This is a genomic window from Serratia sp. BNK-23 (genome assembly GCF_047456145.1).
Lineage (GTDB): Bacteria > Pseudomonadota > Gammaproteobacteria > Enterobacterales > Enterobacteriaceae > Serratia > Serratia nematodiphila.
In genome coordinates, this window is the sequence record NZ_CP179900.1 from 3,066,252 (window position 1) to 3,180,587 (window position 114,336).

General features: G+C 58.3%; 106 protein-coding genes and 2 tRNA genes (2 of these 108 running past the window's edge). 52 read left to right on the forward strand and 56 right to left on the reverse strand.

The window, feature by feature from the left end; translation table 11 throughout:
* Positions 1-748 carry the start of an excinuclease ABC subunit UvrC gene (uvrC, locus tag ACMGF9_RS14635; RefSeq protein WP_015377403.1) on the reverse strand. The gene continues 1,085 nt to the left of window position 1, outside the view, so 748 of the gene's 1,833 nt are visible here — the first part of the coding sequence; the start codon lies at positions 746-748; the stop codon falls past the left edge of the window.
* Positions 741-1,397 carry a UvrY/SirA/GacA family response regulator transcription factor gene (gene uvrY / locus ACMGF9_RS14640; protein WP_004927947.1) on the reverse strand — a complete coding sequence of 219 codons (657 nt, stop codon included), beginning with the start codon at positions 1,395-1,397 and terminating at the stop codon, positions 741-743. Before uvrY ends, uvrC begins: the two co-directional genes overlap by 8 nt.
* Positions 1,398-2,101: 704 nt before the next feature.
* Between uvrY and ACMGF9_RS14645 the strand changes: the two genes are divergently transcribed.
* Both ACMGF9_RS14645 and ACMGF9_RS14650 read left to right on the forward strand, forming a co-directional pair.
* A complete protein-coding gene (locus ACMGF9_RS14645; RefSeq protein WP_004927950.1) occupies positions 2,102-2,326 on the forward strand; it encodes a DUF2594 family protein in 225 nt (74 codons plus the stop codon).
* Positions 2,327-2,449: 123 nt separating this feature from the next.
* Positions 2,450-2,791 carry a GlpM family protein gene (locus ACMGF9_RS14650; RefSeq protein ID WP_004927953.1) on the forward strand — a complete coding sequence of 114 codons (342 nt, stop codon included), beginning with the start codon at positions 2,450-2,452 and terminating at the stop codon, positions 2,789-2,791.
* Between the two features lie 17 nt (positions 2,792-2,808).
* On the opposite strand, the gene ACMGF9_RS14655 is transcribed toward ACMGF9_RS14650, so the two are convergent.
* Positions 2,809-3,240, reverse strand: coding sequence for a hypothetical protein (locus ACMGF9_RS14655; RefSeq protein ID WP_250601984.1), 432 nt, complete (start codon positions 3,238-3,240; stop codon positions 2,809-2,811).
* A 171-nt stretch (positions 3,241-3,411) separates the two neighbouring features.
* Complete coding sequence (locus ACMGF9_RS14660) at positions 3,412-3,726, reverse strand: hypothetical protein (protein WP_033633390.1); 315 nt, start codon at positions 3,724-3,726, stop codon at positions 3,412-3,414.
* Between the two features lie 544 nt (positions 3,727-4,270).
* Between ACMGF9_RS14660 and ACMGF9_RS14665 the strand changes: the two genes are divergently transcribed.
* Positions 4,271-4,630: a hypothetical protein gene (locus ACMGF9_RS14665; protein ID WP_004927961.1), complete on the forward strand. Its 360-nt coding sequence runs from the start codon at positions 4,271-4,273 to the stop codon at positions 4,628-4,630.
* A 40-nt stretch (positions 4,631-4,670) separates the two neighbouring features.
* Here ACMGF9_RS14665 and ACMGF9_RS14670 read toward each other — a convergent pair whose 3' ends face one another.
* The 4 genes from ACMGF9_RS14670 to ACMGF9_RS14685 are packed head-to-tail and all read right to left on the reverse strand — an operon-like array spanning position 4,671 to position 8,260.
* Positions 4,671-5,939 (reverse strand): FAD-dependent oxidoreductase, encoded by a 1,269-nt coding sequence (locus ACMGF9_RS14670; protein WP_242141501.1) that lies wholly within the window; start codon positions 5,937-5,939, stop codon positions 4,671-4,673.
* Positions 5,932-6,192 carry a (2Fe-2S)-binding protein gene (locus ACMGF9_RS14675; protein ID WP_075684801.1) on the reverse strand — a complete coding sequence of 87 codons (261 nt, stop codon included), beginning with the start codon at positions 6,190-6,192 and terminating at the stop codon, positions 5,932-5,934. Before ACMGF9_RS14675 ends, ACMGF9_RS14670 begins: the two co-directional genes overlap by 8 nt.
* Positions 6,189-7,313: an NAD(P)/FAD-dependent oxidoreductase gene (locus ACMGF9_RS14680; protein ID WP_085336364.1), complete on the reverse strand. Its 1,125-nt coding sequence runs from the start codon at positions 7,311-7,313 to the stop codon at positions 6,189-6,191. The genes ACMGF9_RS14675 and ACMGF9_RS14680 overlap by 4 nt, the downstream gene beginning before the upstream one ends.
* The gene (locus ACMGF9_RS14685) at positions 7,313-8,260 is read right to left on the reverse strand and encodes a 4-hydroxyproline epimerase (RefSeq protein ID WP_414160296.1); all 948 of its coding nucleotides are present in this window, start codon (positions 8,258-8,260) and stop codon (positions 7,313-7,315) included. The genes ACMGF9_RS14680 and ACMGF9_RS14685 overlap by 1 nt, the downstream gene beginning before the upstream one ends.
* Positions 8,261-8,649: 389 nt before the next feature.
* On the opposite strand from ACMGF9_RS14685, the gene ACMGF9_RS14690 reads away from it, so the two are divergent.
* Entirely contained in the window at positions 8,650-9,504 is an 855-nt protein-coding gene (locus tag ACMGF9_RS14690) for an AraC family transcriptional regulator (protein ID WP_031300114.1), read from the forward strand.
* A gap of 31 nt (positions 9,505-9,535) precedes the next feature.
* Here ACMGF9_RS14690 and ACMGF9_RS14695 read toward each other — a convergent pair whose 3' ends face one another.
* The gene (locus tag ACMGF9_RS14695) at positions 9,536-9,682 is read right to left on the reverse strand and encodes a hypothetical protein (protein ID WP_380693399.1); all 147 of its coding nucleotides are present in this window, start codon (positions 9,680-9,682) and stop codon (positions 9,536-9,538) included.
* A gap of 29 nt (positions 9,683-9,711) precedes the next feature.
* On the opposite strand from ACMGF9_RS14695, the gene ACMGF9_RS14700 reads away from it, so the two are divergent.
* The 4 genes from ACMGF9_RS14700 to ACMGF9_RS14715 are packed head-to-tail and all read left to right on the forward strand — an operon-like array spanning position 9,712 to position 14,946.
* On the forward strand, positions 9,712-10,632 hold the full coding sequence (locus ACMGF9_RS14700) for a dihydrodipicolinate synthase family protein (protein ID WP_015377396.1): 921 nt from the start codon (positions 9,712-9,714) through the stop codon (positions 10,630-10,632).
* Positions 10,633-10,686: 54 nt separating this feature from the next.
* Entirely contained in the window at positions 10,687-12,303 is a 1,617-nt protein-coding gene (locus ACMGF9_RS14705) for an aldehyde dehydrogenase (NADP(+)) (protein WP_172574612.1), read from the forward strand.
* Positions 12,304-12,347: 44 nt separating this feature from the next.
* Positions 12,348-13,913 carry an APC family permease gene (locus ACMGF9_RS14710; RefSeq protein ID WP_015377394.1) on the forward strand — a complete coding sequence of 522 codons (1,566 nt, stop codon included), beginning with the start codon at positions 12,348-12,350 and terminating at the stop codon, positions 13,911-13,913.
* Between the two features lie 19 nt (positions 13,914-13,932).
* Positions 13,933-14,946, forward strand: a complete 1,014-nt coding sequence (locus ACMGF9_RS14715; protein ID WP_131164387.1) for an Ldh family oxidoreductase — start codon at positions 13,933-13,935, stop codon at positions 14,944-14,946.
* Positions 14,947-14,991: 45 nt separating this feature from the next.
* Here the strand turns inward: ACMGF9_RS14715 and ACMGF9_RS14720 are convergent, their stop codons facing one another.
* The 3 genes from ACMGF9_RS14720 to ACMGF9_RS14730 all read right to left on the reverse strand — a co-directional run bounded on the left by ACMGF9_RS14720 (position 14,992) and on the right by ACMGF9_RS14730 (position 17,175).
* Positions 14,992-15,672: a hypothetical protein gene (locus ACMGF9_RS14720; RefSeq protein WP_004927990.1), complete on the reverse strand. Its 681-nt coding sequence runs from the start codon at positions 15,670-15,672 to the stop codon at positions 14,992-14,994.
* 177 nt (positions 15,673-15,849) lie between these two features.
* Entirely contained in the window at positions 15,850-16,278 is a 429-nt protein-coding gene (locus ACMGF9_RS14725) for a universal stress protein (protein ID WP_004927993.1), read from the reverse strand.
* 180 nt (positions 16,279-16,458) lie between these two features.
* A complete protein-coding gene (locus ACMGF9_RS14730) occupies positions 16,459-17,175 on the reverse strand; it encodes a LuxR family transcriptional regulator (RefSeq protein WP_004927994.1) in 717 nt (238 codons plus the stop codon).
* A gap of 335 nt (positions 17,176-17,510) precedes the next feature.
* On the opposite strand from ACMGF9_RS14730, the gene ACMGF9_RS14735 reads away from it, so the two are divergent.
* The 7 genes from ACMGF9_RS14735 to ACMGF9_RS14765 all read left to right on the forward strand — a co-directional run bounded on the left by ACMGF9_RS14735 (position 17,511) and on the right by ACMGF9_RS14765 (position 24,603).
* Positions 17,511-19,040: a 3-hydroxyacyl-CoA dehydrogenase NAD-binding domain-containing protein gene (locus tag ACMGF9_RS14735; protein ID WP_414160297.1), complete on the forward strand. Its 1,530-nt coding sequence runs from the start codon at positions 17,511-17,513 to the stop codon at positions 19,038-19,040.
* 9 nt (positions 19,041-19,049) lie between these two features.
* Entirely contained in the window at positions 19,050-20,261 is a 1,212-nt protein-coding gene (locus ACMGF9_RS14740) for an acetyl-CoA C-acyltransferase (RefSeq protein WP_021504868.1), read from the forward strand.
* 15 nt (positions 20,262-20,276) lie between these two features.
* The gene (gene hemA / locus ACMGF9_RS14745) at positions 20,277-21,488 is read left to right on the forward strand and encodes a 5-aminolevulinate synthase (protein WP_088381459.1); all 1,212 of its coding nucleotides are present in this window, start codon (positions 20,277-20,279) and stop codon (positions 21,486-21,488) included.
* Positions 21,485-22,657: an MFS transporter gene (locus ACMGF9_RS14750; RefSeq protein WP_015377389.1), complete on the forward strand. Its 1,173-nt coding sequence runs from the start codon at positions 21,485-21,487 to the stop codon at positions 22,655-22,657. The genes hemA and ACMGF9_RS14750 overlap by 4 nt, the downstream gene beginning before the upstream one ends.
* Positions 22,650-23,369 (forward strand): enoyl-CoA hydratase-related protein, encoded by a 720-nt coding sequence (locus ACMGF9_RS14755; RefSeq protein ID WP_004928009.1) that lies wholly within the window; start codon positions 22,650-22,652, stop codon positions 23,367-23,369. Before ACMGF9_RS14750 ends, ACMGF9_RS14755 begins: the two co-directional genes overlap by 8 nt.
* A gap of 123 nt (positions 23,370-23,492) precedes the next feature.
* Positions 23,493-24,059 (forward strand): GNAT family N-acetyltransferase, encoded by a 567-nt coding sequence (locus tag ACMGF9_RS14760; RefSeq protein ID WP_015377388.1) that lies wholly within the window; start codon positions 23,493-23,495, stop codon positions 24,057-24,059.
* Complete coding sequence (locus ACMGF9_RS14765) at positions 24,034-24,603, forward strand: hypothetical protein (protein ID WP_239507756.1); 570 nt, start codon at positions 24,034-24,036, stop codon at positions 24,601-24,603. Before ACMGF9_RS14760 ends, ACMGF9_RS14765 begins: the two co-directional genes overlap by 26 nt.
* Before the next feature lie 111 nt (positions 24,604-24,714).
* Here the strand turns inward: ACMGF9_RS14765 and ACMGF9_RS14770 are convergent, their stop codons facing one another.
* Positions 24,715-25,017: a putative quinol monooxygenase gene (locus tag ACMGF9_RS14770; protein ID WP_015377386.1), complete on the reverse strand. Its 303-nt coding sequence runs from the start codon at positions 25,015-25,017 to the stop codon at positions 24,715-24,717.
* A 452-nt stretch (positions 25,018-25,469) separates the two neighbouring features.
* On the opposite strand from ACMGF9_RS14770, the gene ACMGF9_RS14775 reads away from it, so the two are divergent.
* Together ACMGF9_RS14775 and ACMGF9_RS14780 are read left to right on the forward strand one after the other, a co-directional pair.
* Positions 25,470-26,708 (forward strand): MFS transporter, encoded by a 1,239-nt coding sequence (locus ACMGF9_RS14775; RefSeq protein WP_226883002.1) that lies wholly within the window; start codon positions 25,470-25,472, stop codon positions 26,706-26,708.
* Positions 26,709-26,782: 74 nt separating this feature from the next.
* Positions 26,783-27,286, forward strand: a complete 504-nt coding sequence (locus ACMGF9_RS14780) for a DedA family protein (protein WP_076740357.1) — start codon at positions 26,783-26,785, stop codon at positions 27,284-27,286.
* 220 nt (positions 27,287-27,506) lie between these two features.
* Here ACMGF9_RS14780 and ACMGF9_RS14785 read toward each other — a convergent pair.
* Positions 27,507-27,582: transfer RNA gene (locus ACMGF9_RS14785), tRNA-Lys, on the reverse strand.
* A 350-nt stretch (positions 27,583-27,932) separates the two neighbouring features.
* On the opposite strand from ACMGF9_RS14785, the gene cycA reads away from it, so the two are divergent.
* On the forward strand, positions 27,933-29,333 hold the full coding sequence (gene cycA / locus ACMGF9_RS14790) for a D-serine/D-alanine/glycine transporter (RefSeq protein ID WP_028128006.1): 1,401 nt from the start codon (positions 27,933-27,935) through the stop codon (positions 29,331-29,333).
* Positions 29,334-29,381: 48 nt separating this feature from the next.
* Here cycA and ACMGF9_RS14795 read toward each other — a convergent pair whose 3' ends face one another.
* On the reverse strand, positions 29,382-30,305 hold the full coding sequence (locus ACMGF9_RS14795) for a DMT family transporter (RefSeq protein ID WP_015377382.1): 924 nt from the start codon (positions 30,303-30,305) through the stop codon (positions 29,382-29,384).
* Positions 30,306-30,372: 67 nt separating this feature from the next.
* Here ACMGF9_RS14795 and ACMGF9_RS14800 point away from each other — a divergent pair, with 67 nt between their 5' ends.
* On the forward strand, positions 30,373-30,948 hold the full coding sequence (locus tag ACMGF9_RS14800) for a helix-turn-helix domain-containing protein (RefSeq protein ID WP_015377381.1): 576 nt from the start codon (positions 30,373-30,375) through the stop codon (positions 30,946-30,948).
* Between the two features lie 117 nt (positions 30,949-31,065).
* On the forward strand, positions 31,066-31,533 hold the full coding sequence (locus ACMGF9_RS14805; protein WP_021504872.1) for a helix-turn-helix domain-containing protein: 468 nt from the start codon (positions 31,066-31,068) through the stop codon (positions 31,531-31,533).
* On the opposite strand, the gene ACMGF9_RS14810 is transcribed toward ACMGF9_RS14805, so the two are convergent.
* The gene (locus ACMGF9_RS14810; RefSeq protein WP_088381451.1) at positions 31,517-32,440 is read right to left on the reverse strand and encodes a LysR family transcriptional regulator; all 924 of its coding nucleotides are present in this window, start codon (positions 32,438-32,440) and stop codon (positions 31,517-31,519) included. The genes ACMGF9_RS14805 and ACMGF9_RS14810 overlap by 17 nt on opposite strands.
* Before the next feature lie 68 nt (positions 32,441-32,508).
* Here ACMGF9_RS14810 and ACMGF9_RS14815 point away from each other — a divergent pair, with 68 nt between their 5' ends.
* From ACMGF9_RS14815 to ACMGF9_RS14830, 4 genes are all read left to right on the forward strand, one after another.
* A complete protein-coding gene (locus ACMGF9_RS14815; RefSeq protein WP_076740359.1) occupies positions 32,509-33,126 on the forward strand; it encodes a LysE family translocator in 618 nt (205 codons plus the stop codon).
* A 78-nt stretch (positions 33,127-33,204) separates the two neighbouring features.
* Positions 33,205-33,804, forward strand: a complete 600-nt coding sequence (wrbA, locus tag ACMGF9_RS14820; protein ID WP_015377377.1) for an NAD(P)H:quinone oxidoreductase — start codon at positions 33,205-33,207, stop codon at positions 33,802-33,804.
* 235 nt (positions 33,805-34,039) lie between these two features.
* Entirely contained in the window at positions 34,040-34,354 is a 315-nt protein-coding gene (locus ACMGF9_RS14825) for a hypothetical protein (protein ID WP_004928047.1), read from the forward strand.
* 187 nt (positions 34,355-34,541) lie between these two features.
* Positions 34,542-35,342: a DNA/RNA non-specific endonuclease gene (locus ACMGF9_RS14830; RefSeq protein ID WP_015377376.1), complete on the forward strand. Its 801-nt coding sequence runs from the start codon at positions 34,542-34,544 to the stop codon at positions 35,340-35,342.
* 49 nt (positions 35,343-35,391) lie between these two features.
* On the opposite strand, the gene ACMGF9_RS14835 is transcribed toward ACMGF9_RS14830, so the two are convergent.
* Together ACMGF9_RS14835 and ACMGF9_RS14840 are read right to left on the reverse strand one after the other, a co-directional pair.
* Complete coding sequence (locus tag ACMGF9_RS14835) at positions 35,392-38,472, reverse strand: MexW/MexI family multidrug efflux RND transporter permease subunit (protein ID WP_414160298.1); 3,081 nt, start codon at positions 38,470-38,472, stop codon at positions 35,392-35,394.
* 10 nt (positions 38,473-38,482) lie between these two features.
* Positions 38,483-39,568 carry an efflux RND transporter periplasmic adaptor subunit gene (locus tag ACMGF9_RS14840; RefSeq protein WP_414160299.1) on the reverse strand — a complete coding sequence of 362 codons (1,086 nt, stop codon included), beginning with the start codon at positions 39,566-39,568 and terminating at the stop codon, positions 38,483-38,485.
* A 145-nt stretch (positions 39,569-39,713) separates the two neighbouring features.
* On the opposite strand from ACMGF9_RS14840, the gene soxR reads away from it, so the two are divergent.
* Complete coding sequence (gene soxR, locus ACMGF9_RS14845; RefSeq protein ID WP_049187531.1) at positions 39,714-40,187, forward strand: redox-sensitive transcriptional activator SoxR; 474 nt, start codon at positions 39,714-39,716, stop codon at positions 40,185-40,187.
* A 42-nt stretch (positions 40,188-40,229) separates the two neighbouring features.
* On the opposite strand, the gene ACMGF9_RS14850 is transcribed toward soxR, so the two are convergent.
* The 8 genes from ACMGF9_RS14850 to ACMGF9_RS14885 form a co-directional block, all read right to left on the reverse strand.
* Complete coding sequence (locus ACMGF9_RS14850; protein WP_197717911.1) at positions 40,230-40,667, reverse strand: helix-turn-helix transcriptional regulator; 438 nt, start codon at positions 40,665-40,667, stop codon at positions 40,230-40,232.
* Positions 40,668-40,836: 169 nt separating this feature from the next.
* Positions 40,837-41,361: a hypothetical protein gene (locus ACMGF9_RS14855; RefSeq protein ID WP_004928070.1), complete on the reverse strand. Its 525-nt coding sequence runs from the start codon at positions 41,359-41,361 to the stop codon at positions 40,837-40,839.
* A gap of 136 nt (positions 41,362-41,497) precedes the next feature.
* Positions 41,498-42,562: a fimbrial protein gene (locus ACMGF9_RS14860; protein WP_004928073.1), complete on the reverse strand. Its 1,065-nt coding sequence runs from the start codon at positions 42,560-42,562 to the stop codon at positions 41,498-41,500.
* Between the two features lie 15 nt (positions 42,563-42,577).
* Positions 42,578-45,073: a fimbria/pilus outer membrane usher protein gene (locus ACMGF9_RS14865; protein ID WP_075685679.1), complete on the reverse strand. Its 2,496-nt coding sequence runs from the start codon at positions 45,071-45,073 to the stop codon at positions 42,578-42,580.
* A gap of 14 nt (positions 45,074-45,087) precedes the next feature.
* On the reverse strand, positions 45,088-45,783 hold the full coding sequence (locus ACMGF9_RS14870) for a molecular chaperone (RefSeq protein WP_004928081.1): 696 nt from the start codon (positions 45,781-45,783) through the stop codon (positions 45,088-45,090).
* 54 nt (positions 45,784-45,837) lie between these two features.
* Positions 45,838-46,434: a fimbrial protein gene (locus ACMGF9_RS14875; protein ID WP_004928085.1), complete on the reverse strand. Its 597-nt coding sequence runs from the start codon at positions 46,432-46,434 to the stop codon at positions 45,838-45,840.
* A gap of 820 nt (positions 46,435-47,254) precedes the next feature.
* Complete coding sequence (locus ACMGF9_RS14880; RefSeq protein WP_075685681.1) at positions 47,255-47,467, reverse strand: hypothetical protein; 213 nt, start codon at positions 47,465-47,467, stop codon at positions 47,255-47,257.
* Between the two features lie 228 nt (positions 47,468-47,695).
* Positions 47,696-47,783: transfer RNA gene (locus ACMGF9_RS14885), tRNA-Ser, on the reverse strand.
* A 225-nt stretch (positions 47,784-48,008) separates the two neighbouring features.
* Here ACMGF9_RS14885 and yccA point away from each other — a divergent pair.
* Positions 48,009-48,668, forward strand: a complete 660-nt coding sequence (gene yccA, locus ACMGF9_RS14890; protein ID WP_004928091.1) for an FtsH protease modulator YccA — start codon at positions 48,009-48,011, stop codon at positions 48,666-48,668.
* A 111-nt stretch (positions 48,669-48,779) separates the two neighbouring features.
* On the forward strand, positions 48,780-49,109 hold the full coding sequence (gene tusE / locus ACMGF9_RS14895) for a sulfurtransferase TusE (RefSeq protein WP_004928095.1): 330 nt from the start codon (positions 48,780-48,782) through the stop codon (positions 49,107-49,109).
* 34 nt (positions 49,110-49,143) lie between these two features.
* On the opposite strand, the gene yccX is transcribed toward tusE, so the two are convergent.
* Positions 49,144-49,422 carry an acylphosphatase gene (yccX, locus tag ACMGF9_RS14900; RefSeq protein ID WP_004928098.1) on the reverse strand — a complete coding sequence of 93 codons (279 nt, stop codon included), beginning with the start codon at positions 49,420-49,422 and terminating at the stop codon, positions 49,144-49,146.
* Between the two features lie 93 nt (positions 49,423-49,515).
* Here yccX and rlmI point away from each other — a divergent pair, with 93 nt between their 5' ends.
* Positions 49,516-50,706 carry a 23S rRNA (cytosine(1962)-C(5))-methyltransferase RlmI gene (rlmI, locus tag ACMGF9_RS14905; protein WP_088381445.1) on the forward strand — a complete coding sequence of 397 codons (1,191 nt, stop codon included), beginning with the start codon at positions 49,516-49,518 and terminating at the stop codon, positions 50,704-50,706.
* Positions 50,707-50,766: 60 nt separating this feature from the next.
* Positions 50,767-51,084 carry a heat shock protein HspQ gene (gene hspQ, locus ACMGF9_RS14910; protein WP_004928104.1) on the forward strand — a complete coding sequence of 106 codons (318 nt, stop codon included), beginning with the start codon at positions 50,767-50,769 and terminating at the stop codon, positions 51,082-51,084.
* Between the two features lie 60 nt (positions 51,085-51,144).
* On the opposite strand, the gene ACMGF9_RS14915 is transcribed toward hspQ, so the two are convergent.
* Positions 51,145-51,558 (reverse strand): CoA-binding protein, encoded by a 414-nt coding sequence (locus ACMGF9_RS14915; RefSeq protein ID WP_033633420.1) that lies wholly within the window; start codon positions 51,556-51,558, stop codon positions 51,145-51,147.
* Between the two features lie 256 nt (positions 51,559-51,814).
* Here ACMGF9_RS14915 and ACMGF9_RS14920 point away from each other — a divergent pair, with 256 nt between their 5' ends.
* Complete coding sequence (locus tag ACMGF9_RS14920; RefSeq protein ID WP_088381444.1) at positions 51,815-52,480, forward strand: DUF2057 family protein; 666 nt, start codon at positions 51,815-51,817, stop codon at positions 52,478-52,480.
* A 124-nt stretch (positions 52,481-52,604) separates the two neighbouring features.
* Complete coding sequence (locus ACMGF9_RS14925) at positions 52,605-53,063, forward strand: methylglyoxal synthase (protein ID WP_015377363.1); 459 nt, start codon at positions 52,605-52,607, stop codon at positions 53,061-53,063.
* Between the two features lie 32 nt (positions 53,064-53,095).
* Here the strand turns inward: ACMGF9_RS14925 and helD are convergent, their stop codons facing one another.
* Entirely contained in the window at positions 53,096-55,150 is a 2,055-nt protein-coding gene (gene helD / locus ACMGF9_RS14930) for a DNA helicase IV (RefSeq protein WP_103085718.1), read from the reverse strand.
* Between the two features lie 166 nt (positions 55,151-55,316).
* Here helD and ACMGF9_RS14935 point away from each other — a divergent pair, with 166 nt between their 5' ends.
* Both ACMGF9_RS14935 and yccS read left to right on the forward strand, forming a co-directional pair.
* A complete protein-coding gene (locus ACMGF9_RS14935; protein ID WP_004928120.1) occupies positions 55,317-55,769 on the forward strand; it encodes a YccF domain-containing protein in 453 nt (150 codons plus the stop codon).
* A 26-nt stretch (positions 55,770-55,795) separates the two neighbouring features.
* Positions 55,796-57,931, forward strand: a complete 2,136-nt coding sequence (gene yccS, locus ACMGF9_RS14940) for a YccS family putative transporter (protein ID WP_015377361.1) — start codon at positions 55,796-55,798, stop codon at positions 57,929-57,931.
* A gap of 4 nt (positions 57,932-57,935) precedes the next feature.
* Here yccS and ACMGF9_RS14945 read toward each other — a convergent pair whose 3' ends face one another.
* Entirely contained in the window at positions 57,936-58,592 is a 657-nt protein-coding gene (locus ACMGF9_RS14945; RefSeq protein ID WP_049239718.1) for a TfoX/Sxy family DNA transformation protein, read from the reverse strand.
* 229 nt (positions 58,593-58,821) lie between these two features.
* Here ACMGF9_RS14945 and sulA point away from each other — a divergent pair, with 229 nt between their 5' ends.
* Together sulA and ompA are read left to right on the forward strand one after the other, a co-directional pair.
* Positions 58,822-59,328, forward strand: coding sequence for an SOS-induced cell division inhibitor SulA (gene sulA, locus ACMGF9_RS14950; protein WP_015377359.1), 507 nt, complete (start codon positions 58,822-58,824; stop codon positions 59,326-59,328).
* Positions 59,329-59,684: 356 nt separating this feature from the next.
* Positions 59,685-60,764 (forward strand): porin OmpA, encoded by a 1,080-nt coding sequence (gene ompA / locus ACMGF9_RS14955; RefSeq protein WP_015377358.1) that lies wholly within the window; start codon positions 59,685-59,687, stop codon positions 60,762-60,764.
* Between the two features lie 102 nt (positions 60,765-60,866).
* Here the strand turns inward: ompA and matP are convergent, their stop codons facing one another.
* Positions 60,867-61,325, reverse strand: coding sequence for a macrodomain Ter protein MatP (matP, locus tag ACMGF9_RS14960; protein WP_004928138.1), 459 nt, complete (start codon positions 61,323-61,325; stop codon positions 60,867-60,869).
* Positions 61,326-61,535: 210 nt separating this feature from the next.
* Here matP and ACMGF9_RS14965 point away from each other — a divergent pair, with 210 nt between their 5' ends.
* The 4 genes from ACMGF9_RS14965 to fabF all read left to right on the forward strand — a co-directional run bounded on the left by ACMGF9_RS14965 (position 61,536) and on the right by fabF (position 65,998).
* The gene (locus ACMGF9_RS14965) at positions 61,536-63,284 is read left to right on the forward strand and encodes an AAA family ATPase (RefSeq protein ID WP_088381441.1); all 1,749 of its coding nucleotides are present in this window, start codon (positions 61,536-61,538) and stop codon (positions 63,282-63,284) included.
* A gap of 68 nt (positions 63,285-63,352) precedes the next feature.
* Complete coding sequence (fabA, locus tag ACMGF9_RS14970; RefSeq protein ID WP_004928144.1) at positions 63,353-63,871, forward strand: bifunctional 3-hydroxydecanoyl-ACP dehydratase/trans-2-decenoyl-ACP isomerase; 519 nt, start codon at positions 63,353-63,355, stop codon at positions 63,869-63,871.
* A 325-nt stretch (positions 63,872-64,196) separates the two neighbouring features.
* Positions 64,197-64,724, forward strand: coding sequence for a winged helix-turn-helix transcriptional regulator (locus ACMGF9_RS14975; RefSeq protein WP_031300129.1), 528 nt, complete (start codon positions 64,197-64,199; stop codon positions 64,722-64,724).
* Complete coding sequence (gene fabF, locus ACMGF9_RS14980; RefSeq protein ID WP_414160300.1) at positions 64,721-65,998, forward strand: beta-ketoacyl-ACP synthase II; 1,278 nt, start codon at positions 64,721-64,723, stop codon at positions 65,996-65,998. The genes ACMGF9_RS14975 and fabF overlap by 4 nt, the downstream gene beginning before the upstream one ends.
* Positions 65,999-66,061: 63 nt before the next feature.
* Here the strand turns inward: fabF and rmf are convergent, their stop codons facing one another.
* From rmf to rlmKL, 6 genes are all read right to left on the reverse strand, one after another.
* Positions 66,062-66,232, reverse strand: a complete 171-nt coding sequence (gene rmf / locus ACMGF9_RS14985) for a ribosome modulation factor (RefSeq protein ID WP_004928150.1) — start codon at positions 66,230-66,232, stop codon at positions 66,062-66,064.
* Between the two features lie 270 nt (positions 66,233-66,502).
* Positions 66,503-67,063 (reverse strand): membrane integrity-associated transporter subunit PqiC, encoded by a 561-nt coding sequence (gene pqiC, locus ACMGF9_RS14990; protein WP_015377354.1) that lies wholly within the window; start codon positions 67,061-67,063, stop codon positions 66,503-66,505.
* Positions 67,060-68,706, reverse strand: coding sequence for an intermembrane transport protein PqiB (gene pqiB, locus ACMGF9_RS14995; protein WP_075684389.1), 1,647 nt, complete (start codon positions 68,704-68,706; stop codon positions 67,060-67,062). Before pqiB ends, pqiC begins: the two co-directional genes overlap by 4 nt.
* Positions 68,693-70,009 carry a membrane integrity-associated transporter subunit PqiA gene (gene pqiA / locus ACMGF9_RS15000; RefSeq protein ID WP_015377352.1) on the reverse strand — a complete coding sequence of 439 codons (1,317 nt, stop codon included), beginning with the start codon at positions 70,007-70,009 and terminating at the stop codon, positions 68,693-68,695. The genes pqiB and pqiA overlap by 14 nt, the downstream gene beginning before the upstream one ends.
* Before the next feature lie 73 nt (positions 70,010-70,082).
* The gene (locus ACMGF9_RS15005; protein WP_414160301.1) at positions 70,083-71,987 is read right to left on the reverse strand and encodes an ABC transporter ATP-binding protein; all 1,905 of its coding nucleotides are present in this window, start codon (positions 71,985-71,987) and stop codon (positions 70,083-70,085) included.
* A gap of 5 nt (positions 71,988-71,992) precedes the next feature.
* Positions 71,993-74,119, reverse strand: coding sequence for a bifunctional 23S rRNA (guanine(2069)-N(7))-methyltransferase RlmK/23S rRNA (guanine(2445)-N(2))-methyltransferase RlmL (gene rlmKL, locus ACMGF9_RS15010; protein WP_280630699.1), 2,127 nt, complete (start codon positions 74,117-74,119; stop codon positions 71,993-71,995).
* Positions 74,120-74,222: 103 nt separating this feature from the next.
* Between rlmKL and ACMGF9_RS15015 the strand changes: the two genes are divergently transcribed.
* Positions 74,223-75,326 (forward strand): YcbX family protein, encoded by a 1,104-nt coding sequence (locus ACMGF9_RS15015; protein ID WP_044031525.1) that lies wholly within the window; start codon positions 74,223-74,225, stop codon positions 75,324-75,326.
* 6 nt (positions 75,327-75,332) lie between these two features.
* Here the strand turns inward: ACMGF9_RS15015 and ACMGF9_RS15020 are convergent, their stop codons facing one another.
* Both ACMGF9_RS15020 and pyrD read right to left on the reverse strand, forming a co-directional pair.
* Positions 75,333-75,881, reverse strand: coding sequence for a cell division protein ZapC (locus ACMGF9_RS15020; protein ID WP_004928171.1), 549 nt, complete (start codon positions 75,879-75,881; stop codon positions 75,333-75,335).
* A gap of 176 nt (positions 75,882-76,057) precedes the next feature.
* Positions 76,058-77,068 (reverse strand): quinone-dependent dihydroorotate dehydrogenase, encoded by a 1,011-nt coding sequence (pyrD, locus tag ACMGF9_RS15025; RefSeq protein WP_015377348.1) that lies wholly within the window; start codon positions 77,066-77,068, stop codon positions 76,058-76,060.
* Between the two features lie 258 nt (positions 77,069-77,326).
* On the opposite strand from pyrD, the gene ssuE reads away from it, so the two are divergent.
* From ssuE to ssuB, 5 genes are read left to right on the forward strand one after another with little or no spacing between them, the layout of a single operon-like run.
* Entirely contained in the window at positions 77,327-77,905 is a 579-nt protein-coding gene (gene ssuE / locus ACMGF9_RS15030) for an NADPH-dependent FMN reductase (RefSeq protein ID WP_004928176.1), read from the forward strand.
* 24 nt (positions 77,906-77,929) lie between these two features.
* A complete protein-coding gene (locus tag ACMGF9_RS15035; RefSeq protein WP_088381439.1) occupies positions 77,930-78,895 on the forward strand; it encodes a sulfonate ABC transporter substrate-binding protein in 966 nt (321 codons plus the stop codon).
* 19 nt (positions 78,896-78,914) lie between these two features.
* On the forward strand, positions 78,915-80,063 hold the full coding sequence (gene ssuD / locus ACMGF9_RS15040; RefSeq protein ID WP_015377346.1) for an FMNH2-dependent alkanesulfonate monooxygenase: 1,149 nt from the start codon (positions 78,915-78,917) through the stop codon (positions 80,061-80,063).
* Positions 80,064-80,074: 11 nt separating this feature from the next.
* Entirely contained in the window at positions 80,075-80,869 is a 795-nt protein-coding gene (gene ssuC / locus ACMGF9_RS15045; RefSeq protein WP_015377345.1) for an aliphatic sulfonate ABC transporter permease SsuC, read from the forward strand.
* Complete coding sequence (gene ssuB, locus ACMGF9_RS15050) at positions 80,866-81,639, forward strand: aliphatic sulfonates ABC transporter ATP-binding protein (RefSeq protein ID WP_015377344.1); 774 nt, start codon at positions 80,866-80,868, stop codon at positions 81,637-81,639. The genes ssuC and ssuB overlap by 4 nt, the downstream gene beginning before the upstream one ends.
* A 55-nt stretch (positions 81,640-81,694) precedes the next feature.
* Here the strand turns inward: ssuB and pepN are convergent, their stop codons facing one another.
* Entirely contained in the window at positions 81,695-84,313 is a 2,619-nt protein-coding gene (pepN, locus tag ACMGF9_RS15055) for an aminopeptidase N (RefSeq protein WP_414160302.1), read from the reverse strand.
* A gap of 337 nt (positions 84,314-84,650) precedes the next feature.
* On the opposite strand from pepN, the gene ACMGF9_RS15060 reads away from it, so the two are divergent.
* The 5 genes from ACMGF9_RS15060 (at position 84,651) to ACMGF9_RS15080 (ending at position 92,293) form a co-directional block, all read left to right on the forward strand.
* Entirely contained in the window at positions 84,651-86,351 is a 1,701-nt protein-coding gene (locus ACMGF9_RS15060) for a GGDEF domain-containing protein (RefSeq protein WP_031299850.1), read from the forward strand.
* 255 nt (positions 86,352-86,606) lie between these two features.
* Positions 86,607-87,812, forward strand: coding sequence for a nicotinate phosphoribosyltransferase (pncB, locus tag ACMGF9_RS15065; RefSeq protein WP_004928202.1), 1,206 nt, complete (start codon positions 86,607-86,609; stop codon positions 87,810-87,812).
* 215 nt (positions 87,813-88,027) lie between these two features.
* Entirely contained in the window at positions 88,028-89,428 is a 1,401-nt protein-coding gene (asnS, locus tag ACMGF9_RS15070) for an asparagine--tRNA ligase (RefSeq protein WP_015377341.1), read from the forward strand.
* Between the two features lie 301 nt (positions 89,429-89,729).
* Positions 89,730-90,857, forward strand: a complete 1,128-nt coding sequence (gene ompC / locus ACMGF9_RS15075) for a porin OmpC (protein ID WP_414160303.1) — start codon at positions 89,730-89,732, stop codon at positions 90,855-90,857.
* A gap of 245 nt (positions 90,858-91,102) precedes the next feature.
* Complete coding sequence (locus ACMGF9_RS15080) at positions 91,103-92,293, forward strand: amino acid aminotransferase (protein ID WP_160125312.1); 1,191 nt, start codon at positions 91,103-91,105, stop codon at positions 92,291-92,293.
* Between the two features lie 76 nt (positions 92,294-92,369).
* On the opposite strand, the gene ACMGF9_RS15085 is transcribed toward ACMGF9_RS15080, so the two are convergent.
* From ACMGF9_RS15085 to cmoM, 7 genes are all read right to left on the reverse strand, one after another.
* Positions 92,370-93,017 carry an MBL fold metallo-hydrolase gene (locus ACMGF9_RS15085; protein WP_015377338.1) on the reverse strand — a complete coding sequence of 216 codons (648 nt, stop codon included), beginning with the start codon at positions 93,015-93,017 and terminating at the stop codon, positions 92,370-92,372.
* A 64-nt stretch (positions 93,018-93,081) separates the two neighbouring features.
* Positions 93,082-93,630, reverse strand: a complete 549-nt coding sequence (locus tag ACMGF9_RS15090) for a YcbK family protein (protein ID WP_004928217.1) — start codon at positions 93,628-93,630, stop codon at positions 93,082-93,084.
* 180 nt (positions 93,631-93,810) lie between these two features.
* Complete coding sequence (gene ldtD / locus ACMGF9_RS15095; protein ID WP_028127364.1) at positions 93,811-95,619, reverse strand: L,D-transpeptidase; 1,809 nt, start codon at positions 95,617-95,619, stop codon at positions 93,811-93,813.
* A 221-nt stretch (positions 95,620-95,840) separates the two neighbouring features.
* Complete coding sequence (gene mukB / locus ACMGF9_RS15100; RefSeq protein ID WP_004928222.1) at positions 95,841-100,289, reverse strand: chromosome partition protein MukB; 4,449 nt, start codon at positions 100,287-100,289, stop codon at positions 95,841-95,843.
* Positions 100,286-101,014 carry a chromosome partition protein MukE gene (gene mukE, locus ACMGF9_RS15105; protein ID WP_004928226.1) on the reverse strand — a complete coding sequence of 243 codons (729 nt, stop codon included), beginning with the start codon at positions 101,012-101,014 and terminating at the stop codon, positions 100,286-100,288. The genes mukB and mukE overlap by 4 nt, the downstream gene beginning before the upstream one ends.
* The gene (gene mukF, locus ACMGF9_RS15110; protein ID WP_015377335.1) at positions 100,995-102,317 is read right to left on the reverse strand and encodes a chromosome partition protein MukF; all 1,323 of its coding nucleotides are present in this window, start codon (positions 102,315-102,317) and stop codon (positions 100,995-100,997) included. The genes mukE and mukF overlap by 20 nt, the downstream gene beginning before the upstream one ends.
* Positions 102,314-103,099, reverse strand: a complete 786-nt coding sequence (gene cmoM, locus ACMGF9_RS15115) for a tRNA uridine 5-oxyacetic acid(34) methyltransferase CmoM (RefSeq protein ID WP_015377334.1) — start codon at positions 103,097-103,099, stop codon at positions 102,314-102,316. Before cmoM ends, mukF begins: the two co-directional genes overlap by 4 nt.
* A gap of 152 nt (positions 103,100-103,251) precedes the next feature.
* Between cmoM and elyC the strand changes: the two genes are divergently transcribed.
* The gene (gene elyC / locus ACMGF9_RS15120) at positions 103,252-104,025 is read left to right on the forward strand and encodes an envelope biogenesis factor ElyC (protein ID WP_015377333.1); all 774 of its coding nucleotides are present in this window, start codon (positions 103,252-103,254) and stop codon (positions 104,023-104,025) included.
* A gap of 7 nt (positions 104,026-104,032) precedes the next feature.
* On the opposite strand, the gene ACMGF9_RS15125 is transcribed toward elyC, so the two are convergent.
* The 6 genes from ACMGF9_RS15125 to ACMGF9_RS15150 form a co-directional block, all read right to left on the reverse strand.
* Positions 104,033-104,929 carry a YcbJ family phosphotransferase gene (locus ACMGF9_RS15125; protein WP_015377332.1) on the reverse strand — a complete coding sequence of 299 codons (897 nt, stop codon included), beginning with the start codon at positions 104,927-104,929 and terminating at the stop codon, positions 104,033-104,035.
* A gap of 150 nt (positions 104,930-105,079) precedes the next feature.
* A complete protein-coding gene (kdsB, locus tag ACMGF9_RS15130) occupies positions 105,080-105,829 on the reverse strand; it encodes a 3-deoxy-manno-octulosonate cytidylyltransferase (protein WP_004928235.1) in 750 nt (249 codons plus the stop codon).
* Positions 105,826-106,008, reverse strand: a complete 183-nt coding sequence (locus tag ACMGF9_RS15135) for a Trm112 family protein (protein WP_004928237.1) — start codon at positions 106,006-106,008, stop codon at positions 105,826-105,828. The genes kdsB and ACMGF9_RS15135 overlap by 4 nt, the downstream gene beginning before the upstream one ends.
* A gap of 298 nt (positions 106,009-106,306) precedes the next feature.
* Positions 106,307-107,533 carry a winged helix-turn-helix domain-containing protein gene (locus ACMGF9_RS15140; RefSeq protein WP_015377331.1) on the reverse strand — a complete coding sequence of 409 codons (1,227 nt, stop codon included), beginning with the start codon at positions 107,531-107,533 and terminating at the stop codon, positions 106,307-106,309.
* Positions 107,534-107,646: 113 nt separating this feature from the next.
* Entirely contained in the window at positions 107,647-107,868 is a 222-nt protein-coding gene (locus ACMGF9_RS15145; protein ID WP_004928241.1) for a cold-shock protein, read from the reverse strand.
* Positions 107,869-108,091: 223 nt separating this feature from the next.
* Positions 108,092-108,301 (reverse strand): cold shock domain-containing protein, encoded by a 210-nt coding sequence (locus ACMGF9_RS15150; RefSeq protein WP_004928244.1) that lies wholly within the window; start codon positions 108,299-108,301, stop codon positions 108,092-108,094.
* 525 nt (positions 108,302-108,826) lie between these two features.
* On the opposite strand from ACMGF9_RS15150, the gene ACMGF9_RS15155 reads away from it, so the two are divergent.
* The gene (locus tag ACMGF9_RS15155) at positions 108,827-110,233 is read left to right on the forward strand and encodes a VOC family protein (RefSeq protein ID WP_004928247.1); all 1,407 of its coding nucleotides are present in this window, start codon (positions 108,827-108,829) and stop codon (positions 110,231-110,233) included.
* A gap of 2 nt (positions 110,234-110,235) precedes the next feature.
* Here the strand turns inward: ACMGF9_RS15155 and lpxK are convergent, their stop codons facing one another.
* The 3 genes in view from lpxK to ACMGF9_RS15170 are tightly spaced (at most 35 nt apart) and all read right to left on the reverse strand, a layout consistent with a single transcriptional unit that may run on beyond the window.
* A complete protein-coding gene (gene lpxK, locus ACMGF9_RS15160) occupies positions 110,236-111,216 on the reverse strand; it encodes a tetraacyldisaccharide 4'-kinase (protein WP_015377330.1) in 981 nt (326 codons plus the stop codon).
* Positions 111,216-112,964, reverse strand: a complete 1,749-nt coding sequence (gene msbA, locus ACMGF9_RS15165) for a lipid A ABC transporter ATP-binding protein/permease MsbA (protein ID WP_015377329.1) — start codon at positions 112,962-112,964, stop codon at positions 111,216-111,218. The genes lpxK and msbA overlap by 1 nt, the downstream gene beginning before the upstream one ends.
* 35 nt (positions 112,965-112,999) lie before the next feature.
* Positions 113,000-114,336, reverse strand: partial view of a ComEC family protein gene (locus ACMGF9_RS15170; protein WP_370456215.1) — the 3' portion only. 940 nt of this gene lie beyond the right edge of the window; 1,337 of the gene's 2,277 nt are visible here — the last part of the coding sequence; its start codon lies off the right edge, out of view; it ends in the stop codon at positions 113,000-113,002.

Below are 114,336 nucleotides of genomic sequence, written 5' to 3' on the forward strand. Positions count from 1 at the left end.
CGCTGTCGCCCGACACGAACTGCCGTTCTGTGACGCGGCGCACAGCCTGAATTTGATCGCGAATGCGCGCCGCTTCTTCGAAATTAAGCAGTTTGCTGGCTTCTTCCATACGCTCAATCAGCTGGTGCAATACCTGCTGATCTTTGCCAGAAAGAAACAGCCGCACGTAATCCACCTGCTGCCGGTACTCTTCTTCGCTCACCAGCCCGGCAACACAAGGCCCCAAACAGCGGCCGATCTGATACTGCAGGCACGGACGCGAACGGTTGCGATACACGCTGTTTTCGCACTGGCGGATTGGGAACAGCTTCTGCAGCAGCGCCAGCGTCTCGCGCACGGCGTAAGAGTTGGGGAAAGGCCCGAAATATTCGCCTTTGGCGTGTTTGGCGCCGCGATGCACAGCCAAACGGGGATGGGTATCCGCACTGAGAAAAATCAGCGGGTAAGATTTATCGTCTCGCAAAAGAACATTATATCGCGGTTGGTACAATTTAATGTAGTTATGTTCCAACAGCAGCGCTTCTGTCTCGGTGTGGGTAACCGTTACGTCTATTTGCGCGATATTTTTAACCAGCGTCTCGGTTTTACGGCTGCTGACCTGCTGCCGAAAATAGCTGGCGAGACGCTTTTTCAGGTCTTTGGCTTTACCGACGTAGATCACCGTACCCGTGGCGTCATACATACGGTAGACGCCGGGCTGGCTGGTGACGGTACTCAGGAAGGCTTTGGCATCAAAACGGTCATTCACTGCTTAACAACGTCTCCGCATTGAACAATCCATGTCGGATGGCCAGGTGAGTCAATTCGACGTCGCCGCTGATATTCAGTTTGCTGAACATGCGGTAACGGTAGCTGTTCACCGTTTTCGGGCTGAGACTCAGTTGTTCCGAGATCTCATTCACTTTTTTGCCTTTGGTGATCATCAACATGATCTGTAACTCGCGTTCAGACAAGCAGCTGAACGGCGTTTCAGCCTGCGGTTCCAACTGACTCAGGGCCATCTGCTGTGCGATATCAGACGCGATATAGCGCTGCCCGGCATGCACGGAACGCAAGGCGTTAATCACTTCCTGCGGCGCGGCGCCCTTGCTCAGGTAACCGGCGGCACCCGCCTGCATCACCTTCGCGGGCAAAGGGTTTTCAGTATGGATGGTCAACATGATGACTTTGACGTCGGGTGCATAACGCACAATCTTGCGCGTGGCTTCCAGCCCGCCAATGCCCGGCATATTCATGTCCATCAGCACGATATCGACAGCGTTGCCGCGGCACCATTTTACGGCGTCTTCACCGCACTGAGCCTCACCGACAACTTTTATACCTTTGATATCTTCAAGAATGCGTCGTATCCCTGCGCGCACCAGTTCGTGGTCATCAACAAGAAGAACGCTAATCAAGGAAAAATCTCCAAAAAAAGGGAGTAACGCAATCGGCCTCTGTTTTCGCCAGAGATATTACTTGTTTTTCAGACAAGAATGAACACAGATTAATACATACTTCCGAATAACTTTGCGGAGCAGAGCTGATTTTTCAATTTTAGCCGTCTATGCCGCCGATAAATCGTCACGTCGGAAAAGATCGGGCGACGAAAATAATTTCGTCGCGCTGCGTCTGACACAGGATAGCGCGACAATCATGCCGCGAGGGAGAAATCTGTGTAAGCAATCACGACATGAATAATATTAACACGGCTGTTGGCTGTTTGTAATCATTTGATATTTAAAGGCGTAACAAAATCTGCGGCCAACGTGGGTCCGGCAACCCTCGGTCGAAACTATTATTCCCGGCAAACGCCGGTAAAATCGGCGCCTCCGCCCCCAATAATTATAATAACCCCGATTGTTCAACAATAACGTACCGGAAAAATACTTGTTAACCACCTCGAAATAACTTGCCGAGAGTAGATGATTCAGACAGGCAATGAGCGAACGCTGCCCACCCGCGAGACCTGAGCAAGCCCGGTGCAGATGACAGACTCATGCTATGCTATACTCCGCGCCCAGTTAAATTCGCCGCCGCGCCCGGGGCTACTTTTTAGCCCGCGCGCGGTGCGCCAAAGCAGCTTGTATCAGGCTACGGCCTCAAAAAATCAGGAGAGAAAATGAGCAACGTTGATTTCACTACGTCTGCAAACCCGGAAATCTTGGCGACCGAGGTTGCCTGCCTCAAAGCTACGCTGACGCTGATCTTGAAGTCGATCGGCCAGGCCGACGCCGGGAAAGTCATCATCAACATGGAACGTTTCATCGCGCAGATTGAAGATCCGACTCAGGCAGAAATCTTCAAGAACAGCATTCAGCAAATCAAGCACGCTTACCGTCAGTAAGCGTTGCGCCCCAGACCCGCACTTCTTGTGGGTCTGCTTTTCACCACGCTGCGCCACACTCCATTGATCTTGCACGTGCTTTCGGGCAGTGTGTTGACTTTCTCCCCCACACCCGAGACCGTTATGGGCATCCTTGTCAAAGCGCTGATCGGCGCGCTGGTCGTGGTTCTAATCGGCCTGCTGGCCAAAACGCGCAACTATTATATCGCCGGTTTAGTCCCGCTCTTTCCCACTTTCGCCCTGATTGCGCATTACATTGTCGGCAGCGAACGTTCAATTGCGGCACTGAAAACGACGCTGATTTTCGGCATGTGGGCGGTATTGCCCTACCTGGTATATTTGATTTCGCTGTATTTCCTGATTAACAGCCTGCGGCTGTCGTTAGCGCTGGGGGCGGCGGTACTGTGCTGGATTGCGGCGGCGTGGCTATTAATTACGCTGTGGGGATGGTGGCAAGGGCGTTAACGCCCTTGCCTGGGCTGTTACGGCCGCCCTGCCTGCAACACGAAGCCTCGCTGCCGATCGCCGGCGATGCGCAGATAGCGGCTTTCACCGGCGCGCAGCGTCATCGGCACGCTGCCGCTGGTTTCACGCCAAATACATAGAGAGTTCTCGATCATATCTTGCCCGATACTGACCGAAATATTGCCTGGCGGCACGCGAAACTCTGCTTTTTCTTTTGCCTCGAGTGAAGCAGCAAACTCCCCATTCACATAGACGCCAGTGCGGCAGCTGCCCGCCAGCATTCCGCTGTCGCGCACCACGACCACCGTAGCGTAAGGCGTATCCGGGATATTCTGATAGAGCATCAGACGGCTTGGGGGGGGCAACTTAGCCTGTTGCGGCGGTACGGCTTGAGTCGCACACCCCGTCAGCAGTGCAGAGGCAAATAACAACGCGGCGTAATGCTTCATCCTTGGCTCCTGAAGAAAATAATGCTTATCGTAGCAAGAGAATAGCTTTCTCCAGTAGCCTTCATACCGCAGAGACGAAAAAATCGGATAACTTCCCACTCCTCTCAAGAACCTGCAGGGATAAGAAGATTCTGCATTAAAGCCATTGAAATAAAGGCGATTCTTGCAGATTTAAAACTTGATCATGCCACGTTGGATATCTGCCGCAAAAGCACCACTGACGTAACTGAAACCATCCTGCGTGACATAAACCCGGGTATGACCGGTCTCTGATAACACCGCCACCATATATCCCAGGCTGATCATTTCATGGGACGGAACGTTCATCGGGGTTAGAAATCCGCGCCCACGGCACCACTGATAAAAGCGGGTTCGCCCATATCCCAACACGGCGCCAACATCGGAGAGGTGCTTAAAAGTATCATAATCCTCTGATGGTGAAGGTAAACCGTCATGACTTTCAGGCGTTTTCTTTATCCCAGACAAAATAAACTCCTTTTTTGACTCTGTCGCGTACGGTTATCCTTCCTCTAAAATGAATTTAAAAAATCCAAATTTAAAATGCAAATGAATTCCCTGTAACTAAAAAGTCTTCCCCAGAAAAAACCTGAAAATAAAACCCCAATAAAAAAACAGAAATAAAAAAATAAGGTATTAATACTGAGCATTAAATCCTTGGCATGGGTAAATATCCTAAATAAAAATAATAGTTATACCGGATAAGAAAATACTTAGCCTGCATATTATTTCCCTCATTAAAACGATGCAATTGCGGTCGGATCATTGCGGCATAAAGAGAATGAATAAAATCAATGCCACATCGTCCAGCCCTCGCCGTGAGGTCGCGGATCCTTACAGACTGCCCTCAATGCACCACATCCTCTCTCAACGCGGCACTTCCTCAATCACACCTAAACAATAACCATTATCATTTCCAATTGTTCCGCCAGTTTATTACACTTTCCCACCTCGTCAGTTGGGAACATTCCTAGGCTGCGAGCCTCAGGATAGAGAAAGAGTTAGGGACACCATGAAGAATTGCCGTTGTTTGATTGTTTTGCCGTTATTGATGTTGACCGCCTGCACCCAATGGGAAAGGCCTGGCGCGGTTGAGAGTACCCGGAATGCCGAATATGCCGAATGCCGCAGCCGCGGATACGATCGCTTCCCCCCGGACGTGGTGCGGGACGTGGAGTTCAGCTACGAAAACAAATACATTCCTTGCGAGAAGAATAAGAAAGACTGTCCATCGGGATACCGCTACGACAAGGAGCCGTCGATTAAAACAGTGCAGACCGATCGCAATCAGTCCGCCCGAGACGCCACCATCGAAGCCTGTATGTACGGCAAAGGCTGGCGGGAGAAAACCTACTATTGGCCGCAATGGTAATGTGGCGGCGTTTGCCTGGGGCGAGATGCCGCTAACCCATTCAACCATCGTCATCACATCGGTTCAGCCCCAGCGCAACCAGCGTTTCTGTCCTGACCGGCGTTAAAGGCACACGCGGCGACGGCAAAGGCCAGCCCAAAAGCTGCCTCGCCGCCGTTGCGCAGACTTTACCCTGGCATGCCCCCATACCACAGCGGCTGTTCATCTTAGCCGTGTTCCAATCCGGCTGATGGCGTACCTGTTCCAACGTAACGTCTTCGCAGCGGCACAGTAACGTTTGCGGATTGGCCAGCGAATTCAAGCGCTCATCGAGTGCGAAGGCACTTGCCGCCGCCGTGGCGAAACGCCGCCACCGCCGCCGCTGCGCCGCCAGGCGCTCTGCCTTTTCCCGCTGCCCGGTGGCGGCATAACCTGCAATGGCGCCTTCAGTGAGCGCCAATTCACTGCCGCCGATGCCGGTACACTCCCCGGCAGCAAAAATTTGCACCTGACTGGTTTGCTGCCAATGATTCACCGCTACGGCGTCATGCTTTATCCGACACCCCAACAGCATCGCCAGCTCAATGTTCGCCACCAGACCAAAACCGCAGGCCAACCTGTCGCAGGCGATCGTTCTTTCCCTCCCGCCGTTATTGACACGCACCGAGGTTAAACGTGCTTGCCCCAACGCCGCCAGCACCCGGCTACCGGCACGGTAACGATGCGGCATCAAAGAAAACGCCTGACGCAGCTTGGCCGGCCAGCGCCACAGGCCGCCGGCGAAAGCCGCCAACCGCCACAGCGGCGCCTGCTCCGCCAACATGACCACCTCTCCGCCGGCCTGTTTCACGCTGTCGGCCACCGCCAACAGCAGCGGACCACTGCCGGCGATCACCACTCGCTCGCCACGGATCGCCAACCCCTGCTTGATTTGCGCCTGTAAACCACCGGCGCCGGTCACCCCCGGCAGCGTCCAGCCGGGAAACGGCAACAACAGTTCACGCGCGCCATTGCATAAAATCAGCTTTTGATAGCGAATCACGCCGCAGCCCTCGGCGTCTTCATATGCCAATCGGTTAGCGCCACACTGCGCCACCAGCTTGCAGCCAGACTGCAGCGCAATATTTTCCCGCGCCGCCACCGCCTGCCGATAGCGGTTCGCCGTTTCAGGTAAAGCCACCTGCATCCCGTCGCGCCAGATTTGCCCGCCGGGATGCGGATTATCATCAATCATTCGCACCTGGCCACCACTTTCCGCAGCGGCCAGCGCAGCCGCCATGCCGGCCGGCCCGGCACCGACGATCAGCACCTCACAATTGAAGTTACTCATCATCGTTCCTCTCTATGCGCATGCCGGCTTGGCACAGCGTTTGGCACGCCAGCCGACGCAGGCCGTTAATGGTCACCCGGCACTCCTGACAAACGCCCATGCCACAAAAGGGAGCCCGCGGTTGGTGTGAAACAGATAACCGACAACGATCGTCGCCGCACAGGCTGAGCGCCGCAGCAACGCTGAGACCAACCGGCACCCGCCGGTGTTCTCCATCGATGATCAACGCGATCGTATTTTGTCTTTCATTCATACAGGCAACTCCTCGGCGGCAAACGCCCGCGCAGCCAAATACGGGGAATCGTCAATCTCCGGCGTTTGCCGGCCAATCTGCGCAGTAATCAGCGCAGCGCTGCCGAGCGCAGTCGTGACGCCCAATCCCTCATGCCCCAGCGCCAGCCACAGCCAGGAATGCCGCGGATGCACGCCCAACAGCGGCAGCCCGTCGGCAGAGGCGGCGCGCAACCCGGTCCAGCAGCGAATGATGTTCATCTGCGCCAGTGCGGGCAAGAAATGCTGTGCACGCGTAAGCATTGCCGCCAACAGCGGCATGTCCAACGCCGAATCGACGGCGTCGAACTGGCGGGAAGAGCCGATCAGCCATTGTCCGGTGGGCCGCGCCTGCACATTGAAAGCCACCGACGTGCCGTTACTGGCATGCGCGCTGGCGCCATACCCCAGCTCCACCAGTTGATGCCGCACCCGCGGCGGGTAGCGATCGGTGATCGCCAGCTGGCCCTTCTTGGCGTGAAGCAAAGTCTGCGGTAATAGGCTATTGGCCCTAAGGCCGCAGGCCAGGACCACCACCGGCGCGGCCAGACGCCTGCCGTCCGCCAGCCGCACGGCTTCCTCTTCCAACGCTGTCGCTTCACCATGCACCACGTCAATTGCCGCACCACGGTCGGCCAACAGCCAGCGAGCCGCGAGCGGTGCATACAGAATGCCGTCGCCCGGCACCCGCAGTCCGCCGGCCAGGCCGTGCCGCAGCATCGGCTCCATGACGGCGAGCTGCTCTGCCGTCAGCAGTTCCGCGGCCACGCCCTGCTCCGCCAGCCGCGCCCGCTTTTGCTCGGCGATGGCCATTTCATCCGCTTGATCCGCCAACCACAGCGTACCGCAGCCACGCCAGGCGCAGGCTTCCGGCATGTGCCCCGTCACTTCGCGCCACAACCGCAGCGAATAAGCGCTCAACGCCAGCTCGGCAGGATTATCGTCCATGCAAACCAGATGCCCCATACCGGCGGCGGTGGCGCCGGCGCGGCGATCGTCCACTACCGAGACACGATACCCTTCCCGCGCCAGCCGCCAGGCGCAAGCGGCACCGATGATACCGGCACCGACCACGATGACATCGGCTCCCCGCTCGGCGCCCATCAGCGTATCCCCCAGACGAAGGGATCGCGTTCGTCGAGCAGCAGTTGGCTATCGGCGCACACATAGGCCTGCCCGCGAATAAAGGGGGCAATGCGATCGCCGTTCCAACGATAATAGGCCTGGAATTCGCTGCCGATCACGCTGGCCTGCCGCCACTGCGTGTCCGGCGGCAGTTTGCCGTCCGCCGCCAGACACGCCAGTTTGGCGCTGGTGCCGGTACCGCACGGAGAACGGTCATAGGCTTTGCCGGGGCACAGCACGAAGCTGCGGCTGTCGGCCTGCGGATCGTCACCGAACAGTTCGATATGGTCTATCGCACCGCCGTCTTCACCGCGGATGCCCGCCTGTTCCAACGTTTGCCGCACCGCCCAGGTGAACGCGGTCAAGGCCCCCAGATTGTGTTTATCGATGGGCAACGGTGACTCGCCGATCAGGAAGAACCAGTTGCCCCCCCAGGCGATGTCACCCGTCACCGGCCCGTGACCGGCAACCTCAAGCCGCACCTGGCGGCGGTAGCGATAAGCCGCCACGTTCTCCACCGTGACGCTGCCGTCATCATGCAGCGTGGCGCTTACCGGGCCGACCGGGGTCTCGATCAGATGGCGCCCGGCGTGGATGCGCCCCAGATGAGCCAGCGAAGCGATCAGCCCGATAGTGCCGTGCCCGCACATGCCCAGATAGCCGCTGTTGTTAAAGAAGATCACCCCGGCGGTGGCCTGTGGCGAGCAGGGGCGGCACAGCAACGCCCCCACCAGCACGTCATTGCCACGCGGTTCGAGCATCACCGCGCAGCGCCAATCGTCATAATGTTGTGCGAAACGCGCCCGCCGTTCCGCCATGCTACCCTCGCCGAGATCGGGAAAACCTTCCACGATCAGGCGGGTCGGCTCTCCGCCGGTATGAGAATCGATCGCCCGCAAAGCGGTGATATGCGCAGAAAGTGCCATCGGCGTCTCCTGGGTTAATGAGATGTTACCAATGGCATTAGCCTGAACGAATGTGAGCATGACGGCTTGATGCGTTTCGGCGCAGCGAATGAAGAAATCAGCACAGTGACAAACGTCAGGCCTGACGCGTCGCGGGTATGAGTTTAACGGTTGTCATAATAATGACTTATTTATCATGTCGTTATTTTTATGCTAAACCCTTGCGTAGCGAGAAACGCCGCAGTTTTCAAGCAATCACCAAACACCGTCCGGCAAAAGTATGCGGCAATCCGCATATTTGGCAGCCCGCCGGAAATAGCGCTTGCTTCGTTACAAAAAAGTTAATATTGATGCGAAAGCGCCAACCTGGCTCGCCTGTTTTTCCGGCTAACGACCGAAAAGGGACTGTTATGCGATCCACTTCAGACTACCCGCCTCCGGTTTCTCTCTCGCCGCCTTCGCTTGTGGGGCTGCCGGAGCAGGAGGACGTTTTTGCCGTCGAACATCTGTCGCGCCTGTGCGACGGGCTGGCGCAGCAGCGCCCGAACAACCTGCGCGATCTGCTGAATACGCTGGCGCTGATCGCGCCGTTGCTGAACGCGATCCCCAACGTGGTGTTCTTTATCAAAGACGCCCAGGCTCGCTACCTGCTGGCTAACCTGACGCTGGCCAGGCGCTGCGGTTTCAAAACCGTGACGCCGCTGCTGGGCAAAACCTCCGCCGACGTTTTTCCCGCTCAGCTCGGATCCGGCTATACCGAGCAGGATCTGCGGGTATTGCGCCACGGCGTGTTGATCCAGGATCAGCTGGAAATGCACCTGTACAACGGCCGAGAAACCGGCTGGTGCCTGACGCAAAAGCTGGCGCTGTATGACGCGCAGGGAAAAATCATCGGTATGGCGGGTATTTCTCACGATCTGCAGGAGGCCAGAGCCAATCATCCGGCCTACCAGCGGCTGGCGGCGATCGACGTGCATATCCGCCGCCACTACGCCAGACCGATCGCGCTTGAAGAGCTGACGGCGCTGACCGGGTTATCGGTGGCGCAGATCGAACGCTACTGCAAACGTATCTTCCACCTCACCCCGCGCCAGATGATCCACAAAGTGCGGCTGGAAAAGGCCACGGAACTCCTGGCCGGCGATCTGCCGATCACGGACATCGCGCTGCAGTGCGGCTATACCGATCACAGCGCCTTCAGCCGTCAGTTCAAAGCGATGACCGGCTCCACGCCGCGCGATTTTCGCCTGACGCTTTCCGCTTAACGCGCTGATTTACCCCGTTAACCCTCTCTTCTCACGGCGTACCGACGCCCGATTTTTCACGCCCGCTTTCCGCCGCTATTGTGCCAATTTCGTCGCGGCAATCGGCGAAAAGCGTCAAGTCTCCCTGCGCAATACCGGTCAATCTGTCGGTGAGCCTTACCAAAGATTCACTTTTCATTAACACTTTCGGACGACAGGACAAACACGATGAGCCATAAAACCCTAAGCTGGAGCGGCGTATTCCCGGCGGTGACGACCCAATTTCGCAACGATTTCTCTCTGGATCTCGACGCCACCCATACGGTGATCAAAAACCTGGTGCGCGACGGCGTCTCCGGCCTGGTGGTGTGCGGCACCGTCGGTGAAAATACCTCGATGACAGTGCAGGAAAAGCTGGCGGTGATCGAGGTGGCGAAAGACGCCGCCGACGGTAAAGTGCCGGTGATCGCCGGCATCGCCGAGTTCACCACCGCCTTCGCGCAGAACATGGCGCGTGAAGCGCAAAAGGCCGGCGTCGACGGAATTATGGTGATGCCGGCGCTGGTCTACTCCGCCAAACCGCACGAAACCGCCGCGCACTTCCGCAGCGTCGCTGGCGCGACCGATCTGCCGATAATGGTCTACAACAACCCTCCCATTTACAAAAATGACGTCACGCCCGACATTCTGACCTCGCTGGTCGACTGCGAGAACATCGTGTGCTTCAAAGACTCGTCGGGCGATACCCGCCGCTTTATCGACCTGCGCAATGAAGTCGGCGATCGCTTCGTGCTGTTCGCCGGATTGGACGATGTGGTGCTGGAAAGCATCGCCGTCGGCGCACAAGGCTGGATCTCCGGCATGTCCAATGCCTTCCCGCGCGAAGGGGAAACCCTGTTCCGGCTGGCGAAGGAAAAACGCTATGAGGAAGCGTTGGCGCTATACAGCTGGTTTATGCCGCTGCTGCACCTCGATGCCCGCCCCGATCTGGTGCAGTGCATCAAACTCTGCGAACAGCGGGTCGGCCGCGGCAGCGCTGTCACTCGCCCTCCGCGCCTGGCGCTGCAGGGAGAAACGCTCACCGAGATCAACGCCGTGATCGATAAAGCGCTGGCCACCCGCCCTGCGCTGCCGAACGTCGGCCTGTGACGCCTTCATCGCCCGGCCATGCCGGGCGTCATGCTTTATCTACCGGGGGAACCGATGCCCAACGATCGCTACGCCGCCATCAGCGGCCAACAATTTATCGGCGGCCAACGCCGCGCCGAAGGGGAAGCGTCGCTGTGTAGCCTGCGCGCCGACGACGGTCAGCCAACCGGCTACCGCTTCCACCAGGCCACGGCGGCAGAAACCGCCGCCGCCGCAGAAGCCGCCGCAGCAGCCTTTGCGCCCTATTCACAGCTCAGTGCAGAACAACGCGCGAACTTTCTCGACGCCATCGCCGAAGAGTTAGACGCATTGGATGATGTTTTCTTCACCTTCGCCATGCAGGAAACGGCCTTGCCGTCTGCGCGGTTGAGCGGCGAACGCGCCAGAACCAGCGGCCAGATGCGGCTGTTCGCCACGCTGCTGCGGCGCGGTGATGTCGAGGGCGTGCGCATCGACTGCGCGCTGCCGCAGCGTTCCCCCCTGCCGCGCCCCGATCTGCGTCAATACCGCACGGCGCTCGGCCCGGTGGCGGTCTTCGGCGCCAGCAACTTCCCGCTGGCGTTTTCCACCGCGGGCGGTGATACCGCCGCCGCGCTCGCCGCCGGTTGCCCGGTCGTGTTCAAGGCGCACAGCGGCCATATGATCACCGCCGAGCTGACCGCTCAGGCGATCGAGCGCGCTCGGGAACGCACAAGGATGCCCGCCGGCGTCTTCAACATGATCTTCGGCAACCGCGTGGGGGCCGATTTGGTACAACATCCGGCGATTCAGGCAGTGGGATTCACCGGCTCGCGGCAAGGCGGCCGGGCGCTCTTCGATCTGGCGATGCAACGCCCTCAACCTATACCGGTCTTCGCAGAAATGTCGAGCATCAATCCGGTAGTGATCCTGCCCAAGGCGTTGGCGCGGCGCGGGCAGCGCATTGCGCAGGAACTGGTCTCTTCCTTCACACTCGGCTGCGGTCAGTTCTGCACCAAGCCCGGCGTGATCGTCGCGCTGCGCGGCGCCGCCTTCGATCGGTTAACCGAAACGATGAGCGCCCTGGTCAACGCCGCCGAGCCGCAGCCGATGCTGAATGCCGGCACGCTGGAGCACTACCGTCACGGGCTGGCGGCCCTCGATGCCCATCCAGGTATGCGGCGTCTCGCAGGCCGAAGCGAAACGCCCACGCTTCGGGCGGCGGCGCAGCTTTATCAGGCGGAAGAGGCGCTGTTGCTGCAGGCTGACCCGCTGCTGCAACAAGAGGTCTTCGGCCCGGTCAGCATCCTGGTGGCGGTGGATAACGAAACGCAGCTGCATGCGGCGCTAACGGCATTGCAAGGCCAGTTGACCGCCACGCTGCTGGCGGACGACGACGATCTCGATGTGGCCGCCGGGCTGACGACACTGTTGGCGCGCAAAGCCGGTCGGGTGCTGTTCAACGGGTATCCGACCGGGGTGGAAGTGTGCGACGCCATGGTGCACGGCGGCCCTTACCCGGCCACCAGCGACGCACGCGGCACCTCGGTAGGCACGCTGGCCATCGAGCGTTTCCTGCGGCCGGTCTGTTTGCAAAACACCCCTGCGGCGCTGTTGCCGCCGGCGCTGCAGGACGCCAACCCGCTCAACCTGCTACGGCTGGTTAACGGCGTTTACACCCGAGCCCCCCTGGTTTCACCTGCCCAACATTAGCCCGGCCGCATCTGCCTGCTACTCAATAACAAAAGGGTAATACCATGACAACCCAAGGCAAATTCAAGAAGCAGCTTACGCTCACCGACCTGACGTTCATCGGTCTGGGCGCCATCTTCGGCTCCGGTTGGCTGTTCGCCGCCAGCCATGTCTCCTCCATCGCCGGCCCGGCCGGCATCTATTCCTGGCTGATCGGCGGCCTGGCGGTGCTGCTGCTCGGCATCGTTTACTGCGAGCTGGGCGCCGCCCTGCCGCGCGCCGGCGGCATCATTCGCTATCCGGTATTCTCGCACGGCGAACTGATGGGTTATCTGCTGGGGTTTATCACGCTGATCGCCTTCTCCAGCCTGATCGCCATCGAAGTCGTCGCCGCCCGGCAGTACGCCGCCGCCTGGTTCCCGTTCCTCAGTCAGCCGGGTTCCGGCGATCCAACCGCGATCGGCTGGCTGGTGCAGCTGGCGCTGCTGTGCTTTTTCTTCGCGCTCAACTATTACAGCGTCAAAACCTTCGCCAAATCCAATAACCTGATCAGCGTGCTGAAGTTTCTGGTGCCGCTGTTGGTGATCGTGGTGTTGTTCAGCTTTTTCAAACCGGAAAACCTGCACAGCCAGGGCTTTGCTCCCTTCGGTTCCGCCGGCGTTGAGGCCGCCATTTCCGCCGGCGGCATCATCTTCGCCTACCTCGGCCTGACGCCGATCATTTCGGTCGCCAGCGAGGTGCAACGGCCGCAGCGCACCATTCCCATCGCGCTGATCCTGTCGGTGGTGCTGTCCACCATCATCTATGTGCTGCTGCAGATAGCGTTTCTCGGCAGCATCCCCAGCGAGATGCTGAGCGGCGGCTGGGCCGGCATCAGCCAACAGTTCTCCCTGCCGTTCCGCGACATCGCCATCACGCTGGGCATGGGATGGCTGGCGTTTCTGGTGGTCAGCGACGCGATCGTTTCGCCGAGCGGCACCGGCAATATCTATATGAACGCCACGCCTCGCGTGATCTACGGTTGGGCGCGCGCCGGCACCTTCTTCAAACTGTTCACCCGGGTGGATGGCGAGTCAGGTATTCCTCGCCCGGCGCTGTGGCTGACCTTCGCTCTCTCGGTATTCTGGACGCTGCCGTTCCCATCCTGGGAAAAACTGATCGGCGTGGTGTCCGCCGCACTGGTGCTGAGCTACGCCATCGCCCCGGTCACCGCCGCCGGGCTGCGGCGCAATGCGCCCGATATGCCGCGTCCGTTCCGGGTCCGCGGTTTTTGCGTGCTCGGCCCGCTGTCGTTTATTATTTCGGCGCTGATCGTCTTCTGGTCCGGCTGGGACACCGTCTCCTGGCTGCTCGGCTTGCAGATCCTGATGTTCTTCATCTACATCCTGTTCAAGAATCAGGTGCCGACCCACGCCGTTAGCCTCAGGCAGCAAATTTGGTCCTCGCTGTGGCTGATCGTCTTCTATGCGCTGGTGATCGGGCTTTCCTACCTCAGCAGCTTCGGCGGCATCGGCGCTATTGCTCATCCATGGGACACCCTCACCATGGCGGTGATTGCGCTGGCGATTTACTACTGGGGCGCCTATACCTGTTTACCCCAGGCCAATTTTATCGGCGATGAAGAAGAATGAACCCAGGGAGGACATCGAAATGACATCCATGCATGTGCTGTCGCTGGAACAGGCTTATCAACTGGCGTTGCGTACGCTGCGCAGCAACGGTTTCAATCAGGCGCATGCCGAGGCGGTGGCGCAAAATGTCACCCAGGGCGAACGCGACGGCTGCGCTTCTCACGGGCTGTACCGGCTGTTGGGCTGCGTGCGATCGCTGCGGGCAGGCAAGGTTTCTGCCGATGCGATGCCCAGATTGCTCGACCAGGCGCCGGCCATCTTGCGCGCCGACGCCGGCGGTGCGTTTTCCCTGCTGGCCTACCGCACCGCTCTGCCGGCCTTTATCGAGAAAGTGCGCACCAACGGTGTCGCCGCGCTGGCGATCAACCGCTGCGTGCATTTCTCCGCGCTGTGGGCCGATATCGAACCGCTGACCGAGCAGGGGTTGGTGGCCTTGGCCTGCACGCCCAGCCACGCCTGGGTGACGCCGGCCGGCGGTTCGCGACCGCTCTTCGGCACCAACCCCATCGCCTTCGGCTGGCCGCGTCCGGATCGGCCGCCGTTTTTGTTCGACATGGCCACCAGCGCGGCAGCGCGCGGCGAAATCGAATTACACCGCCGCGCCGGCACCCCGCTGCCTGAAGGCTGGGGCATTGATAAGGCAGGCAACCCGTCCACCGATGCCGCCAGCGTGTTGGAGGGCGCGATGCTGACCTTCGGCGGGCATAAGGGCTCGGCGCTGGCGGCAATGGTTGAATTGCTGGCAGGGCCGCTGATCGGCGATATGACCAGCAAGGAATCGCTGGCCTATGACGATGGCACCGGTTCGTCGCCTTACGGTGGTGAGCTGGTCATCGCGTTGGATCCCGAGCGTTTTCTCGGTGCGGATAAGGCGAAATATTTCGCCGGAGCGGAGGCGATGTTTGCCGATATGCAGGCGCAAGGCGCCCGCATCCCCGGCGAACGCCGTTATCGGCAACGGCGCCAGAGCGAGCAATACGGCGTGGAAATCCCCAAGGCGTTGTACGACGAAATAGTGGCGCTGTGCGATTAACGCTGGATTTATGCCCCGCGCCGGCAACCCGGCGCGGGGAGAGGCTTATCCAGCCTGAGCCATGTCGCTGTGCAGGCGCTTGCGCCATACCGGTTTGGTGTCCCAGCGTGCGAAGTGTTTCGCCTCTTTACCCGGCTGCACCTGATGCCACATGTCTTCTTGCCACCGGATCGGTTCCTTTCCTCGCAACGTTGGGCGGGTCTGTTTAATCGTCCGTTGCAAGACGTCTGCTTCTTCCGCAGTAATGGGCGGCGCCTGTCTGGCGGCGTCCAGCGCACGGCTTCCCAGCGGCGCCATCACCTGATACAACACGTTGACCTGCTGCAGCGTCGCTTGCTGATTAGTGCTCATCCCCTTACCCGACCAACCGTCGAAGTTTTCACCGGGATCGTCCCCCTGCGCGCGATACTCATTACCTGGCCCCTCGACGATATTCCATCCTTGCCAGGTAACCAGAGTGTGTAATCCATCGCGATCCTGCAGGTTTTTATTCTGGATCTGTTTGAGCACCGCGGCGCGGTTTGGCACACCGATCAGATTCATAAACTCGTCCAGCGCGTTCCAATGCTGCCCCGCCACCAAACCATTCCAGACATTACGCAAACAGTTCCAGGGAATGGTGTGGTGCCAGGTTAGCGTGATAAGCGGTTTGGTTGACGCATGTTGCCAACGGCTCGGTTCACTGCCCCGATCGCCTCTGATAATCCCATCGACTTCTAATGGCATAGCTGCCCCTCTTCTGGCTGAAATGAAAAATATGCGCAAGGCCGGTGGCCCGGTTGGCATAAAAACGTCAGCTAAAATCGTAGCAGTTCAGACTGGGATGGCAATAAAACGCAAAGCACGCTCTGCAGCCGGCCGGTAACCGCAGAACGTGCCCGAAAACGGTGAGTTTAAGATGAATTATCTGACCACCATCACCGAAATATTGGCATGGCGAACGATAGCGGCGGCATTGGACCCCAGCAGATAGGTTTTCACGCTCGGGCGACGCGAACCGATGATGATCAGATCGGCGTCGATCTCTTCCGCCAGTTCCAACACCTGATCGCGTGCAGAACCGAAGCTGACGGTGTAATTGAGGCGATCCAACGGCAGATCGATTTCCGACATGATTTTCTTCAGTCTATCCACCGCCTTCACCTCCGCCTGATTCTCAAACTCCTTGAGGCCGAACGAATAGGCAGTAACAAAAGCCGAGGCATCCGGCAGCGCATGGAAGAAATGCACTTTAGCGCCGGACATCTTCGCCAAATATTCCACATGCTTCAGCGCATGCTCGGTCAACAGATCCTCTTCAATATCGATCGGCACTAAAATAGTTTTGTACATATCACGTCCTTTCTATGTAAACCGGGTGCCAACAGAATACTGCCGCGCACGGGCGCGGTGAATCGCTTTATCACGCTTTTGTGATCGAGTGGTAAATACTGACAAGGATAGTTTTTAATTTAACAAAATATAAACATTACACCGATAACGGATAGGCGATTAATTATTTATTACTCGAGATTAAATTAGCTGTAAATAAACCGCTTTGGCGGTAGCGGCGGTCTTATTGGCGACAGAAAGCTTTTTAATCGAGTTGCCGATGTGGAAATTGATCGTGCGCTCGCTCACCCCCATCAACAACGCGATCTCTTCCGCCGTTTTCCCTTCGCTGCTCCAGCGTAAAATGTCTTTTTCGCGCAGCGTCAACACATCTTTTATCGCGTCATCATTCACCGATATCAAGGCCTCCCGCAGCGTTTTATGGGCGGTTTGCGCCAGCCAAAGGAAAAAAGTTTCATTTGCCGCACGCGCTTGCGGCGTTTGCTCAGGTAGCGCTTTACCGGCAAACGTCAGGATCCCCAACCTGCCATAGCAATCCTTGACCGACTGCGACCAACCGGCGCACAAGCCGAATTGCGCCATACGCCGCCAAAGCGTCGGCCGCTCATGATAAAAGCTTTCGTCCCACTGAAACTGCAGCGTGGAATGGTGAGCACGCTCAATAACCGGATCCTGCAAATATACCCGCTGCCGCCGATAATCCTCGAGATAGTTCGTTGAAATATTCCCTTCGATCAGCATCTTGGGGCTGCTGGCCGGATAACAGGAAAACACGATGTAGGAGAAATAATCAAACCCCAACGCCTCGGCGCAGGGCCCCAGCTGCGTCAGAAAGCATTCGCGATCGGCCAGGCTGCCAATCACCTCCGCCATGAGCCGTTGAGTGCGGGTATCCATAACGCAGGTTCTCCAGATAGCGATGCCGATTTATCGATAGGTCAGATTCACTATAGAATATCGCCGCCCGGCGCCAGTAGCCGTTTCATATAATAAAAAATACCAACGCTATAACGAAAACAGCTATTCCCCTTAAAATAAGCCTTTTTATTGCGCCGAACAGGAAAACTACGCGAATAGCATACTCTCCTCGACACGTAAACCTGTCATTTCTACCGTTAGACAGCCAGGACACCACCAATTACTTTCCAGACAGGCACCCAGTGCCGCCGTAAATCCAAAGAGATAATAAGCATTTGCGAATTTCGCGTGGCATACAGTGACGGGGATTTTCTATGGCAGAAAGTAATGCGGCAATTCAATCGGCTGCGATTATCGGCGCGGGAACGATGGGCAGAGGCATCGCTTATCTTTTCGCGCAAAAAGGCATTCCCACGATGCTTTATAATCGCAACGGCAATACCCTCAATCAAGCTCGCGAATATATCGCGCAAGACCTGAACAAGAAAGTCGAACAGGGCAAGATCGCGCTGCAGGATAAGGACGCGGTGCTGGCCAATCTGATGTTCACTTCCGTGTTTGAGGCCATCGCCGACAGCGAGCTGGTAATAGAAACCATCGCCGAGCAAGAACAAACCAAACTTGAGGTGCTGGCGGCCATCGCCGCGGTGGTCAAGCACGACACGCTGATCGCCACCAATACCTCCTCACTGTCGCTCAACAAGCTGGCAACTGCGGTGACGCACAGCGAACGCTTTATCGGTTTGCATTTTTTCAACCCCGCGCCGCTGATGAAGCTGATTGAAATCATTCCGGCCTACTTTACCGCGCACGCCACCACGGAACGCTGCCGCCAACTGGTGGCGGCGTTGGGGAAACGCGATGTCGTCTGCCAGGCCACGCCGGGGTTCATCGTCAATCGCATGGCCCGCCCCTACTACCTGGAAGGGTTCCGCCTGTTGGAAGAACATGTGGCGCGCGCGGCGCAGATCGACCGCGCCCTCAAGGCCGGCGGGCGCTTCCGCATGGGGCCGCTCGAGCTGACCGATTTTATCGGCCAAGACATTAACTATCAGGTCAGCCGGCAAATCTGGCAGGACATGCAATACGACCCGCGCTATACCCCTGGTCATCTGCAGCGTTCACTGGTCGATGCCGGTCTGTTGGGGAAAAAGAACGGCCGCTCCTATTTTGCCGCCGAAGAAACCGCCCCGCCGGTGACGGCCGCCAACAATGCAGACGTCGAGACGCTGCGCGTTTACGGCGAGCATCCTTTTTTTACCCTGTTGCAGCAGCGAGCCGCGCTTCAGTGGCCACAGCTGCGCGTGGAACAACGGCCGGCATTACCGGGGCTGGGAGCGGCCGTCCAGATCAATGACGCTTTCACCGTCAGCATCACCGATGGCCGCACGGCGAGCCAACTGGCCGAGCAGACGGCAGCGGATGCCTTTGTGATCGATGTCGCCCTGAACTACGCCGACACCACGTATCTGGTGGCAGCGCACAGCCGCCACGCTTCTGCGGCCAATAAGGCGCTGTTTTTACGCCTGCTGCACACGGCAATCCCGCAGGTTGAATTTATCAAGGACTCCCCGGCGCTTATCGTCGCCCGCGTCCTCAGCAGCCTGATCAATGAGTCGGTGATCATGGTGGAAAGCGGCGTCTGCAGCCGGGAAGACATCGATGTCGCCGCCGTCGCGGGCGTTAACTACGCCGGCGGCATTTTCGACTGGCTCGGCAAACTGGGGGAGAAAAACGTCAGGACGACGCTGAGCAATCTGGCGCAGCTGCTGCACGCGGCGCGCTATGCGCCGCATTACACCCTTCTGCACGCCGCGCAACCGGCGCTGACGACCACGCCTTAAGGATCCATGATGAGCATTAAAGATGACGGCGTTTATCTGATCGACGGCACGCGCACGGCGATCGGCGCCTATGGCGGCAGCCTGGCGCATACCCGCCCCGACGACATGGCGGCGACGATCATTCGCGGCCTGCTGCAGCGCCATCCGGCGGCGGAAGCAGATCTGGACGAAGTGGTCCTGGGCTGCGCCAACCAGTCCGGCGAAGACAACCGCAACGTCGCCCGCATGGCGGCGCTGCTTTCCGGGTTGGATCCGTCGGTGCCTGCCATCACCCTCAACCGCCTTTGCGCCTCCGGGTTGGATGCGGTGATCTACGCCGCGGCGAAAATCCGCAGCGGCCTCAGCGAACTGATTCTGGCCGGCGGTGTGGAAAGCATGAGCCGCGCGCCCTATGTGCTGAGCAAAGGCGAAACGCCGTTCGACAAAGGCGTGAAGCTGTACGACACCACGCTGGGGTGGCGCTTTGTTAACCCGCGGCTGGCGGAGCGCTACGGCAGCGATCCGCTGGGCATTACGGCGGAAAACGTAGCCCAACGGCAACATATCTCACGCGAGGAACAGGACCTGTTCGCGCTGGCCTCGCAGCAGAAGGCCCGCCGGGCGATCGACAGCGGCCGGCTGGCGCGGGAAATCACGCCCGTGGACGTGCCGGCCGATCGTAAAACGACCCGCACATTCGCGCAGGATGAATTTCCCCGGCTCAGCACGCTGCAACAGCTACAGGCGCTGAAACCGGCGTTCTCCGCCGGCGGTTCGGTCACGGCAGGCAACGCTTCCGGCATCAACGACGGCGCCGCCGCGCTGCTATTGGCTTCCGGTCGCTACGTGAAGCGCCAGGGGTGGCAACCGCTGGCGGAGATCGGCGACAGCGCGGCCGCCGGCGTGGAACCGGCGCTGATGGGGCTGGGGCCGATCGCCTCCACCGAGCGCTTGCTGCAGCGCGGCGGCTTCACCTTGAACGACTTCGACATCATCGAGATTAACGAAGCGTTCGCCTCACAGGTTCTGGCGGCGCTGAAACACTGGCGTATCGGCGCCAACGACGCGCGGGTCAACCCGAACGGCGGCGCCATCGCGCTCGGTCATCCGCTGGGGATGTCCGGCGCGCGCCTGGTGCTGTCGGCAGCGCTGGAATTACGCGACCAACAGGCGAACAACGCATTGGTGACGATGTGCGTCGGCGTCGGTCAGGGGCTGTCATTAAACCTTAAAGCCGTTTAACACAAGGAACATACGATGAGCGTACTGAACATTCTTGAAGAAAAGCTGGCGGAAACCAAAAAACAGGGGCGTTTTCGCGAGTTCCTCAACCTTGAACGCGGCGTGCAGGACAAACCCTGGGCCACCAGCCACGGCCATCACGGTGAGCGCCGTCTCAACGTCTGGTGCTCGAACGACTATCTGGCGATGAGCCACCACCCCAAAGTGCTGCTGGCCACCACCGATGCGGTTAATCGGGTCGGGCTGGGCACCTGCGGCGCCCGCAGCATTTCCGGCACCTCGGTCTACCACAGCGAGCTGGAAACGCTGCTGGCCAGCGCCTATGGCAAAGAGTCGGCGCTGCTGTTCACCACCGGTTTCGGCGCCAACGACGCCACCTTATCCACCCTGTGCGACGCCATTCCCGATCTGATCGTGTTCTCCGACGAGCTGAATCACGCCTCGATGATTTACGGTATCCGCTACAGCAAAGCGGAGAAAAAAATCTTCCGCCACAACGATGTGACACACCTCGCCGAGCTGCTGCAGGCCGCCGATCCGGCGCGGCCAAAGCTGATCGCTTTCGAGTCGCTGTATTCCATGGACGGTGACTTCGCCCCCCTGGCGCAGATCGTGGCGCTGGCGGAGCAGTACCAGGCGCTGACCTATCTCGACGAGATCCACTCCGCCGGCGTCTATGGCGAACGGGGGCTGGGCTACGCCGAACAACTGGGCCTGCTGGATAAAATCACCATTATTCAGGGCGGGTTCGGCAAATCTTACGGTGCGGCGGGCGGCTATATCGCCGCGCCCCGTTCGGTGGTGGAGGCGGTGCGCAGTTGGGCCCCGGCATTCGTCTTCAGCACCTCGTCGCCGGCGCCGGTGGTGGCCGCCGCGCTGGCCAGTTTTAAATACAACCTCGAGCATGACACCCAACGCAAACACCTGCTGGCGATCGTCGATCACCTGAAAACCGGCCTGCGCGCCGCCGGCATCCCGCTGGTGTCGGCAGACAGCCATATCCTGCCGCTGCTGGTCGGCGATCCGCACCGCAACAAACACATCAGTAAAGTGCTGCTCGATGAACACGATATTTACGTGCAACCGGTCAATGCACCGACGGTGCCCGCAGGCAGCGAGCGGCTGCGGGTGACGCCGACCTCGGCGCACTCCCATGCCGACGTGGAGACCTTCCTGGCGGCGCTGGGACGAGTCTGGGCGGCGAACGATCTGCGGAGGGCGGGATGAAGTTAGCGGATTATAACGGCCATCTGATCACGCTCTGTCTGATGGCGACCGGCACGTTCGCCATCGGCACCGACGCCTTTATCGTCGCCGGCGTGCTCAGCGACATTTCCGATACCTTTGCCGTCAGCCCCGCGCAAGCGGGGCAGTTGATATCGGTATTCGCGCTGGCTTATATGCTGTTCGCCCCTCTCACCGCCTGGCTGCTGGGCAACGTCAACCGCAAGCATATCCTGCAGTTGGCGCTGGTGCTGTTCATCGCCGGCAACCTGGCCTGCGCCTGGGCCACCAGCTACCTGCAGATCTCGTTCGGCAGAGTGCTGGCGGCATTGGGGGCGGCCTGTTACACGCCGCAGGCCGCCGCCGCCGCGGTAGGGCTGGTGGCGGAAAAACGCCGCGGCCTGGCCATTTCCATCGTCTATGGGGGTATGACGTTGGCTATTGCGCTCGGTATTCCGTTCGGCACCTTTCTCGCCAAACTGATCGGCTGGCGAGAAATCTTCCTGTTCATCGCCCTGCTGGGGGCAATTGCACTGCTGGGCCTGTCGCTGGCGCTGCGGGCCATTGCGCCACCGGGCAAGCATTCGCTGAAAGAGCGGCTCGCCCCGCTGCGGCAAAAGGCGGTGCTGACCACGCTACTGATCACCTTTTTTGCCGTTTGCTCGGAACACATCGTCTATAGCTACGTCAGCGTGTTGCTGAAAAACACCCAGTTCGGCCCGCAGGCGATCCTGCCCCTCGCGCTGCTGGTATTCGGCATTGGCGCGGTGATCGGCAATTTTGCCTCCGGCGCGTTAACCGATGCCCTCGGCAGCAAGTTCGTGCTGCTGTTTTCCGTGGCGATCCAGACGCTGTCCCTGTTTCTGCTGGCCTTCTATGTCACTTCCCCCTGGTGGGTGCTGGCCATCTTTCTGGTCTGGGGTATCACCGGCTGGATGTATCTGGTGCCGATCCAGCATCACCTGTTGTCGCTATCGAAACGCTTTGGCGCGCTGACCGTATCGCTCAACAGCTCGGTGCTGTACGCCGGCATCGCGGCGGGCGGCATGCTGGGCGGCCTGGCGCTCTATGCGCTGCCGGCCTATTACCTGCCGCTGTTTTCGCTGCCGCTCGGCGCCATCGCCCTGCTGCTGACGCTGATCTTTTTCCGCGGGGAGGCCAGCGATGAGTGAATCACCGCCGGTGCTTTACGAACGTTATGGCGCGCAGGTTGCGGTCATCACCCTCAATCGGCCGGAAAAAAAGAACGCCATCAACCTGCAGATGGCCGAGCTGATCCGCACCTACCTGCGGCAGGCAGATAACGATGACTCGGTGCGAGCGATCGTCCTGGCCGGTCAACCGGCGGTATTTTCCGCCGGCATGGATATCAACGCCTTTCATCAGGGTGAACTGCCCATCGTCACGCCGGAGGGGTTTGGCGGGCTGATCCATGCACAGATCGCCAAGGTGATCATCGCCGCCGTTGACGGCATCGCGTACGGGGGCGGATTTGAGCTGGCCCTGGCGTGCGATCTGATCGTCGCCGGCCAGAACGCACGCTTCAGCTTCCCCGAAACCGGGCTCGGGTTAGTCGCCGCACAAGGCGGGTGCGCGCGATTGCCGGCGCGTATTTCCCCCTATGTCGCGCTCGACTGGCTGCTGACCGGCAGAACCGTCGGCGCACAGGAAGCGTTGTCACACGGCGCCATTTCCCGCATCAGCGCAAGTTCGGCCCGGGAAGAAGCGTTGCGCATCGCCGAACAGATCGCCGGAAAAGATCTTGCCGCCAGCCAGGCGGTTAAGGCCATCGTGCGTCAGGGGCTGGCGCGGCAAGAAGCCCCCTCATTCGATTTTCAACAAGGCCCGGTCGAGCGCTTGCGTCAGGCTGCCGCCCGTCGATAATGCCCCTGCCGGTTCGCCTGAACCGGCATTTCCCGTTTGTCCTCCACCGCTCATTTTACACAGCCTGCCTGTCGGCGCTGGGCTACACTGCCGGTAGCCCTAATGCGCTGATAAGGAAAAACAATGCGCCATTTGCCTCTACAAACCCCCAGACTGATCCTGCGCCCGTTCACCGCCGACGATCTGCCCCACTTTACCGCCTACCGCAGCCACCCAGACGTGGCGCGCTATCAAAGCTGGAGCGACTACAGCGCCGCCGAGGCACAGGCCTTTTTCGCACAGCAACGGCAGCTCGAATTCAACCGTGACGACAGCTGGTTTCAACTGGCGGTCGAGCGCCGCGAAGACGGCGCGTTGCTGGGCGATGTCGCGGTCCATTTTTTCGATGAAGGGCGTCAGGCTGAACTGGGCGTGACCTTCGATCCGGTTCATCAGCGGCAAGGACAAGCGCGCGAGGCGCTAAGCGCCGTCATCGCCCTGCTGTTCGGGCCGCTGGCGAAACACCGCATTACCGCCGTGGTGGACGCGCGTAATCTTCGCGCCGCCGCGTTGTTCAGTAAGCTGGGCTTTCGCCGTGAGGCCTGTTGGCGGCAAAACGTGTTTTTCAAAGGCGCGTGGGGCGACGAATTCGGTTTCGCCCTGCTGCAAAACGAATGGCGGGAGAATGCAAAGCATGACGCTATTGAATAAATACCTTGGGCAATACCAGTTCTCGGAGCGGCATGCGATCGCCATCACCGCACCGCAGGCGCGGATCCTGGAGGCCGTGGCCGCTTATGATCCCAAGCACGATCGCTTTTTCCGCAGCATGATAGCGCTACGCGAATTGCCCGCGCGCCTGATGCCACGCGATAAACCCAGCCCGCCGCCGTTTGGCCTGCATAACTTTTGCCTGCTTGAGCAGGATGAAAGCGCGTTGGTCTATGGCCTGATCGGCCGATTTTGGCAGGCTGAATACGGCCTGGAGCAGGTCGCCGACGGGGCGGGGTTTCTTGCTTTCGCGCAGCCCGGCGTCGCCAAACTGGCGCTGGGTTATGTCGTGAGCCCCTCCGAGGGTGGGCGCTGTCGTCTGGTGACGGAAACGCGCATCTTCTGCCCCGACGACGCCAGCCGGCGGCGGTTTACCCCCTATTGGTATGCGATTCGCCTGGTAAGCGGGTTGATACGGCGCCGTATGTTGCGCGCCATTAAAACCGCCAGCGAAAAGCAGGCAGTGAATCATTCACCAAGCTGATTTATTTAAGAGCATTCTTAGAGAATGAAAATCATTATCAGCCTATTTTTTAAACACAACAAGATAGTAATGAGAAGCCATTGACCCCGCCCCCTGCGGGGATTTTTTCGCCTATTTATCGCCTGTTTCAGGAAATGCCTGCATAAACAGGAAGGTACAAGGCTTGCGCTGATAGTGGTTGATCTGCGGCACCAGCCGGGTGAAATGCTCGGTCTGACAATGCACATCCAGAGCGGCGCGATCCGGCCAGCTTTCGATAAAAATAAAATGCCCGGGATCCTGCTGGTCGATGCACAGTTCATAGCTGATGCACAGCGGCTCTTGACGGGTTTTCTCCACCAGTTCGCGATACCACGGCATAACGGTGTCAATGTGTTCCGGGTGGATAAAATCTTCAGCGATGACCTTCAGCATGTTGCGCTCCTGCATTCTGTTTTGCCGTGCCTCACCTTATCGTCCTCCCTCGCGAGATGAAAGCGCCACTCTCCAGTGTCTGTCACCGGGTTGCCAATTCGGTGATAGCGCACACAGATCTCGATCAAAGCGCTTGAACGCGCCCTGGCCCTGTGTGAACGTCTGATTAACAAAAAAGCAACATACCATTCACCATGGTGATGTCTGCATCAATCTGCCGACCCGATACGCGGCATTTTTTTCACCCCAAAAGGCCTGACCATTAGACCTTTAGGGTTTGCGAAAAAGGTCCGCTGTTACCGTCGTGTTGAGGGCAACGGCGCCAGGACGGTCCTTATGACCGACGCTTGTCATTCTCAGAAGAGAGGTTACCGCCAGTGAATCACGCCACCTATGCCGCTCCTGCGCTCAACGCCGCCATTCGCAAAACCTGGCGCAGACTGGTGCCCTTGATGTTCGCCATGTACTTCATCGCCTTTATCGACAGGGTTAACGTCGGCTTTGCCAAGGACGCGATGGCCATCGATATCGCGCTGTCGCAATCCGCCTTTGCCCTGGGCGCCGGGATATTTTTTGCCGCCTATGCGCTGTTCGGCATCCCGGCCAACCTGCTGATGAACCGCTGGGGCGCCAAACGCTGGCTCAGCGCCACCACCGCGCTGTGGGGGGCGCTGTCGGCCTGCACCGGGCTGGTGACCAATGAACAGCAATTTATCGTCCTGCGGTTTCTGCTGGGGATCGCCGAAGCCGGCTTTTACCCCGGCATCCTGCTGCTGGCGTCGATCTATTTTCCCAATAAGGTGCGCGCCTCGGTGATTGGCATTTTCGTGCTCGGCGTGCCGGCGGCGCTGACGCTCGGTTCACCGCTATCGGGGGCATTGCTGGAGATGCACGGCGTGTTGGGTAAACCCGGCTGGTTCTGGATGTTTGTGCTGGAAGGATTGCCGGCCGTCGTCCTCGGCGTTTTCGCCTTTTTCTATCTCGACGATAATCCACGGCAGGCGCGCTTTCTGACCGAGGAAGAACGCACGGCGCTGGTGGCACAATTGGCCGATGAACAGCAGCAGACCGAAACCAGCAGCGTCAAAGCGGCGATGAGCAGCGGCAAAGTTTGGCATCTGGCGTTGATCTACGGCACCCTGCAGATCGGCGTCTACGGCCTGATGTTTTTCCTGCCGTCGCAGGTCGCCTCGCTGATGGGCACCCATCTTGGCTTCAAGGCCTCGCTGGTGGCCGCCATTCCCTGGGCGTTCTCCGCGCTGGGCGTCTATTTCCTGCCGCGCTATGCCGACAGAAAAACCGCCAGACGATTACCGATCGCCGTCGGCTGCATGGTCGCGGCAGCGCTGGGTTTGGTGGTGTCTTCCTATGCCGGCCCTTTGCTCGCCATCGTCGCCCTGAGCTGTTGCGCAGTCAGTTTTCTGGCGGTACAGCCGATTTTCTGGACGTTTCCCGCCCAGGTGCTGACCGGCCCGGCGCTGGCGGCCGGCATCGGTTTTTGCACCACGCTTGGCGCCGCATTCAGCTTTTTAGCCCCGCTGATCCGCACCGAGGCGGAACAGCGTTTTCACAGCCCGCATGCCGGGCCGTTGGTGCTGGCTGCCTTTTCGCTGCTGTGCGCCACGCTGTTGTGGGCGCTCAGAAACCGGCGCACCGACGTGAGCAAGCAAGACGCGGAGATCGCCGGATAGCGGCGCGTTATTTAACCCTTATTGAACCTGCGGATGGGACACTGGCACTCAGCCCTCTCGCCCGCAGGTGTTAAATGGATGAATTGACGCACATTATCGCCAAATACAGTCCGGAACCGGAGATGTTGCTGCTACTGATTTTCCTGTTCGCGCTGGGAAAATCCGTGATCGTAGTGTCTTCCGCCCTGCCGCCCGCCTCGGTCACGCTGCTGATGGGCATCGTGGCGGGCAAGCATGCGCTGCCCATCGGCTCGGTTTGGGCAGCCATCGCCCTCGGCGCGGCGTTAGGCTCGATCCTGTCTTTCCACTTCGGCGCGCTGCTGTGCCGCCGCGATCTTGGCCGCCGGCTGCCGGCACGCTTTCACGCCCCGCTGCGCAAAGCGCAAAGCGCCTTGCAAAAGCGCGGGCTGCCGCTGCTGTTCGCCTCGCGTTTTCTGGCGGTGATGCGTTACACCGTGCCGCTGATGGCCGGCATGCTGCAACTGCCGGCGCGGCGCGTCTATGCCACCGCCGCGCTCTCGGCCGCCGTCTGGGCGCTGCTTTTGATGTCGACGGCGCATTTATTCCCCGTTTCCTGACCTGAAAGATTCTTGGGCAAATGGCCCGCCCCTACGCCGACGTTGCGCCAGCGCACAGCCTCCCTTGCCGTATAAAGTACGGTGCAACATTGCAGTTTGCGCCAGATCACCTTTCTGAACATCAGTCGAAAAATGCGAATTTTTTTGCAGAATGCGCGCTTAAAACGGCGCAATGCGGGAAGAAACGAAGAAAAGTCTGAGCGTAACACGCTGATTTGGTTGGTGGGTCGTACAGGGTTCGAACCTGTGACCAATTGATTAAGAGTCAACTGCTCTACCGACTGAGCTAACGACCCAACGCGGTAAATTGTCCTCCTCGTCGGAGGCGCTGTCAAACGCTTACACCCATTACTTTTTCTCATGCGAATTTTACAACCCTTTGTTTAATCAACGAGATAAGCCGCATAAGGTCTGTTAATCCCACCGTTTGAAGAGTAATCTTCCGCTCCCTGAACGTCCGATTTGCCTCCTCTCGTGTAAAGATTGATCGACTTTTATCCCGCGTATAAATGTTGTAAACATGTTGCACAAAGGTGGCGTTATTGCACTACCTTACTAAAGCCGGATCAACCGGATAAATGTATAAAAAAGAGCCACTTCAGAGCTCGCGACTTCACTAATGACAGGTAAAACAGGACATCATCAGATGGTAGATCACTCTAAAATAGCGACTGACGCGACGCCCGCTTCAGAAGATCATCTACGGCGAAACCTCACTAACCGACATATTCAACTGATCGCCATCGGCGGCGCCATCGGCACCGGCCTGTTTATGGGTTCCGGTAAAACCATCAGCCTGGCCGGCCCCTCGATCATCTTCGTGTACATGATCATCGGCTTTATGCTGTTCTTCGTGATGCGCGCCATGGGCGAGCTGCTGCTGTCCAACCTGGAGTACAAATCGTTCAGCGATTTCGCCGCGGATCTGCTCGGCCCGTGGGCCGGTTTCTTCACCGGCTGGACCTACTGGTTCTGCTGGGTGGTCACCGGCATTGCCGACGTCGTGGCGATCACCGCCTACGCCCAGTTCTGGTTCCCCGAGCTGTCACAGTGGATCGCTTCACTGCTGTGCGTGCTGTTGCTGCTCGGCCTTAATCTGGCGACGGTGAAAATGTTCGGCGAAATGGAGTTTTGGTTTGCGATGATTAAAATCGTCGCCATCGTCGGGCTGATCGTCGCCGGGCTGGTGATGATCGCCATGCAGTTCCAGTCGCCGACCGGCACCGTAGCCTCATTCACCCATCTGTGGAATGACGGCGGCATGTTCCCGAAAGGCATCAGCGGCTTCTTCGCCGGCTTCCAGATCGCGGTATTCGCCTTCGTCGGCATTGAGCTGGTGGGCACCACCGCCGCGGAAACCAAGGATCCGGAGAAGTCGCTGCCGCGCGCCATCAACTCGATTCCGATCCGCATCATCATGTTCTACGTGTTCGCCCTGATCGTCATCATGTCGGTAACGCCGTGGAACTCCGTGGTGCCTGACAAGAGCCCGTTCGTTGAGCTGTTCGTGCTGATCGGCCTGCCGGCCGCGGCCAGCGTAATCAACTTCGTGGTACTGACCTCCGCCGCCTCTTCCGCCAACAGCGGCGTGTTCTCCACCAGCCGCATGCTGTTCGGGCTGGCGCAGGAAGGCGACGCGCCGAAATCGTTCGCTAACCTGTCCAAGCGCGCGGTGCCGGCCAACGGCCTCACCTTCTCCTGTATCTGCCTGCTGGGCGGCGTGGTGCTGATTTACCTGATCCCGAACGTGATGACGGTCTTCACTCTGGTGACCACCGTATCGGCGATTCTGTTCATGTTCGTCTGGACCATCATTTTGTGCTCATACCTGGTCTACCGTAAACGACGCCCGGCGCTGCACCAGAAATCGATCTACAAAATGCCTGCCGGCAAACTGATGTGCTGGGTGTGCATGGCGTTCTTCGTGTTCGTGCTGGTGCTGCTGTCGCTGCGCGAAGACACCCGCCAGGCGCTGATCGTCACCCCGCTGTGGTTCATCGTGCTCGGCCTGTCTTACGTGTTCCTGCGCAAGAAGAAAACCGCGTGATGCAAAAAGGGGCGGATCTCTCCGCCCTTTTCTTTTTACGCCTCTGCGCTAATCCGCTTCCGTCGCCACCGCCGCTTTATCCTTGCGTCGCACGCGCAGCTCGCTGACCACCACCCCAATCACGATCAACGCGCCCCCCAATAGCGCCACGCCCGGTAAACGCTCACCGGCGAGCCGCCCGACGATGCCCGCCCAGACCGGTTCACCGGCGTAGATCACCGTAGCGCGCGTGGGTGAAACGCTGCGCTGCGCCCAGTTCATGGTCAGCTGAATCAACGCGCTGGCCAGCCCCAGCCCTATGGCGCTGTACAGCAGGTAATCCGAATACGGCGGCGGCGACTCGCCGGTCGGCGCCATCATCAAAAATGAGGCCAGCGAGGCGGTCGCCAGCTGTACTATGGTCACCCGGCGGATATTCACCTTGCCGGCGAAAGCGCCGATGAGGATGATCTCTGCCGCCATGCCCAGCGTGCCGGCCAGCGTCAGAATTTCGCCGAGGCTCAGCGTCATGTCGGTGCTGCTCGGCGCCGCCAGCAGCATCAGGCCGGTAAAGGCCAGCAGAATACCGATCCACGACATGATGCCGGGGAACCGCCCCAGCACCAGCCATTGCAACAGCGGCACGATCGGCACATACATGGCGGTGATGAACGCCGACTGGCTGCTGGTGATGGTCTGCAGGCCGACGGTTTGCATGCTATAGCCGAACATGATCGCCAGCCCGATCAGCACGCCCGCCTTCAGTTCATACAGGGTCAGGCCGCGCAGCACGCGCAGCGAAAACAGCGTCAACGCCAGCGTGGCGGTGGCGAAACGCAGGCCGACAAAAAAGAACGGCCCGCTGACTTGCATCGCGTGGTGCACCGCCAAAAAGGTGCCGCCCCAGATCATGGTGATGAAAATCAACACCGCTTCCGGCAGCCTGATCTGCGGAACCACGGCGGAAATAAAGGATTTTTTTGCTGCTGACACCGGCTTGCCCTTCCTGCTGAGTGCAATATAATGCACAGATCCTGCCAGTATGAGATAAAGTCCGGCGATGAGCAATACGGCGCATAACGCGAAAACCGATCCCCCCAAAGTGCTGCAGTATCTGAGCAGCAATCTGCGCGGCTACCGCCAACAGGCGGGCCTGAGCCAGATGGCGCTGGCCGAACTTTCCGGCGTCAGCCGCCGCATGCTGGCGGGCATCGAGGCCGGCGATCGCAACGTCAGCCTGGCGGTGCTCGACAAGATTGCCGCCGCCCTGGCGATTTCCTTTACCGATCTGATCCAGGCGCCGGAAGCGCGCGGCAGCCATCTGGTAGGGGAACTGGCCTGGCAAGGCGCACAGCCGGGCAGCCAGGCGCTGTTCGCCGCCAGCGTGCCGGCGCGCCAACGGGCCGAGCTGTGGGAATGGACGCTGATGCCGGGCGAGCGCTATGACTCGGCGCCGGACGCCGAAGGCTGGAGCGAGATGATCTATGTGATTGCCGGCACCCTGACGCTGGAACTGGAACAAGGCACGCTGACCCTTTCCGCCGGCGCCGCGCAAACCTTCAACAGCGATCAACGTTACGCTTACGCCAACCACGGCGATCTCCCGCTGCGCTTTATTCGCAACGTCGCCTTCTGACTGCCCGCCAGCCCGCGCCGGCGGCGGATGTCGTGTCGCTGTCGTGCCGCTGTCGTGGCGCCGCCACCCCGCGCCTCCTACACTGGATGACAGTGACAGCGAACTCGGGAGTGCATCATGCAAAAGTACCGCATCAGGCCGTTACGTCTGGAAAAAGGCTGGTCGCAGGAGCAGCTGGCGACCATCGCCGGCCTCAGCACCCGCACCGTACAGCGGATTGAAAACGGCGAACAGGCCAGCCTGGAAACCTTGACCGCAATCGCCGCCGCGCTGGGCGTGCAGGTCCGCGATCTCAACGCACAGCCGCAACAGATAATGGAGGAGGAGCCTGACGAACAGCGCCTTCGTCGCCAGGTCGCGGCAGAAGGCAAACTGCTGAGCATGGCGGTGCGTTTCGCCGTGATTGGCGCGCTGCTGTTCGCCATTAATTGGTTTACCCACCCGCACTATCTCTGGTCGCTGTGGGCGATCGGCGGCATGAGCCTCGCGCTGGTCATGCGGGCGGTGCGCACTCTGCTGCTGCGCAACGTCTTCAGCCGCTGGCAGGAACAGCGGCTGGCGCAAAAACTCAGGCGTCTGCCGTGAGCGTTAGCCACTCGGCCAGCCGGGCCAACGCGCTGCCCGGCACGATCGCCTGCGGCGACAGCAGGTAATAGCCGCTGCCGTCGGGCGTAAAACCGAACGGCGCACTCAACAAACCGGCGGCCAGATCGTCTCGCACTTGTAACCACGGGCCGATCGCGATGCCAAGACCGGCGACCGCCGCCTGCAGGCTGAAATAGAAATGATCAAAGCGCTGCTCCGAATGCCCTGCCAACGCCATCCCCTGCTGCTGCGCCCAGTGCCGCCAGGCATCCGGCCGGGTGGCAGAATGCAGCAGTTTAGTGCCGGGCCGCAAACTCCGCAGGCTGCCCTCGGCGATCGTCATCCTTGCCAACGCCTCGGGTTGGCACACCGGCCCAACCTTTTCACTGAACAGCGCCAGGCTATGCACCTGCTTTCCCCAATCGAAGTCATTGCGCCTGATCGCCGCCGTAATGCCGTCATGGAACGAAAACGGCCCGCCACCGGCCACCAGCTGTAAGTTGATATCCGGGTGCGCCTGCTGAAAAGCCGGCAGGCGCGGGATCAGCCAACGCATCAACAAGGTCGGTTCACAGGACAAGACCAGCGGCGCGTCGAGCGCCTGCTGGCGCAGTTCCAGCGCGGTATGATCCAGAATGCCGAATGCCTGCTGCGTCGCCTGAAACAGCTTGCGCCCCGCCGCCGTGAGCAGAACCCGCCGATGGCGGCGCTCAAACAACGCCACGCCCAGTTCCTCTTCCAGCGCCCGCACCGCCCGGCTGACGGCGCCGTGCGTCAAATTCAGCCCCTGCGCCGCCTGCGTAAAACTTTCCAGCCGCGCGGCGGCCTCGAAGCAACGCAGCCCGCCCAACGGCAACGGCCTGCCGGTTTTACGTGAGTTTTTCTCACCGATACTGTCACTATTCATCGTTTGTCACCGAGAAAAATTACTCTTATAAATCAGTCACTCTATTGATAAACATCGCAAGGATAACTATGACTGAACTCATCGCTGTCGTCACCATTACTTTACTCGCCGTGATAAGCCCGGGGCCGGACTTTGCCATGGTCTCGCGCAATAGCCTGTTGCTTTCGCGCCGCGCCGGCGTCTTGACCGCCTGCGGCATTGGCGCCGGGGTGCTGGTCCATGTCAGCTATACGCTGATTGGCGTCGGCGTATTGATTCAACAGTCGCCCTGGTTGTTTAACCTGCTTAAAGCCATCGGCGCCGCCTACCTGATCTACCTCGGCGTTACGCTGCTGCGCAACGCGGCGCACCATGATGCAGCCCCCACAACAGCGCCGGCCGCCATCAGCGATTTCGCCGCCTTGAAAACCGGCTTTCTCACCAACGCGTTAAACCCGAAAACCACCATCTTCATCGTCAGCCTGTTCATGCAGGTGGTTTCTCCGCACACCCCGCTCGGCGTGCAAATCGGCTATGGTCTTTTTATCGCCGCCGTCCATATCTTCTGGTTTGCCGCCGTCGCGCTGCTATTTTCCGCACCGGGCGTCAATGCGCGCTTTTTGCGTTTGCGCCGCGGCATCGATCGTACCTTTGGCGGGCTGCTGATCGCCTTTGGCGCCCTGCTGGCGATCGCCGGCATCAGGTAACGTCGTAACGCCAAGTTCGTCATTCGCTTCTATGCTTATCAGGGGTTTTTGTTAATCATCTGAGCGGGAGTACGGAACATGACGAAACTGTTGGTGCTTTATTACTCAATGTACGGCCACATCGAACGCCTGGCGCAGGCGGTGGCCGAAGGGGCGAATCGGGTCGATAACGTGGACGTGACGGTCAAACGCGTGCCGGAAACCATGACGCCGGAAGCCTTCGCCAAGGCCGGGGGCAAGCAACACCAGCAGGCGCCGGTCGCCACCCCGCAAGAGCTGGCGGACTATGACGGCATTATTTTCGGCACGCCGACCCGCTTCGGCAACATGGCCGGGCAAATGCGCACCTTCCTCGATCAGACCGGCGGCCTGTGGGCTTCCGGCGCGCTGTACGGCAAGGTAGGCAGCGTCTTCTCCTCCACCGGCACCGGCGGTGGCCAGGAACAGACCATCAGTTCGACCTGGACCACGCTGGCACACCACGGTTTCATCATCGTGCCGATCGGCTATGCGACGCAGGAGCTGTTTGACGTTTCACAGGTGCGCGGCGGCACCCCGTATGGCGCCACCACCATCGCCGGCGCCGACGGTTCGCGGCAGCCGAGCAACGAAGAGCTGACCATTGCCCGCTATCAGGGCGAACACGTGGCCAAAATCACCGCCAAGCTGAAAAGTTAAGCGCCCTCCAGCCTCGTGATCCAAAGGGCCGCGCATTCGCACGGCCCCATCTTGTTGCCGACCCGCCGCAAGGTTAGAATGCCCCTCCCCCGGCCATTCAACGTCTGAAGGCCAGGCCCGAATTCGTTCTGCCCGTCGCTCATCCGCTTTCAGCCCGAGGACGGGCGTTCTGTTTTTTGCGCACAGCGAAGGGAATAAGTCAGTGTCTAAAGATTTTGATGAACTAATAAGAGACATGGATCTTATTATTGAAAATGTAGACAGCTTCAAGGCTCTGGCTCCGCGCGCGCCCGAGCCGGCTCCGGCCCCGCCGCCGCCGGTTCATCACTACGACTCGTTCTGCGAAAACATCGCGCTAAAAGTCGTCTTGAAGGTGCTGCTGTCTTCGGTGGACAAGATAGTCAAAGTGCAGATCGCCAACAAGGTCGAACAGGAAATCGCCCAGATCGAACAGCAAGTGGTGCGCGCCGGCGGCGGCCCGGTGTCACCGGGCGATCTGGCGCAGATGACGCACTACGTTCGCCGCACGGTCAACGACCTGCTGGAATAACCCCCTTTGAAACGGCGTCTGTTGGACGCCGTTTTTATTTCCGCCGTATTTAACGTGTGGCCTGGCTGTACCATGACTGACACATTCACAACATGAATATGTTGCATTGTTGTATTCGTTTCACTGCGATAAGTTTAATTTACTGTAAATATATACAGTATTTTTTTAACTTATTGAGGATATGAATATGCGCTTTAACAACAAGATGTTGGCCTTGGCCGCCCTGCTGTTCGCCGCGCAGGCGTCGGCCGACACGCTCGAATCCATCGACAACTGCGCGGTCGGCTGCCCGACCGGCGGCAGCAGCAACGTGTCTATCGTGCGTCATGCTTATACGTTGAACAACAACAGCACCACCAAGTTCGCCAACTGGGTGGCCTATCACATCACCAAAGACACGCCGGCCAGCGGCAAGACACGCAACTGGAAAACCGATCCGGCGCTCAACCCGGCGGATACGTTGGCGCCCGCCGATTACACCGGCGCCAACGCCGCGCTGAAGGTCGATCGCGGTCATCAGGCGCCGCTGGCCTCGCTGGCGGGCGTCTCCGACTGGGAATCGTTGAACTACCTGTCCAACATCACGCCGCAAAAGTCCGATCTGAACCAGGGCGCCTGGGCGCGGCTGGAAGATCAGGAACGCAAGCTGATCGATCGCGCCGATATCTCCTCGGTCTATACCGTGACCGGGCCGCTGTATGAGCGCGATATGGGCAAACTGCCGGGCACCCAGAAAGCGCACACCATCCCCAGCGCCTACTGGAAGGTGATTTTCATCAACAACAGCCCGGCGGTGAACCACTATGCCGCCTTCCTGTTCGACCAGAACACGCCGAAGGGCGCCGATTTCTGCCAATTCCGCGTGACGGTGGACGAGATCGAGAAACGCACCGGCCTGATCATCTGGGCCGGTCTGCCGGACGACGTGCAGGCTTCGCTGAAGAGCAAACCGGGCGTTCTGCCGGAGTTGATGGGCTGCAAAAACTGACGAAAAAACCCGCCGAAGCGGGTTTATTCTTCACGCGGGCGCCGGCGGATTATTCCGTCAGCGCCTTTTGCGCGGCGGCCAACTCACGCTGACGAGGTGAGGCTACCGCGTGATCACGCGCCAACAGCGTATACACCGTCGGCAACACAAACAGGGTAAACAGCGTGCCCACCAGCATGCCGGAGACGATCACCAGCCCCAGGCCGAAGCGACTGGCAGCCCCGGCGCCGCTGGCGAACAGCAGCGGGATCAAACCGAACACCATCGCCCCGGTGGTCATCAGAACCGGCCGCAGACGAATTTGCGCCGCCTGCAAAATCGCGGCGCGCCGCGTCAGCCCCTGATGCATCTGCAGCTCGTTGGCGAACTCCACCATCAGAATGCCGTGCTTGCTGATGAGCCCGATCAGGGTCACCAGACCGACCTGGGTATAGATATTCATCGTGGCGTAGCCCAGCGCCAGCGGCAGCAAGGCGCCGCAGATCGACAGCGGCACGGTGATGAGGATAATCAGCGGATCTTTCAGGCTCTCGTACTGCGCCGCCAGCACCAGGTAAATGATCACCAACGCCGCCAGGAACGCGAACACCAGCGCGCTGCCCTCCTGGGTGTATTGGCGCGAATCCCCCTGCCAGTCGTGGCTAAATTCGGCCGGCAGCGCATTGGCCTGCCGTTCGAGGAAAGCCACCGCTTCGCCCATCGAAACGCCGGGCGCGGGAATCGCCTGCAGGGTGGCGGCGTTCTGCTGGTTGAACTGGGTCAGCTTGTTCGGTTCGACCTTAACGGCCACCGATACCACGGTGGAGAGCGGCACCAGCGTATTGTCTTGGGCGCGAACATATTGCCGCGCCAGCGCCTGCGGCGTCAGCCGTTGTTCGCGCAGGCTCTGCGGGATAACGTCATAAGCGCGCCCGTCCATCCCGAAGCGGTTGAGGTAGTTCTCTCCCACCAGCACCGCCAACGATTCACCGATGTCGCTCATGCGTATCCCCAGACTGTTGGCCTTGGCGCGATCGATGTGCACCTCCGCCAGCGGGTTGTTGTAGTCCAAATCGCTGTCCACCACCATAAACAGGCCGCTGTTTCTGGCGTTCTGTTTCACCTCCTCCAGGGTGCGGTACAGCTGCGGGTAGTCCTGCGGCGTACGCAGCACCATCTGCACCGGCAGCCCCCCGGTGGAGCCTGGCAAGGCGGGCAGCTGGAAGGCGAAAATGCTGGTGCCTTCAACATCGTTCACCGCCCGTTGCAGATCGGCCTGCACCGCCGACGCCGAGCGCTGGCGCGCCTGCCACAGCGTCAGGTTGATGCCGCCGATGCCGGACGCCGTGCCGTCGCTGCCGTTGATGATCCAGCGGCTTTCGGTTTCCGGCATGCGGTTGTAAACCTCGTCCAGCTTGTAGGCAAAGCGTTCGACATAGTTCAGGTTGGCCTGCTGCGGCGCCTTGATGGCGGTCAGTACGATGGCCTGATCCTCGGTCGGCGCCAGCTCGCGCTGCGGCATCAGGTACAATAGCGGCAGGCTGATCATCACCAGCAGCGCCAGCGTACCGGTCAGCCAACGGTGATGCAGCGAGAAATCCAGCGCGCGCGCATAGCGCCGCGTCAGGCCGCCGAAGAACCACTCGGCGGCGTGCGCCACGCGCCCTTCGCTCTGTTTGGCCGGCAGCAGGAGTGAACTCATCACCGGCGACAGCGTCAGCGCCACCACGCCGGACACCACCACCGCCCCGGCCAGCGTCAGCGCGAATTCGCGAAACAGCGCGCCGGTCAGCCCGCCCATCAGGCCGATCGGCGCATAGACCGCGGCCAGCGTCAGGGTCATGGCGATCACCGGCCCGGCCACCTCGCGTGCGCCGATCATCGCCGCCGCCAGCGGCGTTTTCCCCTCTTCGATATGGCGATGCACGTTCTCCACCACCACGATGGCGTCGTCCACCACCAAACCGATCGCCAGGACCATCGCCAGCAGCGTCAGCAAATTGACGCTGAAGCCGAAGGCCAGCATCAGCCCGGCGGCGCCAAGTATCGACAGCGGAATGGTCACCACCGGGATCAACACGGTGCGCAGCGACCCCAGACACAGGTAGATCACCGCCACAACGATCGCCAGCGCTTCGAGCAGGGTATGCACCACTTCATCGATCGAGGCCTGAATAAAGCGCGCGGTCTCGAACGCCAGCGCCATCTTCACGCCCGGCGGCTGCATCTTGTCGATCGCCGGCATCAGGTGGCGGATGCCGTCGACGATCACCAGCGGGTTGCCGGTCGGCGTAGGGAAGACGCCAAGGAACACCGCCGGTTCGCCATCCATCAAGGCGCTGGTTTCCGTGGCTGCGGCGCCCAGCTCCACGGTGCCGACGTCTTTCAAGCGCACCAGACCGTTGCCGTCGTTGCGCACCACCAGATTGCGAAACTCCTCTACGCTGGTGAGATCGGTATTCACCCGCACGTTGGCAACCACATACTGCCCTTTCACCTTGCCCGGCGCCGCCTGGTAGTTGTTGCGCCGCACCGCATCGGCCACGTCGGCCGCGGTCAGACCGCGGCCGGCCAGCCGATCGCTGTCCAGCCACAGGCGCATCGCCATTTTTTGCCCGCCGAACACTTCAACCTTGGCGACGCCGTCGATGGTGGTGAACATCGGTTCCACCACCCGCGTCAGGTATTCGCTCAGCGCCGGCGTGGACAGCGTTTTACTGGAAAAACCGACATAGGCCACGGCGGTGGCTTCACCGGCGGAACGCTCAATCACCGGATCGTAAGCCTGCTCCGGCAGCTTATAGCGCACCTGGTTGACCTTGGCCATCACTTCGGTCAGCGCCTGGGTGGAGTCGCGGTTCAGCGCCATGCGCACCGTCACCACGCTGCGCCCCTGCACCGAGGAGGAAGAAAGGTAGTCAACGCCCTCGACGGAGGACACCGCTTGGGCGATCGGCTGCGTAACAAAGCCCTGCATCAGCTCGGACGACGCGCCGGGATAGTCGGTGCTGATGGTGATGGTAGAGTTTTCCAGCAGCGGGTATTGGCGGATCGGCAGTTTGCTGAGCGCCAGCGCGCCGAACAGCAGAATCAAGGTGCTGACCACCAGCGCCAGCACCGGCCGGCGCACGAACAGATCGGTAAATGTCATCGGTCTCTCCTCAGGAACCGGCCTGGGCGGCGTTCAGAGCATCCTGCGCCACCGGCTCGGCCGCCATGCCGTCGCTCAGCTTGAGCTGGCCCGAGGTCACCACCCGCTCGCCTTCCTGCAGGCCGCTGACGATCTCGACGCGCCCGTCATTGCGTTCGCCCACGGTGACCGAGACGCGCTTGACCGTCATGCCCTTTTCACCCTGTTGCGCGACGAACACGGTATCGCCGTACGCCGTATAGGTCAGCGCCGTTTCCGGCACCGTCAGCACCGCCACGCGCTGTTGCTGCGTGACGCGAATGCCGGCGTACATGCCGGCCTTCAGCAATCCCTGGCGGTTAGTCAACGTCGCCTGCACCTGTACGGTGCGGGATTTGCCGATCATCGGATCGATAGCGGTAATAACGGCGGGGAAAGCGCGCTCGGGATAGGCGCCGACCTGCACCGACACCGCCTGGCCCAACGCCAACCCGGCGCTGCTTTGTTCGTCCAGCGAGAAATTGACGCGCAGCGTATCGGCATCCACCAGATTGGCCACCGCCTCGGCGGCGTTGAGGTATTGCCCTTCATGCACGCGGCGAATGCCGATGACGCCGGAGAACGGCGCGCGGATCGCCTTTTGCGCGATTTTGGCCTGCGTTTCCTGCACCGCCCCGAACGCCATATCCCGTTCGGCCAGCGCATCGTCCAACTGCTGCCGCGCGGTGGCGTTGAGGTTCATCAGCTTGCGCATGCGCGCCAGCAGCAGATCGGCATTGCGCAGCTGCGCCTGCAGGCGCACCAGCTCAGCCTGCTCGACCGCATCGTTGAGCTGCACCAGCAGTTGCCCCTGCCGTACCGTTTGGCCGGATTCGAACAGGATGCGCGTGATGCGGCCGCTGGTCTCTGCCGCCACTTCCACCTGGCTGGCCGCCTCCAGCTCGCCTACGCCGGCGTAACTGCGCGCCGCCTGTTCACGCAGTGCGGGCGCCAGCGCCACTTTCACCGGCGGATAGGCCGGCGCGCCTTCGCTTTGCCGCGCGGTGGATCGCATCGCTACCGCAGCGACGGCGAGCGCCGCCAGCAGCGCGGCAATAATGAGGTATCGTTTCATCATGTAACGGTTTCTTCCTGATTTTACAGCCAAAGCCACCCTTCCCCCGACGCAGCGCAGGCAAGTGACGAAAGATGCCGGTTGCCAAGCCCGGCTGGCTGCACTATAAAACCTCAGGTTAACTTGAGGTCAAGCCGAGGAATGTGGAATGGCAAGAAATGAACCGATTAACACCTATCGGCTATTGACCGTTGGGGAAGTGGCGAAGCGCAGCGGCGTGGCGGTATCCGCGTTGCACTTTTACGAAAGCAAGGGGTTGATTCAGGCGACGCGCAACGCCGGTAACCAGCGCCGCTACACGCCGGTGGTGTTGCGCTACATCGCGGTGATCAAGATCGCGCAAAGCGCGGGCATTCCGCTGGAGGAGATCCGCGCCACGCTGGGCCGCTTTCCCGCCGGCAGCAAGCTGACCTCGGAGCAATGGGGCGTGTTGTCCTCCGCCTGGCGCAAAACGCTGGATGAGCGCATTCAAAGACTGACCATGCTGCGCGACCATCTCGACAGCTGCATCGGCTGCGGCTGCCTGTCGCTCGCCGACTGCCCGCTGCGCAACCCAAACGATATTTTGGGCCAACAGGGCGCCGGCGCACATATTTTCGTGCGCCCGGACGAGCACGGATGAACAGGCACTCTCCCCGCGGCCAACGCCCCTGTGGGATTGCGATTACACTCGCTCATCCGCAGCCAAAATGAACTGATGAAAACGTTCAATCTCCAGCTTACGCATGGCATTCATTTTATGCTGGCTGACGGTTTTCTCGGAAATGCCCAACGCCTTAGCGACGCCGGTATTCGGTTTTCCCGCCAGCAGCATGGCCAACACCGAAAGCTCGCGCGGCGACAGGCTCTGCCCTTTGCAGCTCGCGGTGAACATTTTTATTGCCTCAACGAACGTCGTAAGACCGATGTTTTTTTTCAGACAGTTAAAATTCGCCAGTCGCGGCGTTTCCACGCCGGTTAAGACGATCGTATTGTCAGGCCTGTCGATAATATGCGATAAGAAATTCATAACCCGACAGATAGACGAGAAAGAGACGATGACCACTTCTGCATGACAATACATGGCATGTAATCCACGGCGTGCAGATGAATGCAGCCCCATAACTTCAACGCCCTCCAACGACATTAAGATCTGCGATATGCCATAGAATAAATAGTAATCATCAGAAAATATAGCCACTCGCACAGGATCACCCCACTGCTATTTGTCATGGGCGCGTTTTTAACAACGCCCCCATGGTAGTCATGTCAATTAACTTTATTGGTTCGACTTACTTAAGTGAAGAACATAATGAGATCAGCAATGCGGACAGCGATGAAAGATATTTTTCATCCAAATTCATAATGCCATCTTCACTGTATTTCACGTTATTATCTAGAATTTCATGAATACTCTCGACGGCGCATACGGCATCCTTCCAAACTACGCGTCGACCGAAAGGCGAAGCGCCGAGATATTGCGCGCTTTGGCGAAAGCCAACGATAAAATCGCGCAATATATCGAGCACAATCAATACTTCCTCCCTGCTGATACACCGCTTCATTTGCACTTTATCCAGGAAAACGCTGAGCGTGCTTTGTAAGGAAAACAGGTTCTTGAACAACCCGCCGGCGATATCCTTCGGTGTTTTCACGCTGGTTGATATGACAAAAGGAAGCTCTCCATGCTGCGAGATATATTGATAAAGCCCATTTATCGCCGTCGTCGGCTTAATATCCAAACCGCGAAGAATGACGTCAACCTCATCTTTTAGCGATTTTTCCACTTTGACACCGATCTGGATTTGTTCCGTCATACAATTCATCCTCAACATAGAGATCCGGATTAAACACCAATATTATTCAAGCAAATAATATTCGCCACCAATTACCATGTTAAGATTTTTCTTATATGTGGCAACCTGTTTTTTATTATTAAAAATAACAAAAGAATTATTTATATATAATGTTAAGCGTAGCCGATGTGTTAATTCCCCCGCTGCTCATTGCGGTGGGGCTGTAAGGATAATAATAGGCCGCCATGCCGATGGAAAATTGCGCATCCAAGGCATTGCCGGTTCCCACGTGAAATAATGAAGTCGCCGCGCCTGGCGTCACGCTGGAAAGCGACAGCGTGACGGGATTATTCGGCGAAGCCGTCTTGACCAGCCGGATGCCAATGCCTTTTGCCGCCTCAGCGCTTTTATCAATCAAAACCGTATTATCCGAAGACAACAGATTATTGCTGGATAAAAACATATTGATATCCCGATCGGCCGTGCCGCCGCTTTGCCGATTCTGGCAGCTGAAATTCAGCGTAAAGGGCGTCAGGCCATTTTGCGCCCCCTGAGTAATCTGCGATATCCCCAGCGTCGGCAACTTCACCGCCAGGCCGGCATTGTCGAAAGTGCAGGTCGTCATCTTGGGCGCATACTTGATGGTCATCGGCTGCCCGTACATGTCGCGCTGATCGTAAGGCCAATTGAAACCGTTGAGCAGCCAGGTCAAAATCTTCACCAACTGCTTGGCGGGCCACAAAATGATCTCCAGCAAGGACATCCCGCTCAGATCGGTCACGAACATCACGTCCTTAAGGCTAACCGTGTCGCCGGGTATCGATGTTCCCGTCTTGCTGACCAGACTGAAACGAATATTCATCGGCTGATTCAATTCCGAAGCGGAATGCGATCCCCAACCGCTAAGTTTTTTGTTGGCGATGTCGTTGGTTATTTCCGCGCGTATCCAATATTTACCGTTGTTGAATCCCAGAATGGTCGCCTTTGTGCTGTCGGTTGACAGGATGCGCGTATAGCCGAATTCGCTGCTCGAGGTTGAACAACTGAATGAACCGCTGTATTGCGTATAAAAACTGCCCTCCCAGACCGGTGTTTTATCGCTGAGCTTATCCGACAAATCGACGTAGATAGGCGGCGCATATTGGATGCCGTTGCCGTAGCATGAAGCGTAACTGTAACCGCTGAACAACAGGGACAGGGTCAGTGCGAGTATCCTGAGCATGGTGTAATTATCCTTTTATCGACATGTGTTGGCTGCGCTGTCCATCGAGATTTTCGGGCGTTCAATCTTGCAGACACCGTCATTCAGCCTGACCTCCAGCGACGTGGGTTGCTGTTCCACACGCAGATACAGGACGCTGGCCTGCCCGACGAAGCCAATGGCATGCCCGCTTTGATCCGCCACCTCCGCACCAAATGGCAGGGGCTTATTGCCGCGCTTAAAAGCGCGCAGCGTATAAGGCCGACGCCGATCGGTTTCGAATCTCAAATAGTTGACGGCGCCGGCATAGGGCACGCTGTTGGCGATATTGCCGACAATCTCGGCGCCGGAACTGTTGCCGGTATCCGACAATGTCACGGAGTTTTGCCGGTAAGGCGTGGCGTAAGGCACCAAAGCCAGCCCTTCGTCGTTAGTGACGATGCTCTCGTCGCCGTTCACCATCAGCCCTTTGGCCTTGGGCGCGTCCACCACCATCATGGTGTTGCCCATTTCGTTGGACGCCAGCAAATGCCAAGGGATCGCCACCAGGCTGCCACGGGCGCTCATGCCCAACTGTCGATAGTCTGATGATTCACTGTAGGAGCCGCCAACGGTCGTCGCGTTGGCGCGATAGGCGGCATTCACGCTCGCCATGCTGTTGCCGCCGCTTTGATTGCTGCCGGCAAGCGCATAACTCAGACGGTTTGATTCCAGCGCATTGCCGCTCAGGCTCAGCGAGCTTTGCTGATAGTGCGAATCGGTGGCGGATAAGCTGGTGCTGAGATAGGCATTGTTGTCGAACATCGACAACGGCACGCTCAGAGAGAGATAAAACCGCGTCTCTTCTTTGCGATCGGAATTTCTCACGCGACTCGCGGAAATGTTGTAACTGACGCGCGCGAAGGCGTTTGAATACCCGAGCTGGTATTCCCGGCTTTTATTCGTATCCGACCAATAGTCGCGCTGGGTGCCGGAGAAATAGAGCGTGCCCCACCCGTCTGCGAGCCTCTGATTCAGGTTCAAATTGAAGGTATTGCGCGGACGAGCGGCGCGAACGGCGTCCCAGGTATTCAAATCCAGCGGGGCAAGCTCATCGTCATCCCGATCGTTCCAATAATCGTGAAAGCGCTTGTCACGCTCGCGGTAGCCTTGATGGGTGTAGATGGCATCGTTGAAACTGTAATAACCTTTGGTCGAATAACGGTATGCCGCCAGCGTGAAGTTGGTTGCGGTAGCGTCCAAAAACTTGCTGTAGGCGATCCGAAAACTTTGCCCATTCTCATTGCGATCCTGCAAATGCGTCGAGGCCTGAGTCACATCGACGGATACCGCGCCGAACGGCAGATTCCAGCCACTGCCCAGCAGCCAGGCGCGATAGTCCTCGCTGAGGATCGTACCGGCGTAACCGGTGACCAGATTATTGAAGCCGTACTGCAGCGTGCCCTGCACGAAAGCGGGCGCATAGTCGGTATCCGCCTGATTGACCTTACCGGCAACCAGGCCATATTTGCTGACGCCCTGCTTCAACATGTTGGGAACGGCGGAAAACGGCACGGTAAAGGATTGTTCCCGCCCGTCGGCTTCCCTGACCACGACCAACAGATCACCCGCAGAACCGGTCGGCAATATATTGTCCAGCGTAAAGGCGCCCGGCGGCACGTTCTCCTGATAGATGAGGTTGCCGTTTTGCAATACTTTCACCAGGGCATTGCTCTGCGCCACGCCCCGTACTATCGGCGAAAAGCCCTGCTGCGAATTGGGCCGCATGTTGATATCCGAGGCTAAAGCGCCGCCCCGCACCCGAATCGAGTCGAACAAATCACCCGGCGAATAGAAATCGCCCATCGTCAGGTTCGATTTTATGGCGGCGAAGCCACGCTGCACATAGCGGGTATTATTTTGCCAATCGCTGCCTTGCCGCGAACTGCTGCGGAAATTGCTGCTGTCTCTGAATTGCCAACCCGCCAGATTGACCCCCGATTCCAAACCGGTATAGAAATCGTCGTTTGACGCCTTGTCGCCCTGCAACGACTGCACGTGGTAATAGGTGGCGTTATAGGCCAGCAGCAACGCAGGCACGCCGCGATCCCAAAATTTGGCGTCAACATAGCCGGCCTCTGCGCGAATCACTCGCGACTGGGGCACCGTCAGCTTAAGGCTCAACATCCCCACATCGAAGTCCGCCCTTCCTCCTTGCACCAACGTTTGGACGGGGATCGGCCCCTTGTCCACCCCGATGGACAAACTACTCATATCGATGCCCAACAGGGCGGCGTCACGATGGGCGATGCGAATATCGCCTTTATGTTCGCCGAACTGCAACGAGAACCGCCCTTTCCAACTCTGGTTGACATACACGTCGACCGTTTGCGTGCCTGCCGGCATGTCATTATTGAGGTAAAAACGCGACAGATCGGATTCGCTGGACGCACCGGCCAATAGAGAAGTGTCGAATTTCATCGCCGATGCTTTATTTAACGGTATGAATACAGATGCGGTCAGTATCGAAAGCAATTTTAGTTTAAGCTTCATGGCCGTTCTTCACGTTAGCGGGCTGTAATGGCTTTAGATTTATAAGCCCCCAGGTCGTCGATATAGAGCAGGGTGTAGGGGATATTCCGGCTCACGCCAACTTTGGTCGGGGCAAAGAGGCTGGAATACGGCCCGACCATCACTGAGTCGACCAACAGATTCTTTTTGCCTTTCTGATCAACATTGGCCAACGTAAAATAGTAAGGGCCTTTGTTGATAATCTTAAATCCCTTCCCCGCCGCCTGGAGTTCAATGAAGTCGGTGATGTTATTGACACTGCCGGTTAACCCTGCCGGACGATAAAATAGCTTGATGCGTGATTTGATGGCTAATTGCAGCGTATTGACGCCCTGCAAATTCTCCGGCGTAGGCGGAATATCCAGCACATTCAAATAAAATACCGACTCACGATCGCCAGGAAGCGCCGCGCTCATTTTTTGTATGCGTAATTGCTGGCCATTATTTCCGGCAACTTTCACAACCGGCGGGGATAACAAGAACGGCACGTTTGCCGTTTCAGGCGTCGAGTTTATATCACCGTCATCAATCCATGCCTGCACCAGTGCCGGATCGTCACCATTGTTGACTAACTGAACGATAACATCCTTGTTTTTTTCCGGATAAATAACGCGCGTTCCATTAATTACAATATTGGCATCGGCGCAAAAGCTGCTGAGAAACAATCCAGCAAAGATTAAGCACTGTTTCATAGTCACCCCAGAAGCCAGGCCTTTGCCTTGGGCGTAGGCCTGGCTTAATTGCAATTACAGGTAAGAAATGGTGTAAGTCACGTTGGAACTCAATTCCCCCACTTTTGCTTCCAACGCATTGGTCTTGTAGTAATAGGCGTCCAGCGTCAGCGTTTCGGCATCCGGCGCCGTTTTATCGCCTTTGATCTTGGTGACATAAGGCACGTTCAATGGAATCGGCGTAGATGAACCCGGCTCAGCCAGAGAAAAACCGACGTTTTTCGCTACGGCGGCGTCGCTTTCATTCACGGAGTTGTTCAGCAGATATTTCCCGTCGGTAGAGATATTATTCGCCGAAGAGAAGTAGATCTTCAGCGGCGTACCGGCCGTTCCCGCCGCCGGCGTGCAGCCGGAGAACGTCAGCGAGAAAGATTTCTTGTTTTTGGTGATGGGGCCGACCACGGTGCCCGCATCAGTCACGGAAATCGGGCTGAGCGCAACGGTAAAATCGGCGCTTTTCCCGCCATTGATGGTACAAGTGGTATCCGTAACGGCACCGCTAAACGAAATAACGCCACCGGCGGAATTATCTGCCGCCGTTGCGCCCACAGATGTTAACGCGGCAGCCAATACCGCCAAAGAGATGCCTTGCTTAATCATAATAAACCCCATTACTTTCTTCGCTGAGAGTGCATATATAAAATGACCTACACCATTAAACCGTTTAGAGGCTAACGAAGCTTAGGCAATAGCAGAGTATTGACAGCATCCTGCCATCTAAAAGTTTATATGCGACGGTATATATTTATATATATCCAAGTGTATTCTAAAAGATATCCGGCATGGGAAAAATCTCATTCACCGCCAGATGCAGAACATATTAATTCCAAAGACAAAAAAATTGCAACATCGAATCAAATAATTTTCATGACAATAAAAAAAATGAATCGAGCAATGGCCGGAAGGATGTGCGCCTTAAAAGAGTGAGTGCGACAGGCTGCTTACTGCGCGGGTTCAATGAGCGCCGCCATTTCCTCATAAAAGCGCTTGCGGCATAAAAAACAAAAAACCATTGATATAAAAAGAAAAAACACACACAAAGAAAAATCTTAGATTCCTTAACCCCCTTCCTACCCTCACGTAAGGTTTACTCCCCCCCTACCTTAAAAATTATCCGACCTACCGCTATAGGAGTAGCCCGAGAATGCGACACTATCTGCACATGAATATTCAGATACACAAGAAACAGCGTCCGAATTTCCTTCACTCAGTCGATAAGGATGAATTTTTCAGAGAAAAATATATCTTTCCCTATCAATATAAAACCCACCTTTAAAGTATATTAAAAAATATACTGAAGGATAATTCATTTAAATAAATCGCTACAGGGGTCAAACAAGATGGGGGAAAAGGGATGCATCGCGAGTAACGGCGGGAATAAAAAACCCGAGCGCCACAGGCTCGGGTTGATAGCAACACAGACATTCGACGATCAGAGCGGCTTTTCAGTCCGTACGATGCCGTGATTCTTCATCACCTCTTCCATGGTGAGGTTCTCATCGTACGGCGTATCGTCCACCACGACGTCTTGCGGGCGGACATAAGGTTTGGTCGCGCGTTTGAACATCCACCACCATACGAACACCAGGAAAGCGCCGGACTTCAAAAAGATCATGGTCCATAAGGCGACTTGATACCAGTTCATCTCTGTCTCCATAAGAGCATTAAACGAAATTGATAAGGCGGCGTTGCTTGTCGCACCGGTAACGCCTGGCAACAGCAGGCAGCCGAGCGGCCGGCCTTGATAGGTGCATAATCTCACCGACGCATGGCCCTTATCAATAGCCGATCGCGTTTCCTGCAAAAGCGCCCCGGTTTATCCGCACACAAAAGCAAAAAACCCCGTGCTCAGAGAGCACGGGGTCAGAATGTATGGCGGAGGAGCAGAGATTCGAACTCTGGAACGGTTTCCCGTCGACGGTTTTCAAGACCGTTGCCTTCAGCCACTCGGCCACCCCTCCGCAACGACGCGCACTATAAACAGACCTTATTCGCTTGTAAAGCCCGAACGCGTTCAACCGCGCGAAAAATCGCCGCAGGCAAAGCAAACGGCGATCAAACGAACACCCACCCCGCTGTTGCCATAATGATAACTAAGGGTAAAGATTGGTAAACAAACTTTAATCAAGCCCTTGCGCTGCCTATCATCGGGATTATTTTGTGATGGCCTGATAAGAGAGAGCATTATGGACCGCATTGTCGTCTCATCTTCTTCGCGCGACTCGCTGCTCAGCACGCATAAAGTCCTGCGCAACACCTATTTCCTGTTATCCCTGACCCTGGCTTTCTCAGCCCTGACCGCGACCGCCAGTACAATGTTGGGTCTGCCTGCACCAGGCTTGCTGCTGATGCTGGTCGGTTTCTACGGCCTGATGTTCCTGACCCATAAACTGGCCAACAGCCCGGCGGGCATTCTGGCGGCTTTCGCGCTGACCGGTTTCATGGGATACGCCCTCGGCCCGATCCTCAGTTCGTTCCTGAACGCCGGCGCGGGCGATCTGATCATGCTGGCGCTGGGCGGCACCGCCGCAGTGTTCTTCTGCTGCTCGGCGTATGTGCTGACCACCCGTAAAGACATGTCGTTCCTGTCCGGCATGATGATGGCCGGTTTTGTGGTGCTGCTGGTGGCGGTGATCGCCAACCTGTTCCTGCAGATCCCTGCTCTGCACCTGGCTATCAGCGCGCTGTTCATCCTGTTCTCCGCCGGCGCGATCCTGTGGGAAACCAGCAACATCATTCACGGCGGCGAGACCAACTACATTCGCGCCACCGTTAGCCTGTACGTGTCGCTCTACAACATGTTCATCAGCCTGTTGAGCATTCTGGGCTTCGCCCGCAGCAACTGATCGCGCGTTACGCATGTCTTCCAGGCCCCGCTCCGGCGGGGCTTTGTTTTTTGCGGCCGAAAAAATTTGCTAAACTGGCGGCCGTTCCGAATTATCCGTTATCGAGGCAGTATGTTGGAGTTTGAAGGTCAGGTTATCGACACTGACGCGCAGGGCTATTTGAAAAACAGCGCCGACTGGCATGAGGGCCTGGCGCCGCTGCTGGCCGCGCAGGAAGAGATCGTGCTCACCGAAGCACACTGGGAAGTGGTGCGCTTCGTGCGCGACTTCTATCAGGAATTCAATACGTCGCCGGCTATTCGCATGCTGGTCAAAGCCATGGCGCAGAAATACGGCGAAGAAAAAGGCAACAGCCGCTATCTGTATCGCCTGTTCCCGAAAGGGCCGGCCAAACAAGCCACCAAAATCGCCGGCTTGCCGAAACCGGTGAAATGCATCTGACCGCGCCGCCCGCAGCGCCGCTGCAGGCGAGCATTTAATAGCGAATGCCAAACCCGGCGTAATCGGCCACCCCCTGCGGTTCCACCAGCACGCGTTCAACGCGCGCGCTGCGCGGGCCGCCCTGTTTCAACCACTCCACCAGCTTATCCACCTGCGCCTGTGTGCCGCAGGCCACCACCTGAACGCTGCCGTCATCGAGATTGCGCGCATAGCCGGTCACCCCCAACGCCTCGGCCTGCCGCTGAGTGGAATAGCGGAACCCTACCCCCTGCACCACGCCATACACATACGCAGCAATGCAAACTTGTGTCATAATCGCCCCCTTAATTCAGTTTTCATTATGGCATTGCCGTGCCTTTGCACCGCCGTGTCACTCTTTCTATCCTAGCTGGCAGCATTATTAATTATGACCGTACGCCTGTTTCTCGCCAAAGGACGTGAAAAGTCCTTACTCCGTCGCCACCCTTGGGTGTTCTCCGGCGCCGTTCAACGCGTTGAGGGTAAAGCCCTCTCCGGTGAAACCATCGATATCCTCGACAGCCAGGGCAAGTGGCTGGGGCGCGGCGCCTATTCGCCCGAGTCGCAGATCCGCGCACGCGTCTGGACTTTCCAGCAGGATGAAGAGATTAACATCGATTTCTTCATTCGCCGCCTGCAGCAAGCGCAAAGCTGGCGCGACTGGGTCGCGCAGCGTGACGGTCTGGACGGATACCGCCTGATCGCCGGCGAGTCCGACGGCCTGCCGGGCATCACTATCGATCGCTTCCAGAATTTCCTGGTGCTGCAGCTGCTGTCCGCCGGTGCCGAATACCAGCGCCCGGCCCTGCTTTCCGCCCTGCAGCATTGCTACCCGGAATGTTCGATTTACGATCGCTCCGACGTTGCGGTGCGTAAAAAAGAAGGCCTGCCGCTGGCGCAGGGTCCGGTGCTGGGCGATCTGCCGCCGGAACTCCTGCCTATTACCGAGCACGGCATGAAGCTGCTGGTGGACATTCAGCAAGGGCACAAGACCGGTTTCTACCTCGACCAACGCGACAGCCGCCTGGCGGCGCGGAACTACTCTGCCGGCCGCCGAGTGCTGAACTGCTTCTCCTACACAGGCGCCTTCGCCGTTTCCGCTCTGATGGGCGGCTGCGCGCAGGTGATCAGCGTGGATACCTCGCAGGCGGCGCTGGACATCGCCAAACAGAACGTCGAACTCAACAAGCTTGATCTGAACAAGGCGGAGTTCGTTCGCGATGACGTGTTCCAGCTGCTGCGCAACTACCGCGCTCAAGGCGAAAAATTCGATCTGATCATCATGGATCCGCCTAAGTTCGTCGAGAACAAGAATCAGCTGGCCAGCGCCTGCCGCGGTTACAAAGACATCAACATGCTGGCGCTGCAGTTGCTGAATCCAGGCGGCATTCTGCTCAGCTTCTCCTGCTCCGGCCTGATGCCGACCGACCTGTTCCAGAAAATTTTGGCCGATGCCGCTGTAGATGCCGGACGTGATGTACAATTTATAGAGCAGTTCCGCCAGGCTGCCGATCACCCGGTGATCGCCACGTATCCTGAGGGGCTGTATCTGAAAGGCTTCGCTTGTCGGGTGATGTAACTTGAAATGCGCTGCCTTGCCCCCATATATGAGCAAGGCATTGTTTCTCAGGAGGTCATCATGATTGCCAGCAAATTCGGTATCGGACAACAGGTTAGGCATAAACTGCTGGGGTATTTGGGAGTCGTTATCGATATCGACCCGGAATACTCTTTAGAACAACCCAAAGCTGACGAGATAGCGGCGAACGACGAACTGCGTTCCGCCCCTTGGTACCACGTGGTGATGGAAGACGAGGAAGGCCAACCGGTGCACACCTATCTGGCGGAAGCGCAGCTGGATGGCGAGCCCCAGGAGGCGCACCCCGAGCAACCATCGCTGGATGAACTGGCGGAATCCATCCGTCACCAGTTACAGGCGCCACGTTTGCGCAATTGACCGCGCCAAGACCTGAGAAACCCCGAGAGGGCCCGGCATCGCGCCAGGCCCTTTTTTTATTTAGCGCTCCAGCCCTAAACGCGGGATTTCTATTTTCGGGCAGCGATCCATCACTACGCGCAGCCCAGCCTGTTGCGCCAGCGCTGCCGCCTGATCGTTGATCACCCCTATCTGCAACCACAGCGCCCTAGCGCCGATCGCTATCGCCTCTTGCGCCACGCCGTAAGCCGCCTCCGAATTGCGAAACACGTCAACCATATCCACCGGCTGTGGAATAGCGGCCAGCGTAGGGTAAACCTGCTGCCCCAGCAGCGTCTGCCCCGCCAGTTTTGGGCTGACCGGGATCACCTGATACCCTTGTGCCAACAGATATGCCATCACACCATAGCTGGGCCGCGACGGGTTATCGCTGGCGCCGACCAGCGCGATGGTTTTCACCTGCTGCAACAGCTCAACAATCTCTTGATCTTGCATCTTCAACTCCCGTTTATCACTGCGTCACTTTCCATTTCGAGTGTAACCGATCGGCATTCGCTCGGTTAAACGCTAATGCGAAGGAAACTTCACCGCAATCTTATGGTCAGAGGCTGTCGCGGTTCAGCTGCGCACGGTCGTGTCTAATCGCGATAAAATATGTAAAAATGTAAACAAAATACCCGATTGAAAAATTTTGACACAACCTATGCCGTGTTCAACACTTAGAGCTACGTCACTTTATAAGGAGATAATGATGAAATTTGGTCTGGTGGTTGCGGCGTTGCTCAGCATCAGTATGCCTGCCGCGGCTACGACCCTGAAACTCTCCCCGGACATCGACCTGCTGGTGGTCGACGGCAAGAAAATGACAGGTTCGTTGTTAAAAGGTGCCGACAGCCTTGAACTGGATGGCGGGCAGCACCAGTTGCTGTTTAAAGTGACCAAAACCGTACGTTCCGGCCAGCATACACAGGCCTATACCTCCCTGCCGCTGATTGCCAGCTTCAATACGCAAAAGATCAGCCAAGTGGCGATCGAACTGCCGCGCATCGAGAACGATCGTGATGCGCAACGCTTTGACAGAACGTTAAATTATCTGGTGGTCGATAAAGACGGCAACGCCTTGCCATTCCGGCATGATGCGCTGCATCCCGACAGCGTCACCTTCAATACCGATTTGGAAAAGGTGATGACCGATTACAACCGCCAGAACCGCCCAGCCTCCGTTCCGACCTTTGTGCAGGCGAACGCAGGCAATCCCTCAACCCCCGCGTTGGCCGGCGCACCGCTGAATGCCCCGACGGTGACGTTGAAAGGTGAAAACGTGTCGGAACAGATGTTGCAATACTGGTTCCAACAGGCCGACAAGGAAACACAGAAGCGCTTCCTGCGCTGGGCCAATAAACAACCGATTCGCTGATCCCTCCCGGCGTCTTTCCCCGCAAAGGCGCCTTTTCTTCGCATTTTCAAGCGCAAACGCTAGGCAGTGAAAAACAGTTTCAGTAATCTGTCGCACATCCCCCTGATTAGCGAAGGACACCGAGATGGAATTGACTACCCGCACTATCGCCGCGCGCAAACACATTGCGCTGGTGGCGCACGATCACCGCAAACAGGCCCTGTTGGAGTGGGTAGAAAGCCACAAGACTATTCTGGCGCAGCATCAGCTGTACGCCACCGGTACGACCGGCAACCTGATACAGCGCGCCAGCGGCATTCCCGTCACCAGCATGCTGAGTGGGCCGATGGGCGGCGATCAGCAGGTTGGCGCACTGATTGCGGAAGGCAAGATAGACATGCTGATCTTCTTCTGGGATCCGTTGAACGCGGTGCCGCACGATCCGGACGTGAAGGCGCTGCTACGGCTGGCGACCGTATGGAATATTCCGGTGGCCACCAACCGCTCGACCGCGGACTTTCTGATCGACTCTCCGCTGTTCAAAAGCGAGGTGGAGATCGCTATCCCCGACTATCAGCGCTACCTGCAAGACCGCCTGAAGTAGTCCTCACGGCCTGGCTGCCGCCAGGCCCGAGCTTACGGTTTTTTCTGCACCGGTACGCCAAGATCCTGCAGGTGTTCAACGAATACCGAAGGGTGCTCACGATCCTGCAACAGCCATACCTGATGTTTAGCGCGAGTTAACGCGACATACAGCAGACGGCGTTCTTCGGCATCCGGGAAATCCTCCGGCCGCGGCAGTAGCACCTCTTCCAACACCGACTCGCGCGCCACGGCGGGGAAACCGTCACGCCCCTCATGCAAACCGGCAATGATGACGTATTCCGCCTGCTGCCCCTTGCTGGCGTGGATGGTCATAAACTCCAGATTCAGTTTAGGCCAGCGGGTGGCCGCTTTCGCCAACGCTTCCGGTTTCAGATGGTGGTAACGCGCCAGCACCAGGATGCGTTCATCTGGCTTGGCGTAGCCGCTCAGCTTGTCCAGTAAGGGTTCCAACTGCTCGTGCGGCAGGATCGCCACCGACTTTTTATTGCCCTTGCTCAGGCTGTTGAGCGGTTTTTTCAGCTGGTGCGGATTCTGCTGCACGAACCGGTTGGCCACCTCGCCGATACGTTCGTTGAAGCGATAAGTCGTGTCCAGCGCGCACTGCGCCCCTTCGCCGAAGTGGGTGGCAAAAGCCGTGGTTAACGTCAACTCTGCGCCACTGAAGCGATAAATCGCCTGCCAGTCATCCCCCACCGCAAACAGGCAGGTCTGCTTGTTCTGTCGGCGCAATGCCGCCAGCAATAACGCACGCTGCGGTGAGATATCCTGAAATTCGTCGACCAGAATATGTTTCCATGGGCTGACGAAGCGCCCCTTGTCGAGAATGTTGACTGCCTGATGGATCAGGCCGGAGAAGTCCACCGCCCCTTCCTCTTTCAAGGCGCTTTTCCAGGCTTTCAGCAGCGGCGCCATCAGCCGGATGCGTTTTGAAAACAGATCGCGGATGTCTTCATCCGCCTGCTCAATCATTTCCGCCTGGCTGCCGCCGTGCATGCGCATCAACCCCAGCCACCGCTCGAGCCGGCCCGCCAGGCGATCCGCGAGGCGTTTATCCTGCCAGAAGTCGCCTTCCGGCACTTCCCATTCCAGCTCTTCGGTCAACCATTGACGCCACCCCTTGGCCTGGGCTTTCTTCTCCGCGCACTGTTGGCGCCAATGGGTAATCAGCAGCGCTTTGCGCGCGTTGGCATCGGTTTCCAACCTGCTGATGGCCGGCGCTTTGCGGCTGCCTTGTTGAATGATTTGCAGCGCCAAGGCATGGAAGGTCTTGGCCTGAATGCCGACATCGCCCAAACGTTCTTTGATGCGGTCGTTCATCTCGCCGGCGGCCTGGCGGCCGAACGCCAACAGCAAGATTTGCCCCGGCTCCGCCTCCTGACGGCGCAGCAGCCAGCCGGCGCGCGCCACCAGCACCGACGTTTTGCCGCTGCCGGCGCCGGCCAACACCAGCACGGAATCCTCGCCATTGACCACCGCCCGGCTCTGGGCGTCGTTGAGCGGCGAGCTCTCGACGGTCTGGAAGAAGTCGTGATGTTGCTCCAGCATGCGATCGGTCCACTGCCGGTTGCGTTGTTCAACGCTGCGTTGCCCCTGCTGCAGCCATTGCAGACACAGATGGTAATCGGCCCGGCAGTTATCGAATTCATCCAGGCGCGCTACCGGCATCGGCAGCGCGGAGAAAGCCTCACGAATTTGCTGCTGCAGCTTGCCCAGCTCAGACTTTTTGAACCATTTATCTTGCTGCTCAATGCGCTGAATCTGCGCCACCTGCTGTTGCAGCACGCCGGCGCTGACCTCACTCATTTCGGCGCTCCAGTGCTGCCACGCCTGCTGCAGATAGTGATAAAAACGCTGCGTTTCCTGCCATTCGGTACCGTGCAGCCGCACCACTTTTTCGTCCGGCAATTCAAATTCCAGCTCGCCCCAGACGATGCCGCGCTTGCACCTGACCTGAATCAGTTGATTGAAGGGGATCAGGTATTCATGTTTTTCCCCGCTCACCTCAACGCCGGCGTGCAGCAACCGCACGCGGTTATAAGGGTGCTGAGCCAGGTGTTTCCCCAGCGATGTCGCTTTAAGTTCCATATCGTCGCGCCATGACTATGTTGAGAGTAAATAACGGATATCTGCCAGTTTACCTGCGATAAGCAGTGGCACTCTAGCGCTAAAAAAAGGGTAGAATAGATTTTGCGTTTTTATCGTGAATACGCCCGCATCGCGGTTTGGCTATCATTAGAGCAGAATGACGTCTATGCGTACTGTACTGAATATTCTTAATTTTGTGTTGGGCGGTTTCTTCACCACGCTAGGCTGGCTCATTGCGACAGTGTTCAGCGTGCTACTGGTCATCACGCTGCCGCTCACTCGCTCCTGCTGGGAAATCACCAAGCTGTCACTGGTGCCGTTCGGCAACGAGGCGATACATGTCGATGAACTGTACCCGGAGAAAAGCAATGCGCTGCTCTCCGCCGGCGGCTCACTGCTCAACATTATCTGGCTGGTGCTGTTCGGCTGGTGGCTGTGCCTGTCGCACATCGCCGCCGGTATCGTGCAATGCGTTTCAATCATCGGCATTCCGGTCGGTATCGCCAATTTCAAAATAGCCGCCATCGCGCTGTGGCCGGTGGGGCGCCGCGTCGTCTCGGTAGAAATGGCTCAGCAAGCGCGTATTGAGAATGCTCGCCGCCACTATCATCAGCGTTAATTTTTTCTCCGTTTGAGGAGTTTTTTGTGCTCTCTTTTGCACCCGCAGTACGTCGTTATACCTACAACAGCAATCTGCTGTACCACCTGCGCATTCTTATTGCGCTGATCGGCACCACCGCCGTTCCCTGGTGGCTGGGCATTCCCAAGCTGACTATCCCGCTGACGCTGGGCGTGGTGGCAGCGGCACTGACCGATTTGGACGACCGCCTGGCCGGCAGGTTACGCAACCTGCTGATCACGTTGGTGTGCTTCTTTGTCGCCTCCGCTTCAATCGAACTGCTGTTTCCCTATCCCTGGTTGTTCGCCCTTGGCTTAACCACCTCAACCTGCGGTTTTATCCTGCTGGGCGCCTTAGGGCAACGTTACGCCACCATCGCCTTCGGCGCGCTGCTGATCGCGGTTTACACCATGCTCGGCACCGCCATGTACGATGCCTGGTATCAGCAACCGCTGCTGCTGGTGATCGGCGCGCTGTGGTATAACCTGCTGACGCTGGCGGGCCACCTGCTGTTCCCTATCCGGCCGCTGCAAGAGAACCTGGCACGCTGCTACGAGCAGCTGGCCAACTATCTGGATGCCAAGGCCAACCTGTTCGATCCCGACGCCGAACGCGACGCCGACCTGCCATGGATGGATGTCGCGATGGCCAACAGCGCGTTGGTCGCGTTGCTGAACCAGACCAAAGCCTCGCTGCTGACGCGCCTGAAAGGCGATCGCGGCCAACGCGGCACCCGCCGCACCTTGCACTACTATTTTGTCGCGCAGGATATCCACGAACGCGCCAGCTCTTCCCATGTTCAGTACCACGCGCTCAGCCGGCAATTCCGTCACAGCGATATTTTATTCCGCTTCCAGCGTTTGCTGAGCATGCAGGCGCGCGCCTGCCGCCAGCTGGCACAATCGATCCTGCTGCGGCAAAAATACCAGCACAACCCGCGTTTTGAGCCAGCCTTCAGCCGCATTCAGGAGGCCTTGGCACGCATAACCGAAACCCAGGGCAATTCAGAGCAAACCAAAGCGCTGGCGCACCTGCTGAAAAACCTGCATGCGATCGATGCGCAGCTGGCCAATATCGAGTCAGAGCAGACGCTGGCCAGCGGGCAGGCGGAAGAGAACAGCCTGGCCGACGATCGCTTAACCGGCTGGAGCGACATCCGACTGCGCATCAGTCGCCATTTGACGCCGCAGTCGGCCCTGTTCCGCCATGCGATCCGCATGTCGGTAGTGCTGTGCGTGGGTTACGCCTTCATCCAGTTCACCGGCATGCAACACGGTTACTGGATCCTGTTGACCAGCCTGTTCGTCTGCCAACCGAACTACAACGCAACCCGCCGGCGCCTGGCGCTGCGCATCATCGGCACTCTGGCCGGTATCCTGATCGGCCTGCCAATCCTCTATTTCGTGCCTTCCGTGGAAGGACAACTGGTGTTGATCGTCATCACCGGTGTCCTGTTCTTCGCTTTTCGCACCGTGCAGTATGCCCATGCAACGATGTTCATTACGCTGCTTGTGTTGCTGTGCTTTAACCTGTTGGGTGAAGGTTTCGAAGTAGCAGCCCCGCGCGTTTACGATACCTTGTTGGGTTGCGCCATCGCCTGGGCGGCGGTCAGCTTTATCTGGCCGGACTGGAAGTTCCGCCAACTGCCGGCGATAGTGGATAAAACGCTGAATGCCAACTGTCGCTATCTGGACGCCATTCTGGTGCAATATCATCAGGGTAAGGATAACGGGCTCGCTTACCGCATCGCGCGGCGAGATGCCCACAACAGCGATGCTGAACTGGCTTCGGTCATCTCCAACATGTCCGCCGATCCCAAGGCCGACAAGGCGTTGCAAGAAGCCGCCTTCCGTCTGCTCTGCCTGAACCACACTCTCCTGAGTTATATCTCGGCGTTGGGGGCGCACCGCGAGCGGTTGAATACCCCTGCCACACTCGATCTGCTCAATGATGCCGTGTGTTACGTGGACGGCGCCTTACATCAAGAAGAACGGAACAGCCAGCGCATTGCGCAAGCGCTGGAACAGCTGGCGGAGCGCATTCGCACAGCCGTTCCGGAACCTGAAAGCAAAGAACAGTTGGTTTTGCAGCAGGTGGGGCTAATGCTCGAGCTGCTGCCGGAACTCACCGCACTCCATACCCAAATCAATAAGGCAACCTAATTATTCAGGGCCCGCTCGATGGGCCCTGAACTACTGGCTCATGCCCATGGCGGCGCATAGCCATCGTATGATCGAACCAGCGCACCAGTTCGTTGCGCAATTCGGTCGGCAATGCCGCCTGATGATAGCCGGCTATCGCGCCGCCCAGCGACAGCAGCACGCGCAACCCCAGATTGGTCTGCTGTTGCAGCAGGCGAAGATAGCTACGTTTGGCGCCATGCAGCCGCAGGTCATAGGCATTGCGAATACCCGCTCGCCATAGCAAGCGCTCCATGTTGACATCTATATTTGGCAACGCCTTCAATCTGCCGTGATCGCCGGCCTTGAGCCGCTGCTCTCGGCGCGCTTCCCTGATGGCCTGCCAGGCCAACCCTACCAGCTCGTTGCGTTCCCGCCACAGCGACTCGTCAACCCAGTAATAGCGCAAGGTGATGGGCACACCGCGCTTGGAATAGACCATATTGACCATGCCCCGGGCGCGAAAGGCCGGTTCCATGCTCGCCGTAGCCCGCAAGTACAATTCCCCTTCCGCTACTACCGCAAACATTATCCCTTCAGCCAGCAGCCCATAGCCGCCAAACTGTGATCGTGTTGTGATGGCGCCCAGCGCCGCAAAGCAATTTTTAGCCTGCGCGATCCTTCTCGTCGACATCCTTTTCATAGCGTTCCTCCTTTTTAGGTTCTGGCCGTATTATTTCTCTCATCAATGAAAAAAGTAACGTGAACAACTAATTAGAAAAATACGCACTATCCGCCCGCCTGCCAATCACAAAAACCGCCAGTACAAAAAATGATCGCAATTATGCGAGCCGCTACGAAAATTTGGGTTGATCTTATCCTAAATCAGGGATACTGTATAAACATACAGTAACACGACGGGCGGGAACTTTATGCGTACTCAATCACTCTACCAACCTCATTTCGGCCATGGCTCTTATACAACGCGCAATGTTGCGAAGAACACGGATATCGGCAAAGAGAATGGCTTGATCAGTGAACTTGTTTACAACGAGCGCCAGCCCGCAGTGGCTCAATTACTGTTGCCCCTGCTGCTGCAATTGGGCAAACAGTCTCGCTGGCTTCTGTGGCTGACGCCGCAGCAAAAATTAAGCAAGCAATGGCTGCAGCAATCCGGTCTGCCTGTAGATAAAATGGTGCAACTGAGCCAGATCAGCCCGGTGAATACGGTCGAGGCGATGGAAAAAGCGCTGCAAACGGGAAATTACAGCGTGGTTCTCGGCTGGTTGCCCGAGCTAACGGAGGAGGATCGTCTAAAATTAAGACGTGCGGCAGAATTGGGTAATGCCTATGGGTTTATCATGCGCCCTCAACGTGACATTAGCCCGACTCACGGACACTGTTCTACCCTAAAAATTCACTCTTCTTTGTATCATTAAGTAAATTTAGGATTTTTCCCATCATTTTCGCACCCCCTAAGCGGAACCTTTGTGGGGGAAGGCAAAAAGCGAGTCCGGCTGCGGTTTGGCAGGCAAAAACGCTCGATGAATCGCCGCTTTTTTAGGCTAAGAATGTTAGCAAATATGTACGATTCCGCGTTTTTTTTTAGAGCCTTATCACATCACACTTGTAACTTTCGCGCCACGTTGTAGACTTTACATCGCCAAGGTTGCTCTATAACGTCAGAAAAACTGGCGAGTAACAAACGAGGGCTTAAACCTTGGCGAAGGAATTTAACCAAGGGCTTAAACAGCTTTAAAGCTCATTGCCTATTTGGATGATAACGAGGCGCAAAATGAAAAAGACAGCTATCGCATTAGCAGTGGCACTGGCAGGTTTCGCTACCGTAGCGCAAGCCGCTCCAAAAGATAACACCTGGTACACCGGTGCTAAACTGGGCTGGTCCCAGTACCACGACACTGGTTTCTACGGTAACGGTTACCAGAACGGTATCGGCAACGGCCCAACCCACAAAGATCAGCTGGGTGCCGGCGCGTTCCTGGGCTACCAGGCAAACCAATACCTGGGCTTCGAGCTGGGCTATGACTGGCTCGGCCGCATGCCTTACAAAGGCAGCGTGAACAACGGTGCTTTCAAAGCGCAGGGCGTTCAACTGGCCGCTAAACTGAGCTACCCAATTGCTGACGATCTGGACATCTACACTCGTCTGGGTGGTATGGTATGGCGTGCAGACTCCAAAGCTAACTACGGCCGTACTGGTCAGCGTCTGAGCGACCACGACACCGGCGTTTCTCCGCTGGCTGCTGTTGGTGTTGAATACGCACTGACCAAAAACTGGGCTACCCGCCTGGATTACCAGTTCGTAAGCAACATCGGTGACGCAGGTACCGTTGGCGCACGTCCAGACAACACTATGCTGAGCCTGGGCGTTTCTTACCGCTTCGGTCAGGATGACGTAGTTGCTCCAGCACCAGCTCCGGCTCCAGCTCCAGTTGTTGAAACCAAGCGTTTCACTCTGAAGTCTGACGTGCTGTTCAACTTCAACAAATCTACTCTGAAAGCAGAAGGCCAGCAGGCTCTGGATCAGCTGTACACCCAGCTGAGCTCCATGGATCCTAAAGACGGCTCCGTAGTTGTTCTGGGTTACACCGACGCCGTTGGTTCTGACCAGTACAACCAGAAACTGTCTGAACAACGCGCACAGAGCGTTGTTGACTACCTGGTCTCCAAAGGCATCCCGTCAGACAAAATCTCTGCACGTGGTATGGGTGAAGCAGATGCAGTTACAGGCAACACCTGTGGCTACAAATCTGGCCGCGCTACCAAAGCTCAGATCGCTTGCCTGGCACCAGATCGTCGCGTAGAGATCGAAGTTAAAGGTATCAAAGACGTTGTAACTCAGCCTCAGGGCTAAGTTTACTCGCCTAATAAAAAACCCCGCCAATGCGGGGTTTTTTTTCGTCCTCTTGTTGCCAGAACATTCAATGCCTGGCGCCATAGGGGCGTTCTCACGCGCTTACTTGGGATCTTTGCCAAGAATCGCCTTCAAGTCTTCTTTCAACGACGACATCTGGTTCGCATACTTTTCTTTGCGTTCAGCGTCTTCGATAAGCTGCACGACGGTTTCCGACAGCGTAACGCCACGGCGGCGCGCCAGGGCAGCCAATCGTTGCCAAACCAAAAACTCCAGATCGATAGATTTTTTACGCGTATGCTGGTGTTCTGCGTTAAAATGACGTTTGCGGCGGGCGCGGATCGTTTGTTTCATCCGGTTATCCAGTTCCGGATTCATATGAGCGGCAATCCATGCAAGTACCTTTACCGGCTCATTTTCCAGCTTCAGCAGCTCGTTAACCGCCTCCTGAGCAGCGCTGTTTTCAATGTAGCGGGTAATGAGTTCCCCTTCCCGATGCTTTTTCACCAGGTACTTCCATTTCCAACCGCTCTCCAGATTTTCCAGTTGCTGATATTTCATCTTGAGCTCTTCAGTGACCGCGTAACTTCAAATAAGCATAACAGCTTTGCGCCGAATTTCCCCGGCAATTAAACCGTCTTTTAGACTGTTTTTTGCACAGTCACTGCGCGATGTCAAACTCCCTGATGCCAACTGGCACTCCACATGTATCAAGCCGCCGTTATTCTTGTATAATCGCCCTTTCCCTTTTTAACGATTGCATCTAACACTTTGACCAATAACCGACTTGAATGGCAATCTTTATTGCCGGACGTAACGCCTTATCAGGCGATATTTGATACCGCCGCTCAGTTGGCACCCGTGCCCTTTTCCGCCATTCAGCCTCGGCTGGAAAATGCCCTGACGCTATTTTGCCACCCCCAATCGCCACCGCGTTTCATGCTGTTGAAAGCGCAAGAAACGCGAGAGTATCTGGAACTGATCGCTCACGCCGTCAAACCACTGCTGCCGAAAAATACGGCATGCCGCGGCAGCCACTATGTCATTCAGGATGGCAAGGTCAGCGTCGAGCCAGCCAGCCGTGGCGATGAACCTTTTGCCGCCGGCGGCGCTTGTCTGTTCCAGGAGTGGATTGAACCGGAACAGCTGTTTGGCTGCGTACGGATCCACAATGGCGACATTACCCTGCAGCCGGGTCTGGTGCACCAGGCCAACGGCGGCATTCTGATTCTGTCGGCGCGGGCGCTGCTTGCTCAGCCGTTGCTGTGGCTGCGGCTGAAGCAAATGATCGGCCAGCGCCAGTTCCACTGGGTTTCGCCAGACGAAACCCGCCCGCTGCCGGTAGCCATTCCACCGATGCCGCTGGATCTGCGGCTGATTGTAGTCGGCGATCGTCACGGCCTGGCCGATTTTCACGATATCGAGCCGGAACTGAGTGAACAAGCGATCTACGGTGAATTCGAAGACGATCTGCAGCTGACTGAAGTTGATGATATGACGCAGTGGTGCGGTTACGTCAACGGCGTGATTGCCGACCAGCAATTGCCGATGCTGGCGAACGACGCCTGGCCGCCGCTGATCGTCCAGGCTGTGCGTTACAGTGGCGATCAGGGCATTCTACCACTCTCGCCGGTTTGGCTTGGCCAGCAGCTATCCGAAGCCGCACTGTATGCCGAAGAAGATCTCATTACGGCCAAAGCGTTCGAGGCGGCGTTAAATGCCCGAGAATGGCGCGAAAGCTATCTGGCCGAGCGTATGCAGGATGAGATTGAGTTGGGTCAGATCCTGATTGAGACCGAGGGTGAAGTGGTCGGACAGATCAACGGTCTGTCTGTCCTGGATTATCCCGGTCATCCACGCAGCTTTGGCGAACCGTCACGGATCAGTTGCGTTGTGCATCTCGGCGACGGCGAGTTCACCGACGTCGAGCGCAAAGCCGAACTGGGCGGCAACCTGCACGCTAAAGGCATGATGATCATGCAGGCGTTTCTGATCGCCGAACTGGATCTTGATCAGCAGCTGCCCTTCTCCGCTTCCATCGTCTTTGAGCAATCTTATGGTGAAGTGGACGGTGACAGCGCCTCGCTGGCTGAGCTATGCGCATTGGTCAGCGCCCTGTCACAGCAACCGATCACCCAGCAGATCGCCGTCACTGGCTCCGTCGACCAATTCGGCAACGTACAGCCGATAGGTGGCGTTAACGAAAAGATCGAAGGTTTCTTCGAGGTTTGTGTACGCCGCGGCCTGACGGGCAAACAGGGTGTCGTATTGCCCGTGACCAACGTGCGCCATCTGTGTCTGCGTCAAGATATCGTCGACGCGGTGCGCGAGGGGCAGTTCCATCTGTGGGCGGTAGAGAGCGCGGCGGAAGCCTTGCCTTTGCTCACAGGTTGCCTCTACTCTGACGAACAACAGCCGAATTTGTTGGCGGCCATTCAGGAACGGATTGCGCAGGTGAGCCTGCAGGAACGCCGTCGTCCTTGGCCGCTGCGCTGGCTCAACTGGTTCAACCACGGCTGATCGGACTTGTTCAGCGTACACGTGTTAGCTAACCTGCGTCCTTCATTAAAATAAGGCTTACTGAGAACATGGTAGATAAACGCGATTCCTATACGAAAGAAGACCTCGAAGCATCCGGCCGTGGCGAGCTGTTCGGCGCCGGTGGCCCACCGTTGCCGGCAGGTAACATGTTGATGATGGACCGCGTGGTCAAGATGACCGAAGACGGCGGGACTCACAACAAAGGTTATGTGGAAGCGGAGCTGGATATTAATCCGGACCTATGGTTCTTCGGTTGCCACTTTATCGGCGATCCGGTCATGCCAGGCTGTCTGGGCCTGGATGCGATGTGGCAGTTGGTTGGTTTCTACCTCGGTTGGCTGGGTGGCGAAGGCAAAGGCCGCGCGCTGGGCGTTGGTGAAGTCAAGTTTACCGGCCAGGTGCTGCCAACCGCGAAAAAAGTGACCTACCGTATTAACTTCAAACGCGTCATCACCCGTAAGCTGATCATGGGCGTCGCCGATGGCGAAGTGCTGGTTGACGGCGAAGTGATCTATACCGCCACCGATCTGAAAGTGGGTCTGTTCAAGGATACCACAGCGTTCTAATCACGCAGACGAGAGGGCGGCCATCGTCTTCTTTGCTAATGCTCTTCGCATGCCATCACGCCCAGCGTGATGGCATTTCTTTCTCTTACCGTTTAAAGACTACCTACCTCCTTTAATCGCCCGTTACCGAACCGACTTATCCCTCCTGTCTCTACCCTTTTCCTGCCCGAAACGGTCAAAGCCACAGGCCAGTTTGAGCGCCCCCCTCCCACAGCCAGCTATCGACACGATAGCGTTTTTTGCATCCGGTTATTTTCTTGCCCCTTAAAATCACCTAGTATAGCCACCCATGTAACTACAATAAATGTACCAACTAAGGGCCGATATGCAAAAAACCCGCTTTAGCGATGCACCTTGCCCCGTCGCACGTTCATTAGATCGTGTCGGAGAATGGTGGAGCATTCTGATCCTGCGTGATGCCTTTCAGGGGTTATCCAAATTCGACGAATTCCAACAAAGTCTGGGGATGTCACCGACTCTCCTGGCCCGGCGACTGAAGGATTTGGTAGCCCACGGCATTCTGCATAAGCAACGTTATCAAACGCGGCCGGTTCGCTATCAGTATCTGCTCACCGAACGCGGCAACGATTTTCTCCCCGTGCTGGCGGCTCTTTCAGAATGGGGCAATCGCCATTTGATCGATGGTGACATCAGCGCCTTGTTAGTCGACGGCCGCACCGATCGGCCGATCCAGGTCCAATTGGTCAATGTCGATACCCAACAGCAGGTGCCGCCGCAGTTTATTACGTTGGCACCAGGGCCTGCGGCAAATGAAGGCATACATCAACGCGCCGCACTGATGCGGCAACGGCGCCTCGCCGATTTACCCGAATTTACCAAGGAGCCATCATGAGCAATCGTCGTATCGTCATTACCGGCATGGGCGCCGTTTCACCGCTAGGGTGCGGTGTTGAAGCCATCTGGCAACGTTTGTTAAAAGGAGAGTCCGGCATTCGAGCGTTGCCTGACGAGATCGTTGCAGATTTACCGGTCAAGGTCGGAGGTCAGGTTCCGGCGCTGGCGCAGGATGCTGAAGCGGGCTTCAACCCCGACGCTGCCGTCGCCCCCAAGGACCAAAAGAAAATGGATCGCTTTATCCTGTTTGCCATGGCGGCGGCGGATGAAGCCGTTCGTCAGGCCGGCTGGATAGCCGATACGGACGAAAAACAAGAGCGCACCGCCACCGTCATCGCCTCGGGCATTGGCGGCTTCCCGGCGATTGCCCAGGCGGTGCGCACCACCGACAGCCGCGGCGCCAAGCGGCTGTCGCCGTTCACCATCCCCTCATTCCTGGTCAATCTGGCGGCCGGCCACGTTTCAATCAAACACCACTTCAAGGGGCCGATTGGCGCGCCGGTCACCGCCTGTGCCGCCGGCGTGCAAGCCATTGGCGACGCAGTGCGTATGATCCGCAATGATGAAGCCGATATCGCCGTGTGCGGCGGCACCGAAGCCGCTATAGATACCGTCAGCCTGGGCGGGTTCGCCGCCGCGCGCGCTATGTCCACCGCACCGGCCGAGTTGGCAAGGCAGGCTTCCCGGCCTTTCGACAGTGCACGGGACGGATTTGTCATGGGGGAAGGTGCCGGCATGCTGGTGATTGAAACGCTGGAACACGCGCTGGCGCGCGGCGCCACCCCGCTCGCGGAAATCGTCGGTTATGGCACCAGCGCCGACGCCTACCACATGACCTCCGGTGCCGAAGACGGCAACGGTGCTTATCGGGCGATGAAAATCGCGTTGAGGCAGGCGAACATCGCCCCAGAAGAGGTTCAGCATTTAAACGCACACGCGACGTCGACACCCGTAGGGGATCTGGGCGAAATCAATGCCATCAAACACCTGTTTGGCACGACAGGAAGCGTCGCGGTAACCTCGACAAAATCCGCCACCGGGCACCTGCTCGGCGCCGCCGGGGGGCTGGAAACCATCTTTACCGCCTTGGCGCTGCGCGATCAGATCGCCCCCGCGACGCTGAATCTGGACAATCCCGATCCGGCGGCGGCAGGTTTACACCTGGTCGCGAAACGGGCTGAATCGATGAACATAACCTACGCCTTATCGAACGGCTTCGGCTTTGGCGGCGTGAATGCGAGTATTCTACTGAAACGCTGGCAGGACGAGTAAACGGCACAAACAAAAACCTCCGCCAAGGGCGGAGGTTATTCCTTTTATTTGACAGGGAGCCGCTTAAGCGGTCACAGCCCTGTCTTCCATGGCTTCTCGCCAACCTCCCAGCCATTGAGACCGGGCGTCCACCGATGATTGGTAGGGACAATGTTCCCTGGAACGCCCTAAAATACCTGCCTGATACCCTCTCGAATGCGCCCTTTCCAGACGATCGCGTTTCTGTCTCTTCATGCCTCGTTTCCCTCATTTTGGTCTGGTGGAAAGAAAACAATGGCTGCTTTTTGCGCAGCCACGAGTAATCAATAGCGCTAAAAGAAGAGAAGATCAATGCGCAAAATTCACGCCAATGTCATATTTGTGAGCTACGCCCGAGGAAAGTGCTAAGTGGCTGATCTGCTGGGAAAGGGGTTAACTGTTTGAAATGAAATAGAAATCCCTGCCAGCGAGAAAAAACGGATTTTCACGCCGACAGGGATTAGACGATTTTAGACCAAATTATGACTAAATGCCGCCCATCTGTGCTGCGATAGCCTGGGCTTCCTGCTGCCACCCCTGCGCCAGAGTGCGCACCAGGGCATCATAGCCGTCTTCACCCTGTTTCAGCTCCAGGTTGAAAGGCCTTTTGATCAAACGCCCCTGGCGGTTCAGCACCCACTCGCCGCGAATGATCGCTTTCCCGTCAAAGCGACCGTGAAAGCCGCTGATGGTCACGTTCAGCACATCCTGATCGCTGCTCATCGGCTGCGAAGAGACCACCCACCCCGGCAGCGCGCTGCTCAGGTTGGTGACCAGCGTTTGCTGCAACTGCTGGTCGAGCGGGCTGGCCCACAGGTTGTTCTGGGCTATCACATACTGTACGTCGTTGGTCTGATACACCACGCCGCTCTGCGCCAGATAATCCGCCACGCTCACGTGTTCCAGCCACAGCTGGCGCGTGGAAGCGCCGCTGCTGCTGGCCGCAGCAGGCGCACCCAGCGCCGGCAACTGATAGTAAGTCTTTTGTGGTGAACTGCTGCAGGCGCTGAGCAACAGCGCTAGGGCTACCGGGATCCATTTCATCATTTCGTGGCCTTCTTCGGCTGAGGGTCATTGCTGCCGGCGGCTTCAAACACCAGCGCGTTGCTCTTCTCATTCAGGGTGCGCAGCACCGGTTGCAGCTCACGCAACACCTGGTCGAGGCGCTGCATATCGCCCACCATCTTGTTGTAAGCCGGTGAACCAGGCTGGAACCCTTTCATGCTGCGGTTCAGTTCCAACAGCGTTTTCTGCATGTCCTGCGGCAGCGCCTGCATCTCTTTGCTGGCGATGATGTCGTTCAGCGACTTCATGGTCTGCTGCGTCGACTTCATGGTTTTCTGACTCTCCGCCAGCGTCTTGGTCGCTTCGTTGATCATCGGATTGATCGGCATTGAGTTGATCTTATCCAGCGTCTGCATCAGTTTCTGCTGGATCTGCGCCAGACCGCCGCTGGTGGTCGGCATCAGCGGATAACCGAACAGCTCGCGCGGCCCTTTCCACGGTTTTTCCTGCGGATAGAAGTCGAGATCGATGTACAGCGAACCGGTCAGCAGGTTGGCGGACTTCATCGAGGCGCGCATGCCGCGAGATTCCGCATCTTTCAGGTGCCCTTCAATATCGAAGTTGCCGCCCAGCTGTTTCTGGAAGCGATCCGGCTCGATGCGGATCAGCACTGGAATGCGGTAATCGTTATCCAGACGCTGCGCCATGCCGTCTTTATAGAACGGCACCTGCGCCACCGTACCCAGACGGATGCCGCGGAACTCGACCGGCGCGCCCGGCTGCAGGCCGCGTACCGAGTCGGAGAAGAACAGCAGGTAATCCTTATGCACGGTATACAGCGAATCCTGCGTGCTGCGCTGGTTGTCGAACAGCTGATATTCCGCCTTCTCTTTCGCCTGATCGCCGCGATCCCAGCCGTCCGGCACGTCAAAACTGACCCCGCCGCTGAACAGCGTGGTCAACGAGCCCATCTCCACCCGCATGCCCTGCGCCGACATATCGAACGCCACGCCGCTGTCTTTCCAGAAGCGCACGTTGGTGGTGACCAACTGATCGTAAGGCGCGGTGATGAACAGCTGATAGCGCATGGCGCGTTCTTTAGGATCGAAGTAGCTGGTTTCCACCGACCCGACGCGATAACCGCGGAACAGCACCGGATCGCCGGCGTTGAGCTGGCCTGATTTCTCGCTGTCCAGCACGATGCGCAACCCTTTGGCATCCGGGGAAGCCAGCGGCGGCGCATCGAGCAGCTGATAGTTGTCTTTGCCGTCTTTGCCTTTGTTGCCCGGCTGCAGTTCGATATAGGCGCCGGAGAGCAGCGTGCCCAGCCCGGAGACGCCTTCACGGCCGATCTGCGGCTTCACCACCCAGAAGGCGGAATCCTGGCGCAGCAATTTTTCCATGCCGGAATTGAGGCGAGCCTGCACCATCACCTTGCTCAGGTCATCGCTCAACGTGACGGTTTCCACCACCCCGACGTCAACGCTGCGGCTTTTGATTTTGGTTTTACCCGCTTCCAGCCCTTCCGCCGTCGTGGTCACCAGCGTCACCACCGGCCCCTGATGGCTGAAGTGGTAAAACAGGATCCAGGCGCCGATCAGCGCGGTCACGATGGGAATGATCCACACCGGCGACCAGCGTTTGATCTTCTCAACGTCTGCGACGCTATGATTATTTTCCGTCACCTTGCGGCTCCTTGTTGATTGTTTCACTTGCGCGATCCCAGGTCAGCCGGGGATCAAATGTCATGGCGGCGAACATGGTGAGGATCACCACCAGCGCGAACAGCACGGCGCCCGTCGCGGGATAAATGCTCATCAACTGCCCCATTCGCACCAACGCCGACAACACGGCGATCACAAACACGTCGATCATTGACCAACGGCCAACGAATTCGACCACTTCATAAATCAGATGCATACGCTCGCTGTCGGCGCGCGGTTTCTTCCTGCCGTTCGCATCCCAGCACAGCCAGCCGATCGCCAACATTTTCAGCGACGGCACCATGATACTGGCGATGAAAATCACCATCGCCACCGGATAAGAGCCGTCCCCCCACAGCAGGATCACCCCCGCCATGATGGTGGAGTTCATCTTGTTGCCCAGCGCCTCGGTCACCATGATCGGCATCAGGTTGGCCGGAATATACAGCATGACAGAGGTCACCAGCAGCGCCAGCGTCCACTGCAGGCTGTGACGACGCCGCACGTAGCCCTTGGTGTGACAGCGCGGACAGCGCACCTGATCGGCCGGCAGGATCGCCGTGCAGCACGCGCAGGAGCGCACGCCCTGGCGCATGCCGGTGCGCCCCACCGTCAGCGGGCGATGCAGTCGCGGCGCCGGTTCGATATCCTGCCACAGCCAGCGCCGATCCACGCACTGGAAGGCGCGCACCTGCAGCAGGCAGAACAGGCAGTAAGGCACGAAGCTACTGCCGATGCCGATATCGCCGTAGGCCATCAGCTTGACGAAGCTGACCAGCACCCCGGCAAGGAAAATTTCCACCATGCACCAGGTCTTGAACTGGAACAGCACCCGAGCCATCCACTCTTTGAGCCCCAGCGGCAAGCGCACTCTGGCGCACAGCAGGATAATCGCCACCATGCAAAACGCCGGGATCAGCTGCACGAACACCATAAACAAGGTGGCCATGCTGGCGTAGTCTTCCGCCACCATCACTTCCGGGATTTGGATCAGCCGGATTTCGTTGCCGAGGCCGGCGACGCGCATGTTGATAAACGGGAAAATGTTGGCCAGCACCAGCATGAACAAGGCGCTGAGCGCGTAACCGATCGGCCGCTTGCGCGGCTCGTCCCAGCGGGCGCTGAGCGTGGTTTTGCAGCGCGGGCATACCGCTTTGCTGCCATAGGCCAGCGGCGGCAGCGCCACCAGCATGTCGCACTGCGGACACAGCATCAGGTTATCCTGCTGCGCCGCCGAGGGTGCGGAATGACTATGCTGCTGATGATTGTTGTGGGAACACACCATATTCCTCCTAAATAACGTCGCTCACCGGCACGTCGATGCCGCCCGCAGCAGCGCGCGGGCGGCATCGCAACGGTCAGCCGTTTTTCATCGCTTCCAGCTCTTCCCAACGGGCGAAAGCCTGTTCCAGCGCTTGCTCGGCATCAGCCAGCGCCGTCAGCACTTCTTGCGTTTCGCTATGCGGCCGCGTGAAAAAGTCGGCGTCGCTCATCTGCGCCTGCAGCGCTTCGATTTCCGCTTCCAGCTGTTCGAGCCGCTGCGGCAACTGTTCCAGCTCACGCAGCAGGTTGTAACTCAGCTTGGCCGCCGTTTTCTTCGGCTGTTCGGCCTTTTTCTCCGCCGTCGGTTTGCTCGCGCTCGGCGCCGCCTGACGAATCGGTTTCGCCGTCGCGCGCTGATGATGCGCATCGTAGTAACCGCCGACGAAGGCATTGATCACGCCGTTGCCTTCGAAGATCCAGCACTCGGTCACCGAGTTGTCAACGAACTGACGATCGTGGCTGACCAGCAGCACGGTGCCCTGATAGCCGTCGATCAGCTCTTCCAGCAGCTCCAGCGTTTCGACGTCGAGATCGTTGGTTGGTTCATCGAGGATCAGCAGATTGCTCGGTTTCAGAAACAGCTTAGCCAACAGCAGGCGGTTACGCTCACCGCCCGACAGCGCCTTCACCGGCGTCATCGCGCGTTTCGGGTGGAACAGGAAGTCCTGCAGATAGCCCAATACGTGGCGAGGACGGCCGTTGACCATCACTTCCTGCTTGCCTTCCGCCAGGTTGTCCATCACCGTGCGCTCAGGATCGAGATCGGCGCGGTGCTGGTCGAAATAGGCCACTTCCAGCTTGGTGCCGCAGTGCACGCGGCCGCTGTCGGCTTTCAGCTGACCGAGCATCAGTTTCAGCAGCGTGGTTTTGCCGCAGCCGTTCGGCCCCACCAGCGCAATCTTGTCGCCGCGCTGCACCTGGGCGGAGAAACCGCGCACCAGCACCTTTTCGCCAACCTGATAATTGACGTCTTCCAGCTCGAACACGATTTTGCCAGAGCGGGTCGCCTCTTCCACCTGCATTTTGGCGGTGCCCATCACTTCGCGGCGCTGCGAGCGCTCGACGCGCAGCGCCTTCAGCGCGCGCACGCGGCCTTCATTGCGGGTGCGGCGCGCCTTGATGCCCTGACGGATCCAGACCTCTTCCTGCGCCAGCTTGCGGTCGAACTCGGCGTTTTGCAGCTCTTCCACCCGCAGCGCTTCTTCTTTGCTCTGCAGATACAGATCGTAGTTGCCCGGCCAGGAAACCAGCTTGCCGCGATCCAGATCGACGATGCGCGTCGCCATGTTGCGGATAAACGAACGGTCGTGCGAGATGAAGACGATGCTGCCGTCGAACTCTTTCAGGAAACCTTCCAGCCAGTCGATGGTTTCGATATCCAGGTGGTTGGTCGGTTCGTCGAGCAACAACACGCGCGGCGAGCTCACCAGCGCGCGGCCCAGCGCCGCTTTACGCAGCCAGCCGCCGGACAGTGAGGAAAGCTCGGCGTCGCCGTTCAGCCCCAGCTGCAGCAGCACTTCGCTGATGCGGCTGTCGAGCTGCCACAGCCCCTGGTGATCGAGGATCTCCATGATTTGCGCCATGCGCGCCAGGTTTTTCTCGCTCGGGTCGCTTTCCACCAGGTGGGAGATCGCGTGATAGGCCTTCAGGTGTTCCGCCTGCTCCGCAACGCCTTCCGCCACGAAGTCGAACACGCTGCCGCCGATATTGCGCGGCGGATCCTGTTGCAGACGCGCCACGATCAGATCCTGTTCGTAGATCACCCGGCCGTCGTCCAGCGGGATCTCTTTGCCGAGGATCTTCAGCAGCGTGGATTTGCCGGCGCCGTTGCGCCCGACCAGACACACGCGCTCGTTGTCTTCAATATGAATTTCGGTGTTGTCTAACAGTGGCGCATCGCTGAAAGAGAGCCAGGCGCCGGACATGCTGATTAACGACATAGTAATTATTTTCCTTCGCCGGCGTGAGTCACCAGCCAGCAGTTGTGGATCTGACGGTTACGGGCAAAATCCTGCGACAGCGTCTTGGCGGTGATCTCTTTCGCCTCCAGACCCAACGCGCTCAGCCCTGCCATATCCATTTGGAAACCGCGCTTGTTGTTCGAGAACATGATGGTCCCGTTGCGGCGCAGCAACCGTTTCAAATCTTTCATCAGCGCCAGATGATCGCGCTGCACGTCAAAGGTGTTCTCCATCCGCTTGGAGTTGGAGAACGTCGGCGGATCGATGAAGATCACGTCGAACTGTTCATTGGCGTTGCTCAGCCAAGACAGGCAATCGGCCTGGATCAGCCGATGCTGACGGCCGGTCAGGCCGTTGGCGCGCAGGTTCTTCTCCGCCCATTCCAGGTAGGTGCGCGACATGTCCACCGTGGTGGTGCTGCGCGCGCCGCCCAGCCCGGCGTGCACGCTGGCGGTGCCGGTATAGGCGAACAGGTTGAGGAAGTCCTTGCCATTGCTCATCTCGCCCAGCATACGGCGCGCGATGCGGTGATCGAGGAACAGGCCGGTATCGAGATAGTCGGTCAGGTTGACCCACAGCTTGGCGTTATACTCTTCCACCAGCAGGAACTCGCCCTTCTGCGCCAGTTTCTCGTACTGATTTTTGCCCTTCTGGCGCTCGCGGGTTTTCAGGATCAGCTGATTCGACGGCAATTCCAGCACCGCCAGCGTCGCGTTGATCACATCGAACAGGCGCTGACGCGCCTTCTGCGCATCGACGGTTTTCGGCGGCGCATACTCCTGCACCACCACCTTGCTGCCGTAACGGTCCACCGCGACGTTGTATTCTGGCAGATCGGCGTCGTACAGGCGGTAGCATTCAATGCCTTGTTGCTTCGCCCACTTGTCGAGCTTCTTCAAATTCTTGCGCAGACGGTTGGCGAAATCTTCCGCCACCTGCACGCCGCCGGTGGCGCTACCGGCCGGGCTTGCCGCCAGCTGATAGTTTTTCTGCACGCACTCCAGCGGGCCGTTCTTCGCCTTAAACTGGCGCTCGGCGCGCAGCTGCAGGCAGCTCAACAGCTCCGGCGAGGCGCTGAACAGCGACAGCTGCCAACCGCCGAAGGCGCTTTTCATCACACGTCCCAGCATGTTGTGCAGCGCGATCAGCGCCGGTTCGCTTTCCAGACGCTCGCCGTACGGCGGGTTGCTGATCACCGTGCCGTGCGGGCCTTCCGGCAGCGGGTTGGTCAAGCGCGCGACGTCGCCGACGTTGAAGGTGATCAGCTCGGCGACGCCGGCGCGGCGGGCGTTGCCGCGCGCCATCTCAATCACCCGGCGATCGATATCGGAGCCGAAGAAGCGAGAGGCGGTTTCCTGCAGGCCGCGACGCGCGCGCACCTGCGCTTCGGTGGTGACTTCACGCCACAGTTCGGCGTTGTGGCCATTCCAGGCGCTGAAGCCCCAGTGTTGACGGTGCAGGCCCGGCGCGCGATCGGCGGCGATCATCGCCGCTTCGATCAACAGCGTGCCGGAGCCGCACATCGGATCAAGCATCGGCGTGCCCGGCTGCCAGCCGGAACGCAACACGATGGCGGCCGCCAGGTTTTCCTTCAGCGGCGCCTGGCCGGTGAGATCGCGGTAGCCGCGCTGGTGCAGGCCTTCGCCGCTCAGATCGAGCGCCACGCTGGCCATATCGCGTTGCAGGAAGACGTTAACGCGAATGTCCGGCTGCTGTTTGGCAACCGTCGGGCGTTGGTCGAGCTTACGGGTGAAGCTGTCAACGATGGCGTCTTTCACCTTCAGCGCGCCATACTGGCTGTTGCGGATCTCTTCGTTCACGCCGCTGAAATGCACGGCAAAGGTTTTATCCACGCCAAAAATGCTCGGCCAGTCGATCGCCTGCACCCCGAGGTACAGATCCAGATCGCTGTGCACGCGGAATTCGTTCAGCGGCAACAGAATGCGCGAAGCCAGGCGGCTCCACAGCAGGCTTTGGTACAGAAGACGATCGTCACCCTGAAAATGTACCCCGCCCTGCACCACTTTGCAGTCGTGAGCGCCAAGCGCTTCCAGCTCGCTTTTTAACAGTTCTTCCAATCCACGCGCCGTGCTGGCAAACAGAGAGTTCATATCGTACTTATCACCAAAAAGAAAATTGTTGCGCATTATAGCTAATCCGCACCGCTTGTCATAAAGTTGCTCCCTTCTATTTAATCATCGCACGGAGATAAGGGTGATCACGCTTTCCAGACTCTACGTCCATCCGGTTAAATCACTGCGCGGCCTGCAGCTTTCCTACGCCCAGGTCGGCAGCAGCGGTCTGGCCTTCGACCGCAACTTTATGATCACCGAGCCGGACGGCACCTTTATTACCGCGCGCCAATACCCGCAGATGGTGTTGTTCACGCCGGCGCTGTTGCCGGACGGGCTATTCCTGACCGCGCCGGACGGCGAAAGCGCCGCCATTCGCTTCAGCGACTTCGCCGCCGCGCCGCAGCCGACCGAGGTGTGGGGCAACCATTTCACCGCGCTGATCGCGCCAGATGAGATCAACCGCTGGCTGAGCGGCTATTTCCAGCGCGACGTGCAGCTGCGCTGGCTGGGGCCGGAGCTGACCCGCCGGGTGAAGAAGCACCCCGAAATCCCACTGACGTTTGCCGACGGCTATCCTTATCTGCTGATTAACCAGGCTTCGTTTAACGATCTGCAGCAGCGTTGCCCCGGCAGCATCAAGCTGGAGCAGTTCCGCCCCAATCTGGTGGTGAGCGGCGCCACCGCCTGGGCCGAGGACGGCTGGCAGGTGATCCGCGTCGGCGACGTGATGTTCGATCTGGTGAAACCCTGCAGCCGCTGCGTGCTCACCACCGTCAGCACCGAGCGCGGCCGCAAGCACCCGAGCGGCGAGCCGCTCAGCACGCTGCAAAAATTCCGCTCCGCCGACAACGGCGATATCGATTTCGGCCAGAATATGATCGCCCGCAACAGCGGCATCATCCGCGTGGGCGATACGGTGGAAGTGCTGTCGACCAAGCCGCCGCGCCCTTATGGCGCAGGCAAAGTGGTGGAGAGCGTGCAGGCGCCGCAAGACAGCGCGCACAGCGTCACGATCGAATATGAAGGAAAGGTGTTTACCGGCAACAACCAGCAGATCTTGCTCGAACAGTTGGAACAGCAAGGCATCCGCGTACCTTACTCCTGCCGCGCCGGGATTTGCGGCAGTTGCCGCATTACGTTGCTGAACGGTGAAGTCGCGCCCCTGAAGAAAAGCGCGCTGGGCGACAACGGCACCATCCTGTGCTGCAGCTGCATCCCGAAAAGTGATTTGACCCTGGCGTAAACCGCCTTATACCGCCCTGTCGTAAGCCGGGGCGGCGCTTTCATCCTGTGCGCAGGGCTTCAGCCGATCGTGCATCACCTTGATGGCGTCGCCCAAGACCATGGTACGGCCGGCGACCGTCAGCTGATTTTGCGCCAGCAGGCACAGGCTGGCGTTATCCCCGGCCTCCACCACCAGCAAGCGCGCTTCCGCGCCGCTCTCCATCACTTTCACCGCCGCCAGCTCGCCGTTTTTCGGCTGCAGCGGGTAATGCTGCTGCGAGAAATGCCAGCTCTTTGGCATCAGCGGTTTCAGGAAGCGATAGGCGACCAGCGCATTCAGCACCAGCTCGGCGCGCTGTTCATGGCTAAGCTTGACCTGCTTGCACTGTTCTTCATAGGTGAAATAAAGGGCGGCGTCATCCACGCAAAAAGCACATTCATCAAAGGCGTCCGGCGTTAACATTTTGGCCGGGAAACGTGAACGAAAGATCATACCATTAGCTAAATCCAGCATTAGCCGATCGTGTTCGGCATCAAAATACCAACGCCAATTATCGTCAGGTTTTATCTTCATTTCGTATCCTTCTCGCTGCCTATGCCAACGCCGCACTCACCCTAAAAGGCGATTTTATCACCGATGAAATCGCTTAAACATCGGATAATTCCGCGAACGATATTTAAGCTAACGAACAAAATATAGACGAGCCGGGGGCAGAAATAAACCCCCGGAATAAAATGAGAGGAAAAATATTAGATATGGGTAACGATATCTTTAATCAAACGCGGGCCGTGATAGATAAATCCGGAATAAATTTGCAGCAGGCTCGCGCCGGCCTCCATTTTTTCGCGCGCCGCCGTCAGCGAATCGATGCCGCCTACGCCAATAATCGGCAGGCGCCCCTGCAGTTCGGTGGAGAGACGACGGATAACTTCGGTGCTGCGTGATTGCAACGGACGCCCGCTTAACCCGCCCGCTTGTTCGCAGTAATTCAACCCCTGGATCAATTTTCGATCCAACGTGGTATTGGTGGCGATCACGCCATCGATATTATGCCGCACCAGGCTATCGGCAATTTGGATCAATTCTTCTTCTGAAAGATCCGGCGCGATCTTTACCGCCACCGGCACATATTTGTGATGACGCGCATGTAATTCCTGCTGCTTATTTTTAATCGCAGCCAAAAGATCGTCCAGCGCTTCGCCATACTGTAAGGATCGTAACCCCGGCGTATTCGGTGAAGAGATGTTAATCGCGATATATCCGGCATACGGATAAACTTTATCCATGCAGATCAAATAATCGTCTTTGCCCTGCTCGACCGGCGTGTCTTTATTCTTGCCGATATTGATCCCAAGAATGCCGCCGAAATGGGATTTCTTAACGTTTTCAACCAGATTGTCCACGCCATGGTTATTGAACCCCATGCGGTTAATCAGGCCTTCCGCCTCAACCACGCGGAACAAGCGCGGCTTGTCGTTGCCCGGTTGCGGACGCGGCGTCACGGTGCCGACTTCCACATGGCCGAAGCCCATCGCGCCGAACGCATCGATGCATTCGCCGTTTTTATCCAGACCGGCGGCCAATCCCAGCGGGTTTTTAAACGACAGCCCCATGCAGTTGACCGGTTTGGTCGGCACGGACTGACGGACAAGAAACGCTAATGGGGTGCCGGTAATACGGCTGAGCTGACGAAAGGTCACTTCGTGCGCGCGCTCCGGATCGAGCTGGAACAACGCTTTCCTGATGAGGGGGTAGTACATGGACTCTCCTGATTTCCCGGTTGCAAACCGGGGGCGTATTATCCGGTATCCCCCGCCTAATTGGAATTGATTAAAGGCAAAAAAAGCCGTTTTTACGCAATCGTTTTCCCTCTTCACCGCCAAATCGGCGCTAATCCGCTTTTGCGCATATCCAAATCAAAAAATGAGATTTAAAAAACGCGCCGGGTTGCTGGTAGGTTTAAAACACTTCCTATTGATTTTCTAATTAAACCTAACTTTTAGTTATAAGGAGTGGCAATGCGCGTTATATCACTGGCCGGTAGCCCACGCATCCCATCACGTTCCGCCGCGCTGCTCTCGCTGAGTCAGAACTGGCTGCGGCAGCAAGGGGTGGAAGTGACGGCCTATACCCTGCACGACTTTGACGCCGAAGATCTGCTGTACGCCAACTTCAACAGTCCGGCGATCAAGGCGTTTGCCGAGCAGCTGGCGCAGGCCGACGGCCTGCTGATTTCCACGCCGGTTTATAAAGCGTCGTTCTCCGGCGCGCTGAAAACCCTGCTGGATCTGCTGCCGGAACGCGCTCTGGATCATAAGGTGGTGTTGCCGCTGGCGACCGGTGGTTCGATCGGCCACATGCTGGCGGTGGACTATGCGTTGAAACCGGTACTGGCGGCGCTGAAAGCGCAAGAGGTGCTGCACGGCGTGTTCGCCGACGACAGCCAGATCCAGCTGACCGACGAAGGCGCCACGCTCACCGACGCCGTGGCCGCCCGGCTGGAAGAGGCACTGGCCAGTTTCTATCTGGCACTTGGCCGCCGCAAACCGCCGGCGCTGCGCGTCGCCTCGCCACTGGCGGCGCGTCAAACCGCCTGAAACGCCTGGAAAAGGAGAGCCTGAATGAAACAACGCATTGCTTTGCGGCGTTGGCTGAGCGCCGCCGCCTTCACCGGCCTGCTGTCGCTGGTTTGGGCCAACGCCGCCGTCGCTCAGGATCCGGCGCAGTTCCGCATCGGCTACCAAAAAGGATCGGTCAGTCTGGTGCTGGCGAAGAGCCACCGGCTGCTGGAGGAACGTTTCCCCGCCACCCGCATCAGTTGGATCGAGTTTCCCGCCGGCCCGCAAATGCTGGAGGCCCTGAACGTCGGCAGCATCGATCTGGGCAGCACCGGCGATATTCCGCCGATCTTCGCGCAGGCCGCCGGGGCCGATCTGCTGTATGTCGGCGTTGAGCCGCCCAAACCGAAGGCGGAAGTGATCCTGGTGCCGGAAAACAGCCCGATCAAAACCGTCGCAGATCTGAAAGACCATAAGGTCGCGTTCCAGAAAGGATCCAGCTCACATAACCTGCTGCTGCGATCGCTGCAAAAAGCCGGACTGAAATTTACGGATATCCAGCCCGCCTATCTGACGCCCGCCGATGCGCGCGCCGCATTCCAACAGGGCAACGTCGATGCCTGGGCGATCTGGGATCCTTATTATTCCGCCGCGCTGCTGCAGGGCGGCGTGCGGGTGCTCGGCGACGGCACCGATCTGAACCAGACCGGCTCCTTCTATCTGGCGGCGCGCCCTTATGTCGAAGCCAACGGCGCCTTTATCAGCCAGATCCTGACGGTGCTGACCCAGGCCGATGCGCTCACCCGCAGCGACCGGGCGCAAAGCGTGACCTTGCTGGCCAACGCCATGGGGCTGCCGGAACCGGTGATCGCCAGCTATCTGGATCACCGCCCCCCGACCGCCATCACACCGCTCGATGCGCATACCATCGCCGCGCAGCAGCAAACCGCCGACCTGTTTTACACCAACCGGCTGGTGCCGGTGAAGGTCGACATCTCGCAACGCATCTGGCGCCCTAGCGCGCAATAAATACGGGAGAGCATTGACGATGAGCCTGAACGTTTTCTGGTTTTTACCCACCCACGGCGACGGCCACTATCTTGGCAGCGCACAAGGGGCGCGCAGCGTCGATCACGGTTACTTGCAGCAGATCGCCCAGGCGGCGGATCGGCTGGGATTCGGCGGCGTGCTGATCCCCACCGGCCGCTCCTGCGAAGACTCCTGGCTGGTGGCCGCCTCGCTGATCCCGGTCACCCAGCGGCTGAAATTTTTGGTCGCGCTGCGGCCGGGCATCATCTCCCCTACGCTGGCGGCGCGCCAGGCGGCGACGCTGGATCGCCTGTCCAACGGGCGCGCGCTGTTCAATCTGGTCACCGGCGGCGATCCGGAAGAGCTGGCGGCCGAGGGGCTGCACCTTAGCCATGAAGAACGCTACGAAGCCTCAACCGAGTTCACCCACATCTGGCGCCGGGTGCTGGAAGGGGAAACCGTCGATTTCCACGGCAAGCATATTCAGGTGAAAGGCGCCAAACTGCTGTTCCCGCCGGTGCAACAGCCGCGCCCGCCGCTCTATTTCGGCGGATCCTCCGCCGCCGCGCAGGATCTGGCCGCCGAGCAGGTAGAAATGTATCTCACCTGGGGAGAGCCGCCGGCGCAGGTTAAGGCGAAGATCGAAGAGGTGCGCGCCAAAGCGGCGGCGAAAGGCCGCCAGGTGCGTTTCGGCATCCGGCTGCACGTCATCGTGCGGGAAACCACCGAAGAAGCCTGGCGCGCCGCTGACCGGCTGATCGCCCACCTCGATGAGGAAACCATCGCCAACGCGCAGCAGGCCTTTGCGCGCTTCGACTCCGTCGGCCAACGGCGCATGGCGGCGCTGCACGGCGGCAAAAAGGATAACCTGGAGATCAGCCCGAACCTGTGGGCCGGCATCGGCCTGGTGCGCGGCGGCGCCGGCACCGCGCTGGTGGGCGATGGCCCGACGGTCGCGGCGCGCATGCAGGAATATGCCGATCTGGGCATCGACACCTTTATTCTCTCCGGCTATCCGCATCTGGAAGAGGCCTACCGCGTCGGCGAACTGCTGTTCCCGCACCTCGATCTAGCGCAGGAGGAAACGCCCGCTCGCCTTCAGCCGGTGCGTCCGCAGGGCGAAGTGGTGGCCAACATCTATGTTCCGCAAAAAGTATCGCAGAGCTGAGGAGCGCCCCGATGGCAAATAACGTACAACGCATCCTGTATCGGCTGGCCCCCTGGACGCTGCCGCTGGCGCTGGTGATCATCTGGCAAATCGCCGTCGAAACCGGCTGGCTGTCCAACCGCATTTTGCCGGCGCCGAGTGCGGTGCTGGCCGCCTTCTGGCGCCTGAGCCAAAGCGGCGAACTGTGGCAGCACCTGAGCATCAGCAGCCAGCGCGCGTTGTTAGGCTTCGCCATCGGCGGCAGCATCGGACTGATACTCGGCTTTATTACCGGGCTGTCGCGCTGGGGCGAACGCCTGCTGGACAGCTCGGTGCAAATGATCCGCAACGTGCCGCATCTGGCGCTGATCCCGTTGGTGATCCTGTGGTTCGGCATCGATGAATCCGCCAAGATCTTTCTGGTGGCGCTCGGTACGCTGTTCCCGATTTATCTCAATACCTATCACGGCATCAAAAACATCGATCGCGGCCTGTTGGAGATGGCCCGCAGCTACGGCCTGAGCGGTTTTCGCCTGTTTACACAGGTGGTGCTGCCGGGCGCGCTGCCGTCGATTATGGTCGGCGTGCGTTTCGCTCTCGGCTTCATGTGGCTGACGCTGATCGTCGCCGAAACCATCTCGGCCAATTCGGGCATCGGCTACCTGGCGATGAACGCGCGTGAATTTCTGCAAACCGACGTGGTGGTGGTGGCGATCGTGCTGTACGCCCTGCTCGGCAAGCTGGCGGACGTGGGCGCGCAGCTGCTGGAGCGCGTCTGGTTGCGCTGGCATCCGGCCTATCAACTGAAACAGGGAGAAGCGCTATGACCCTTCCCGCTCGCCTTGCGCAAGGCACGCCGGTGACGCTGGAGTCTATCGGCAAACGTTACGGCAACCGCACGGTGCTGGACAATATTCAGCTGCGCATTTCCGCCGGGCAGTTCGTGGCGGTGGTTGGCCGCAGCGGCTGCGGCAAGAGCACCCTGCTGCGCCTGTTGGCCGGCCTGGAACAGGCCAGCAGCGGCGCTTTGCTCAGCGGCAACGCGCCGCTCGCCGCCGCTAAAGAGGATACCCGGTTGATGTTTCAGGATGCGCGCCTGCTGCCATGGAAAACGGTGATCGATAACGTGGGTCTGGGGCTGCGCGGCCAGTGGCGCGACGCGGCGTTGCAAGCCCTGGAAGCGGTCGGTTTGGCGGATCGCGCCCGCGATTGGCCGGCGGCGCTGTCCGGCGGACAAAAACAGCGGGTCGCCCTGGCGCGCGCGCTGATCCACCGCCCCCGCCTGCTGCTGCTGGACGAACCGCTCGGGGCGCTGGATGCCCTGACGCGCATCGAGATGCAAGGTCTGATAGAGACGCTGTGGCTACAACACGGTTTTACCGTACTGCTGGTCACACATGACGTCAGCGAAGCCATCGCGCTGGCGGATCGGGTGATCCTGATTGAAGAGGGGCATATCGGGCTGGATCTGAGCATCGATCTGCCGCGGCCGCGCCGCAAAGGCTCGGCCAGGCTGGCGGAACTGGAGGCCGAAGTGCTGGAACGGGTGTTATCGCCGCCTGCCGCGACGGACGCCGCGCGCCGGGCGGCGAATTGAATGAATGAAAAAGGGACGGCCCAGGCCGTCCCTTGATGTCTCTAGCGCGAAAAAATCAGGCGTCGAGCGCCTTGCTGATCTTCTCGTACAGATCGCCGGACAGGTTTTCCAACCCTTTCAGCTGTTCCAGCGCCTTACGCATCAGCGCCTGGCGGCCGGCATCGTAACGCTTCAGGCGAATCAGCGGTTCGATCAGGCGCGCGGCGATCTGCGGGTTGCGCTGGTTGAGATCGCTGAGGATCTCCACCAGGAACTGATAGCCGCTGCCGTCCGCGGCATGGAACGCCGCCGGGTTGCCGGAAGCGAAGCCGCCGATCAGCGAACGGGTGCGGTTCGGGTTGCTCAGGCTGAACGAGCGGTGTTGCAACAGCGCGCGCACCTTGCTCAACACGTCTGCCGCCGGGCTGCCGCCCTGCAGCACGAACCATTTGTCCATCACCAGGCCATCCTGATGCCAGCGCTCGTCGAACGCCGCCAGCAGCGCATCGCGGCACGGCAGCTGGGCCGCGACCGCGGCAGACAGCGCCGCCAGCGAGTCGGTCATGTTGTCCGCCTGGCGATACTGTTCGTTCACCAGCTGGTCCGCCAGCGCCTCATCTTCGCCGAACGCCAGATAGCCCAGGCACACATTGCGCAAGGCGCGCTTGGCGATCTCGGCATGCTCCACGCGGTAGCCGTCGGTCTTGTTGGCGTGATACACCGCCAGCCACTCTTCGGCCAACTCCCGCGCCAGGCAGCGTACGATCGCTTCGTGCACCGCGGCGATCGCTTCCGGATCGATAGTGGCAAACAGCTCGGCGATTTCGTTCTCCGACGGCAGCGTCAGGATCTGCGCCGCCAGCGCCGGATCCAGTTTTTCGTCCAGCAGCACCGCACGGAACGCATCGGCCACGTGCAGCGGCAGCGACAGTGGCTGCTTCTGCTGGTGCCGCGCCACGTTCAGCTTGATATAGGTCGCCAGCAGGCTCTGTGCCGCATCCCAACGTGCAAATTCATTGCGTGCGTGCTGCATCAGGAAGGTCAGTTGCTGATCGCTGTACGGATAGTCCAGTTTCACCGGCGCGGAGAATTCGCGCAGCAGCGACGGTACCGGCTTGTGCGCCACGCCGTCGAACACGAAGGTCTGCTCCGCTTCGGTGACGTTCAGCACGTTGTTGACCGGCAGGCCGCCTTTTTGCAATGGAATGACATTGCCTTCGCTGTCGTACAGTTCGATATCCAGCGGAATATGCAGCGGCAACTTCTCCGGCTGATCGGCAGTCGGCGCAGTTTTCTGGCTGACATGCAGGCGATATTGCTGAGTTTCCGCATCGTACTCGTCGCGCACCGTCAACAGCGGCGTGCCGGACTGGCTATACCAACGGCGGAAGCGCGACAGATCGACGTTAGACGCATCCTCCATCGCCTGCACGAAATCGTCGCAGGTAGCGGCGCTGCCGTCGTGGCGTTCGAAATAGAGCTGCATCCCTTTCTGGAAGTTCTCCTCCCCCAACAGGGTATGCATCATGCGGATCACCTCGGAACCCTTTTCATACACCGTGAGGGTGTAGAAGTTGTTCATCTCGATGACTTTGTCCGGGCGGATGGCGTGCGCCATCGGGCTGGCGTCTTCGGCAAACTGCGCGCCGCGCATCACGCGCACATTGTCGATGCGGTTGACCGAACGCGATCCCAGATCGGAACTGAATTCCTGATCGCGGAACACCGTCAGCCCCTCTTTCAGACTGAGCTGGAACCAGTCGCGGCAGGTCACGCGGTTACCGGTCCAGTTGTGGAAGTATTCGTGGCCGATCACCGCTTCGATGTTCAGGTAATCCTTGTCGGTCGCGGTTTCCGCCTTCGCCAGCACATATTTGGAGTTAAAGATATTTAACCCTTTGTTCTCCATCGCGCCCATATTGAAGAAATCGACCGCCACAATCATATAAATGTCGAGATCATATTCCAGGCCGAAGCGGGTCTCGTCCCACTTCATCGAGTTCTTCAACGAAGTCATTGCCCAGTCGGCGCGATCCAGGTTGCCGCGATCGACGAACAGCTCCAGTGCGACCTTACGGCCGGAACGGGTGGTGAAGCTGTCGCGCAGCACGTCGAAATCCCCCGCCACCAGCGCGAACAGGTAGCAAGGTTTCGGGAACGGATCCTGCCATTGCACCCAGTGGCGGCCATCGGCCAATTCGCCCTGGCCGATGCGGTTGCCGTTCGACAGCAGGAACGGATAGCGCGTCTTGTCGGCCACGATGCGGGTGGTAAAGCGCGCCAGCACGTCCGGGCGATCCTGGTAATAAGTAATGTGGTGGAAGCCTTCGGCTTCGCATTGCGTGCACAGCGCATCGCCGGACAGGTACAGCCCTTCCAGCGCGGTGTTCTTCGCCGGGTGAATATCGTTGACAATGGTAAGAGTGAATTGTGCCGGCAACTCTTCGATGATCAGCTGGTTATCCTGCTGATGGTAGGCGCTCCACGGTTGGCCGTCCACCTGAATGCTCACCAGCGTCAAATCTTCGCCATCCAGCACCAGCGGTGCACCGGCCGCCCCCTGACGTTTGATTTTACTGACGGCGGTCACGCGCGTGGTTTCCGCGTCCAGACTGAAGTCCAAATCGATATCGGTCGTGGTGTAATCGGGCGCGCGATAATCGTGGCGGTATTTTGCCTGTGGCTGTTGTGTCATAAAAACCCTTAAACGTCTCAGTGAGTTATAGGTGCCAGGCTGCTCTTCTCCTTCGTACCGCAGCCGGTATGTTCCCCTGCGGCGCGCGGTGAGCCTGAATTGTGAATAAACTGTATCACAGCTGGCCGAAAAGCCCAGAGCCGCAGGGCGACCAGGAGAGAGAAATCAGAGGCAAATCATAAATCGCCCGGCAGGCGGCAGTGCGGGTGACCAATGGCCAAATAAAAATCAGCATTTACTGCTAAAAAACCGCCATCGCGGCGCGCCGGCATAGTTGAGGCGACACCGGCGGCATGGTGGTATAATTGCGGCATCAGGTTCAGGGATGGCTCGCATTATGAAGATTAAATACGCAATCTATTTTTTCACCCTGTGCCTGATGACTTCTTTCTCTCTGTTCATCGTCGATGAGCTGCTCGAAGCCCATACCGACTACCGCGACAACCAGCTAAACCTGTACAAAATTGATCGCGCCAAAGAAATTTCCGAAGCTTTTCAGGCTGCGTTGCTGGCTCATCGCCTCAAACGATTGAGCCTGATCGATCCGCAAATCACCCGTGCGCAATGTTTGGCCGCCGATCGGGTGGCGCGTGAGAGAATCACCCGGATCCGCGAACATCTGGACGATGAGGTCGCCAGACAGCTTGGGGTTCAGCAAAAAATCGCCGCGCTGTCGATGATCGCTTTGATGGAACAGCTGCTGGATAATGACAACCTGCAGCTTTCGCAGGTCAATAACACCAACGCCAATCTGTTCAACATCAACAGCGCCTATTACATCTCGCAAACCAGCAAGAGTTATTACCGCTACACCTACGATACCCGGATGGTGGATACCGACTCCTTTATGTTTCTCGAGGCCATCCGCCTCAATAACCGGCTAAATATGTCATTGACGGAATTGAGCGATCAGATTATCGACGTCAACGTCAGCCAGCTCGTTCGCAAAGACGCCTATCTGAAGTCCATTCAGCTAACCGGCGTGCTGAACGCGCTGAGCACCCGATTGATCTTCATGAAGATCAACTACGACGATGGACAAATCACTAACATCGTCAATGCGTTGCTCGCCCAAGTGTCCGCTGAGCGCCTCCAGCAGATTACCAATGGGCTGTATATCGCTATCGATACCCATAAGCCCTACCCCACAGCGCTTATTTCGCGCTATGTCGACGATGTGAGCGAGCTTTCGCAGGCGCTGTATCAACGCAGTTTTGAATTGGAAACCCTCGCCTCGCGCCACAAGATTTACGACAGCCAGACGACCATTTACGGCATGATCGCGCTGGCCGGCCTGGTGGTTTTGCTGTTCATTTTGCCGGCGCTGGTGTTCTGCACCAGCATCAACCGCTGGCTGACCAAGACCCACAACAATATCGTGCGGCTGTCGCGCGGTGAGATGAATATCGATCGCAACGACGCCTTCTACAGCCAGGAATTGATCGCCATCAGCGACGCCATTCAGCAGCTCAGGCAATACCAACTGGACAAGGTCTCGCTGGAGAGCGAGAAACAACTGCTGATTAAAGAGCTCGAGGCCTCTTCCTTCCTCGATCCGCTCACCAATATCTACAACCGCCGTAAATTCTTCCTTGAATGTCAACTGCTGGGCAACGCCAGCTACCCGCAGGCCTTTTGCCTGATCGACATCGACAATTTCAAACAACTCAACGACAGCTACGGCCACGACGTGGGTGACCGGGCGCTGGTGGCCTTCGGCCACCTGCTGCAACGCGCGTTCCGCGCCAGCGACATCTTCTGCCGCTATGGCGGCGAAGAGTTCGCGGTGCTGCTGGGCAACTGTTCGTTGGACAACGCGCGGGACATCATGGAGCAATTGCGCGCCCGTACTCATCGCCTGACGCTAAATCTGGCCGACGGACGGCAAGTGCGTTTCACCACCAGCTGCGGCATTGCGCCAGTCAGCGCGTTCACCGCGCTGCAGGCGGCGATCAAACAGGCGGACGAAGCGCTCTACTTTTGCAAAAAGAACGGCAAGGATCGGGTCAGCGTGCATACCCAGGCCGGCTTTATCTGATTCGCTGTTTAAAATAATTAACATTATAATTTTTATGACTAATTAGGCTAAGTCATTCACCTTACAGGCATATCTGGCTTTTTTTCCTCTCCGCCGCTATCCGGCTGCCATAAAGGCACGTTTAATCCTCGACCCGCTTCGGTGATTTATGGTGTGATGCAGCTTCAATAACAGGATAATCCGGGTATACTCCACCCCCACTTTTATGATTATCCGGATTTGGACACGCGCCTGACGAGGATGCTGTAACGCGCTATGACTCAATACGCTTCCCCGATTTTGACATCACTGCTTGATACCGATGCTTATAAGCTTCATATGCAGCAAGCAGTGTTCCATCGCTATCCCGCGATCAGCGTGGCGGCGGAATTCCGCTGCCGCGGCGACGAACTGCTGGGCGAATATGCCGACGAGATCCGCGCGCAGGTGGCGCTGATGAGCCGGCTGGCGCTAACCGACGCCGAATTCGCTTATCTTTCGGGCCTGCCCTTCTTCCGTCAAGATTACCTGAACTGGCTGCGAACGTTCCGCTACGATCCGCAGCAGGTCACCATCGACAACCGCGACGGCAAGCTGCAAATCCGCATCGCCGGCCCCTGGCGTGAAGTGATCATGTGGGAAGTCCCATTGCTGGCGGTGATCAGCGAAGTGGTGCACCGCCGGCGCTCGCCGCTGGCGACGCCGGAACAGGCGGTGGCGCATCTGCAAACCAAGCTGGCGCAGTTCAAGACGTTGGCGGGCGATCTGGATCTTTCGCGCTTCAAGTTGATGGACTTCGGCACCCGCCGCCGTTTCTCTCAGGGCGTGCAACAGGCCATCGTCAGCACCTTGCAGGCCGAATTCCCGTACCTGTCGGGCACCAGCAATTACGATCTGGCGCACCAGCTGGGTCTGGCGCCGGTCGGCACGCAGGCGCATGAGTGGTTCCAGGCGCATCAGCAGATAAGCCCGGTGCTGGCCAACAGCCAGCGCGCCGCATTGCAGGCCTGGCTGGATGAATATCCGGACCAGCTTGGCATCGCGCTCACCGACTGCATCACCATGGATGCCTTCCTGCGCGACTTCGGCCCACAGTTCGCCGAGCGTTATCAGGGGCTTCGCCACGATTCGGGCGATCCCGTCGAGTGGGGTGAAAAGGCCATTGCCCACTATCAGAAACTGGGCATCGACCCACTGAGCAAAACGCTGGTGTTCTCGGACAATCTGGATCTGGAAAAAGCGCTGGCGCTCTATCGCCATTTCTATCAGCGCATTAATCTCGGCTTCGGCATCGGCACGCGCCTGACCTGCGATATTCCCGGCGTTAAGCCGTTAAATATCGTGATCAAGCTGGTCGAGTGCAAAGGCAAGCCGGTGGCCAAACTCTCCGACAGCCCCGGCAAGACCATCTGCCAGGACCAGGCGTTCGTCAGGGCCCTGCGCAAGGCCTTCGATCTGCCGCTGGTGAAGAAAGCCAGCTGAGCCTTCTTTATATAAAGAGAGAAAGCCGGCCCGGTTCACGCGCCGGCTTTTTTGTTTTTATCCCGAACGCCCTCTTTTCAGTCAGCCGCGATAAATGTTGCGCCAATCCGATGATTTCTGCTTGTGCTCTGCACCGCGGCAAGTAACATAGCCATTACCCCCATATTCTTGGGTTGTAAGCTATTTCTAAACCAAATTATTAAAGAGAGAAATCTATGAGCGTAGTGCCTGTAGTCGACGTACTGCAAGGTCGTGCTGCGGTTGACAGTGAAGTCACCGTACGCGGCTGGGTACGTACCCGGAGAGATTCAAAAGCTGGTATCTCCTTCCTGGCCGTCTATGACGGTTCCTGCTTTGATCCGTTACAGGCCGTCGTTAATAATTCTCTGCCGAATTATCAAGATGAAGTGCTGCACCTGACCACCGGCTGTTCGGTTGAAGTTACCGGCAAGGTCGTCGCCTCACCGGGCGAAGGCCAGAGCTTCGAGCTGCAGGCCACCGCGATCAAAGTGGTCGGCTGGGTCGACGATCCGGATACTTACCCGATGGCGGCCAAACGTCACAGCATCGAATACCTGCGCGAAGTGGCCCACCTGCGCCCGCGCACCAACCTGATCGGCGCCGTGGCGCGCGTGCGTCATACCCTGGCGCAGGCGATCCACCGCTTCTTCCATGAAAATGGCTATTTCTGGGTATCTACCCCGCTGATCACCGCCTCCGACACCGAAGGCGCCGGCGAGATGTTCCGCGTCTCCACGCTGGATCTGGAAAACCTGCCGCGCACCGACAAGGGCGCCGTCGATTTCAGCCAGGATTTCTTCGGTAAGGAAGCCTTCCTCACCGTTTCCGGCCAGCTGAACGGCGAAACCTACGCCTGTGCGCTGTCCAAGGTATACACCTTCGGCCCAACCTTCCGCGCCGAAAACTCAAACACCAGCCGCCACCTGGCGGAATTCTGGATGATCGAGCCGGAAGTGGCCTTCGCGACGCTGGACGATGTCGCCGGCCTGGCCGAAAGCATGCTGAAGTATGTGTTCCAGGCTGTGCTGGATGAACGCGCAGACGATCTGAAATTCTTCGCCGAGCGCGTGGATAAAGACGCTATCGCGCGTCTGGAGCGCTTCGTCTCTTCCGATTTCGCCCAGGTAGACTACACCGACGCCATTGAGATCCTGCTGGCCTCTGGCCAAACCTTCGAAAACCCGGTCTCCTGGGGTATCGATCTCTCTTCCGAACATGAGCGTTATCTGGCGGAGAAACACTTCCAGGCGCCGGTAGTGGTGAAAAACTACCCGAAAGACATCAAAGCGTTCTATATGCGCATGAACGAAGACGGCAAAACCGTCGCGGCCATGGACGTGCTGGCGCCGGGCATCGGTGAAATCATCGGGGGCTCTCAGCGTGAAGAACGTCTCGACGTACTCGATCAGCGTCTGGAAGAGATGGGCCTGAATAAGGAAGACTACTGGTGGTATCGCGATCTGCGTCGTTACGGCACCGTGCCGCATTCCGGTTTCGGCCTGGGCTTTGAACGTTTAATCGCCTATGTCACCGGCGTGCAAAACGTGCGCGATGTGATCCCGTTCCCACGCACCCCACGTAACGCAAGCTTCTAATTTATACGATCACACGTTTTTTAAACGATTTCGTTACAAAACAAAGGCCAGCCTCGCTGGCCTTTCGCATTTTTTAATATTGACGCACGTCACAAAGTTCCCGAAAAATTACATTTGGTTACACATACTTTCCTTTTGCAACCTCATTGCGACATTGGTATCATTTTCGTCCTAGATTAACCCGCCTGTGAATGGAACACTGCGTTCAGACACAGGACGACACCAATCTATCAACAATAGTTCCCAAGGAATTATTGGCGGCAGTGGCAAAGGTGTCCGAATAACACCAATGAGGGTAATAATGATGAAGCGCAACATTCTTGCAGTGGTTATCCCGGCTCTGTTGGCTGCTGGTGCAGCAAACGCAGCTGAAATCTACAACAAAGACGGCAACAAGCTGGATCTGTACGGCAAAGTTGACGGTCTGCACTACTTCTCCGACGACAAAGGTAATGACGGCGATCAGACCTATGTTCGTTTCGGCTTCAAAGGTGAAACTCAGATTACTGACCAACTGACCGGTTACGGCCAGTGGGAATACAACGTCCAGGCTAACCACGCCGAATCTCAGGGCACCGAAGGCACCAAAACCCGTCTGGGCTTCGCGGGTCTGAAATTCGCTGACTACGGCTCCTTCGACTACGGCCGTAACTACGGCGTACTGTACGACGTGGAAGGCTGGACCGATATGCTGCCAGAGTTCGGTGGCGATACCTACACCATCACCGACAACTTCATGACCGGCCGTACCAACGGCGTTGCGACCTATCGTAACAACAACTTCTTCGGTCTGGTTGACGGTCTGAACTTCGCTCTGCAATACCAGGGCAAAAACCAGAACGACGGTCGCGACATCAAGAAACAAAACGGCGACGGCTGGGGCATCTCCTCTACTTATGACATCGGCGAAGGCATCAGCGTAGGTGCAGCATACGCATCTTCCAACCGTACCGATAAGCAGAAAGACGAATCCAACGAGAAAGGCAAAAAAGCTGACGCTTGGACCGTGGGCGCGAAATACGACGCCAACAACGTCTACCTGGCCGCGATGTACGCAGAAACCCGTAACATGACCACTTACGGCGGCAAAAACTTCGGTGCTGGCTGTGCAGCTACCGATGACAAGTGCGGCGGCTTCGCGAGCAAAACTCAGAACTTCGAAGTGACCGCTCAGTACCAGTTCGACTTTGGTCTGCGTCCAGAAGTGTCTTACCTGCAGTCTAAAGGTAAAAACCTGAACGTCCCAGGTGTGGGTTCTGATCAGGATCTGGTTAAATATGTTTCTGTTGGTACCACCTATTACTTCAACAAAAACATGTCCACCTACGTTGATTACAAAATCAACCTGCTGGATGACAACGAGTTCACCAAAGCAACCGGCACCCCTACTGACGATATCGTAGCTGTTGGTCTGGTATACCAGTTCTAAGTTGTCTCGCTTAACGGCGGTTCACCGTCGGCTAAGTTAAAAAAACAGGGCTTCGGCCCTGTTTTTATTTGTGTCTGCCGGTAACGTTTTATCCTGCAGATTTCCCCTTATCCCTCATTTTTTCTGTCGAATCCTTCCCGTTCACAAGATCGCGGTGTTTTTATCGCAAACGGTTGGCAAAGCCGATAACTGGCGCTACCCTGATGCTTCTGTCTGCTTAACTCCGAGATTTGGAAGCACCTGACATGTTTGAAAAAATCACCGCCGCACCCGCCGACCCGATCCTGGGCCTGACCGACATTTTCCGCGCCGACGCCCGCCCGAATAAAATCAATTTAGGCATTGGCGTTTATAAAGATGAAACCGGCAAAACCCCGGTGCTGACCAGCGTAAAAAAAGCTGAACAGTATCTGCTGGAAAACGAGACCACCAAAAACTATCTCGGCATTGAAGGCATCCCGGCGTTTGCCAGCTGCACGCAAGAGCTGCTGTTCGGTAAAGAGAGCCCGATCGTCACCGATCGTCGCGCACGCACCGCACAGACGCCAGGCGGCACCGGCGGCTTGCGCGTAGCGGCAGACTTTATCGCCAACCAGACCAGCGCCAAGCGCATCTGGATCAGCAACCCAAGCTGGCCGAACCACAAGAACGTCTTTAGCGCCGTTGGCCTGGAAGTGCTGGAGTACGCCTACTACGACGCAGCCAACCACGCGCTGGATTTTGACGGCCTGCTGAACAGCCTGAAACAGGCTCAGGCCGGTGATGTCGTGCTGTTCCACGGCTGCTGCCATAACCCGACCGGTATCGATCCAACGCCGGAACAGTGGGCGCAGCTGGCTGAACTTTCCGTCGCCAACGGGTGGTTGCCGCTGTTCGACTTCGCTTATCAGGGCTTCGCCAACGGCCTGGAAGAAGATGCGCAAGGCCTGCGTATTTTCGCCGCCAAACATAAAGAACTGATCGTCGCCAGCTCCTACTCGAAAAACTTCGGTCTGTACAATGAGCGCGTCGGCGCTTGCACCCTTGTAGCTGCCGATGCCGAGACTGCCGATCGCGCCTTCAGCCAGGTGAAAGCGGCTATCCGCGCCAACTACTCCAACCCGCCGTCACACGGCGCGGCCGTTGTCGCCACCATTCTGGGCAATGACGCGCTGCGCGCGATGTGGGAGCAGGAGCTGACCGACATGCGCCAGCGCATTCACCGCATGCGTCAGCTGTTCGTGAACACCCTACAGGAGAAAGGCGCACAACAGGACTTCAGCTTTATCATCCAGCAGAACGGCATGTTCTCATTCAGCGGCCTGACCAAAGAACAGGTGCTGCGTCTGCGTGAAGAGTTCGGCGTATACGCCGTAAACTCGGGCCGGGTGAACGTGGCCGGCATGACGCCGGACAACATGGCACCGCTGTGTGAAGCCATCGTCGCCGTGCTCTAAAGCATCGACGCAGGTCATAAATCATAAAAAAAGGGCGCTCTATGCGCCCTTGATTATTTCGGCCGGGAAATAATCGTTACCACACCGCCGGCTCTTCGCGCAGGAACGGATTGGTCTGGCGCTCGTGGCCAAAGGTCGACATCGGGCCGTGGCCGGGAATAAAGCGCATATCGTCGCCCAATGGCAGCAGCTTGGTGCGAATAGAGGCGATCAGCGCCTGATGATCACCGCGCGGGAAGTCGCTGCGCCCCACGCCGCCGTTAAACAGCACGTCACCCACCAGCGCCAAACGCGCCTGCTCATTGATAAAGACGATGTGGCCCGGTGTGTGCCCAGGGCAATGCAACACCTTGAGCGTCATCTCACCCACCTGCATCTCATCGCCTTCCGACAGCCAGCGGGTCGGGGTCAGCGGCGCACACTCTTCCAGCCCGAACATCCGGCTCTGCGCCGGCAAACCATCCAGCCAAAAAGCGTCCTCTTTATCCGGGCCGTAAATCGGCACCTGATAATGTTCCGCCAGCTCCGCCGCCGCGCCGACGTGATCCAAATGGCCGTGCGTCAGCAAAATCTGCGTGATTGTCACACCCTGTTTCGCCACTTCCGCTTTGATTTTTTCCGCTTCGCCGCCGGGATCGACCAACGCCGCCTGCTGCGTGTTTTCACACCAGATCAGGCTGCAATTCTGGCTAAAGGCGGTAACGGGAATAAGATGGTATTTCATAAGGCTCCAACGACAATAACACCGCCTCCGCAAGGAGCGGCGTTATTCACTGAGGGCACCGCGATTACCAGCTCCGAACCGGGCCGGTATCGATGTGCACGAAGTTGCTACGTGGGTAATATCCTACACCACCGGCGCGCATTTTTAACGCCGCTTTACGGATATTACTCAATTGGATACCTTCAATATGGAAATCCATCGCCTGGCCCTTGGTATGGTAGCTGTGCTTGGCCACACCGCGGCTGTGCGCGCGCAATTCGTTATTGGTATCTACGGAACGGTAACCGGAGATCAGCTGCACCGGCTTGCTGGTACCCAGCAGCCCCTGCAGGCGATAGAGGTGATCAAACAAGCTGGGATCGATCGATTTAACCTTGTTGGCGCGATAATCGCGGAACAGATGATTTAGCCGAACCAACTCTTCTTTATTGTAGCCTTTGCCGTCAAAGAACTCGGCTTTAATAGATTCACCGGTATTCAGGTTATTCAGCACTAAAATACGCGGTCGAGCGGTGGAAAGACTGGCAAATGCCTGCCCTGGAAGCAGCGCTATGCCCATAGCGGCGCCACCTAGCGCCAGCCATTTACGGCGATGATGATCAATTTTGTCCATGACTCTGTTAAACCCGGCAAGAATGTCAAAATAAATGCACAAAGCAGCGCACTGTCCGAACCATAACCGCCTGCGTATGCTGAGTCAACCCGCGATACGCCTAGGTTTACAGGCCCCCGGCTACGAGGGCCTGCGGTATAGCCAAACATTCTGACCGTTATTTATTTATAATTACTGCATTTACTGCATTAATTTTTTGGCCTGAGCCAAAATTTGTGCGCCCGATCTCACCGTATTATCATAATTGTAAATATCTGTACGGAATTGCGGTTGGCCATCATCCGAAACCCAGGCGGTCAGATAATACAGTTTTACGGGAATACGCTGGCGAATATTCACATAAGTGGTATTGCCTTCTTTCAGCGTGGAGGAAACGCGGCTATTGTTCCAGCCGGCATCCTGCAGCAGCATATTCGCCAAATCGGAAGCCTTGTTCACCCGCACGCAGCCGGAGCTGAGCGCGCGGATGTCTTTCTGGAACAGGCTGTGGTTCGGGGTATCGTGCAGGTAGATGGCATCCGAGCTCGGCATATTGAACTTGAAACGCCCCAGCGAGTTGGTGGCGCCCGGCGCCTGGCGCACGCGATACGGGAAGTTGCGCGCAGAAACCATGCTCCAGTCGATCATCGCCGGGTTGATCACTTCCGCATCGTTGCTCCAGCCTGACAGCACGGTATAGCCGTGTTTCTGGAAATAGTTACCGTCGCGCATCGCCTTCGGCACAATATCCTCACGCACCAACGTAGTCGGCACGTTCCAAGGCGGGTTGACCACCACGTTGTTCAACGCGCTGCTCATCAACGGCGTCTTGCGGCTCGGCCGCCCGACGATAACGCGGGAGGACAACACTTCGTTGCCGTTCTGATAGTAGGTCAGCGAGTAGTTGGGAATGTTCACCATAATGCCGGTGCCGACATGCCCCGGCAAGATGCGCAAGCGCTGGATATTCAGCGCCAACAGCGCGGCGCGGGTTTTCGGTGACACGTTGAGCCACTCGCGGGTGCGCACGCCGATCACGCCGTCCGCCGTCAACCCCTGCCATTTCTGGAAACGCTTGACGCCCTCCACCAGCTCGTTGGTATAGAGGTTGTCGCTCACCACGCTGCCGATCTGCGGCGGCGTCTGTTCCGCGGTCAACTCCGTCACCGGCGCCGCCGATGGGCTGACCGTCACACGGCTTTTCTCTTCGTCTACCGTCAGCCCGCCGTCGTCGGGTTCATTGCTCTTCGCCGAAACCACCGCCGGTTCCGGCTCCGCTTCCGGCGCCGAGGCGGCCAGCATGCCGGTGCGCGTCAGGATCTCACGCAGCGCCGGGATATCGTTGCTCATTTGGCCTGGGCGCAGGCTCGGGCCACTGCCCACCTGCGGCCAGGGGCGGTTGTCCGCCAGCATGTCACGCAGCGCCTGATGCATCTTGGCGTATTGCGGATGCTGCGGCGCAAGCGAATTCACGTAGCTCAGGGTTCGCGCCTGGCGCACCGCCAGCTGCCATTGATTGATCACCGCCGTGGGCGGCAAACCAAGCTTGTAAGGAATATTGCTGTACAGCCAGTTGTTGCCGTTGGCGCCGATGGCGGATACAAACTGCAAATAGCCCAGCATCGCATCGGACAACACCGCATCGCGGCCCGCTTCACTGAGCGCCGGATCGGTCAACATCTTCACCCACTGGGTGAACTGCGGCTGTACGCCGGACATCGCCAGTTCGGCCAGCTGCTGTTGAAATTGCTGAACAGCCTCGCGATCCTGCCACATCGGCTGCATATGATTCGCCGCATACAGCGGCGCCAGCGTGGAAAGGTAGTGCAGATCCATACCGCGCGGCAACGCGGCCAGCAGTTCAGAACGACTCTGCGCAACGGACATGCCTGCTGTTGCCACCGGTAACGCCGTTACGGTGGCCAAGGCGGAAAACGACGACACAAGACTACAGGCGATAGCGCCACTCAGCGCCAAACGTCGTAGAGAGTTTCCCTTTTTAAGCAACATCCCTTGCCCCCTGTATGCTCACAAAAAAAAACGTCAAAAACTGCATATAGTTTCAGTATACAAACAGAAAGGCCGTTTCGCCCTGCGGGCGTCGAATAACTGTTTATGTGATTAAACTAACCGCTTTTCAACGGATAAAAAAGCAGGACTATCATCCACGCGCACAAAAAAATAGCCACCCTGCGGCGGCTATTTTCGGATTTTTAGGGCGTTTTTCTGCGTTACGGCGTTTCGACCGGCGCAGTGCCCAGCGCCGGCGGCTCGCCGGCGAAACCGCGCAGCCCCACCACGTGCACATGCTCGTGGTTCTGGAACACCTTACGCACCAGTTTATAGGTGGTGCCCTTCTCCGGACTGATGTTTTCCGGCGCCGCGATGATCAGCTGCATCTCCAGACGATCGCACAGTTCGAACAGCGTGGCGATCGACTTGGCATCCAGGCGCGCCGCTTCATCGAGGAACAGCAGGCGACACGGCGAGATATCTTTACCGCGCAGGCGGCGGGACTCTTCTTCCCAGCTCTGCACCACCATCACCAGGATTGACATCCCGGTACCGATGGCTTCACCGGTAGACAACGCGCCGCTTTCCGCACGCAGCCAGCCGTCGGAACCACGGTACACCTCAACTTCCATTTCCAGGTAGTTGCGGTAGTCCAGCAACTCCTCGCCAATGGTCTGTGGCGTACGCTGCCCCATGTCGATCTGCGGATTCAGGCGCTGATACAGCTTGGCCAGCGCTTCGGAGAAGGTCAGGCGGTTGCTGTTGAACAGATCCTGATGCTGTTCCTGCTGCTCGGAGAGCACGTCCAGCAGAGTGGCATGCGCTTCGCGCACATTGACGTTCAGACGGACGCTCTTCACCTGGCCGAAAGCAACGGCCTGCAACCCCTGGTTCAGCATGCGAATGCGGTTCTGCTCGCGCTGAATGGTTTTGCGAATGATGTTGGCCACGCTTTTCGAACTGATCGCCAGCTTCTGCTCGCGCGCGGTCAGTTCTTCGGTCAGACGGCCCAGCTCAATCTCCATCTGCTCGATGGCCTCGACCGGATCGTCGGTACGGATGATGTCCTGGCGGATACGCTCGCGCAGGTGTTGGTACACCGCGATATAGAACTGAATCTTACGCTCCGGCCGCTTCGGATCTTCCGACAGGCGCAGCACGTCGCGCAGGTGTTCGTTGTCCGCTACCGCCAGACGCAGCGCACCGAGCGCCTTATCCGACATCGAACGCAGCTCGTCGCCATCCATGTACGCCAGCTCGCGGCGGTGCAGGCGGCGTTCCACGCCGTTGTCTTTCACCAGGCGCATCACCGCGCACCATCCCGCCTTGGCGGTCACCACCTGCTCGCGCAGCTGATGATAGTCGCGTTCCAGCTTGCGCAGTTTCTTCTGCAGGCCGTCCATTTCAGCTTCGCAGAAGGTCAGCTGTTTCTCCAGCTGATTGCGGCGAGCGCGGTTATTGCTCAGCGCCGCATGCAGCTCGTCGCGGCGCTGACGCGCGCGCGCTTCGGCGTTGGCGTCGGCCTGCACGCCGATATCCACCAGCTCCTGGCTCAGCTCTTTCAGCATGTCGCGCTTGGCGTCATACGAGCTTTTCAGCGAGGCCAGCACCTGGCTGTATTGGGTGAACTGGGTTTGATATTGACGCAGCTGCTCACGGGCGCGGGCGCGTTCGGCTTCCGCCTGTTCCAGACGCTGGCGCAGCTTGTCGTTGAGATCGTTGTTGGCATTCTGCATGCCGGCGGAGTCGGTATAGCTGAAGTGCGCGCGGCGCTGCACCACTTCTGTCAACGCGAACGCCTGCTGTTTGGCCTGACGCTGCACGCTTTGCGCCTGCGCGTAGTCCTGCTGCAGCTGTTCATGCTGCTGCGGATCGCTCTGCAGCACCGACAGCAGCGGCTCCAGTTTGGTCAGCGACACCCCGTGCTGTTGAATGTGGCGCGCGGCGTCCTGTGCTTCTTCCAGCTCTTCACGGATCTCGTCGACGCGATCCTGCAGCGTTTCATCGTTCAGCAACGACACCAGCGGCATCAGGCGGTTGAGCGCGGAAATGCCCTCTTTGGCCTGGTCGTACTGCTGACGCTGCTGCTGATTCTGCGCTTCGTGATTGTTCAGCGCACGCTCGATCTCGCCGCGACGGGCGTTCAGGCCGCGGATCTCCGCTTCCGGATCGGCGTCGAACGCCACCGCCAGATGGGTGCCGATAAAGCGGCTGAAGGCCTGATGCGAACGCTGGGTTTTCTGCACGTCGAACGACAGCGTGGCATAACGTTCCGCCAGCGTTTCACGCTCGGCATGCAGCACTTCCAGGCGGTTTTCGCGCGCCGCGCGGCCGAACAGCGGCACTTCCGGGTAGCGGGAATAACGCCACTGGCGATCGGCGATCTTCACCACCACCGCTTTGTCCTGTTCTTCGACGGCAAATACGCTGTCATCGAACGACTGCGGATCCCCTTCGATCAGGTAGAGATCTTCCGGGCAATCTTCCAGCCCTTCCAGCATCTCGCGCACCAGCGACAGATCCGGCACCACGATGGCGTGGCGCGAAGGGCCGTACAGCGCCGAGAAGTAAGGCGCGTCGTCGATGGTAACGTCATCGTAAATTTCCGACAGCAGTACGCCGCCGAAACGTTCGGCCAAGGTGACCAGGCGTTGATCTTCCGCGCCGCCCGGCTGGCTGAGACGTTCGATCTGCGCTTCCACTTCGCGCTTGCGCGCCGCCACTTCGTCGCGCTCGACAGTGGTTTCGCGCTCACGCTCCAGCAGCTGCTGCATGTATTCAGTCACCTGCTGGCTGTTTTCCAGCGGCTCTCCGCTCTGATCGCTGAGCTGGCTCAGGGCGTCCTGCGCTGCCAGCCACACCGGGGCACGCGCCGTCAGCTCACGGATGCGCTGCTGGATCTGCTCCAGCTCCTGGCGCATCTCCATGCGGCGTTCGCCGGCTTCGCTGACGTTCTGCGACAGCGCTTCCAGGCGCTCTTCCAGCTCCTGCTGCAGCATGTCGAGATCGTCCGGCTGGTACTCTTGGCCATGGCGTTTGCAAAATTCTTGCAGCAGGCGCTCGGCATCCTGCTGCGAGCGCAGGCGCTGTTCCAGTTCGCTCAGGCGCAGGCGCAGCGGCTGAACGCGCTCGGCTAAGTGCTGCTGCGAAGGCCAGTCGCGCAGCAATTCGCGCGCGCACTGCCAGGCTTCGCTGCGGCTGACCTGGCCGGCGATTTTACCCACCAGCTGATAGGCCTGCTCGAACTGGCCGTGCGCGGCGTCGGCCACGCTCAGCTTCTGTTCCAGCATCAGCAGCGCTTCGGTCGCCTCCTGCTCGCGGGCCTGGAAGGTATCCAGCCACTGTTCGGCATTATCGGCGGTCAGGTCCGGCAGTTGGCACAGCGCGCGTGCGCGCTCCAACGCCTGCAGCGCCTGCTGGTACTGAATGGCGCGGGTCTGCTGCACATCGAGCGCCTGCTGGTAGTCGGCCAGCTGGCTCTTCAGCTCATCCACTTCCAGCTCGGCCGCTTCGGCGCGCGCTTCGTTTTCGGCCTGCTGCTCGCTCGCCTCGGCCACCACTTCGTTCTGCTCTTCCAGACGGTAGGTCAGCTCTTCCAGATCGGCTTCATAGCGTTCGATCTTCTCCTGCTGACGCATGGCCGTCTGCACCAGATTCAGGTGGTCGCTGGCGGCCTGGTAATCGGTTTCCAGATCGGATTCGGCGCCGCTCTGCTCGCTCAGCTCACGCGCCATTTCCACATGGCGATACTGTTCGGCGGCCAGCTGCTTGCGGCTGCCCAACAGATCGCTGCGCAGCGCCAGCGCGCCGTCCAGATGGATGCGGCGTTCGTTGGCGTGGCGCATATAGTCCGCCGCCACATAGGAAGTGGCCTCGGAGATCAGATGCTTGAACAGGTCGCGATCCGACTGGGTGACGCGGATTGCCTCCAGCGTCATGCGGTTTTCGCGCAGCGCCGCTTCCATGTCCTGGAACGCCTTGCGCACGCCGCTGTTTTCCGGCAGCAGGTAATCACGCAGCGAGCGGGTGATGGCGCTGGAGATACCGCCGTACAGCGACGCTTCGATCAGACGGTAGAACTTGCTGCGATCGGCGGACGAACGCAGGCGTTTCGGGATCACGCCCAGATCGAACATCAGCGAGTGGTAATCGGTGATGGAGTTGAACTGCTTGAACTGCACGCCCTCCATCTCTTCCACGCGCTCTTTCAACTCTTGCAGCGACAGCACGCGCGCCTGGCGCTCACCCACGGTCTGGGTCAGCAATTCAGTCGGCTGTACCGCGGTCGGCAGCCCCTGAATGGTGAACGGTTTGATATCGACCTTGCGGTCGCGCCCTGCCACCTGCTGCAGACGCACGCCAACCACCACGCGCTGGTGGCGTGAATTGACGACGTCAAGAGTGGAGTAACACACGCCGGCGCGCAGCTTGCCGTGCAGGCCCTTGTCGCGCGAGCCGCTGGTGGCGCCCGCTTCGGTGGTGTTACGGAAGTGCAGCAGCGTCAGGTCGGGGATCAGTGCGGTGACGAAGGCCGCCATGGTGGTGGATTTCCCCGCCCCGTTACCGCCGGACAGCGTGGTCACCAGCTCATCCAGATCAAAGGTGCGGGCGAAGAAGCCGTTCCAGTTAACCAGCGTCAACGAGCGAAATTTACCGCGTTCAATCATTCCTGTTCATCCTCTGCACCGTCAGGAGCGTTATCAACCTGCTGATCCTCAGCGTCATTCTCATCGTTCAGCGACAGGCTGGTTTCAACCGGCATCGCCTCGCCGTCGCGAATCATGCGCAGCTGCGCTTCACGCGGATCGTCGCCGCTGCGCACGTCGGCGCCGAAGCGGAACACCGCCTCGGTAATGCGGAACTTGCTGCTGTCATTGCCCATGAAATAGACCATGCCGAGGCGGCGCAGACGGTTCAGCGAGGTGCGCACCTTTTCGTGCAGCTTCTGCCGATCGAGATCCGAACCGGTAGAGCGCTGGTTGACGAACTTCAGCAGCTTGTTCTCATCGGCCAGGCTCAGCAGCTCGTCGTACAGCTCCTGATGGCTGAAAATGCCCTCGTGCGCCAGGCGCTCGGGGCTGAGATACAGGTAGCACAAGATCTTACCCACCATCATATCCAGCTCGGACAGCACCGAACGCGGGATCAGCGTGGTGGAGCGCGGGCGCAAATAGAAGAAACCTTCCGGCGCCCGAATCAGCTCGACGCTGTAACGGTTGTAAAACTCTTCCAGCTCATCCTGGAAATCCATTAAAAAGGCGTGGTTGTCCAGCTCATCGATACCGATGTGACGACCCGCGCGCAGTTGGCTATCCAATGCCGGAAACAGCGAGTTGGACAGCGCCTTGGCCAGCTTGACTGGCATTACTTGTTCAATATTTGTCGATGACATGGGCCTGGACCTTGGCTCCGTAATCATTGATTGCCTGCCATTCCGCCGGCAACCCTGAGAAATCTGCTTCAGCCACACCGAGGCGCACAGCCTGGTCGACCACTAAACGTGCCACGTCGAAATGACGCGCACGCGGATATTGCGCCAGATAATCGCGCATCACCGCTGCAAGGTTGAGCGGCATCTGCTGTTCCTGGTACACCTTCAGCGCCTCTTCGATCATCGCCGCCAGCTGTTCGCGAATCTCGCTGAACTCTTCGAACTCCAGATCCGGCGGCAGTTCCCCGGTCACTTCATCGCTGCGCAGCGCCAGTTCTTCGTCGCGCATGTCCAGCAGACGATCGGCATTGGCATGGGTCAGCGCCCACGGGTGGTCGAAATAGGTTTGCACCGACTGGCGCAGGCGCTGGGCGAACACGCGGTTTTTGTCCATATCGATAGCGGTACGGATAAATTTATGCACGTGGCGATCGTAGCCGATCCACAGGTCGATCGCCTGCTGACCCCAGCTGATGATGCGATCCAGCTTGCTTTGCAGATCGAACACCAGCTTGTCAACGAAACCCAGCTCCACGTTGCCGAGGGTTGCGTCCTGGATGCGCAGCAAGTTGGCCTGCAGCTTATCGCCCGCCGCATCCAGCGTATCCTGCAGCTCGCGCAGGGTACCCGAGGTTTCCGACAGCAGCATCTCGCAGCTGGAGATCGCCGCCCGCCAATCTTTGCTCAGCAGCGCCGCGATGTCGTTCTTCACGCTCTGCTGCTGCTCGTCCATCACGCGTTGGGTCATGTCGATGCTGTCGAAGATTTCCGCCACCGAATATTTCAACGGCGCGAACACGTTGCGGTGCCAATGGAAATCGTCGCCGCCTTCGTCGGCGGCGTCGGCAGCGCGTTTGAGTTCCTGCGCCACGATCGACAGCTGCATCGACAGACGCAGCGTGGAGAATTCGCGTTGGCGAATATAGTAATCGGTAATGCCGATACCCAGCGGCGTCAGGCGGTAAATCGCGTTGCCGTCCGCCAGTTCGCTGGTAAAGCGGTTCAACAGGCGCTGGCGCACCATGTCGTTGATCGCATTGTTGGCGCGCATCGCCACCGTTTCATGCGTCTGTTCAAAACCCTTGCTGACATGGCGAAATGCATCAACCAGCTCACCTTCGCTCATCTCGCCGTCCAGTCGTTCGCCGTTCAGGGTGGCGATGGCGAGCAGAAATGCGAGACGCTCCGTAGGGAGCGAAATAGAGAAATCATTTTTCCGTGCCCAGGCGACCAGTTCGGGTACTGTCTGGGAAAATTCACTCATAGTTCGTCCTTCAGGTTTGGTTTATGCGCCATGACGTGAATATAGCGCCCCAAACTCACGTACGGCTCCTGCCGGCAATAGTGCTGTTCAAGCGCCAGTAACTCTTCAAATTTTTGTGTTTGCAGCTGTCTGCTCTGCAGATAGTCGTGGAACACCCGCACGCCGGTTTTGCCGCCGATGCGCATGCCCAGCTGTTCCAACCAACCGTAGACCAATAGCGGATCGTGCGGATATTGCGGCGACAGCGAACGCTTGCGGCGCCGTCTGACCTCGGGATCCACCAGTTGGAAATTACCCAACACCACGTTGCGCATCAAGAGGCCGTTGGCGTTGAAGAACATCAGCGACAGTGCGCCGCCCGGCGTCAGGCAGTCATACAACGCCTGCAGCGCCGCTTCAGGCTCGGCGATCCATTCAAGCACTGCATGAAACAATATCAGATCAACCGGCTGTTCCAAATGTTGAGCGATATCCTGCGCAGAACTTTGTACGAATTGCATGTTCTGGCTCACACCTTTCTGCTCCGCCAGCTGCGCGGCGCGCTGGATCATCTCACCAGAAAGATCGCACAACAACACCTGATGTCCTAATTCTGCCAGTTGGCAGGCCATATGGCCTTCACCGCCCCCGGCGTCGAGAATGCGCAGCGGCCGCTGCGGCAACTGCGCCAGCAGCCCGGTCAGATCCTGCCAAACCACCGCCTGGCGGATTTTTCCTTTCGTGGTGCCGTAAATATTACGCGCAAATTTTTCAGCAATATCGTCAAAATTGCGATCCTGCATGGACAACGGCTCCGCTGATCTCATTCTTGTCGGCGGCAAAGCGCACGCCCATTCAAACCTGCTATTTTGGCACAGACTGACTTAGAATGTATCTTCTTGCGGCCTGTTTATACCTGGATGCCGCTTTTTCACCCAAAAGGATCTGATTTTCGATGCTGTTCAACCTGAAAAAGTTCTTTGGCGCCCTGCTGATGCCACTGCCGCTGTTGATGCTGCTGATGGGGCTGGCGCTGCTGCTGCTGTGGTTCACCCGCTGGCAAAAAAGCGGTAAGACGATTTTCACGCTGAGCTGGCTGTTTTTACTGCTTTTCAGCCTGCAACCGGTGGCCGACCGGCTGCTGCGGCCGATCGAGGCCGAATACCAGACTTATCGCGGTAACGATCCGGTCAGCTACATCGTCGTGTTGGGCGGGGGTTATACCTACAATCCCGATTGGGCGCCCAGTTCAAACCTGCTCGGCAACAGTCTGCCGCGCGTGACGGAAGGCGTGCGGCTCTACCTTGCACATCCCGGCGCCAGGATGGTGTTCACCGGCGCGTCCGCCGGCCCCATGCAAAGCAACGCCGCCACTGCGGCGCTGGTGGCCGAAAGCCTGGGCGTGCCGCGCAGTGATATGGTGATCTTGGGGGAACCGCGCGATACCGAGCAAGAGGCCGCTCAGGTCGCCAAATTGGTCGGCGAGCAACCGTTCATTCTGGTGACCTCCGCCAACCATCTGCCGCGCGCCATGCGTTTCTTCAAGGCTAAGGGGCTGCACCCGATCCCGGCGCCGGCCAACCAGTTAGCGATCGACTCGCCGCTGAATATCTGGGATCGCGCCACACCGTCGTCAATGTTCCTCGGCCATACCGAGCGCGCGTGGTATGAAACGCTGGGTAGTCTGTGGCAATGGCTGAAGGGCGCAGATAGCGCCGGCGCAGAGTAAAGCTCGTTCAACCGGCCAGCCAGGGCAGCAGCTGTTGCGACGCATAGTCGAACGGCCGCCGCTCCAGCTTGCCGGTATGGATCAAACGCCCTACCGCTTCCCACACCACATATAGCCAGCGCCGCGCCAGGAAAGCGTCGGCGACCGGCGCCCGCTGCAGATAGCTGAACAGCAGCTGGCTGGGCATGCCCGCCTCGCAGAGGCGGAAAAGATCGTATTCGCGCGGCGCCCACAGCACTACGCCGGGATTGAGCATCGCCAGCAGTTGATCGCTTTTGGGATCTTTCAGCATGCTGCGCAGCGATAAGTTACCGTGCACCAGAACACAGGGATCATCGAAGCCGACGAAGAAATGGGTCAGCGCTTCGCGCGTGCGGTACAGCAAACGCCGATCCGCCATGGTCAACTGCGGGGTGGTGAGATTGACCACCGTCGCCCACAGCACTTCGACCCGCTGTTGATACCAGCAAAACCAGTCATTCTCCTGCGTGCTGTCAACGCTGCCGACGCTGCCGTGGCTGTCGATGCGGTGCCAGGCCAATATCCCGTCAACGATCTGCTCCATCAGCATATTCCAGCGATCCGGCGAGCGCGTCGGCGCCTCAGCCGACACGCCGCGCAGGCGCTCGATCAGCAGGATTTCCGTATACGGCGCCTGGTGGGTACACACCACGCCATACACCGTAGGCAGGCGAATATCCCCGTCGCGCGCCAGCATCGACAGCTTGTACGCCTCCTGCTGGGCGATGCCCCGACAGATAAAGCTTTTCGCCATCAGCGGGATCGCGTTGCCCTGCCGATCGTACAGCGAATACATATGCGCATAAGGCTGTTCGCTCACCCGCTCCAGCCGGCTGATGGACTCACCCAGCACAATGCTCAGTTCGGCGCGTAACTGCTCCATAAGGCATTCACCTCAGGCTAATTAGGGGGGATGCGTAACATCATCGAACGGCGAGCGGAAAAATTCTTCAACGCAGATCAACAAAACGGGGATCAATAATGGGGGTATTGCATCGTCGGCGCGTTGCGCGGCGCGCCGACGAAATCAGGCTCAGGGTTGAATGCTGTCGCGCACGCGCTGGAGGTCTTCCGGCGTATCGACCCCCACGCTCGGGATCGCTTTCGCGACCGCCACGTGGATCTTTTCACCGTACCACAGCACGCGCAGCTGTTCCAACAGCTCGATCTGCTCCAGTTGGCTCGGCGCCCAGCTGACGTAGCGGCGCACGAAGCCCGCGCGGTATGCGTAGATGCCGATATGACGCAGCAGGCTGTCGCCGATGCTCTCTTTCGACGCGGCGAAACGCTCGCGATCCCACGGAATGGTGGCGCGTGAGAAATAGAGCGCGTAGCCCTGCGCGTCCATCACCACCTTCACCGCATTGGGGTTGAAAGCCTCTTCGGCGCTCTCGATCGGCACCGCCAACGTCGCCATGCCGGCCTGGCTGCCCGCCAGGTTTTCCGCCACCTGCCGCACGATAACGGGTGGGATCAGCGGTTCGTCGCCCTGCACGTTAACGATGATCTGGTCGTCGGCAAAGCCGTAGTGCGCGATCACTTCCGCCAGACGCTCGGTGCCGGAATGGTGATCCGGGCTGGTCATGCACACTTCGCCGCCGGCGGCTTCCACCGCTTTGGCGACTTCAGGATGATCGGTCGCCACGATGACGCGGCTGGCGCCGGACTCACGGGCGCGCTCCATCACATGCACCACCATCGGCTTGCCATGAATATCGGCCAGCGGTTTGCCCGGCAAACGGGTTGAGGCGTAGCGGGCGGGAATAATAGCGATAAAACTCATGCGTGCTTCTCATCCAGCGACAGCGCACGCGCTTCATTTTCCAACAGCACCGGAATGCCGTCGCGCAGCGGGTAAGCCAACCCGTCCGCTTTGCACACCAGTTCCTGGTTTTCTTTATTGAAATAGAGTTTGCCGTTGCATACCGGGCAGGCAACGATTTCGAGTAAACGGTGGTCCATGCATCCTCCGCTAGGGGATAGGTCATCTGGGAAAGGCAGTGAGGATAGCATAACGCCCGGCCTCAGGTTAATCATCGGCGGCGCCAAGGTGCCGATATTTCCTCACTGCGTCAGCGCGACAGCTTGAACTGCGGCGCATCCCGGCGTAGAATTTTGTGACACAAATCACAAAAGAAAGCCGTGATACATGATCAAACGTCTGCATAAAATCATCGCTCTGTTCGCTAACTTCAGCCACTGAGCCCCTTTGTAACGAGCGACGCTTCACTTCGTTTTACCCCACCGACGGCGTCGCTCGTTATCCCACTTCCCAGCCGGCACCCCATTCCGCGGCCAACGCGGCCGGAATGTCGCCCAGCGCGACGCGTTGCGCACCGTGCCATTTGGCCGTGCGCGCGATGGCCTGCCGGATGTCCTGCGCTCGCTGTTTACCGAAGCGCACCTGCGGCTCCGCATGGAAACTGATGATCTCGAAGATGCCCTGGCGACGGTGCGCCTTGGCGTCAATCCGCCCCACCAGCTCGCCCCGATGCAGCACCGGCAACGTGAAGTAACCATAGCGACGTTTTTCTTTCGGCGTGTAACACTCCAGCCGATAGTCAAAGTTGAACAGTTCGAGCGCCCGGCGGCGATCCCACACCACCGGATCAAAAGGCGACAGCAGGCTGGTGACCGTCGATTTCAGTTTGCCCTGCTCCGCCAGCGGCAGCAGTTCCGCCAGTGATTCATGCACATAGAACTGCCCTTCCAGCCCCTCTACCTGCACCGGCGAAATTTCCCCCTGCGCCTGCAGCTCTGCCAGCAAGGCTTTTGGCGCCACGCGTTTCAGCCGATAATAATCCGCCAACCACTCGGCGCGGAAAATGCCCAGATAGCGGCAGGTGCGATGCAACATCTGCCGGCGCGCCCGCTCCGCAGGCAGCGCATGACGCGCATCGTCCCAGGCCGGCAGCAGCCTTTCGGTCAGATCGTAAACCCGGTGGAAGTTGCGACGCTCGGCCACCATCAGCTTGCCGGCGGTAAACAGGATCTCCAGGTGCCGTTTCTCCGGTTTCCAGTCCCACCACCCGCTGTTGCCTTTCTTCTCGGCGCTGAAATCGGCGGAACGCACCGGCCCCTGTTGTTCGATGTGCCGCAGCAGGTTGTCCATCGCTGCCTGGTGCTGCTGCACCCAGTCGGCCGAGTATTTCCAGCCCATATCATGCGGCGCCAGCATGCGATGCCGCAACAGACCAAAATCCTCGATCGGCAGGAAACAGGCCTCGTGCGCCCAATACTCGAACAGCTTGCGGCCGGCGAGCGCCTGCTCCAGCCACTCCGGCTGATAGGCCCCCAAACGGCTGAACAGCACCAGATACGGGCTGCGGGCGACGACGCTAATGGTATCGATTTGTAACAGCCCCATGCGCTGGATCGCGCTCACGACATCATCGGGCCGAGCCTGGCGTTTAAGCGGAGAAAGCAGCCCCTGGGCGGCAAGGTGCAGTGCGCGAGCGGCGGTAAGGGAAATGGTCGGGGTGGTCATCCTGATATCCGTGGCGAGTAGGCAATGGCCTGATAATAGTGGATATCGCGGGATTTATCTTCGCCAGTGCTTGCGGGTGGCGACACCGGCACTGGCGAGGAAGGAGGATGCGATCAGAACGCGATAACGTCTGCCGCGGACAGCCCATGCGAGCTGCGATAGATCGAGAACTCAACGTTCTGACCTTCGTTCAACGACTTATTTTTGGTGTTGGCGATAGCGTTGCGGTTGACATAGATTTCGTCGCTGCCATCTACCGGTGAAATAAAACCATAGCCTTCGGCCTGATTAAACCATTTCACACGACCCATTTTTAACACAGTATTTTTAAACATAACTTATATCCTTTTACTTGAGCATCCTTGACAACGTCATTTTTTATATTGTCTGGACGCTACCAGCCCATCCTAAAGTTTTTCGTAACAAACCTCTCGTGAGCAAAAAAATAAAAAACCCGCACTAAGGCGGGCTTGTTGAACTTAATATCTTCCGCATGACTCAGCGCTGAAGCGTCACCATGGTTGTATTAAGATCTCTTTATACGCGTTCCCTGTCTTCTTACAGAGCAACTACGTTGGCGGCAGCCGGCCCGCGCGGGCTGTCCTGGATGGTGTACTCGACGCGCTGGCCTTCAGCCAGGGTCTTGAAACCGTCGGTCATGATTGCGGAGAAGTGTACGAATACATCTTTGCCGCCGTCGTGCTGCTCAATGAAACCAAAACCTTTGCTTTCGTTGAACCACTTAACTTGACCAGTCTTCTTAGACATTACTTTTACCTTTAAATATATTTACAAAACCTGCCATAAGAGGCAATTGCGGCCATTTCAGAAACATTACTTATGGGAGGTACTTAGAAGGTTCGTCTTTGAAGCGGAATCGGATGATAACGTTTTTGGAGGAACTGCTTAACTCTAAACTCGAACATAAATAGGTCTGGATTACAGGCCGACTTGCATTTACTCATAAAAATGGTGAATGCACAAGAGGTTTATTGCAATAAATTCATCATTACACCGAATTTATTTTTATCCCCATGAATATACATGACTTAATTTAACGCTCGCCGCAGCCGATCCAGCGCGTTCCTCTCCTCACCGGGGCATCATTTGCCCGTCTGAGCGCTGCAAATGAGAGCTAACGCATAAAACTCTAATATGCTTGACGCCGCTATAACAAATCCCAAATCAGATGGCTAAACTTGAGGGGAAAACAAGGCAGACGGCTTTTTCGCCAGCACTTTTGCCGCTAAAAACACGATTTTTCAGATTATGCTGAATCAAGGAGCTATGCGCATGACCGCCCAGCAGTTCGTTTCACCTAATGAAATCCGCGCCAGATTCTCTCACGCGATGTCGGACATGTATCAAAAAGAGGTACCGCTGTACGGCGATCTGCTGGAGCTGGTGGCGGAAACCAACCGGCAGGTTCTACGCGAAGATGCCGCACTGGCTCATCAACTGCAAATCACCGGCGAGATCGAACGCCTGGCCATGGAGCGCCACGGCGCGATCCGGGTCGGCACGGCGGACGAACTGGCCACCCTGCGCCGCCTGTTCCGGGTGATGGGCATGGCGCCGGTCGGTTACTATGACCTGTCGGTGGCGGGCGTTCCGGTGCACTCCACCGCTTTTCGCGCCATACACGAAGACGCGCTGCAGATCAGTCCTTTCCGCGTGTTCACCTCCCTGCTGCGCCTGGAACTGATAGAAGATCCCGCGCTGCGTGCGCTGGCCGAGCGCTTGCTGGCGCGCCGCCGTATCTTTACCGATCGCGCGCTGGAGCTGATGGCGCTGCAGGAAGCGCAAGGCGGGCTGAATGAAGTGCAGGCGCAAGAATTTGTCGAACAAGCGCTGGAAACCTTCCGCTGGCATAACCAGGCGACGGTCAGCGCCGAAGAATACCGGCAGCTGCACGATCAGCATCGCCTGATCGCCGACGTGGTGGCGTTTAAAGGGCCGCATATCAACCACCTGACACCACGTACGCTGGATATCGATCGCGTTCAGCAAGCGATGCCCGGCCGCGGTATTACGCCCAAAGCGGTCATCGAGGGCCCGCCGCGCCGCCGCCGCGCGATCCTGCTGCGCCAAACCAGCTTCAAAGCGTTGGAAGAAAGCGTCGATTTCGTTGAGCACGACGGCCACGCCATCGCCGGTCACCATACCGCGCGCTTCGGCGAGATCGAACAACGCGGCGTGGCGCTAACGCCTAAAGGACGCGAACTTTACGACCGTTTGCTGCAGGCGACCAACGATGCATTGCAGGCGCCGCCGAGCGAGAAGAATGCCGAGCGCTACTATCAACTGCTGGAGGAAAACTTCCGGGCGTTTCCGGATGATTACGCCACGCTGCGTGAGCAACAGCTGGCCTGGTTCCGCTATTTCCCGACCGAATGCGGCCTGGCGGCCAAAGAGTCGCTGGACAAGCACAGCACCCTGGAACAGCTGATCGAGAAAGAACACGTTCGCTTCCAGCCTCTGGTGTATGAAGATTTTCTGCCGGTCAGCGCGGCGGGGATTTTCCAGTCGAATCTGGGGGACAGCCGCCACGCGCAGTACAACGCGGTTTCCAGCCGGGCAGCGTTTGAACAAGCGTTGGGCAGTGAGGTGATCGACGAGCTGGCGCTGTATCAGCAAACCCAGCAGCGTTCGCTGGAAGCCTGCGCGCAAGCCCTGGGGCTTGCCACGCTGGCATCCTGAGATTACTTAGTCAGCAGGGACTCGATATCCTGCAGCAGTTGCTCAGCCTGAGCGGACGGTAGCACCGCATCAACCGGTAGATACCACCAATTGGGCTGGGCAAAGGCGCGACACTTCACCGCGTCCTTCTCCGTCATCAACAGCGTTTGATCTGCATTAACCAACGCCGCCAGCGGTTCCTGCTGATATTCCTGATGATCGGCAAACGCCACTTCCTGCACGACTTCGACGTTCAACTTTTCCAACGTCGCGAAGAAACGCGGCGGATGGCCGATACCCGCCATCGCCACCACGCGCGGCAGCTCGGCCGCCGGGCGACGCTCACCGCTCAGCAAGTTCACCGCATCACGCGCCTGCAGACGCATGGCAATTTCCCCGGCCTGCGCCACGCCGCCATTGGCGACGCGCGCATCGACGCTGCCAAGCCGCGCGGCACGTTCACGCATCGGCCCGGCCGGCAACCACCAGCCGTTACCGAAACGACGCACGCCGTCGATGACCACCAGCTCGAAGTCACGCTGTAAAGCGTAGTGCTGCAAGCCGTCGTCGGTGATGATCACATCCAGCGGCTGTTGTTGCAGCAGGGCCTGCACCGCCTCGGCTCGCTTGGGCGCGATCGCCACAGGCGCACCGGTACGTTGATAAATCAGCACCGGCTCATCGCCCGCCTCGCGGGTCGACGTATTCTGACCGAGCACCAGCGGATAAACCGCCGACTTGCCGCCGTAGCCGCGTGACACCACGCCAACGCGATAGCCCCGTTGTTGCAGGTGTTCCACCAGCCAAATCACCATCGGCGTTTTACCGTTGCCGCCGGCGGTGAGGTTACCCACCACCACTACCGGCACCGGCGAACGCCAACTTTTACGCAGGCCGCAGCGGTAACTGAGACGGATCAGCCAACTGAACAAGCCATAAAGCCACGAGAGCGGCAATAGCGCCAGATAAAGCAACGAACCGCCGGACCAGATGCGCTCAATCATTATTGACCAAACTGCATGCGGTGCAGCTGCGCATAGGCGCCCTGGCGCTCAAGCAACTCGGCGTGTTCACCGCGTTCGACGATGCGGCCGTCCTCCACCACCAGGATCTCGTCCGCCTTCTCAATGGTCGACAGACGGTGCGCGATCACCAGCGAAGTGCGGTCTTTCTGCAGCTCGTCCAGCGCGGCCTGAATGGCACGCTCGGATTCGGTATCCAGCGCAGACGTCGCCTCATCCAGGATCAGGATCGGGCAATCGCGCAGCAAAGCACGCGCGATGGCAATGCGCTGGCGTTGGCCGCCGGACAGCATCACGCCGTTTTCACCGATCACCGTATCCAGACCGTTTTCCATCTTGTTGATGAAGTCCATCGCGTACGCCATTTCCGCCGCTTTCTCAATCTGCTCGCGGCTGTATTCGCTCTCGCGCGCATAGGCGATGTTGTTGGCGATGGTGTCGTTGAACAGGTGCACGTTTTGTGAAACCAGGGCCACCTGATTGCGCAGCGAGGCCAGGGTATATTCACGCAGATCGTGGCCATCCATCAGGATTTCGCCTTCCTGAATATCGTAGAAGCGCGTCAGCAGGTTGGCGATGGTGGATTTACCCGAACCGGAACGGCCCACCAACGCGACGGTTTTGCCTTCGGAGATTTTCAGGTTGATATCACGCAGCGCCGGCGTTTCTTTGGCCGGGTAGTAGAAGGTGACGTTGCGGAATTCGATATCGCCTTTCGCACGCTTCACTTCGCGGGTGCCGGTGTCTTTTTCCTGTTCCATATCCAAAATGGAGAACAGCGTCTGACAGGCCGCCATCCCTCGCTGGAACTGGGCATTGACGTTGGTCAGCGACTTCAGCGGACGCATCAGCGCGATCATCGACGAGAACACCACGGTAATGGTGCCGGCGGTCAGGGTTTCCATCACGCTTGGGAAGCTGGCGGCAAACAGCACGAACGCCAGGGCCAGCGAAGCGATCAGCTGAATGATCGGATCGGAAATCGAAGACGCGGAGACCAGTTTCATGCCCTGTTGGCGCATACGGTTGCTCACCGAGTTAAAACGCTCGGTTTCCACCTGCTGGCCGCCGAAGATCAACACTTCTTTATGGCCTTTCAGCATCTGCTCGGCGCTGGTGGTCACCTGCCCCATGGTGTTCTGCATGTTCTTGCTGATGTTGCGGAAACGCTTGGACACCAGGCGAATGGCGATGGAGACGATCGGCGCCAGCACGATCAGGATCACCGACAGCTGCCAGCTGTAGTAAAACATCATGATGAACAGGCCAATGATCGAGGCTCCTTCACGCACCACGGTCACCAGCGCGCTGGAAGAGGAGGAAGCTACCTGCTCGGAATCATAGGTAATACGCGACAGCAAAGTCCCGGTGGACTGCTGATCGAAGAAGGCCACCGGCATTCTCATCATGTGGCCAAACAGGCGGCGGCGCATTTGCATCACCACCATGCCGGAAACCCAGGAAATGCAGTAGCTTGAAACAAAACTGGTCACGCCGCGCATCAACATCAGCGCAATCACCGCCAACGGCATCCATACCAGCACGCTGCTGTCGGTTTTTCCAAACCCATCGTCCAATAGCGGTTTAAGCAGAGACAGCATCAGCGTGTCCCCCGCTGCGTTCATAATCAACGCAATGGCGGCCACAATCAGCCCGGTCTTAAAAGGAGTGATCATCGGCCAGAGTCGACGGAACGTCTGCCAGGTCGAGAGATCTTTATCATTCATCATGCAAATACCAGCATCGGAAGAAATAGCGGCCTATTTTACTCATTATCACCCTCTACGCCAAACCGCTGATGGTACCAACGGGGCATTAATTGTTCGCGAAAGCCTTTAATTTGCCAATCGTTGTCGAAAAAAAGTACCGATAACTGACCCGAGCGCGTTGTATCGCGCCATTGGATGCCATTTGCCCGGTATCTGGCGACCACTTTCCGCGCCGGCAATCGCCATTTGTTGTAACGCGATGCGGAGGCCAGCGCCACTTCGGGATTGACCGCGCGCAGAAACGGCGGCGTCGAGGACGTCTTGCTGCCGTGATGCCCCACCTGCAACACCGTAGCCGCCAAGCGATCGCGCCGCAACCGTAACAGCTGCGCCTCCGCCTTCTTTTCCGCATCGCCGGTGAGCAGCAAACTGAATTGCCCATCGTCGATGCGGATCACGCAGGAGTCGTCATTGACCGGCCTTTTGCGCGTTTTCGGTGGCCACAGCACCTCGAATTGCAGCGATTGCCAGCGCCAACGCTCCCCGGCGATGCAGGGCAAGTGTCCTTCCCCGCGTATCGGGCTGCGCACCGTCGCCTGCGGAAACGCCCGCCGCATCACCGGCAGCCCGCCGATATGATCGAGGTGAATATGGCTGATAATGATCTGCTCCAGTTCAATATTCCGCCAGTTCAACATCGGTAAGATATGCCGTTCGGCAGCGCTGCCCGTGGGCCAACGATCGCCGGTATCGTACAGTATCCCCTTGCCGTTTTGCTCGATAACCACCGCCAACCCGTGCCCGACATCAAGCATATCGACACGCCAGCGATAGTCTGGCGCTTTGCCACGCCACAACACGCAGCATATCGCCACCGCCGCCAGCCCCGGCGCATAGCGCCACCACCAATGAAAGCGCCAGCAGATAACGATAAGCCATCCCGCTATGCTGGCCAGCAGCGAGGCGGCCCCCAAATCCACCCAACCGCGTTGCAGGTAATGCAGCGGCACAAACACCCCGCTCAACGTGAAATCTGCCAACCACCAAAGCCCGTAACTTAGCGAGGGGAAGACGCCGCCGATCACCGCCAGCAAAATCAACGGCACCGTCACCAATGAGACGATGGGCACAGCCCAAAGATTGGCAGGCAGCGAGGTCAGCGTCAGACCTAAAAACAGCGCGACCTGCATCGGCACCAGCAACAACGTCATGCCCAACTGAATATGCAGCCAGCGTACCGGCGCCCAATACCAGGCCGAGCGAAATCGCTCGCTGAGCGGTGCCCATTCAAACCAAAAAATCAAACACCCCACCGCCAGCACCGACAGCCAAAAACTGTCTGACAAAACCGCCAACGGATCGCACAGCAAAATCAGCCCGATACACCACAGCC

Coding starts and splice junctions, on each gene's coding strand:
- ACMGF9_RS14645 (WP_004927950.1), top strand. CDS start 2,102: ATGAGCAACGTTGATTTCACTACGTCTGCAAACCCGGAAATCTTGGCG.
- ACMGF9_RS14650 (WP_004927953.1), top strand. CDS start 2,450: ATGGGCATCCTTGTCAAAGCGCTGATCGGCGCGCTGGTCGTGGTTCTA.
- ACMGF9_RS14655 (WP_250601984.1), bottom strand. CDS start 3,240: ATGAAGCATTACGCCGCGTTGTTATTTGCCTCTGCACTGCTGACGGGG.
- ACMGF9_RS14665 (WP_004927961.1), top strand. CDS start 4,271: ATGAAGAATTGCCGTTGTTTGATTGTTTTGCCGTTATTGATGTTGACC.
- ACMGF9_RS14670 (WP_242141501.1), bottom strand. CDS start 5,939: ATGAGTAACTTCAATTGTGAGGTGCTGATCGTCGGTGCCGGGCCGGCC.
- ACMGF9_RS14675 (WP_075684801.1), bottom strand. CDS start 6,192: ATGAATGAAAGACAAAATACGATCGCGTTGATCATCGATGGAGAACAC.
- ACMGF9_RS14680 (WP_085336364.1), bottom strand. CDS start 7,313: ATGGGCGCCGAGCGGGGAGCCGATGTCATCGTGGTCGGTGCCGGTATC.
- ACMGF9_RS14685 (WP_414160296.1), bottom strand. CDS start 8,260: ATGGCACTTTCTGCGCATATCACCGCTTTGCGGGCGATCGATTCTCAT.
- ACMGF9_RS14690 (WP_031300114.1), top strand. CDS start 8,650: ATGCGATCCACTTCAGACTACCCGCCTCCGGTTTCTCTCTCGCCGCCT.
- ACMGF9_RS14695 (WP_380693399.1), bottom strand. CDS start 9,682: ATGAAAAGTGAATCTTTGGTAAGGCTCACCGACAGATTGACCGGTATT.
- ACMGF9_RS14700 (WP_015377396.1), top strand. CDS start 9,712: ATGAGCCATAAAACCCTAAGCTGGAGCGGCGTATTCCCGGCGGTGACG.
- ACMGF9_RS14705 (WP_172574612.1), top strand. CDS start 10,687: ATGCCCAACGATCGCTACGCCGCCATCAGCGGCCAACAATTTATCGGC.
- ACMGF9_RS14710 (WP_015377394.1), top strand. CDS start 12,348: ATGACAACCCAAGGCAAATTCAAGAAGCAGCTTACGCTCACCGACCTG.
- ACMGF9_RS14715 (WP_131164387.1), top strand. CDS start 13,933: ATGACATCCATGCATGTGCTGTCGCTGGAACAGGCTTATCAACTGGCG.
- ACMGF9_RS14720 (WP_004927990.1), bottom strand. CDS start 15,672: ATGCCATTAGAAGTCGATGGGATTATCAGAGGCGATCGGGGCAGTGAA.
- ACMGF9_RS14725 (WP_004927993.1), bottom strand. CDS start 16,278: ATGTACAAAACTATTTTAGTGCCGATCGATATTGAAGAGGATCTGTTG.
- ACMGF9_RS14730 (WP_004927994.1), bottom strand. CDS start 17,175: ATGGATACCCGCACTCAACGGCTCATGGCGGAGGTGATTGGCAGCCTG.
- ACMGF9_RS14735 (WP_414160297.1), top strand. CDS start 17,511: ATGGCAGAAAGTAATGCGGCAATTCAATCGGCTGCGATTATCGGCGCG.
- ACMGF9_RS14740 (WP_021504868.1), top strand. CDS start 19,050: ATGAGCATTAAAGATGACGGCGTTTATCTGATCGACGGCACGCGCACG.
- hemA (WP_088381459.1), top strand. CDS start 20,277: ATGAGCGTACTGAACATTCTTGAAGAAAAGCTGGCGGAAACCAAAAAA.
- ACMGF9_RS14750 (WP_015377389.1), top strand. CDS start 21,485: ATGAAGTTAGCGGATTATAACGGCCATCTGATCACGCTCTGTCTGATG.
- ACMGF9_RS14755 (WP_004928009.1), top strand. CDS start 22,650: ATGAGTGAATCACCGCCGGTGCTTTACGAACGTTATGGCGCGCAGGTT.
- ACMGF9_RS14760 (WP_015377388.1), top strand. CDS start 23,493: ATGCGCCATTTGCCTCTACAAACCCCCAGACTGATCCTGCGCCCGTTC.
- ACMGF9_RS14765 (WP_239507756.1), top strand. CDS start 24,034: ATGCAAAGCATGACGCTATTGAATAAATACCTTGGGCAATACCAGTTC.
- ACMGF9_RS14770 (WP_015377386.1), bottom strand. CDS start 25,017: ATGCTGAAGGTCATCGCTGAAGATTTTATCCACCCGGAACACATTGAC.
- ACMGF9_RS14775 (WP_226883002.1), top strand. CDS start 25,470: ATGTTCGCCATGTACTTCATCGCCTTTATCGACAGGGTTAACGTCGGC.
- ACMGF9_RS14780 (WP_076740357.1), top strand. CDS start 26,783: ATGGATGAATTGACGCACATTATCGCCAAATACAGTCCGGAACCGGAG.
- cycA (WP_028128006.1), top strand. CDS start 27,933: ATGGTAGATCACTCTAAAATAGCGACTGACGCGACGCCCGCTTCAGAA.
- ACMGF9_RS14800 (WP_015377381.1), top strand. CDS start 30,373: ATGAGCAATACGGCGCATAACGCGAAAACCGATCCCCCCAAAGTGCTG.
- ACMGF9_RS14805 (WP_021504872.1), top strand. CDS start 31,066: ATGCAAAAGTACCGCATCAGGCCGTTACGTCTGGAAAAAGGCTGGTCG.
- ACMGF9_RS14810 (WP_088381451.1), bottom strand. CDS start 32,440: ATGAATAGTGACAGTATCGGTGAGAAAAACTCACGTAAAACCGGCAGG.
- ACMGF9_RS14815 (WP_076740359.1), top strand. CDS start 32,509: ATGACTGAACTCATCGCTGTCGTCACCATTACTTTACTCGCCGTGATA.
- wrbA (WP_015377377.1), top strand. CDS start 33,205: ATGACGAAACTGTTGGTGCTTTATTACTCAATGTACGGCCACATCGAA.
- ACMGF9_RS14825 (WP_004928047.1), top strand. CDS start 34,040: ATGGATCTTATTATTGAAAATGTAGACAGCTTCAAGGCTCTGGCTCCG.
- ACMGF9_RS14830 (WP_015377376.1), top strand. CDS start 34,542: ATGCGCTTTAACAACAAGATGTTGGCCTTGGCCGCCCTGCTGTTCGCC.
- ACMGF9_RS14835 (WP_414160298.1), bottom strand. CDS start 38,472: ATGACATTTACCGATCTGTTCGTGCGCCGGCCGGTGCTGGCGCTGGTG.
- ACMGF9_RS14840 (WP_414160299.1), bottom strand. CDS start 39,568: ATGATGAAACGATACCTCATTATTGCCGCGCTGCTGGCGGCGCTCGCC.
- soxR (WP_049187531.1), top strand. CDS start 39,714: ATGGCAAGAAATGAACCGATTAACACCTATCGGCTATTGACCGTTGGG.
- ACMGF9_RS14850 (WP_197717911.1), bottom strand. CDS start 40,667: ATGGGGCTGCATTCATCTGCACGCCGTGGATTACATGCCATGTATTGT.
- ACMGF9_RS14855 (WP_004928070.1), bottom strand. CDS start 41,361: ATGACGGAACAAATCCAGATCGGTGTCAAAGTGGAAAAATCGCTAAAA.
- ACMGF9_RS14860 (WP_004928073.1), bottom strand. CDS start 42,562: ATGCTCAGGATACTCGCACTGACCCTGTCCCTGTTGTTCAGCGGTTAC.
- ACMGF9_RS14865 (WP_075685679.1), bottom strand. CDS start 45,073: ATGAAGCTTAAACTAAAATTGCTTTCGATACTGACCGCATCTGTATTC.
- ACMGF9_RS14870 (WP_004928081.1), bottom strand. CDS start 45,783: ATGAAACAGTGCTTAATCTTTGCTGGATTGTTTCTCAGCAGCTTTTGC.
- ACMGF9_RS14875 (WP_004928085.1), bottom strand. CDS start 46,434: ATGGGGTTTATTATGATTAAGCAAGGCATCTCTTTGGCGGTATTGGCT.
- ACMGF9_RS14880 (WP_075685681.1), bottom strand. CDS start 47,467: ATGAACTGGTATCAAGTCGCCTTATGGACCATGATCTTTTTGAAGTCC.
- yccA (WP_004928091.1), top strand. CDS start 48,009: ATGGACCGCATTGTCGTCTCATCTTCTTCGCGCGACTCGCTGCTCAGC.
- tusE (WP_004928095.1), top strand. CDS start 48,780: ATGTTGGAGTTTGAAGGTCAGGTTATCGACACTGACGCGCAGGGCTAT.
- yccX (WP_004928098.1), bottom strand. CDS start 49,422: ATGACACAAGTTTGCATTGCTGCGTATGTGTATGGCGTGGTGCAGGGG.
- rlmI (WP_088381445.1), top strand. CDS start 49,516: ATGACCGTACGCCTGTTTCTCGCCAAAGGACGTGAAAAGTCCTTACTC.
- hspQ (WP_004928104.1), top strand. CDS start 50,767: ATGATTGCCAGCAAATTCGGTATCGGACAACAGGTTAGGCATAAACTG.
- ACMGF9_RS14915 (WP_033633420.1), bottom strand. CDS start 51,558: ATGCAAGATCAAGAGATTGTTGAGCTGTTGCAGCAGGTGAAAACCATC.
- ACMGF9_RS14920 (WP_088381444.1), top strand. CDS start 51,815: ATGAAATTTGGTCTGGTGGTTGCGGCGTTGCTCAGCATCAGTATGCCT.
- ACMGF9_RS14925 (WP_015377363.1), top strand. CDS start 52,605: ATGGAATTGACTACCCGCACTATCGCCGCGCGCAAACACATTGCGCTG.
- helD (WP_103085718.1), bottom strand. CDS start 55,150: ATGGAACTTAAAGCGACATCGCTGGGGAAACACCTGGCTCAGCACCCT.
- ACMGF9_RS14935 (WP_004928120.1), top strand. CDS start 55,317: ATGCGTACTGTACTGAATATTCTTAATTTTGTGTTGGGCGGTTTCTTC.
- ACMGF9_RS14945 (WP_049239718.1), bottom strand. CDS start 58,592: ATGAAAAGGATGTCGACGAGAAGGATCGCGCAGGCTAAAAATTGCTTT.
- sulA (WP_015377359.1), top strand. CDS start 58,822: ATGCGTACTCAATCACTCTACCAACCTCATTTCGGCCATGGCTCTTAT.
- ompA (WP_015377358.1), top strand. CDS start 59,685: ATGAAAAAGACAGCTATCGCATTAGCAGTGGCACTGGCAGGTTTCGCT.
- matP (WP_004928138.1), bottom strand. CDS start 61,325: ATGAAATATCAGCAACTGGAAAATCTGGAGAGCGGTTGGAAATGGAAG.
- fabA (WP_004928144.1), top strand. CDS start 63,353: ATGGTAGATAAACGCGATTCCTATACGAAAGAAGACCTCGAAGCATCC.
- ACMGF9_RS14975 (WP_031300129.1), top strand. CDS start 64,197: ATGCAAAAAACCCGCTTTAGCGATGCACCTTGCCCCGTCGCACGTTCA.
- fabF (WP_414160300.1), top strand. CDS start 64,721: ATGAGCAATCGTCGTATCGTCATTACCGGCATGGGCGCCGTTTCACCG.
- rmf (WP_004928150.1), bottom strand. CDS start 66,232: ATGAAGAGACAGAAACGCGATCGTCTGGAAAGGGCGCATTCGAGAGGG.
- pqiC (WP_015377354.1), bottom strand. CDS start 67,063: ATGATGAAATGGATCCCGGTAGCCCTAGCGCTGTTGCTCAGCGCCTGC.
- pqiA (WP_015377352.1), bottom strand. CDS start 70,009: ATGGTGTGTTCCCACAACAATCATCAGCAGCATAGTCATTCCGCACCC.
- ACMGF9_RS15005 (WP_414160301.1), bottom strand. CDS start 71,987: ATGTCGTTAATCAGCATGTCCGGCGCCTGGCTCTCTTTCAGCGATGCG.
- rlmKL (WP_280630699.1), bottom strand. CDS start 74,119: ATGAACTCTCTGTTTGCCAGCACGGCGCGTGGATTGGAAGAACTGTTA.
- ACMGF9_RS15020 (WP_004928171.1), bottom strand. CDS start 75,881: ATGAAGATAAAACCTGACGATAATTGGCGTTGGTATTTTGATGCCGAA.
- pyrD (WP_015377348.1), bottom strand. CDS start 77,068: ATGTACTACCCCCTCATCAGGAAAGCGTTGTTCCAGCTCGATCCGGAG.
- ssuE (WP_004928176.1), top strand. CDS start 77,327: ATGCGCGTTATATCACTGGCCGGTAGCCCACGCATCCCATCACGTTCC.
- ACMGF9_RS15035 (WP_088381439.1), top strand. CDS start 77,930: ATGAAACAACGCATTGCTTTGCGGCGTTGGCTGAGCGCCGCCGCCTTC.
- ssuD (WP_015377346.1), top strand. CDS start 78,915: ATGAGCCTGAACGTTTTCTGGTTTTTACCCACCCACGGCGACGGCCAC.
- ssuC (WP_015377345.1), top strand. CDS start 80,075: ATGGCAAATAACGTACAACGCATCCTGTATCGGCTGGCCCCCTGGACG.
- ssuB (WP_015377344.1), top strand. CDS start 80,866: ATGACCCTTCCCGCTCGCCTTGCGCAAGGCACGCCGGTGACGCTGGAG.
- pepN (WP_414160302.1), bottom strand. CDS start 84,313: ATGACACAACAGCCACAGGCAAAATACCGCCACGATTATCGCGCGCCC.
- ACMGF9_RS15060 (WP_031299850.1), top strand. CDS start 84,651: ATGAAGATTAAATACGCAATCTATTTTTTCACCCTGTGCCTGATGACT.
- pncB (WP_004928202.1), top strand. CDS start 86,607: ATGACTCAATACGCTTCCCCGATTTTGACATCACTGCTTGATACCGAT.
- asnS (WP_015377341.1), top strand. CDS start 88,028: ATGAGCGTAGTGCCTGTAGTCGACGTACTGCAAGGTCGTGCTGCGGTT.
- ompC (WP_414160303.1), top strand. CDS start 89,730: ATGATGAAGCGCAACATTCTTGCAGTGGTTATCCCGGCTCTGTTGGCT.
- ACMGF9_RS15080 (WP_160125312.1), top strand. CDS start 91,103: ATGTTTGAAAAAATCACCGCCGCACCCGCCGACCCGATCCTGGGCCTG.
- ACMGF9_RS15085 (WP_015377338.1), bottom strand. CDS start 93,017: ATGAAATACCATCTTATTCCCGTTACCGCCTTTAGCCAGAATTGCAGC.
- ACMGF9_RS15090 (WP_004928217.1), bottom strand. CDS start 93,630: ATGGACAAAATTGATCATCATCGCCGTAAATGGCTGGCGCTAGGTGGC.
- ldtD (WP_028127364.1), bottom strand. CDS start 95,619: ATGTTGCTTAAAAAGGGAAACTCTCTACGACGTTTGGCGCTGAGTGGC.
- mukB (WP_004928222.1), bottom strand. CDS start 100,289: ATGATTGAACGCGGTAAATTTCGCTCGTTGACGCTGGTTAACTGGAAC.
- mukE (WP_004928226.1), bottom strand. CDS start 101,014: ATGTCATCGACAAATATTGAACAAGTAATGCCAGTCAAGCTGGCCAAG.
- mukF (WP_015377335.1), bottom strand. CDS start 102,317: ATGAGTGAATTTTCCCAGACAGTACCCGAACTGGTCGCCTGGGCACGG.
- cmoM (WP_015377334.1), bottom strand. CDS start 103,099: ATGCAGGATCGCAATTTTGACGATATTGCTGAAAAATTTGCGCGTAAT.
- elyC (WP_015377333.1), top strand. CDS start 103,252: ATGCTGTTCAACCTGAAAAAGTTCTTTGGCGCCCTGCTGATGCCACTG.
- ACMGF9_RS15125 (WP_015377332.1), bottom strand. CDS start 104,929: ATGGAGCAGTTACGCGCCGAACTGAGCATTGTGCTGGGTGAGTCCATC.
- kdsB (WP_004928235.1), bottom strand. CDS start 105,829: ATGAGTTTTATCGCTATTATTCCCGCCCGCTACGCCTCAACCCGTTTG.
- ACMGF9_RS15135 (WP_004928237.1), bottom strand. CDS start 106,008: ATGGACCACCGTTTACTCGAAATCGTTGCCTGCCCGGTATGCAACGGC.
- ACMGF9_RS15140 (WP_015377331.1), bottom strand. CDS start 107,533: ATGACCACCCCGACCATTTCCCTTACCGCCGCTCGCGCACTGCACCTT.
- ACMGF9_RS15145 (WP_004928241.1), bottom strand. CDS start 107,868: ATGTTTAAAAATACTGTGTTAAAAATGGGTCGTGTGAAATGGTTTAAT.
- ACMGF9_RS15150 (WP_004928244.1), bottom strand. CDS start 108,301: ATGTCTAAGAAGACTGGTCAAGTTAAGTGGTTCAACGAAAGCAAAGGT.
- ACMGF9_RS15155 (WP_004928247.1), top strand. CDS start 108,827: ATGACCGCCCAGCAGTTCGTTTCACCTAATGAAATCCGCGCCAGATTC.
- lpxK (WP_015377330.1), bottom strand. CDS start 111,216: ATGATTGAGCGCATCTGGTCCGGCGGTTCGTTGCTTTATCTGGCGCTA.
- msbA (WP_015377329.1), bottom strand. CDS start 112,964: ATGATGAATGATAAAGATCTCTCGACCTGGCAGACGTTCCGTCGACTC.